The organism is Desulfosarcina alkanivorans, from assembly GCF_009688945.1.
In the GTDB taxonomy this organism is placed as follows: Bacteria; Desulfobacterota; Desulfobacteria; order Desulfobacterales; family Desulfosarcinaceae; genus Desulfosarcina; species Desulfosarcina alkanivorans.
Map to the genome: position 1 here is coordinate 2416989 of NZ_AP021874.1, position 115343 is coordinate 2532331.

94 protein-coding genes and 2 pseudogenes (2 of these 96 cut by a window edge) are annotated in these 115343 nt (G+C 60.6%); 48 read left to right on the top strand and 48 right to left on the bottom strand.

From position 1 onward, the window contains the following. Positions 1-568 carry the 3' portion of a TIGR03545 family protein gene (locus DSCA_RS10740; RefSeq protein WP_167527707.1) on the top strand. It extends 1205 nt beyond the left edge of the window, so only the last 568 of its 1773 coding nucleotides appear in the window; its start codon lies beyond the left edge, outside the window; its stop codon occupies positions 566-568. 73 nt (positions 569-641) lie between these two features. Here DSCA_RS10740 and pyk read toward each other — a convergent pair whose 3' ends face one another. The 8 genes from pyk to mtnA form a co-directional block, all read right to left on the bottom strand. Continuing rightward, positions 642-2066: a pyruvate kinase gene (pyk, locus tag DSCA_RS10745; protein WP_231716442.1), complete on the bottom strand. Its 1425-nt coding sequence runs from the start codon at positions 2064-2066 to the stop codon at positions 642-644. Positions 2067-2113: 47 nt separating this feature from the next. Then, entirely contained in the window at positions 2114-3457 is a 1344-nt protein-coding gene (locus DSCA_RS10750; RefSeq protein WP_231716443.1) for a glycerate kinase type-2 family protein, read from the bottom strand. A gap of 5 nt (positions 3458-3462) precedes the next feature. After that, positions 3463-3741 (bottom strand): pterin-binding domain-containing protein, encoded by a 279-nt coding sequence (locus DSCA_RS32525; protein ID WP_231716444.1) that lies wholly within the window; start codon positions 3739-3741, stop codon positions 3463-3465. Beyond that, on the bottom strand, positions 3719-3934 hold the full coding sequence (locus DSCA_RS32530) for a hypothetical protein (protein WP_231716445.1): 216 nt from the start codon (positions 3932-3934) through the stop codon (positions 3719-3721). The genes DSCA_RS32525 and DSCA_RS32530 overlap by 23 nt, the downstream gene beginning before the upstream one ends. Before the next feature lie 59 nt (positions 3935-3993). Beyond that, positions 3994-4356, bottom strand: a complete 363-nt coding sequence (locus DSCA_RS10760; RefSeq protein WP_155316430.1) for a hypothetical protein — start codon at positions 4354-4356, stop codon at positions 3994-3996. Between the two features lie 39 nt (positions 4357-4395). Beyond that, entirely contained in the window at positions 4396-5742 is a 1347-nt protein-coding gene (locus tag DSCA_RS10765) for a B12-binding domain-containing radical SAM protein (protein WP_155316431.1), read from the bottom strand. A gap of 235 nt (positions 5743-5977) precedes the next feature. Further along, positions 5978-6454, bottom strand: a complete 477-nt coding sequence (ahbB, locus tag DSCA_RS10770) for a siroheme decarboxylase subunit beta (RefSeq protein WP_155316432.1) — start codon at positions 6452-6454, stop codon at positions 5978-5980. 93 nt (positions 6455-6547) lie between these two features. Next, the gene (gene mtnA, locus DSCA_RS10775; protein WP_155316433.1) at positions 6548-7648 is read right to left on the bottom strand and encodes an S-methyl-5-thioribose-1-phosphate isomerase; all 1101 of its coding nucleotides are present in this window, start codon (positions 7646-7648) and stop codon (positions 6548-6550) included. 198 nt (positions 7649-7846) lie between these two features. On the opposite strand from mtnA, the gene DSCA_RS10780 reads away from it, so the two are divergent. Continuing rightward, complete coding sequence (locus tag DSCA_RS10780) at positions 7847-8257, top strand: MarR family winged helix-turn-helix transcriptional regulator (protein ID WP_197904771.1); 411 nt, start codon at positions 7847-7849, stop codon at positions 8255-8257. A 63-nt stretch (positions 8258-8320) separates the two neighbouring features. After that, on the top strand, positions 8321-9925 hold the full coding sequence (locus tag DSCA_RS10785; RefSeq protein WP_167527708.1) for a VOC family protein: 1605 nt from the start codon (positions 8321-8323) through the stop codon (positions 9923-9925). A gap of 111 nt (positions 9926-10036) precedes the next feature. Here DSCA_RS10785 and DSCA_RS10790 read toward each other — a convergent pair whose 3' ends face one another. The 8 genes from DSCA_RS10790 to DSCA_RS10825 form a co-directional block, all read right to left on the bottom strand. Then, complete coding sequence (locus DSCA_RS10790) at positions 10037-11098, bottom strand: glyceraldehyde 3-phosphate dehydrogenase NAD-binding domain-containing protein (protein ID WP_155316436.1); 1062 nt, start codon at positions 11096-11098, stop codon at positions 10037-10039. Positions 11099-11407: 309 nt separating this feature from the next. Further along, entirely contained in the window at positions 11408-12565 is a 1158-nt protein-coding gene (gene dsrP, locus DSCA_RS10795) for a sulfate reduction electron transfer complex DsrMKJOP subunit DsrP (protein ID WP_155316437.1), read from the bottom strand. A 7-nt stretch (positions 12566-12572) separates the two neighbouring features. After that, entirely contained in the window at positions 12573-13355 is a 783-nt protein-coding gene (dsrO, locus tag DSCA_RS10800) for a sulfate reduction electron transfer complex DsrMKJOP subunit DsrO (protein ID WP_155316438.1), read from the bottom strand. 3 nt (positions 13356-13358) lie between these two features. Continuing rightward, positions 13359-13745: a sulfate reduction electron transfer complex DsrMKJOP subunit DsrJ gene (gene dsrJ, locus DSCA_RS10805; RefSeq protein ID WP_155316439.1), complete on the bottom strand. Its 387-nt coding sequence runs from the start codon at positions 13743-13745 to the stop codon at positions 13359-13361. Positions 13746-13748: 3 nt separating this feature from the next. Further along, a complete protein-coding gene (gene dsrK, locus DSCA_RS10810) occupies positions 13749-15371 on the bottom strand; it encodes a sulfate reduction electron transfer complex DsrMKJOP subunit DsrK (protein ID WP_155316440.1) in 1623 nt (540 codons plus the stop codon). Between the two features lie 17 nt (positions 15372-15388). Further along, positions 15389-16432, bottom strand: coding sequence for a sulfate reduction electron transfer complex DsrMKJOP subunit DsrM (gene dsrM, locus DSCA_RS10815; protein WP_155316441.1), 1044 nt, complete (start codon positions 16430-16432; stop codon positions 15389-15391). Between the two features lie 168 nt (positions 16433-16600). Further along, positions 16601-17122: an RsbRD N-terminal domain-containing protein gene (locus DSCA_RS10820; protein ID WP_155316442.1), complete on the bottom strand. Its 522-nt coding sequence runs from the start codon at positions 17120-17122 to the stop codon at positions 16601-16603. 197 nt (positions 17123-17319) lie between these two features. Next, entirely contained in the window at positions 17320-17745 is a 426-nt protein-coding gene (locus tag DSCA_RS10825; protein ID WP_231716446.1) for an iron-sulfur cluster assembly scaffold protein, read from the bottom strand. Positions 17746-17910: 165 nt separating this feature from the next. Here DSCA_RS10825 and DSCA_RS10830 point away from each other — a divergent pair, with 165 nt between their 5' ends. Then, the gene (locus DSCA_RS10830) at positions 17911-18186 is read left to right on the top strand and encodes a DUF166 family protein (protein ID WP_167527709.1); all 276 of its coding nucleotides are present in this window, start codon (positions 17911-17913) and stop codon (positions 18184-18186) included. Positions 18187-18874: 688 nt separating this feature from the next. Here the strand turns inward: DSCA_RS10830 and DSCA_RS10835 are convergent. The 5 genes from DSCA_RS10835 to DSCA_RS10855 form a co-directional block, all read right to left on the bottom strand. Next, positions 18875-19990, bottom strand: a complete 1116-nt coding sequence (locus DSCA_RS10835) for an aminotransferase class I/II-fold pyridoxal phosphate-dependent enzyme (RefSeq protein ID WP_155316444.1) — start codon at positions 19988-19990, stop codon at positions 18875-18877. A gap of 25 nt (positions 19991-20015) precedes the next feature. Then, positions 20016-21938 (bottom strand): YgiQ family radical SAM protein, encoded by a 1923-nt coding sequence (locus DSCA_RS10840; RefSeq protein WP_155316445.1) that lies wholly within the window; start codon positions 21936-21938, stop codon positions 20016-20018. Positions 21939-21970: 32 nt separating this feature from the next. Then, the gene (locus DSCA_RS10845; RefSeq protein WP_155316446.1) at positions 21971-22561 is read right to left on the bottom strand and encodes a choice-of-anchor U domain-containing protein; all 591 of its coding nucleotides are present in this window, start codon (positions 22559-22561) and stop codon (positions 21971-21973) included. A gap of 318 nt (positions 22562-22879) precedes the next feature. Continuing rightward, entirely contained in the window at positions 22880-23770 is an 891-nt protein-coding gene (locus DSCA_RS10850; RefSeq protein WP_155316447.1) for a 1,4-dihydroxy-2-naphthoate polyprenyltransferase, read from the bottom strand. A 70-nt stretch (positions 23771-23840) separates the two neighbouring features. After that, positions 23841-24326, bottom strand: a complete 486-nt coding sequence (locus DSCA_RS10855) for a GNAT family N-acetyltransferase (RefSeq protein WP_155316448.1) — start codon at positions 24324-24326, stop codon at positions 23841-23843. 282 nt (positions 24327-24608) lie between these two features. On the opposite strand from DSCA_RS10855, the gene DSCA_RS10860 reads away from it, so the two are divergent. After that, a complete protein-coding gene (locus tag DSCA_RS10860) occupies positions 24609-25436 on the top strand; it encodes an aminotransferase class IV (RefSeq protein ID WP_155316449.1) in 828 nt (275 codons plus the stop codon). A gap of 190 nt (positions 25437-25626) precedes the next feature. On the opposite strand, the gene DSCA_RS10865 is transcribed toward DSCA_RS10860, so the two are convergent. Together DSCA_RS10865 and DSCA_RS10870 are read right to left on the bottom strand one after the other, a co-directional pair. Continuing rightward, positions 25627-27393 (bottom strand): GTPase, encoded by a 1767-nt coding sequence (locus DSCA_RS10865; RefSeq protein ID WP_155316450.1) that lies wholly within the window; start codon positions 27391-27393, stop codon positions 25627-25629. Continuing rightward, complete coding sequence (locus tag DSCA_RS10870; RefSeq protein ID WP_155316451.1) at positions 27390-29348, bottom strand: P-loop NTPase family protein; 1959 nt, start codon at positions 29346-29348, stop codon at positions 27390-27392. The genes DSCA_RS10865 and DSCA_RS10870 overlap by 4 nt, the downstream gene beginning before the upstream one ends. A gap of 132 nt (positions 29349-29480) precedes the next feature. On the opposite strand from DSCA_RS10870, the gene DSCA_RS10875 reads away from it, so the two are divergent. Continuing rightward, on the top strand, positions 29481-29732 hold the full coding sequence (locus DSCA_RS10875) for a hypothetical protein (protein WP_155316452.1): 252 nt from the start codon (positions 29481-29483) through the stop codon (positions 29730-29732). Between the two features lie 110 nt (positions 29733-29842). Here DSCA_RS10875 and htpX read toward each other — a convergent pair whose 3' ends face one another. After that, positions 29843-30781 (bottom strand): zinc metalloprotease HtpX, encoded by a 939-nt coding sequence (htpX, locus tag DSCA_RS10880; RefSeq protein WP_155316453.1) that lies wholly within the window; start codon positions 30779-30781, stop codon positions 29843-29845. A gap of 367 nt (positions 30782-31148) precedes the next feature. On the opposite strand from htpX, the gene DSCA_RS10885 reads away from it, so the two are divergent. From DSCA_RS10885 to recD2, 5 genes are all read left to right on the top strand, one after another. Then, the gene (locus DSCA_RS10885) at positions 31149-31463 is read left to right on the top strand and encodes an Hsp20/alpha crystallin family protein (RefSeq protein WP_231716447.1); all 315 of its coding nucleotides are present in this window, start codon (positions 31149-31151) and stop codon (positions 31461-31463) included. A 92-nt stretch (positions 31464-31555) separates the two neighbouring features. After that, positions 31556-33907, top strand: a complete 2352-nt coding sequence (gene lon, locus DSCA_RS10890; RefSeq protein ID WP_155316455.1) for an endopeptidase La — start codon at positions 31556-31558, stop codon at positions 33905-33907. Between the two features lie 216 nt (positions 33908-34123). Then, entirely contained in the window at positions 34124-34909 is a 786-nt protein-coding gene (locus DSCA_RS10895) for a septal ring lytic transglycosylase RlpA family protein (protein ID WP_197904772.1), read from the top strand. Positions 34910-35120: 211 nt separating this feature from the next. Then, entirely contained in the window at positions 35121-35678 is a 558-nt protein-coding gene (gmhB, locus tag DSCA_RS10900) for a D-glycero-beta-D-manno-heptose 1,7-bisphosphate 7-phosphatase (protein ID WP_155316456.1), read from the top strand. Positions 35679-35690: 12 nt separating this feature from the next. After that, entirely contained in the window at positions 35691-37886 is a 2196-nt protein-coding gene (recD2, locus tag DSCA_RS10905; protein ID WP_155316457.1) for an SF1B family DNA helicase RecD2, read from the top strand. 245 nt (positions 37887-38131) lie between these two features. Here the strand turns inward: recD2 and DSCA_RS10910 are convergent, their stop codons facing one another. After that, positions 38132-38569 (bottom strand): DUF1178 family protein, encoded by a 438-nt coding sequence (locus DSCA_RS10910; protein ID WP_155316458.1) that lies wholly within the window; start codon positions 38567-38569, stop codon positions 38132-38134. Positions 38570-38729: 160 nt separating this feature from the next. Between DSCA_RS10910 and DSCA_RS10915 the strand changes: the two genes are divergently transcribed. The 4 genes from DSCA_RS10915 (at position 38730) to DSCA_RS32270 (ending at position 43154) form a co-directional block, all read left to right on the top strand. Continuing rightward, complete coding sequence (locus DSCA_RS10915) at positions 38730-39395, top strand: TIGR04211 family SH3 domain-containing protein (RefSeq protein WP_167527710.1); 666 nt, start codon at positions 38730-38732, stop codon at positions 39393-39395. 197 nt (positions 39396-39592) lie between these two features. Further along, positions 39593-41233: an L-aspartate oxidase gene (gene nadB, locus DSCA_RS10920; protein ID WP_155316460.1), complete on the top strand. Its 1641-nt coding sequence runs from the start codon at positions 39593-39595 to the stop codon at positions 41231-41233. Between the two features lies 1 nt (position 41234). Next, positions 41235-42311, top strand: a complete 1077-nt coding sequence (locus tag DSCA_RS10925; RefSeq protein WP_155316461.1) for a flavin monoamine oxidase family protein — start codon at positions 41235-41237, stop codon at positions 42309-42311. Between the two features lie 279 nt (positions 42312-42590). Further along, positions 42591-43154: a PEP-CTERM sorting domain-containing protein gene (locus DSCA_RS32270; RefSeq protein WP_197904773.1), complete on the top strand. Its 564-nt coding sequence runs from the start codon at positions 42591-42593 to the stop codon at positions 43152-43154. A gap of 300 nt (positions 43155-43454) precedes the next feature. On the opposite strand, the gene DSCA_RS10935 is transcribed toward DSCA_RS32270, so the two are convergent. The 7 genes and pseudogenes from DSCA_RS10935 to DSCA_RS10960 form a co-directional block, all read right to left on the bottom strand. After that, entirely contained in the window at positions 43455-44087 is a 633-nt protein-coding gene (locus tag DSCA_RS10935; protein ID WP_155316462.1) for a metallophosphoesterase family protein, read from the bottom strand. 98 nt (positions 44088-44185) lie between these two features. Beyond that, positions 44186-45322 (bottom strand): CaiB/BaiF CoA transferase family protein, encoded by a 1137-nt coding sequence (locus DSCA_RS10940; protein ID WP_155316463.1) that lies wholly within the window; start codon positions 45320-45322, stop codon positions 44186-44188. Positions 45323-45593: 271 nt separating this feature from the next. Next, a pseudogene (locus tag DSCA_RS10950) lies at positions 45594-46183 on the bottom strand (acyl-CoA dehydrogenase family protein). A 276-nt stretch (positions 46184-46459) separates the two neighbouring features. Next, positions 46460-46666 carry an SCP2 sterol-binding domain-containing protein gene (locus tag DSCA_RS32535; RefSeq protein ID WP_231716448.1) on the bottom strand — a complete coding sequence of 69 codons (207 nt, stop codon included), beginning with the start codon at positions 46664-46666 and terminating at the stop codon, positions 46460-46462. 128 nt (positions 46667-46794) lie between these two features. Then, positions 46795-47307 (bottom strand): annotated as a pseudogene (locus DSCA_RS32540) (SDR family NAD(P)-dependent oxidoreductase); the annotation flags it as partial. Beyond that, positions 47210-48220, bottom strand: a complete 1011-nt coding sequence (locus tag DSCA_RS32545; RefSeq protein WP_231716449.1) for a MaoC/PaaZ C-terminal domain-containing protein — start codon at positions 48218-48220, stop codon at positions 47210-47212. The gene DSCA_RS32545 and the pseudogene DSCA_RS32540, both read right to left, overlap by 98 nt. 71 nt (positions 48221-48291) lie before the next feature. Next, entirely contained in the window at positions 48292-48942 is a 651-nt protein-coding gene (locus DSCA_RS10960) for a TetR/AcrR family transcriptional regulator (protein WP_155316465.1), read from the bottom strand. 300 nt (positions 48943-49242) lie between these two features. On the opposite strand from DSCA_RS10960, the gene DSCA_RS10965 reads away from it, so the two are divergent. After that, positions 49243-49566, top strand: coding sequence for a hypothetical protein (locus DSCA_RS10965; RefSeq protein ID WP_155316466.1), 324 nt, complete (start codon positions 49243-49245; stop codon positions 49564-49566). A gap of 160 nt (positions 49567-49726) precedes the next feature. Next, positions 49727-50590, top strand: a complete 864-nt coding sequence (locus DSCA_RS10970) for a rhomboid family intramembrane serine protease (RefSeq protein WP_155316467.1) — start codon at positions 49727-49729, stop codon at positions 50588-50590. Positions 50591-50669: 79 nt separating this feature from the next. Here DSCA_RS10970 and map read toward each other — a convergent pair whose 3' ends face one another. Continuing rightward, complete coding sequence (gene map / locus DSCA_RS10975; RefSeq protein ID WP_155316468.1) at positions 50670-51560, bottom strand: type I methionyl aminopeptidase; 891 nt, start codon at positions 51558-51560, stop codon at positions 50670-50672. A gap of 285 nt (positions 51561-51845) precedes the next feature. Here map and DSCA_RS10980 point away from each other — a divergent pair, with 285 nt between their 5' ends. Beyond that, positions 51846-52196: a hypothetical protein gene (locus tag DSCA_RS10980; protein ID WP_155316469.1), complete on the top strand. Its 351-nt coding sequence runs from the start codon at positions 51846-51848 to the stop codon at positions 52194-52196. Between the two features lie 6 nt (positions 52197-52202). Next, a complete protein-coding gene (locus tag DSCA_RS10985) occupies positions 52203-52391 on the top strand; it encodes a hypothetical protein (protein WP_155316470.1) in 189 nt (62 codons plus the stop codon). A 194-nt stretch (positions 52392-52585) separates the two neighbouring features. Here DSCA_RS10985 and DSCA_RS10990 read toward each other — a convergent pair whose 3' ends face one another. Both DSCA_RS10990 and DSCA_RS10995 read right to left on the bottom strand, forming a co-directional pair. Then, positions 52586-52981 carry a phage holin family protein gene (locus tag DSCA_RS10990; protein ID WP_155316471.1) on the bottom strand — a complete coding sequence of 132 codons (396 nt, stop codon included), beginning with the start codon at positions 52979-52981 and terminating at the stop codon, positions 52586-52588. A gap of 31 nt (positions 52982-53012) precedes the next feature. After that, entirely contained in the window at positions 53013-53291 is a 279-nt protein-coding gene (locus DSCA_RS10995; protein ID WP_155316472.1) for an integration host factor subunit alpha, read from the bottom strand. Positions 53292-53959: 668 nt separating this feature from the next. On the opposite strand from DSCA_RS10995, the gene DSCA_RS11000 reads away from it, so the two are divergent. The 8 genes from DSCA_RS11000 (at position 53960) to DSCA_RS11035 (ending at position 66168) form a co-directional block, all read left to right on the top strand. Continuing rightward, positions 53960-56026 carry a PAS domain S-box protein gene (locus tag DSCA_RS11000; protein WP_155316473.1) on the top strand — a complete coding sequence of 689 codons (2067 nt, stop codon included), beginning with the start codon at positions 53960-53962 and terminating at the stop codon, positions 56024-56026. A 15-nt stretch (positions 56027-56041) separates the two neighbouring features. Then, the gene (locus DSCA_RS11005) at positions 56042-57739 is read left to right on the top strand and encodes a sigma-54 dependent transcriptional regulator (RefSeq protein WP_155316474.1); all 1698 of its coding nucleotides are present in this window, start codon (positions 56042-56044) and stop codon (positions 57737-57739) included. Between the two features lie 506 nt (positions 57740-58245). Further along, positions 58246-62991 (top strand): choice-of-anchor O protein, encoded by a 4746-nt coding sequence (locus DSCA_RS11010; protein WP_155316475.1) that lies wholly within the window; start codon positions 58246-58248, stop codon positions 62989-62991. 205 nt (positions 62992-63196) lie between these two features. Continuing rightward, positions 63197-63691 carry an RNA polymerase sigma factor gene (locus tag DSCA_RS11015; protein ID WP_155316476.1) on the top strand — a complete coding sequence of 165 codons (495 nt, stop codon included), beginning with the start codon at positions 63197-63199 and terminating at the stop codon, positions 63689-63691. Continuing rightward, positions 63691-64257 (top strand): glycogen-binding domain-containing protein, encoded by a 567-nt coding sequence (locus DSCA_RS11020; RefSeq protein WP_155316477.1) that lies wholly within the window; start codon positions 63691-63693, stop codon positions 64255-64257. The genes DSCA_RS11015 and DSCA_RS11020 overlap by 1 nt, the downstream gene beginning before the upstream one ends. Beyond that, on the top strand, positions 64254-64574 hold the full coding sequence (locus tag DSCA_RS11025; protein WP_155316478.1) for a hypothetical protein: 321 nt from the start codon (positions 64254-64256) through the stop codon (positions 64572-64574). Before DSCA_RS11020 ends, DSCA_RS11025 begins: the two co-directional genes overlap by 4 nt. 59 nt (positions 64575-64633) lie before the next feature. Beyond that, a complete protein-coding gene (locus tag DSCA_RS11030; protein ID WP_155316479.1) occupies positions 64634-65578 on the top strand; it encodes a hypothetical protein in 945 nt (314 codons plus the stop codon). A 68-nt stretch (positions 65579-65646) separates the two neighbouring features. Continuing rightward, positions 65647-66168 carry a hypothetical protein gene (locus DSCA_RS11035; protein ID WP_155316480.1) on the top strand — a complete coding sequence of 174 codons (522 nt, stop codon included), beginning with the start codon at positions 65647-65649 and terminating at the stop codon, positions 66166-66168. Positions 66169-66568: 400 nt separating this feature from the next. Here the strand turns inward: DSCA_RS11035 and DSCA_RS11040 are convergent, their stop codons facing one another. From DSCA_RS11040 to DSCA_RS11075, 8 genes are all read right to left on the bottom strand, one after another. Then, entirely contained in the window at positions 66569-67504 is a 936-nt protein-coding gene (locus tag DSCA_RS11040; RefSeq protein WP_167527711.1) for an acyl-CoA dehydrogenase family protein, read from the bottom strand. Next, on the bottom strand, positions 67501-68835 hold the full coding sequence (locus tag DSCA_RS11045) for a VWA domain-containing protein (RefSeq protein WP_167527712.1): 1335 nt from the start codon (positions 68833-68835) through the stop codon (positions 67501-67503). Before DSCA_RS11045 ends, DSCA_RS11040 begins: the two co-directional genes overlap by 4 nt. Positions 68836-68883: 48 nt before the next feature. Beyond that, positions 68884-69798 carry an AAA family ATPase gene (locus tag DSCA_RS11050; protein WP_155316483.1) on the bottom strand — a complete coding sequence of 305 codons (915 nt, stop codon included), beginning with the start codon at positions 69796-69798 and terminating at the stop codon, positions 68884-68886. A 53-nt stretch (positions 69799-69851) separates the two neighbouring features. Next, the gene (locus DSCA_RS11055; RefSeq protein WP_155316484.1) at positions 69852-71294 is read right to left on the bottom strand and encodes a diadenylate cyclase; all 1443 of its coding nucleotides are present in this window, start codon (positions 71292-71294) and stop codon (positions 69852-69854) included. Positions 71295-71300: 6 nt separating this feature from the next. Beyond that, positions 71301-71723, bottom strand: a complete 423-nt coding sequence (locus DSCA_RS11060) for a DUF2914 domain-containing protein (RefSeq protein WP_155316485.1) — start codon at positions 71721-71723, stop codon at positions 71301-71303. 145 nt (positions 71724-71868) lie between these two features. Then, positions 71869-72027 carry a hypothetical protein gene (locus tag DSCA_RS11065; RefSeq protein WP_155316486.1) on the bottom strand — a complete coding sequence of 53 codons (159 nt, stop codon included), beginning with the start codon at positions 72025-72027 and terminating at the stop codon, positions 71869-71871. A gap of 153 nt (positions 72028-72180) precedes the next feature. Beyond that, positions 72181-73395 (bottom strand): hypothetical protein, encoded by a 1215-nt coding sequence (locus DSCA_RS11070; protein WP_155316487.1) that lies wholly within the window; start codon positions 73393-73395, stop codon positions 72181-72183. Beyond that, positions 73395-76388 carry a PEP/pyruvate-binding domain-containing protein gene (locus DSCA_RS11075; RefSeq protein ID WP_155316488.1) on the bottom strand — a complete coding sequence of 998 codons (2994 nt, stop codon included), beginning with the start codon at positions 76386-76388 and terminating at the stop codon, positions 73395-73397. Before DSCA_RS11075 ends, DSCA_RS11070 begins: the two co-directional genes overlap by 1 nt. A gap of 124 nt (positions 76389-76512) precedes the next feature. Here DSCA_RS11075 and DSCA_RS11080 point away from each other — a divergent pair, with 124 nt between their 5' ends. Beyond that, the gene (locus DSCA_RS11080; RefSeq protein ID WP_155316489.1) at positions 76513-77835 is read left to right on the top strand and encodes an MFS transporter; all 1323 of its coding nucleotides are present in this window, start codon (positions 76513-76515) and stop codon (positions 77833-77835) included. An 81-nt stretch (positions 77836-77916) separates the two neighbouring features. Here DSCA_RS11080 and DSCA_RS11085 read toward each other — a convergent pair whose 3' ends face one another. Continuing rightward, positions 77917-78714 carry a glycerophosphodiester phosphodiesterase gene (locus tag DSCA_RS11085; RefSeq protein ID WP_167527713.1) on the bottom strand — a complete coding sequence of 266 codons (798 nt, stop codon included), beginning with the start codon at positions 78712-78714 and terminating at the stop codon, positions 77917-77919. A 192-nt stretch (positions 78715-78906) separates the two neighbouring features. Between DSCA_RS11085 and DSCA_RS11090 the strand changes: the two genes are divergently transcribed. Genes DSCA_RS11090 through DSCA_RS11100 form a run of 3 tightly spaced genes read left to right on the top strand, consistent with a single transcriptional unit; the run spans position 78907 to position 82762 of the window. Beyond that, positions 78907-79476: a helix-turn-helix domain-containing protein gene (locus DSCA_RS11090; protein ID WP_155316491.1), complete on the top strand. Its 570-nt coding sequence runs from the start codon at positions 78907-78909 to the stop codon at positions 79474-79476. Positions 79477-79485: 9 nt separating this feature from the next. Beyond that, positions 79486-81141 (top strand): AMP-binding protein, encoded by a 1656-nt coding sequence (locus DSCA_RS11095; RefSeq protein ID WP_155316492.1) that lies wholly within the window; start codon positions 79486-79488, stop codon positions 81139-81141. Next, complete coding sequence (locus DSCA_RS11100; protein WP_155316493.1) at positions 81110-82762, top strand: AIR synthase-related protein; 1653 nt, start codon at positions 81110-81112, stop codon at positions 82760-82762. The genes DSCA_RS11095 and DSCA_RS11100 overlap by 32 nt, the downstream gene beginning before the upstream one ends. Here DSCA_RS11100 and DSCA_RS11105 read toward each other — a convergent pair. After that, on the bottom strand, positions 82759-85032 hold the full coding sequence (locus tag DSCA_RS11105; RefSeq protein ID WP_155316494.1) for a S8 family serine peptidase: 2274 nt from the start codon (positions 85030-85032) through the stop codon (positions 82759-82761). The two genes, DSCA_RS11100 and DSCA_RS11105, sit on opposite strands and share 4 nt — an antisense overlap. Before the next feature lie 288 nt (positions 85033-85320). Here DSCA_RS11105 and DSCA_RS11110 point away from each other — a divergent pair, with 288 nt between their 5' ends. From DSCA_RS11110 to DSCA_RS11140, 7 genes are all read left to right on the top strand, one after another. Then, positions 85321-86805, top strand: a complete 1485-nt coding sequence (locus tag DSCA_RS11110) for a sigma-54-dependent transcriptional regulator (protein ID WP_155316495.1) — start codon at positions 85321-85323, stop codon at positions 86803-86805. A gap of 240 nt (positions 86806-87045) precedes the next feature. After that, on the top strand, positions 87046-87459 hold the full coding sequence (locus DSCA_RS11115) for a hypothetical protein (RefSeq protein ID WP_155316496.1): 414 nt from the start codon (positions 87046-87048) through the stop codon (positions 87457-87459). Between the two features lies 1 nt (position 87460). Further along, the gene (locus DSCA_RS11120; RefSeq protein ID WP_155316497.1) at positions 87461-90628 is read left to right on the top strand and encodes a choice-of-anchor X domain-containing protein; all 3168 of its coding nucleotides are present in this window, start codon (positions 87461-87463) and stop codon (positions 90626-90628) included. 112 nt (positions 90629-90740) lie between these two features. Continuing rightward, positions 90741-91235 (top strand): DUF11 domain-containing protein, encoded by a 495-nt coding sequence (locus DSCA_RS11125; protein WP_155316498.1) that lies wholly within the window; start codon positions 90741-90743, stop codon positions 91233-91235. Between the two features lie 175 nt (positions 91236-91410). Further along, complete coding sequence (locus DSCA_RS11130) at positions 91411-92682, top strand: hypothetical protein (protein WP_167527714.1); 1272 nt, start codon at positions 91411-91413, stop codon at positions 92680-92682. A gap of 89 nt (positions 92683-92771) precedes the next feature. Beyond that, entirely contained in the window at positions 92772-94004 is a 1233-nt protein-coding gene (locus DSCA_RS11135; RefSeq protein WP_155316500.1) for a hypothetical protein, read from the top strand. Positions 94005-94025: 21 nt separating this feature from the next. After that, positions 94026-99083, top strand: coding sequence for a DUF11 domain-containing protein (locus tag DSCA_RS11140; protein WP_155316501.1), 5058 nt, complete (start codon positions 94026-94028; stop codon positions 99081-99083). A 39-nt stretch (positions 99084-99122) separates the two neighbouring features. Here DSCA_RS11140 and DSCA_RS11145 read toward each other — a convergent pair whose 3' ends face one another. Beyond that, positions 99123-100184, bottom strand: a complete 1062-nt coding sequence (locus tag DSCA_RS11145) for a 3-oxoacyl-ACP synthase III family protein (RefSeq protein ID WP_155316502.1) — start codon at positions 100182-100184, stop codon at positions 99123-99125. A 285-nt stretch (positions 100185-100469) separates the two neighbouring features. Between DSCA_RS11145 and DSCA_RS11150 the strand changes: the two genes are divergently transcribed. Genes DSCA_RS11150 through DSCA_RS11160 form a run of 3 tightly spaced genes read left to right on the top strand, consistent with a single transcriptional unit; the run spans position 100470 to position 103035 of the window. After that, complete coding sequence (locus tag DSCA_RS11150; RefSeq protein WP_167527715.1) at positions 100470-101075, top strand: ankyrin repeat domain-containing protein; 606 nt, start codon at positions 100470-100472, stop codon at positions 101073-101075. Beyond that, positions 101039-102133, top strand: coding sequence for an ankyrin repeat domain-containing protein (locus tag DSCA_RS11155; RefSeq protein WP_167527716.1), 1095 nt, complete (start codon positions 101039-101041; stop codon positions 102131-102133). Before DSCA_RS11150 ends, DSCA_RS11155 begins: the two co-directional genes overlap by 37 nt. A 41-nt stretch (positions 102134-102174) precedes the next feature. After that, on the top strand, positions 102175-103035 hold the full coding sequence (locus DSCA_RS11160) for a type II and III secretion system protein (RefSeq protein ID WP_167527717.1): 861 nt from the start codon (positions 102175-102177) through the stop codon (positions 103033-103035). Between the two features lie 35 nt (positions 103036-103070). On the opposite strand, the gene DSCA_RS11165 is transcribed toward DSCA_RS11160, so the two are convergent. Then, positions 103071-105518 carry a glycosyltransferase gene (locus DSCA_RS11165; protein ID WP_155316506.1) on the bottom strand — a complete coding sequence of 816 codons (2448 nt, stop codon included), beginning with the start codon at positions 105516-105518 and terminating at the stop codon, positions 103071-103073. Between the two features lie 16 nt (positions 105519-105534). Next, entirely contained in the window at positions 105535-106809 is a 1275-nt protein-coding gene (locus DSCA_RS11170; RefSeq protein WP_231716450.1) for a radical SAM protein, read from the bottom strand. Positions 106810-107475: 666 nt separating this feature from the next. Here DSCA_RS11170 and DSCA_RS11175 point away from each other — a divergent pair. The 7 genes from DSCA_RS11175 to DSCA_RS11205 form a co-directional block, all read left to right on the top strand. Next, positions 107476-109911: a hypothetical protein gene (locus DSCA_RS11175; RefSeq protein ID WP_155316508.1), complete on the top strand. Its 2436-nt coding sequence runs from the start codon at positions 107476-107478 to the stop codon at positions 109909-109911. Positions 109912-109915: 4 nt separating this feature from the next. Next, entirely contained in the window at positions 109916-110929 is a 1014-nt protein-coding gene (locus DSCA_RS11180; protein WP_155316509.1) for a phosphatidylserine decarboxylase, read from the top strand. A 100-nt stretch (positions 110930-111029) separates the two neighbouring features. Then, the gene (locus DSCA_RS11185; RefSeq protein ID WP_155316510.1) at positions 111030-112079 is read left to right on the top strand and encodes a prolipoprotein diacylglyceryl transferase family protein; all 1050 of its coding nucleotides are present in this window, start codon (positions 111030-111032) and stop codon (positions 112077-112079) included. 141 nt (positions 112080-112220) lie between these two features. After that, positions 112221-112670 (top strand): DUF2062 domain-containing protein, encoded by a 450-nt coding sequence (locus tag DSCA_RS11190; RefSeq protein ID WP_155316511.1) that lies wholly within the window; start codon positions 112221-112223, stop codon positions 112668-112670. 484 nt (positions 112671-113154) lie between these two features. Then, entirely contained in the window at positions 113155-113631 is a 477-nt protein-coding gene (locus DSCA_RS11195) for an Lrp/AsnC family transcriptional regulator (RefSeq protein ID WP_155316512.1), read from the top strand. 138 nt (positions 113632-113769) lie between these two features. Beyond that, entirely contained in the window at positions 113770-114942 is a 1173-nt protein-coding gene (locus DSCA_RS11200) for a saccharopine dehydrogenase family protein (protein ID WP_155316513.1), read from the top strand. Positions 114943-114990: 48 nt separating this feature from the next. Beyond that, positions 114991-115343 carry the start of an ABC transporter substrate-binding protein gene (locus tag DSCA_RS11205; protein ID WP_155316514.1) on the top strand. It continues 442 nt past the right edge of the window, so 353 of the gene's 795 nt are visible here — the first part of the coding sequence; it begins with the start codon at positions 114991-114993; its stop codon lies off the right edge, out of view.

Sequence of the window (115343 nt, forward strand, 5' to 3'; positions counted from 1 at the left end):
CTTGATCGGCACCGCCGATTACGTGCGACCGGACGCCCCCGGAAACCATGCCCGCCTGACCATCAGCGGGCTTGCCCTGAAACACCTTCCCCTGGTCCGGGAAGGCGCCTTTCCACTGACCCTCCAACAGGCCACCGGCGATCTGAGTCTGACGCTGCAGATGGAAGGCACGGTGCTGGACGCGGACCTCCAGGCCGATTTCAAGGAGGCACGCTTTCTGACAGCCGCCGACGCCCCGCAGACCGCCATCGGCACGGCCATCGGTTCGGCCATTTCCGGGGTCAGCCGCTTTTCCCTGAGTGCCGGCATCAGCGGGACCCTGGCCGCCTATACGGTGGATGTTGCGTCGGACCTCGATCAGGTGCTGAGGGCCGCCGCCGGCAACCTGGTCCGGAAGGAAGCCGCCAGGTTTGAATCCGCCCTGACGGAGCAGGTCTCCAACCGGATGAAGGGCCCCGTGGCGCAGGCCCGAGAAAGCCTGGCCGGGCTGGGTGGCATCGACAGCGAGTTGAGCAGGCGGCTGCGCCTGGGGAACGATCTGCTGGGAGGGATGAAGCTGCCGTTTTAGCAGGAACCGCCCAGACGCGTCCGCCCTTGTCTGGGGAACGCTGGCCGAAATCAGGACGGGTGTACACTGGCCATCAGTCGTCCAGCTGGATGATTTCCATCCGGTTGTTGCGGTCCGGATATTTGGCGGACGGGCCTTCGGTCAGGACCACCAGCCGGCCGTCTTCTCTCTGGGCTTTCAGCCAGCGGCTGATCCAACGGCGCCAGTCCTTGGGATGGATCGGTTCAAAAACGGGCAGCACCCCATACGAAAACAATAACTCCTGGCAGGTCTTTTTCCGGGAACTGACCGCGGCAATCCAGACCGGCAGCCTGAATCGCGCAATGCGCCTGGCGGTGGCCCCGCTTCTGGTGGGCGTGAATATGGCCGCCGGGGAAATGCATTTCAGCGAAGCGGCCACACTCCGGGCGATCACATCCTGAAATGCGACCGGCGCCGTGGTCGTCGGCGGATGCGGATCTTTTCGATCGCCGTATAAGGGACGGTTCGGCTCAATCTCGGTCGCAATGGATGTCAGCATCCGGACGGATGCCACCGGATGGTCCCCCACCGCGGATTCTCCCGACAGCATGACGCAATCGGTACCGTCGAGGATGGCATTGGCCACATCGGTGGCTTCGGCGCGGGTGGGCAGTCGGTTGGCGACCATGGATTCGAGCATCTGGGTGGCGGTAATGATGGGCTTTCCCAACCGATTGGCCATGGCCACGATCTTCTTCTGCACCGAAGGAATCTGGGCGATGGGAATCTCCACCCCCAGGTCGCCGCGGGCCACCATGATGCCGTCGGCGGCATCGAGAATACCGGCAAGGTTTTCGACGGCCCGGGACCGCTCGATCTTGGCGATGATCATGGGATCATGGCCCAGGGCGTGGGCAGCCGCCCTGACCGCGTTTACATCGGCAGCACTTTCGACGAAGGACTGACTGACCGCGTCGACACCGCATTCCAGAGCGAATTCCAGACACTGGCGGTCGCGGTCGGTGAAGGCCGAGATGCCCAGGTCGACATCCGGGATATTGAGCCCCTTGCGCGACCGGATCGGCCCGCCGACAACCACTTCACAGAGAACGTCGGGTGCACGCACATCGATGACCCTGAGCTGGATGAAGCCGTCGTTGATATAAACGTGGTCTCCCCGGCCGACCACCGAGGGAAGCTCGGGAAAGGAAACACTCATGCGGTCGATCGTTCCGGCGACCGTTTCAGTGGTCAGGGTCAGCGGCTGTCCGTTTTCCAGTTCGAGCGGCTCACCGACCAGTTCACCGATACGGATCTTGGGACCCGGCAGGTCGGCCATGATCGCCACCGGTCGGCCCAGGTCGGCCGAGGCCTTGCGGATGGCGTCGATATCCCGGGCGTGCCCGCTGAACTCCCCATGGGAAAAATTCAGGCGGGCCACGTTCATCCCCGCCTCGACCAGTTGCGACAACACCTCCGGCGAACGGGATGCCGGACCGATGGTGCAGACGATCTTGGTTTTGTTGACCGGAAACATGGGCTGACCTTTCATGCTGGTATGATGGATGCCGGGGGAACGGCCATTCACTGGCCCACGAGCACGATCTGAAGATCCATGACATTGGTTCGGGTGGGGCCGGTGACCAGAAGATCCCCCAGGGGATGAAAAAAGCGATACGCGTCGTTGTTGGCCAGGCAGCGGCCGGCGGAAATGCCCAGGGCGTCGGCGCGGGCAACCGTGGAACCGTCGGCAAAGGCACCGGCCGCATCGGTGGGACCGTCCGTGCCATCCGTACCGGCGGAAAGCAGCAGCGTACGGTGATCACCGGACAGCTCGAGGCCTGCGGCAAGGGCCAGTTCCATATTACGCCCCCCCAGTCCGTCGCCCCTGATCGTCACCGTGGTTTCCCCGCCGGAAAGCAGACAGGCGGGGGCCGGGATCGGACGGCCGGAACGGCGGACCTCCTTGGCCACGGCACACAGCACCTTGGCCACATCCCCCGCTTCTCCCTGGATCATGCTGGAGAGCACGAGAGGAGTGAATCCCTGCCGTCGGGATTCGTTTTCAGCGGCCCGCAGCGCATCCGAAATGCTGCCGACGATCCGGTTGTCCACACGGTCGAATACAGGGTCGCCGGGCTTCGGCGTTTCATCCGCCTGCCCCCGGTCCCCCCGGAAGAGATGGCGGCGCACCGGCTCGGGGATGCGGTCCGACAGGTCATGGCGGTGCAGGATCTCGATGCAGTCGGCGAAGGTGCCCGGGTCCGGTGCCGTTGCCCCCGAGGCGATGATGTCCAGATTGTCGCCGATCACATCGGACAGTATCAGCGAAACGATGCGGGCGCCGTTGGCATGCCGGCACAATTGCCCGCCCTTGATGCGCGACAGGTGCTTGCGGATGGTGTTGATCTCGTGGATCGTCGCCCCGCAGGCCAGCAGCAGACGGGTAGTCTCCTGCTTGTCGGCCAGGCCGATGCCGCCGGCGGGTGCCGGGGTCAGGGCGGAGCCCCCGCCGGAAATCATGCACAGGATCAGGTCATCGGGGCCGGCGGTGGCCACCAGGTCCAGAAGCGCGGCCGTGGCCCGGACGCCGTTTTCATCGGGCACCGGGTGTCCGGCTTCCATCACCCGGCAGCGCTGCAGGGGTACCGCGTGGTCGTATTTGGTGATCACCAGGCCGGCGTCGATGCGGCCGCCCAGCACCCGCTCCGCCGAACGGGCCATGGCCGCGGACGCCTTGCCGGCACCGATCAGGTATATCCTGCCGGCCGCTCCAAGGGGATAAACCGTCTCACCCACCCGCAGGTCGCCGGCAGCCAGGCGAAGCTGCCGGTCGACGCAGCCGGCCGGGTCCACCGCCTTGATGCCGGCGTTGAAAATGGTCCTTGCGATGGTTTTCAACCCCTGTCTGCCGCCCGCCGTTTTCAACTTGTTTATCCTTCCAGAATGCCGGCCCGGAACGCCTTGAGGTAGTTCATGCAGAAGCTGTCCCGGCCGGCCGGGGCCTCGACGGCGACGATCGCGGCCATCATCCGCTGGTCCAGCGGGTTGATGAGCGCCCCGTCCAGTCCCCTGGGGATGGCCATGGTCATGAAGGCCTGGTTCATGAATTTACTCGCCGGCAGCCCGTAGGAGATGTTGCTCAGCCCGCAGGCGGTGTGGATGCCTGGAACGGCCGCCACGATTCGCTTAATCGTGTTGATGAACGCCACCCCGAAAGTGCCGTCCACCAACAGGGGGCTGCCCCAGCGGGTCCACGAAGATTCCGGCATTGACGTCAAGATAATCCGCCCCGGCCTCTGCCTGCTCCGTGGCCACCTGCTGGATGGCCGCGGCATCCTGGGCTTCGATGGCCGCCTTGATCGCCTTCCTGCTGGCGTTGATCAGTTCGCCGATGATAATCATGGATATACTCCCGTGTTGGGTTGCTGTCAATTTATGGGCCATGGAAAACGATGTCGGCCTTACTGGTAATCCCCCATCAATTTCGGCACGACAGCGGTTATATCGGTGATGGACAGGAACGTGGTGGCGACCGGTTCGGGCATGCGGTGGTAAGCCAGCACCCACCCCATGATCTTGGCACAGCCGATGATCAACAGGACCACGGAACTGGTATTATTATTGACCGTCCAGCGGGCAACCGTTGCCCAACGGCCTGAATGGTTATCGGTTCTTTTCAGGCGTGCCGTGCCGCCCCGGCACTTCAATAACGCACCCACCATCGGCAGGACGCGACACAGACCCGCTTCGACGCCGGAAACATGCATGACGGCCGCCACCATCTCATTCACGTGAACCCTATCCATATCCGGTTTATCTGTCATTGGGCCTGACCTTACCTCCAAGGGGCTGGCAGGAAGGGATCAATGCCCGGCCAGTTGCTTAAGGCGGGTCAGCACCTCCCACGAAAAGGTCTCGCTCTGGCAGGGAAAAATGGCGTTGTTGGTGAAAATGGGATCCGACGCCAGATCGTAGCGGGAGGCCGCCACGGCGTCATCCCACATGGGGGTATGGGGGATGGGGGTGTAATGGGCGATCACCGGGGTGACCCCGGCCTGCTTCACGACGGCGATGGAGTTTTCCACGCCGGTCACATCCTGGCCGGGAAGCCCCGCCAGCAGGTAGGCGCCCACCTGGCCGGCATTGAATCCGGCGGCCTTGAGGTGACCGATCGTGCGAAGGAACTCGTCTTCGTTCACTTTCCGGTCCATGGACTGCCGCCGCTCGAATGCCGTGGTTTCCAGCCCCAGCCGAATCGTGTGGAACCCGGCCCGCCGCATCAACCGGGCCAGCGGCAGGGTAATCTCCCGGATGTGCAGGGCGTTGGGGGTATGAAAGCGCACATCCATGCCCGCAGCGATAATCCCCTCAAGCAGGGGAATGATGTGGCGCTCGGCATCGACCAGCAGGGCGTCGTCATAAAAGGCAAAATCCCGCACACCGTGGTGCCGGTGCCAGTATTCGATTTCAGCCACGACCGACCGGGGGCTGCGCCGCATCATGCGGGGCTGCAGCCGGTGGGAGGCGCAGTAGGCACACTGGAACGGACACCCGCGCGAGGTCAGCAGGGGCACATGCACCAGGCGGGACGCCAGGTCCATGGCCGCCCGGGGCAGGCTGTCCAGGTCCTGCGGGTCGAACCGGGGGGTGGGCGACCAGCCGGTCATTTCGGCCGCCAGCGGCAGGATGGCCCCTTCTCCCGGGCCGACCACCACCCGGTCGGCCCCGCAGGTGCGGCGCGCATGATCGGTGCACAAGGTGGCATAGATGCCGCCCAGCACCACCGGGACCTGCGGGTGTATGGACCTGACGGCGGCAATGGTTTCACGAGCCCCCGGATACCAATAGGTCATCAGGGATGTCACCAGCACCAGGTCCGGCGGGTCCATGGCCGACAGATCCCGTCGGAACCAGTCGGGATCGATGCCGTAGCGGCAGTAATTGCGCGGGATGTCTTCGAGGCCCGGCGGTTTGGCGATAACGGTTTTCAGGTAAGGACCGCGCCCGCAGCGCGCCGATGGCGACGGCCGCGACGCGGAGCTCGGGTGGAAGCGGTCCAGGCAGTCCAGGTAGGACACCCGGGCCCCGTGGTGGCGCAGAATCCCTCCCAGGGTCAGCAGACCCAGCGGGTTGGCCCAGAAGTCGTAGGCGGCAAAATCGTGAATCCAGGGATTGACCAGCAGGATATGGGGGGCGTGGGAAGGATTCATGGGACCACCGGTTGCTTACCTGACCCGGATATACCGGAAACGACATGCAATTTATTTGGGTTTTTTCTATTATCTGGGTCTCAACATGTAGGTTCCCCGCCAGAAAGGGTAGCTTGGGGCCCAGATCAAGGCCGCAGTGTTATTGAAACCGCAGGCGCAGCAGCGCTACGTCGAGGACGTTCAAAAACGTGAGAACGCAGAGATGGGCGGCAAGATGCCGTTTCTGGTGGGGAACCTATATGGCATCGGGAAAATACGTCATCGAAATCTTCTTCAGCTCCCGGCGGCTGAACAGCAACTGGTAGGTCTCCACCCCTGCGCGTTCCGACATTTCACGGGCCGTCTCCCGGCACTCATCCTCGTCCTTGCCGTGGATCATGGTGTACAGGTTGTAAGGCCAGCCGTCAGCCGGGTCGCGCCGGTAGCAGTGGGAGACGGCGCGAAACGACGCCATGATCTCCCCCACGGCCTCGATCCGGTCCTCGGCAACCTGCCAGGCGGTCATGGCATTGGCCTGGTAACCGGACTTCTGATGGCGCAAGGTGGCGCCGAAACGACGGATCACCCCCCGTTCGGTAAGGCTGTCCAGCGTCTCGATAAAGGTCGCTTCGGGGATCCCGATCGCTTCGGCCAGCACCTGGTAAGGGCGGGATACGATGGGGATGTCCCCCTGAATGGAGGCAATCACTTTCTTTTCGATTTCGGTCAGCATGGGCGATGTTATGGATGGTTGTCTCATGGATGTCAAGGCCATAAGGTAATCACGCTCAAGGGTTCAGCGGGGAAGTCGCCGGTGCCGGTACCGTCAGAACTCCGGAAACAAACCATGGATCTCCGCCTCGCTGGCGCCGCAGACACCTCTTTCGGTGACAAAGCCGGTCACCAGGCGGGCCGGGGTGACGTCAAAGGCGAAATCCGCTGCCGGACTGGATTCAGGAGGCACCAGCACCCGGGTGATCCGGCCGTCGGCCAGGCCCTGAATGTAGCGCACCTCGTCGGGGTTGCGTTCCTCGATGGGAATTTCTTTCACCCCGTCGGTCATGGTCCAGTCGAACGTGGAAGACGGCAGGGCCACGTAAAAAGGGATGCCGTTGTCCCGGGCAGCCAGGGCCTTGAGATAGGTGCCGATCTTGTTGGCCACGTCGCCCGTATGGGTGGAGCGATCGGTCCCCACGATCACCATGTCCACCCGGCCGTGCTGCATGAGATGGCCCCCGGCGTTGTCCGTTATCACCGTGTGGGGCACCCCGTGCTTGCCCAGTTCCCATGCGGTCAGGCGTGCCCCCTGGTTGAGCGGCCGGGTTTCGTCCACCCAGACGTGCAGATCCACGCCCCGGTTGAAAGCCTCGTAGATCGGTGCCGTGGCCGTGCCGTATTCGATGCAGGCCAGCCAGCCGGCATTGCAGTGGGTCAGAATGTTGACCGTCGCCCCGTTTTTCTCGCGGCTGACGGACGTGATGAGATCGGCACCGTGTACGCCGAGTCGCCGGCAGTTCTCCGCCTCCTCCTCGGCAATGGCCGCGGCTTCGTTGCGGGCGACGTCGATGCGATCCGCCGCGGTGCCGGCGGCCATCACTTTTTCAAGCACCCGGTCCACCCCCCAGGCCAGGTTGACGGCCGTGGGCCGGGCGGCCTTGAGCCGAAGGCATTCCTGCCGGATGAATGCCGGGCCATCGCCGGCGGCGTCCCCCTTCATGGCCGCAATCATCACCCCGTATGCGCCGGTGACGCCGATGAGCGGGGCGCCACGCACGAACATCTCCCGAATGGCATGAATGACCGCATCAACGCTGGTCAGGTCGGCCACCACGAAACGGTGGGGCAGTTGGCGCTGATCGATCACCTTTACTGTCTTTTGATCGGCATCCAGCCAGATGGGCCGGGTCTGCTTTCCGTCGACAATCATATTGAAATCCCTCAAGATTATTATTACGGGAACGCCAGGGCGTTTGGGCGTGTACGGTCCACGATTACCACAAATCCTAACGATTGAAAAGAAAAGCAGGCCCCGGCGGGGGGATGTTTCGCGAGGAGGCATTTATCTTGACATCAAGATTATTTTCCTTACCTTTCCGTCATGGAAACCGGATCGCACATACGGCTCGTGCTGTGGAAAGCGGCCAAAGCGGTGGACCGGGTGGACCGGGACAGCATCCGCGAAACCGGCTTGAGCCTTTCGGATTTCACCATCATGGAAGCGCTCTTGCACAAGGGCCCCCTTCCCATCAATCGGATTGGCGAAAAGGTGCTGCTCAGCAGCGGATCCATGACAGCTGCCGTCAACCGCCTGGAAGGGGCGGGTCTCGTCCGGCGGACCCAGGACCCGTCCGACGGCCGGCGCTACCTGGTTCATCTGACCCAGAACGGCCGCCGCATCGCTGCCGGGGCATACCGCCGGCACGCGCAACGGCTTGAAAAAGCCGCCGAAGCCCTGACCGCTGAAGAACGAACCCAGCTTGTGCGCCTGCTTAAAAAACTGGGCAACCATGCACAGCGAATCACCGTGGGTTCTTGATCGTTAACCGGCGGACTTGATGGACAGGCTAAAGCAACAAGCGCTTAAGAATAAGGAATGAAAATGAATACACCCAACGGAAACCACCCTATCAGCGGCATTCACCATATCACCGCCGTGGCCGCATCGGCCGCGGAAAATTATCGTTTTTACACCCGGGTGCTGGGATTGCGGCTGGTCAAAAAAACGGTCAATTTCGACGATCCGTACACCTATCACCTCTATTACGGCAACGAAACCGGACGGCCCGGCACCATTCTGACTTTTTTCCCCTGGGAGCAGGCGGCTCCGGGAACACCCGGGTCCGGCATGGTGTCGGCCATCGCGTTTGCCGTTCCCCGGCGGTCCATGGGTCTCTGGCGCCAACGACTGGGTAAAGCCGGCATCGCCGTGCAGACCAGCGAGCGATTCGGGGAACCGGTGGTCCGCTTCAAGGATCCCCACGGCCTGCCCCTGGAACTCATCGGAACGCCGGCACGTGCCGGCATGATCGGGCAGGAACCACATCAGGACACGGCGATCACCGGATTTCACTCCGCCACCATGCTGCTCACCCGTATCGACGCCACCCGGTCCATCCTCGTTGAGGGCATGGGCATGACGCCCGTAAAGCAGGAGGGCGGCCGGTATCGTTTCAGCATGGCCGATCCCGCCGCCCCGGGCCACCTGCTGGACGTGCAGGTGGATCCATCCGCCCCGCCTGGCCGGCCCGGCGGGGGCACCGTTCACCATATCGCCTTTCGAACGCGGGACAGCCGGGAACAGCAGGCATGGCGGCAGCGGCTTGGGCAGCGGGGACTTTCCGTCACCGATGTCCGGGACCGAAAATATTTCCAGTCCATCTACTTCAGCGAACCGGGCGGGGTGCTTTTCGAGATTGCCACCGATCCGCCGGGATTTGCCGTTGACGAAGAACCCCGTCAGCTGGGCAGGGCCCTGAAGCTGCCGGTCCGGTACGAACCCTTGCGCCAACGGATCGAAGCCCGGCTGCCGCCGTTGCCGTTACCTGATTTAAGGCATGTCTACCTGCCCCCGCCACCGGGAGCGGACGACGGAAAAATCATTGTCGCCCTGCACGGTACCGGCGGCAGCGAGCACGACCTGATACCCGTCGTCCGGCAGGTCAGCCCATCGGCGCCGGTCATCAGCCTCCGGGGGCCTGTGCTCGAAAACGGCATGCCCCGGTTCTTCAAAAGAGTGGCCGAGGGCGTGTTTGATGAAGCCGATGTTCGTCGCAACAGCCACCACCTCAGCGAGTTTTTAGCTGACGCCTCAGTTCGGTACGGCCAGGCGGCCAACCGTCGCCTGGCACTGGGCTATTCCAATGGCGCCAACATGGCCGCGGCCATCATGCTGCTGCGGCCGGACGTATTTTCCGGTGCCATCCTGTTCCGCCCGATGATGCCCCTGAAAATGGCGCGGTTGCCGGATCTGACCTGCAAACCAATTTTCATCGCAACGGGGCAGTTCGACCGGGTGATCCCTTCGGCGGAGACCCGCCGTTTGGTGGATGCTTTAAAAAAGGCAGGTGCAAGGGTAACGGTGGTGGATACGGCCGCCGGCCATGAACTCACGGCAACGGACGTTGAGGCGGCGCGGGCATGGCTGGCCGGCGGGCCCGGGCAAGAATGCCCCCGGCCCCGTTCCCCGAAAAAAAGGGCCGCCTGAGGTCGATGGCAGGCGGTTTCCGGCCCCTGACCATGGGCACCATAAGTCATGCGGGGGTGGCGGATGGCCACCTTCCGCCAACCGACAGGAGGCATGGATCGTAAACCCCGGTCAATCGTCCCCATCTGAAGGCCGCCCGGAGCGCCCATCGGATCTGGCCATCACGGCGGCCGTCGTATCCAGCATCCGGTTGGCAAACCCCCACTCGTTGTCACACCAGACCAGCAGTTTAGCCAGGTCATGGCCGCTCGAACGGGTCTGGGTGCCGTCGACAATACACGAATGGGGGTCGTGATTAAAATCGACCGATGCCAGGGGAATGTCACAATAGTCCATGATGCCGGCCATCCGGCCCTGTGCGGCCTCCTCCAGCACCCGGTTGATCCGGTCGACCGACGCGTTCCTTTTCAGACGCACGTTCAGGTCCATGGCCGTCACGTTCTGGGTTGGCACCCGAATCGCCGTGGTCTGGAAACAGCCTTCGAACCGGGGCAGAATCCGTTCTATCCCCCTGGACAGGCGGGTATCCACCGGCACCATGGATGGACCGGCGGCACGGCACAGGCGCAGGTCCTGGTGACAGCGATCGATCACCGGCTGGTCATTCATCGCCGAATGAATGGTGGTGATGTTCCCGCAGGCAATCCCGAAAGCCCGGTCCAGGGCCACAATGACGGGCAGGATGCAGTTGGAGGTGCACGAGGCGTTGGACAGGATCTTCTCGCTGCCGGTCAGTTCATGGTGATTGACACCGAAAACCACCGTCGCATCCACCAGAGGATCGGCCGGGTTTGAAATCAGTACCTTCCCCGCGCCGGCATCCAGGTGCACCTGGGCCCCCGCCCTGTTTTTGATTTGTCCTGTACATTCCAATACAACGTCGACCGCCAGTTCGGCCCAAATCAGCGGCAGCGGCGCTTCATGCCTCAACAGTTGAATGCGGTCATCCGCCACGTGCAGACCGGTTTCTTTCAATTGGACCGGAAGCCCGAAACGACCATGGGTGGAATCGAAGCGGGTCAGATGTGCAATGGTCTCCGGAAGGGCCAGATCATTGATGGCAACGATCTCAACGGGCCATCGGCGGTACTCGTACACGGCACGCAGGATGCTCCTTCCAATGCGGCCGTAGCCGTTTATCGCGCAGCGAATGGGTTTTCGGGAAAGTGGCATGGGATCTCATTTCGATAGGGGAAAACATACGGGCAATCTGATTTCTCGCGCCATGGGAATCACATGGACCCAAGAAGACGTAATTGTACAGGAATAAAACGGCACAGACGCATTGTTCTGTTGCGCTGATGGAAAAACCGTCTCCCCCGCGGCCATGGGAAAAGGAGTTATGCAGATCGCATCATCGGTTCAGGCAAACCCGTCGGGTCAGGACTATGGCCATGATCGTCCGATTGACGGCAAAAACTAAAAAAAATGGCGGGGGAAACCTCCCCGCCATTCTTAATTTTAAATGCAGCGCTGCTGCGATCAGCTGTGGACCTCTTCCTTGACACCGACAGCCATTTTGTAAAGGACGGTCAGCACAAGCGCGCCGATCGCATAAACGCCCAGTGTAATGCCGAGTTCCGGCATGGTGGGCGCGTATTCGTTGACCTCGTGCATCGGGTTGGGTACGAAACCGCCTGAAATCATGCCCAGGCCCTTGTCGATCCAGGTTCCCATGATGATCACGAAACAGGCGACCATCAGGGACGTTTCGTTCTTGCGCGTCGCCGGGGTAACGGTGAGCACGATGCCGATGGTCATGAGGATCATCGAGGCCCACATAAAGGGTACCAGTGCACCGTGGCCGTGCAGGCCCACGAACAGGTACTTGAGGTGGGTGGTGTGGCCCGGGATGTTGCTGTAAAAGGCCACGAAGACCTCACACAGGAAGAAAAACACGTTGATGCAGATGGCATAGGCCACGGTCTTGGCCAGCGCCTGAATCTGCTCCTTACCCGGGTCGAAATTGGTGAACCGGCGGATAAACAGGCACAGCAGGATCAGCAGCGCCGGTCCGGCGGCGAAAGCCGATGCCAGGAACCGGGGTGCCAATACGGCGGTGAGCCAGAAGTGACGTCCGGGCAGGCCGCAGTACAGGTAAGCGGTCACCGTATGAATACTCACCGCCCATGGGATGGAGATATAAATCAGCGGCTTCACCCAGTTCTGATAGTGGACCCCGTTGCGCTCGGCCTCGAGGACGTTCCAGCCGATCACGACATTCAGGAACAGGTAGCCGTTGAGCACGATGGCATCGTAGAACAACACGCTGTTGGGGGTCGGGTAGATCAAAACGTTGAGCGCCCGCATGGGCTGCCCCAGGTCAACCAGGATGAACAGCAGGCACATGACGATGGAAGCGATGGCCAGAAACTCACCGAGGATGGTGATCTTGCCATAGGCCTTGTAATCATGCAGATAGTAGGGCAGTACCACCATCACGCCCCCGGCGGCCACACCGACGAGGTAGGTGAAGTTGGCGATGTAAAACCCCCAGGAGACGTCCCGGCTCATGCCGGTGATACCGAGACCGAACTTGAGTTGCATCAGGTAGAGCCCGAAGCCGGCACCGATCACACCCAGCAGGACGACCAGCCATCCCCAGTACCATTTATTTCCTTTTACGGCTAATTCAAGCATGCTCACCTCACACGATGTAGTAGACGGACGGCTCTGTTCCCAGGGTCTGTTTCCGCCTGATGGTGTAGTTTTCCTTCAACACTTTCCGGACCTCCGAATGCTCATCGTACAAATCGCCGAATACGATGGCGCCGTTGGAGGCCTCTACACAGGCGGGCATTTTGCCGACGGCCAGCCGCTCTGCGCAAAAGTTGCATTTTTCAACCACACCCTTCATGCGGGTGGGGAATTCCTTGTTGTCGTCTTCGATGAACGGCCGCGGGTCCCTGAAATTGAAACTGCGGGCACCGAAGGGACAGGCCGCCATGCAGAAGCGGCAGCCGATGCAGCGGTGAAAATCCATCATGACAATGCCGTTGTCGTTCTTGAAGGTTGCCTGGGTGGGGCAGGCACGCACGCAGGGCGGATTTTCGCAGTGATTGCACAGCAGCAGAAACGGCCGGTGCTCCACCTCTTCATTGAGAAATTCGTTGGTCTTATCGGTAAATGCGTTATGGTAGTGCGCATCCCAGATCCACTTGATCTCGTGGTTCTTGTTTTCAATGGCCGTGGGAATATTATGGATTTTGTTGCAGGCATCGATGATGGGTTCCAGGTCTTCGGCCGTTTGAAGCTTGCGGGTGTCGATGACCATGGCCCATTGTTTGGCATCCAGGGAATCTTCTCCCTTGGCCAAGCGGTAGCCGGCTCCTGCGCCTTCCGCAGCGAAGGCATCGAGAACGGGTTTGGCCCCAAGACCCAGCGCGGAAACGCCAGCTATCTGAAGAAAGCGTCTTCTGCTGTTTTTCATACCTTATTCTCCTTTTGGATTATCTATGTGGCAATCCCAGCAATAGGGCCTTACGGACGCGTAATCGTGGCACCGGTCACAGAACTTCTCTTTGTTGGAATGGCAGTCCAGACAAGTGTTGGAGAGGCTCATGTCAAAAAGCTTGCCTTCGGGGTTGACGAACGCCCGCTCCGCGTTTCTGACCACGTTGTGCCGCCACACGTCCAGCAGCTGCATATGCTCCGCTTTCATGTATTCGGTGGGCATGACGCAGACCTTGGCGGCCTTGGCTTTCGCGGTCAGCTCCAGCTCCGGCGCCGGTGCGGCTTTGCCCATGTTGAACCAGAAGGGTAAGGTGATGACGGCAATAAAAATAACCAGTCCCGCGAGAATCTTATTTTTGTCCTTCATCGGCTACTCCTCCATTCCCGGCAGCGGTTCGCCGCGCAAGTCGGTTTCTCTTTCCTTCTCACCGGGCATGATCAGGGCATTGGCCACCAGTTCGTGAAGCCCCGTGACCTCGACCTCAGGCACCCAGTACTCCATGGATGCGGGCAGCGCCGCGCGGTCGATCGCGCAGACACAGGCCAGCATGTTCACCCCGAATTCCTCGTGAACATACTTCACCGCGTTGGCCCGCGGAAAGCCGCCGGCCATTCTCAGCTCCATATTTTCACCGGCATTGAGGCCGGCGCCGCTTCCGCAGCAGAACGTCTGCTCCCGGATGGTGTTGGCCGGCATCTCGAAAAAGTTGTTGGCCACGTTTTGGATCACATAGCGGGGCTCGTCGAGCAGGCCCATGCCCCGGGCGGGGTTGCAGGAGTCATGGAAGGTAATGATCTTGTTGTCGTTTCGGCGGGGATCCAGGTCCAGCTTGCCGTGTTTGATCAGGTCGGCGGTAAACTCGGCGATGTGGACCATTTTGGTGGAGCTGGCATTTTCGAACACGGTGCCGGTGATGGGGTTGACCGGCGTTTCCAGAAAGTCCGCCGGGCCGTTCATGGTGTCCATGTACTGGGAAATAACCCGCCACATGTGCCCGCATTCGCCGCCCAGGATCCATTTGACGCCCAGTCGTTTGGCCTCGGCGTACATCTTGGAGTTGAGCCGTTTCATGGTTTCGTGGGAGGTGAAGAAACCGAAGTTTCCGCCCTCCGAGGCGTAGGTGCTCCAGGTGATCCGCAGGCCGTATTTTTCCTTCAGGTAGTGGAACAGGAGCATGTAGCCCATGCAGGTGTACGTGCCCGGGTCGGCGAACACATCGCCCGACGGTGTAATGAAAAGGATGTCGGCGCCCTTTTCCATGTACGGGGGTTCCACCTGGATGCCCGTGATGTCCTCAATGTCTTCGACGAAGAAGTCCAGCATGTCCTTGAAGGCGTGGGGCTGAATTCCCAGGTGGTTGCCGGTGCGGTAGCAGTTGGCCACCGGTGTGGCGATCCAGTCGATGTTCAGGCCGAGGAGGTTCAACAGCTCCCGGCCCATGATGGTGATTTCGGCCGTATCGATGCCATAGGGGCAAAATACCGAGCATCGCCGGCATTCGGTGCACTGGAACAGGTAGTACCACCACTCTTTGAGCACATCCAGGGTCATCGGCCGGGCACCGCCCAGGCGGCCGAGGATTTTGCCGGCGGTGGTAAAGTCGTTGCGGTAGACGCTTCTAAGCAGCTCTGCCCGCAGTACCGGCATATTCTTGGGATCGCCGGTGCCGATGAAAAAATGGCACTTGTCGGCGCAGGCGCCGCAGCGCACACAGATGTCCATGAACACCTTGAAGGACCGGAACTTGTCCAGCCGTTCACGGAACCCCTCGTGAATGATCTCTTTCCAGTTTTCCGGAAGTTTCCAGTCGTCTTCCAGCGGGTTCCAGGCCCGCGCATTGGGAAGGCTCAGGGTCTCGACGCTCTTGGGGTTGGCTGCGTAGCAATACATCCCCTTGCGGATATCCACCGGCGTGTCCATCCAACCGGCGCCGGACGGACGATGACCTATCTGTGACAATAGTTCATCGGGTTTGATCAACTCATCTGCCATTATCTGCTCCTTTTTCCTTAAGCCTGTTCTTCTGGCATTTTAACGACCGGCAGGCCGGCTTCGACCATTTTCTCTCTGAAATCGTCTTCGTATTCTTCATAGGTGTGAACCTTGACCGGATGGTTCCAGGGGTTCACGTGCCGGACCTGCCGGGTGTTGCCGGTCATGTTCCGGGTGGGACTGAGGAAAACCCCGCCCAGGTGCATCAATTTGCTGAACGGGAAGTAGGCCAGAAGGACGCTGACCAGAAACATGTGGGCGAAGAACAGGCCACCGACGCCCTCGGGAATGGTCGGCCGGAAGGTCACCAGCCCCATGGTCAATTCCTTGATGGCAGTGATATCCACTTTGGCAACGTAGCGCATGAAGATGCCGGAAAGAGCAATGCCAATGATCAGAAACAATGGGAAGAAATCAGCCGCCAGGGAGATGTAGCGCACCTGGGGAATGAACACCCGGCGCAGAAAGAGGTAAAGGGCGGCGGCCAGGAGCACCAGCCCGGACATGTAAACCCCTGGCAGGCCGGCCTGGATGACATCGTACAGCACTTCGACGCGCATGAAACCGTCCACCTGCTCCAGAAGGGTGACGAAAAACGGCACCGGCTCGAGGAAAAAGCGCAGGTGCCGCACGACCACCGTAAAGAAAGCGTAGTGGAAGGCCAGGGCGCCGACCCACAGAAAAATTTCCAGCTGATAGGTCAACCGGGTGCCGCCGTTCAGCCGCATGCGCGTGTTGCGGAACAGGGACCGGAAACAGACGATCTCGAGAAACATCCGGATGATGACGCTGAAGGTGGATGACGGGTTGTCGATCTTGGCCTGTTTGAACCAGGGCAGTGAATACTGCTGCCCGCAGGTGGTGGTGATCCTGAACGGCACCGCCGAACGGGCCCAGCCCATCACGCGACGAGCAAAACCGACAACGAACAGGATGACCGCCAGATAGGGCACAATGATGCCGAAGACCATCTGCATGCCCGCCCCCTGCTCGGTGCCCACATAGGCGATCAGGAACAGCACGATAACCGCTATGAGGCTAATCATGTAATTTTTATTCATCGAACCGCACCTCACTCCTTGGCGCCGGGCAGATCGGAATGCACCGCAACCGCCCTCCCGTAGCCGTGCCGGTGCCAGTGATGATACCGGAGACTCCCGGAAAAGAGGGGTCGGGGCCAATCCAGAGCCGCAGCCGGATGCCTGAATCGAAAGGTTATAAGGGAAGTTTCAGAAACCGGGCCCGTCTGCCTCGGCTTCAACAATCAATCCTGCTCGCTTCAACGAACCGAAAAACTGATTTCTGGATTCGGTTGCCTTGAGTTCATATATTTTTTCCCGACAGGCCACGTAGATATCGAAGGCCGCCATGGCCATCTCGTCGATCTGCCGGTCCAGACCACCCATATCCAGATCCGCGTCAGAACCCCGGCCAGGCAGATGCTTCCGGATGATTTGCTTCAGGGAAAAAACAAAGCTGGTGGCCATGGAAGGGGTAAAGGTCTGAACGGCCCGAATTCTCAGGATGGGATCCAGGGCGGATGCCATCGCATCCCGCCCGGCACCCGTGGCCAGCGCGTCAAGCAGCGCATCGAGGCTCTGGTAGGTGGCCTTCCCGACCGGGTTGGCAAATGGATCTTTCTGTCCTTTGAGGAACCGTGCCGTGTCGGCCGGATAGGAGTCGACAGTGGTCTGAAACCAGCTTTTGAGGATCTCCTGTTTTTTTGCTGCCAGTGATTGTGTCAAACTCATCTACGGTCTCACCCTGATGGCTCCCGCAAAACAACGTACGGGAACGATATTTCCATTTCAATTTTTCAGTTCGGATTTTAACACTGGGAAAATTGTGCAACAGCTGGAAACCAGCCGATTTCAAAGTCGAACCTATAGTCAACTTACCCATTTCTGTCAAGGACAAATAAGGTGCCGTGCCGCCGGGGCGAAGGCAGTCAGCGGTATGGTTTTTTCCAGGGGGATCGCCGGTTCTCCCGGGCATCGGCCAGGGCCAGATACAAGGTGCCCACCGCCAGTTCGGCACAGTGGAAATGGTCCTGGGGCAATGATTCCAGAAAGCCGGCCACCTGCTCCGGGGTAATTTCCCAGGCGGCATCCATCCCCTTGCCTTCGACCAGCGACACGATGGCATTGCAGCAGGCATTGGTGTTCAGGCAGCCGTCGATATCGTAAGCCAGGGTGCCTATGGCATCTCGGTCGAGTTTCATGAAAAACTCGACCGTATCACCGCAGTCACCGGTTTTCTTGCCGTATCCGTCCGGTTTGTCCAGCCGCTCCCGGCGATCGTTGCGAAAGGCCATTTCCAGAAATGTCAGGGAGTGGTCCTGCCAGAAGTCCGTGGTGTCCTTTTTCATATCCATTACGATAGTCTCCTTTACCCCGAATTCGCCGCTGCATCAAACCCGACGATCGTTGTTCGGCAAAATGGTGGCGGATCATAAAAGCCGGTGCCGGATTTGTCAACACGGGTTGTGGTGACCCCCTTAACCAACTGCTTTATTTACCTATTTAATTCCGCATCACCTTTGACCAGCCGATGCGCCGGTGATCCCGAATTCGAGGTGACCGTAAAGGAAGGAAAAGTCAGCGACGTCGCCGTTCCTCGCGCCCCCCCCTGCAGGGCCACCCGGGAGGCGGCAAGGCGTGTAAAGGGATACAGCATCAAAGAGGCACCGGTGCGCATCGGGCTGGACACCCGGTTTTTCTGTACGGCCGATGCGTCCAACGGGGTCCTTATCCGGGGAGAAAGCCGGTCCACCTGGGAGGCGGTCTGCATGACCCGGCGCTGGCGGCGGCCCTGAAAAAAGCACGACAAGAGACCGGCAATTAGCAGCACGGCAGGATCAATGGCGGCCGATCCTTACCGACGAACAGCCCGGTAGTTGCAATTGAAGAACGTGTCCGTATTGATCAGATACCGGCAGGACCCGACCCGCACAAAGGGCCAGGCAAACAGGAGTGAGTCACCGCCAAAATCGATGTCTCAGCCAAAAAAAGCCATCGGCAGGAAAAGGTCTCATTCATCCGGCACGGCAGGGCAATGCCCCCTCAAACCAATCGCGATTTTGCTCTGCGGTCCAGACCCGAGCGCCGATCTTCGCCGGATCGGCGTTCGGGGAGATAACCATTGTAAGAATATAAGCGGCGATCATCTTCTATCCGTCGCCCGCCATTATCGATAAGCATCATTTTTTCCGTTATCATCACTTCAGCTGCGTACATTTATTTCCCTGTTCATCCTTGTCGGAAGCGCCCGATCAGGAAGGTTTTCCTCATTTCGCTGAACGATGCGAATTCTTCATTCCAAGAAGCAATAAACATACCGATAAACGACGACGGAGACTATTACAACGGTTTCAAAACCTTACCGATCAGGTCCGTTTTCATCCCGAGGGTGAGTGGTAAAATAGGCCACAATTTATAGGAATTATTTTTCACAGCGGGCCTTGATTTCCCACTGGGTCCTCCGTTGGGCAGGACAAGGGGGGCTCAAGCATTCCGGGAGGCGAGAAATTGTTCCAGTGCCTTCAGGGCATCGGGCATGCTGCGGCGGCCGAATCCGATACGGAAGTGGTTGCCGTCATGCCCGTAAAGTCCGCCGGGCAACAGGAGGACCCCCGCTCGGCTGACCAGTTCATGACAAAAGGGTTCCACCTCGCTGCCGGTCAGGCGCACGAATCCAATCGGCCCGGCCGTGGGACGCACCCAGGAAAAAACATCCGCGTGCCGCTGGAAAAAATCGTCCATGAGGGCCAGATTGGCCGCAATGACATCCAGGTTGCGCCGGATCAGCCGGTGGCGATGGCGCAGGGCGACCTCGGCAAGAAACTCGCTGGGTCCGCTGTTGCAGATGGTGGTATAATCCTTTAATGCCGCCATCCGGTCGGCGATACCGGCATTGCGGGTGGCCACCCAGCCGATTCGCAGGCCCGGCAGGCCGTATGTTTTTGACATGACGCCCAGGGACACCGCCCGTTCAGCGAGGTCGCAGGCAGACGGCAGACGGTCGGCGGCCGCATATTCCGATTCCCGGTATACCTCATCGGAAAAAAGCAGGATGCCCCGCCGGTCCAGCATCCGGTTCAGCCGGCCGAACGCGTCACGGGGCATGAGCCATCCGGTGGGATTGTGCGGGGTGTTGATGATCACGGCCCGCGTCCCGGGCCTCAGTAGCCCGGCCAGATCGTCCGGGTCAAGGGCCCAGCCCTGGTCTTCCCTGGCCTGCCAGAAAGTGACGTCGCATCCCATGCTTCGGGCCACCTCGTGCAGGGATTGATAGCAGGGCCAGTGAACGATCACGTGGTCCCCGGGGCTGAGCGCCGCCTGCATGAACAGGAAAATGGCCTCCTCGGCACCGCTGTGCACCAGTACCTGTTCCGGCGTGATGGTATCGTAGAGACCGCTGATGGCCTGCCTGAGCGCAGGTGCGCCCCTGGACTCGGTGTAGCCCAGCCAGAGGCGTTCCAGGGCGTCCCCTGCACCCGATTCGAGGGCGAGAAGATCTCTGACCGCCACCGATTCACAGTCTGAGCAGCACAACAGATGGCGCACGTCGAATTCGTATCGGGCAAAGTAGCGTTCAAGCTTGAAAGGTGGCAGCGTCATGTTTTGTTCCTTTGCTGGGGCCATGTCAACGGCGGCGTTTTCGCCGGGCCGCAGGGCCTGCCCTTCCGGATCGCCGTCCCCCCGACGGCCTTGCGGAAGGTGATGTCCCGGCGGATTTACCCGCATTGGCAACACCGCTGCGGGAGATTCGCCGGGGCGGTTTTCCGGCGACGGCCTTGACAAAAACCGGCGCCAGGTGTTCGGATTTCAGTTTCTTGAGGGCATCGCGGATCAGCTGCCGGTTGGAGGGATTGCGGTACTGAACCAGGGCCCGCTGCATCTTTCGCTCCCGAAACGTTTTGGCCACGTAAACCGGTTTGCCGGTATGGGGGTGGATTTCCGTGTGATACATGGTGCCGGAAAGCGTCAGCGGCAGGGGGATGAAATCCTGGACCTGCTCGGGGTGCATTCCCCGTTTGATCAGGTATAGCGCCATCTCCAGAGCATCTTTCAGCGTTGCGCCGGGATGCGCGCTGATAAAGTAGTTCACCAGGTAGCGCCGCGAGGGCAGGCGCTTGCCGATGCGGTTGAATTGACCGACAAAGGCCTCGTAAATCCCTATGGGCGGTTTGCCCATGGCATCGAGCACCGGCTTGCAGATGTGCTCCGGCGCCACCTTCATGCGTCCGCTGACGTGATATCGGCAAAGCTCTTCGAGACAGGCATCGGCCCCGCTGCCACCGAAGAGGTCGTGACGGAACCCGCTGCCGATAAAGGCATGCCTGACCTCCGGTATGGCCCGGATGCGCCGGTACAGGGGCAGGCTCCTGCCGTAGCCGGGATCGAGGCTGGGGCAGACCTCCGGCGCCATACAGCGCCGATTGCGGCAAAACCCTTTTTTGGCCCATCGCGGGCAATCGGCCCCGTAAAGGTTGGCCGTTGGCCCCCCCATATCCGATATGGTGCCCCGAAAGGCCGGATCACGGGCCAGCCGGGTCGCCTCCCGAACAATGGAATCGGCACTGCGGCTCTGGACCATGCGCCCCTGATGAAAATACAGCGAACAGAAATTGCACTCACCGCTGCACCCCCGATGGGTGACCAGGCTGTGCCGCACCGTTTCCAGGCCCTGCACGCCGCCGGCGGCATCGTGGTCCGGATGCCAGGCCCGCTGGTAGCCGAGCTCGTAGATGCGGTCCAACGCGACCTGGGAAAGGGGCATGGGGGGCGGATAGACCACCGCAAAACGGTCGCCGTGGGCCTGGACCACCGGCCGGGCAGTGACGGGGTTCTGCTCCCGGTAGAACAGGGCGAAGGCCCGGTTGAACTGCTCGCGGCTGTCGGCGACCACCTCGCAGGAGGGAAGGGTGACGGCGTCGCCCAAAAAAGCCGGGTCCTTGCGGATGACCGCCGTTCCCGGAATATGATCCAGCCTGTCGATCGCTTCCCCGGCCGACAGCCGGCGGGCGATCTCCACGATCTGGAGCTCCCCCATGCCGTAGACCAGCATGTCGGCCCGGGCGTCGAAAAGAATGGAGCGCCGCACGCGGTTGTCCCAATAATCGTAGTGTGCCAGGCGGCGCGTGCTGGCTTCGATACCGCCGACCACCACCGGCACATCCTTGAAGGCCTGGCGCACGCGGTTGGCATAGACGATCAGCGCCCGGTCGGGACGCATGCCGGTCTTGCCGCCCGGCGAATAGTCGTCCTTTTTGCGTGGCCGCTTGTTGGCCGTGTAGTTGGCCACCATGGAGTCCACGTTGCCCGAGGTGATTCCGAAAAACAGCCTCGGTTTTCCCAGGCGTTTGAAATCCGCGTCCGTGCGCCAGCCGGGCTGGGCGATGACGCCGACGCGGTATCCGTGCGATTCCAGCACCCGGCCGATCAGCGCCACCCCGTAGGCCGGGTGGTCCACGTAGGCGTCCCCGGTGATCAGGATGATATCGAGCCGGTCCCACCCGCGTTGTCGCAGGTCCGATTGAGATACCGGCAAAAATTCGCAAGTCATGGCAATCCGTTTCGTTTTCGTCGGACGCCATCTTACGCAAGAGTTGGGCAAAAGACAACGGTCTGGATGCTTAAGGTTGTGGCCCTTGAAAGACGGTCCGTATAAAACAGCCTCAGCCGCCGCCCGATGACGCCGATGAGGCGTCTTCTGCGGGGAGCCTCTCCCGTCCCCAACGGGTCCACGATCATCCCGTTGGCCACCCCGTCGTCATCCCCCTGTCCTCCGTCCGTCAGTTTGATGGCAAGGCAGGACAAATCGTCGCTGATGCTGGTACAGGCGGTGCAGTGGTAACAGCCGGTTGCCGTGTCGTACTTGCAGATGATGGCATCGTCATCCGGGGACGACGGGTCGAAGAAAAGCCGGACGGTGGTTCCGGCGAGGCCCTCCAACCGGACGGTGTCATGATCCCCGGCCGCCGCCACGGCGGCCCGCAGGGACCCGGCGCCGCTGTCGTTGGTGTTCGTAACGTCGATAAAGGCGATGCTTCTTTCCAGGGTGGTGTTCTGCAGGGCCACCTTACAGGTCTTGGATTCACAGCAATTGATGGTTGCATTGCCGATGACCCCGGCCTCGGTCCAAAGGGGTGACGCCAGCAGCAGGATCGCAGGGAAAATCCGACCCACCTGCGGAACGTATATTCTCCATAGTGTTCATCCAGAAATAGGCAAATTGGGTCGAGATCTCCCGCTGGAAACCAGACGGGACAGGAACGCGCGCGAAAAATTTTACCGCCCCGTATAGATCACGGGATGTCCCACAGGCATATGGCTGATATTCCGAGGATAAAATTTTGAGCGCAACGCAGATATCGGACCAATTGGCCATTTATGGATGGGCACTCCCTAATGAAGGCCTGGAACGGTTACGACCCCTTAACACGCTCCCACCTGTATGTCGATAAAAGGCCCCATCGATCCTCTCCTGTAATCTGTGAACGCTGATCAGTCCATCAACACCCCGACAGCGAAGAGCAGCCCCAAAACAAGCAAATTTCGAGACGTTTCCCCGATCAGGACGTTCAATGCCCGGCCTTTCCAGATGGCGCACATTTTTCTCCAGGAACGGTAATGGAAGAAAAGGTAAAACAGGGGCAATATGGCGCCCCGGACCGATTCTTCCACAAAAACAAGGCACAGCAGGCAGGCCAGGATCCCGTTGGCCAGATAAAACCACGTTCCGAACGGCCGGCCGAACAGGACGATCGTGGTGTGTTTACCGCAGGCCCTGTCGTTATCGTAATCGCGAAAATTGTTGACGATCAGGATATTGACGGCGGGCAAGCCGACAATGAATCCGGCCACGAAAACCAGGGGGTTGAAAAATCCTGCCTGAACATAAAAAGAGAAGACCACCGCGACCAGCCCGAAAAAGATGAGCACGAACAGGTCCCCCAGGCCGTGGTACGCCAAGGGCCACGGGCCGGCGGTATAGGCCAGCAGCGACACCACGCAGACAGCCCCCACGAGAATCATTGCCCATCCGCCATAATAGATCAGGCCGGACCCGAACAGGCAGGCCAGGCCGATGACCACGAAGGTGCCGGCAAGCATCGATTCAGGGGGGATCCAACCCGAGGCCACGGCGCGGGCCGGACCGAGACGGGCCTCGTTGTCCGTTTGCTTGGCAAAATCGAAATAATCGTTGCTGAAATTGGAAGCGATCTGGGACAGCAGCGCAAACAGCAGGCAAAGCACTGCCGGCAGGGGCTTGAATTGCCCGAAATGAACTGCCAGGGCGGAGGCCACGATCACCGGCACCGATCCGGCGGCCAGTGTTTTTGGCCGGGCCGCCAGCACCCAGGCGTTGACAGAATTGACCTGCACGCGATTCATCGGGATACCTGAAATTGTTCTCCGCGTTCGGGGTTGAGGGTGCCCTGGTTACCGCCCACTGGTCACTGATTCACAGTTTTTTCGCAAAAAACAGGGCCCCGCCCGCATCTTCCGTATAGGTCACCCGTGCAAAACCGGCCGCCGCGTATACCTTCAGGGCCCGGTGGTTGTTTTCCAGCACTTCCAGGGTGACCTTGCAGCAGCCCATCTCTCGCGCCCTGCGCTCGACCGCCGCCAATAACCGGCGGCCGACACCGCTGCCCCGCCGGCCGGGAAGAACAGCCAGGTCGTGAACGTTGATCAGGGGCCGGGCAGCGAAGGTGGAAAACCCCACAAAACACACGGCGATGCCGATGGCCGCGCCGTTGGCGTATGCAATGAAAATAAGCGTGGTCGGATGGCTCTTCAATCCCGGAATCAATTTGTCTTTGACATCCTTCGGCAGGGAACCGCCGTTGCCCATGGGATCCATGGCATAGGCATCGATAAGATCGAGCACCGCCTGCTGGTGTTCGCTGCTGTCCAGGTCCGCCTCTAAAATGGTCACCGCTTCCATTAACCTGTCACCCTCCATTTGGCCAATTGAAAAAGTCGCGCATTCATAGCCTGATTAGAGCGGCCTGTCAAAACAACCGTTGAGCACGGCCGGCGGCGTGCCCGACGACGGGGGGCCGCATTTTCTCCGGTTGCAGGGAAAGGGTCCTGAAAAATCATGCCGCCACGTCTCCATGGGGACGCGTTCGACTTTGGATCTTATCCCTTGAGCCCCATGGATCGATGGTGTATCAGGGGCGTTAGACAACGGCACTGCTCCACCCACAACCATCAGGAGGATTTTGTGGCGATCTACTATATTGACGGTGAATTCGTGCCGGCTGAACGGGCGGTCATTCCCGTTGACGACCTGGCCATCCTGCGCGGCATCGGCGTATTCGACCTGCTTAGAACCTACAACGGGGAACCCTATTTTCTGGATGCCCACATCGACCGGCTGGAAGCCTCGGCACAAAAAATCGGGCTCGCCCTGCCCTGGTCCCACGAAGATATCGCCGCGGTGGTAGAGGAAACGCTGGCGAAAAATGATATACCCGAATCCAATATCCGCATCGTCGTCACCGGCGGATCCAGCACCGACTTCATGACCCCGTCGGGCAGTCCCCGCCTGCTGGTGCTGGTATCACCGATCCCGCAACTCCCCGCCTTCTGGTACACCGACGGGGTCAAGATCATTTCCTGGGAGGTGGAACGCCCCATTCCCGGCGCCAAGAGCATCGATTATATCTCCGCCAGCCTGGCGCTGAAAAAAGCCGCCGCCGAAGGTGCCGTCGAAGCCCTGTACATCGACCGAAACGGCCTGGCTTTAGAGTGCACCACATCCAACATCTTTGCCTTCATCGACAACACCCTGGTAACTCCGGGCCGAGGCATCCTGTCGGGTGTGACCCGCAAGGTCGTGCTGGAATTGGCGGAACAACGGTTTTCCATCGACGTCCGGGACATATCCCGCAGGGAACTGCTGGCCGCGGATGAAATATTCATTACCGGGACCAGCAAGGGGGTGGTACCGGTGGTTCAGGTCGATGACAGGGTCATCTCCGACGGGCGACCGGGTCGACATACCCGGGAACTGATGGCCATGATGAAGCGCCATACGGAGAATAAATAATTGACGGATTGGGGAATTTAAAGAGCCCCAATCCCTTAGTTTCCCGAAGCCCTTGGTGCCCTCTCAAAGCAGCCTCTCCGACGGATCCGTAAAAAAGCCGGGGCCAAGGCTTGCGAATCCCGAGGGATGAGTCTTACCTACTGCACTCCGCAGTAACGAGGGATAAAGCGTAACACAGGTATCGGCTTTTTTACGAATCCGTCAATCCCTGAATCGTTTTCACCTGCTTCCAGACCGGGCTTTCCGACAAGCTGTCCTGATCGTCAACCGCCTCACGGACCTGCGCGAAAACGCGTTCGACCAGCCGTTCCTTTCCCGCCGCCAGGCGAATAACGCCCTGCAGCAGAAAGAAACTGAGCAACAGGACGAGAGCAATCGTCCAGAAGGCGTGCAGGAAAAAATCACCGGAAAGAATCGTTCCTGAAAAAAAGTTCACCGCCGTCAGCCAGCCCGCATAGCCCAGCACGCCCAGCACCGGAAGGTTGAAGACCAGCTGCAGCAGTCCGCCGCTCAGCCGCCGGCCGGACCGCGACAGTTCATCCTCCAGGGCCTCATTCCAGACCTGGGCCAGATGCTGTCCGATTTCCTCGCCGTGACCCGGGGCACGCCGGACCTCGCGGACCGTGGGGGAAAACCGTGCGGCGATCAAGGTTTCGGCGATATCGGGCCACCTGCTGGCAATGGACTTGTCGTAGCGGTTCAGGGCAACGCCGGCCCCGGCGCCGCGATCGGCCGCATCCGTGGATTTTTTTGAGCCGGCATAATGCCTGATGGCGGAAACGGCCCCGGCCATCTGGCGCACCGGGTTGCCGAACCGCAGCAGTGAGGCGAGGCCGGTACCGAATACCAGGATCCGGGCCCATACCGCCACCAGCCACCCCACGGGGCCCAGCCATCGCTGGGCCAGCTGCTGGTAAAGCCGGACGTTGATCCCGTGCGCCAGGGAGGCGCCATTGCCCCGGAAGGCGTCGGCCGCCTGCCGCATGGCATCGGCTTCAGAGGCCGCCATCTGCCGGGAGGCCGCATCCAGATGGGCTTTCTCCTTTCGCGCTTCGCTGCGAACGGATTCTTCGAGGTAGGTACTCAGGTTGCGGGCGTTCTCCAGCCGCCGGTCAACCGAGTACCCGGACCGATTGAAGGTGTCGACGATCAGCTGCCGCAGCTGGTCGAATTGGTCGCGGCCATGCTTGGGCAGGGTTGCAGGGTCCCAGGCGGGATCATCGAGCTGGCTTCTGGCGGAGACACACAGAACCGCTGCCGGTTCGGTCGACCAGGCGTCGCGAATATAACGGTCGAATTCCGGCAAGATGGTGTCGGTGAGTTCGGATTCCGCCAGCCGGTCGCATTTGTTGACCACCACCACCAGGCTCTCGCCGCTGAACAGACGCACGTAAGGGGCCAGAAAATCCGTATGGTCCCGGCGCCTGGGATTCTCCCCGTCGAACACGCAGACGAGCACGTCGGACAGGGTGATGGCCTGGTGAATGACAGGGATATGGCGATCCTGGTGGGTGCTGTCCGTATCCGGGGTGTCAATGAGAATGATGTTTTCCAGGGCCTCGGCCGAGGCACTGGTGCGGACCAGGATGTTTTCAGGCCCCAACCGGTCCACCAGTTGGCCGGCATCGGCCGTTTGCCGGCAAAAAGCCAGCACACGCCGGGTGGTCGGTCGGCGGTGGCCGGCCGGTGAGAGGGCGTCCCCTCCGGCCAGGGCGTTGAGGAGGGTGGACTTGCCCGAGCCGCATGGGCCCACCAGGGTGACCACCAGTTTGCGGTCGAAACGTTCGGCCAGCCGGTCCAGCATGAGAAGGGCCTCGTCGCAGGTTTTCTGCAGGCCGGCGGCAGGACGCCACAGGGGGATGCCGGCCAGCGATTGGGCCAGCGCCCGGATGTCCGACTTTACGGTTTCCACCTCTGCCATGGCCCGGAGCCGGGTCGTCTGTGCGTCCATCATCATGTTTTCTCCAGCGCCCGGCCACAGTGCTCCAGGCTTTTGGCCATTGACGCAATCCGGCGGGCAGCAGTGTCGAGCGCGTCCCGGCCCTGTTGCAGCAAGGATCCGGTAATCATCTCTTCAAACAGCGCGGCGATGGCCGTCAGCTTGTATGTGAGCCAGGCCCGGGCCACCGGGCCCAGCAATGCTTCCAGCTGTCTGAGGTCGGCTTTTTTCATACCCGCAGTGGCCGGGATGGCCACCAGGGCATACAGGTCGTTGAGTCCGAAAAGGCCGGCCAGCTTCACCTTCATCCCCACGGCCCCCACGGGGTCCCCGGTGTGCAGGACATAGGTCACGGCGGCGGTGGCGGGAATGATGTTGAGCAGGGCGGAAAAAGTCTGCCGGATCTGATCGAAGGTCGTCAACCGTTCACGCTGCTCGCCGACCAGCCGCTGAAGGTCGGATTCCAGCTGGCGGGTAAGACCCAGCAGGGCCTCCTGCCGACCCAGCATATCCTCTGCGGCAGCCGACCAGTTCCGGCTGCGAAGCGCCTCCTGGGCGTCCTTCAGGACGGGATGATGGGGAACGCGAAAGGTAACCATGCCCGCATCGGTCCGATGCACGGACACACCGGTTTTTCCCCCCAGGTGCCGGACGGCCTGGCCCAGCGATGCGGCCGCGGGATCGCTTTCCGGCAATTCAAGCACAACCGCCGGGTCAACCGCCGCCTGACGAAGGCGGCCGGCCGCCCTGACCAGATCGGCTTCCATCGCCGCCGCGGTTTCGCCGCCGGTCGGCACCGGGTCCGGGTTCGCCCTAGTGCCGCCGATCCATTTGGCGGCCCGCATCAGCAGACGCACCGGGGTCTCCACCACCCGACCGGTCCGGCGCATGATCTTGACATGGACCGGATCGGTTTCCTGCCAGATCTCCGAAAAACGACGAACCACCGCGTCCATGGGCAGATGCCCCAGCGCGTCCCGGACGCAGCGCTGCTGGACCGCACCCAGACTCTCCAGGTAAAGCGACAGGTGGTCGACTGACGCCCGGGCATCATGCAGGAAGCCCTGTCCCTGCCGGACGACATCGCTGAACAGGGACCGATGAAGATCGCCTCTCACCTGTCGGGGATCCATTTGCGCCAACGCATCCATGAGGCCGGGCCGTCCTGGATCAAGCGGCACGAGGGTCATGGGCCGCTGTCCGGCGGCCACCCGGTTGTCTTCCCCGGCCCGGTAGACGCCCAGAACATGTTGCGGCGACCGGTTGCCATACAGGTTCCGGGCCACCGTTGCGGCATGCTCCATTACTTCCTTATCGGTGAAATCGGGATAGGCCCGGTAGACCAGAAAGCATTTGCGCGTGCCGACGGCGGTAAGCATACGGGCGATGAAATCGGTGTTGTCGCGGTTGTTGTAATTGGCGTTGGTGAAGATGTAAACGAGCACGTCGGCCGCCTGAAGGGACCGTTCGGCCATCTCCCGGTTCTGGTAGCTTCCACCCGAACCGGTGTCGAAGTCGGGGGTGTCCACCAGGGCCAGGTCCTTCGGCAGGCCGCCGCCGTAATGAAGCAGCGGGTCACCGGGGGTGGTGAGCTGATCCATTCGTTCCATCTGCTGCGGCGGACAGCCAAAAGGGTCGAAAAGGGCCTCGGCGATACCGGGGGTATGCCGGTGGGCGGCACTGATCGACACGAGCATGCGACGGTTGATGCCGGCCCGGCCACCGGTGGGGGAAACGGTTTCACCGGCAAGCGTGTTGAACAGGGTTGACTTTCCCGACGAGCCGCCGCCGCAGATGGCCGCCACCAGCGGGAAACCGGGCATCAACCGGGGAAGCAGGCGGGTTTCCACGGACTGTTTCCAGCCTTCGATGGCCGATCGTCGATCCAGGGCCATCAACTCGGCCAGGGCCGCGGCATCGTCCTTGAGCGTACGCACAGCGCCCAGGGTGTCTTCGTCGTATAGCGGATCCACCTGGAAACAGCCTCCTTTCTACGGAACCCCGCGTCACACGTACAACGGTGATGAAACGGTTGACAAGTCGCGGGTGACGCCCATCTTAATGGAACCACCAACGCGTCGTAACACAGCGATCGGAGTGACACGATGGCCTGGATCAACGTTCCGGGTCTGGCCGGCAGGGTATACTTACCCGACGATGCCGGCCAGGTCCCTAAAAAACACCCGTGCATGGCGTGCTTTTCCTGCCAGTGGTGCGACGAGAACCGCTGCCGGGTGTGCCGGGACGGCCGGAACGAAGAGGCAAACCCCATCGACCCCGCTTCCAAGGGCTGCTGCGACCGCAAACAAGGAGCCTGCCCGTCAAATCTCAAATCACAAGCACCAAATTTCAAATAAATTCCAAATTACAACTTCCAAAATCCAAAAAACGCCCGTACTTATTTGGAATTTGTCTATTGTGATTTACTGTTTTCCTTCCACCTTCAGCCTAACTCCCTGCAGCTTATTCACCTCAACTTATCCCAAAACGCCCTGCCGGCCGACTCCTGCCGGTTTCCGCCCGGAGGCGGCGGCGGTGCCGACGGACCGCCGCTCCGGGGGCGCGTTCCCCGCAGCCGGCTGATGCGTTCCTCCACCGGCGGATGCGTGGAGAACAGGCTCTGCAGGCTTTTGCCGGACAAGGGGTTGACGATGAACATGTGCGCCGTTGAGGGATTGGCGTCCATGGGAATCCGCCGGGAGTAGGCCCCCAGCTTTTCAAGGGCCCTGGCCAGCCCTTCCGGACTGCCGGCGATCTGCGCACCGGTGGCGTCCGCCAGGTATTCACGGGAGCGGGACACGGCCATCTGGATAATCATGGCCGCCATGGGAGCAACGATGGACATGGCAATCATGCCGATGGTTCCCATACCGCCGCCGTTGTCATCATCCCGGTTCATGCCCCCGAAAATCGCCGACCAGCGTGCCATGGATGCGAGCATCATGATGGCCCCGGCCATGGTGGCGGCAATCGTACCGATCAGAATATCCCGGTTCTTCACATGGGCCAGTTCATGGGCCAGCACCCCCATGACCTCCTGCCGGTTCATGAGTGACAGCAGCCCCTGGGTGACCGCCACGACGGCGTTGTCCGGGTTTCGCCCCGTGGCAAAAGCATTGGGCGCCTCTTTGGGAATGATGTACACCTTGGGCATGGGCAGGCCGGCCTGACGGGAAAGGGTCTGCACCATCTCGAAAAGGTCAGGGGCCTGCTGCGGCGTCGCCTCCCGCGCCTGGTACATTTTCAGGACGATCTTGTCCGAATACCAGTAGCTGAAAAAGTTCATCCCTGCTGCCAGCACCAGCGCAATGATCATCCCCTGACGCCCGCCCAGCAAGTTTCCCACGACCATGATGAAAGCCGTCATGATCGCCAGCAAAAGGGTTGTTTTGAGCTGATTGCCCATCGCTATCTTCTCCTTTTTCCCAAGAACGTTTCGGTTTCACCAACCTGCCCCGCTATGGGTTCTCTCACGAGTGAACAAATATAACGCTGATTCCTGCAAAGGCAACAACAGCCGGACAATCCCCCTTAACGGCTTTACAACCACTCATTTCGGTGCTAAATTTAGCGGGTTGTCTGAATCGATGGAACCGCATCACACCTATAACAGGAAACAGGTTCGGGGAAACATCATGGACTACATCAAGATTAGATTTGGAAGCAATTTTGATCCCACCGGCCAAAACCTGGGCAAAAGTATCCAGGAGATATTCAGGCCGCGGCCCGTCAGCCCTATGTTTTCATCTCGGGAACACATGTGGACGCCACAGATGGACATCTTTGAAACACCGGAGGAGATTATGATCTGGGCCGAGATCTCCGGTGTGGAGAAAGATGACCTGGACCTGGAAATCAACTCCCGCGCGGTGAAAGTCTCCGGCATCCGCCGGGAAATGTCCCGGGTGCCCAACGGCACTTACCGGCTCGCCGAAATCCAGTACGGCCGGTTCGAACGCATTCTTTATCTGCCTTCCCCCGTAGACACGGAAGTGGTGTCCTCGACCTTCACCAACGGGCTGCTGAAAATCAGGATCGCCAAGCTCAGGCTGGACAAAGTGCATCAGATTCCCATCAGCGAAGAATAAAGTTTTCCTCACAGGCCCGCAGGCCCGACAAGCGTTTAACAGGCCCGGGCGACAACGGACCTTTCCCGTACCCACCCTTTAAGGAGGGCGCCATGCAAGACAAGCAACCGTCATTGGACTACAACACGGATAATATTCCGAACGTGCTTCCCATCCTGCCCCTGTTCGATGCGACCCTGTTCCCCAAAATGGTGTTGCCCCTGGTGGTGATGAAAGGCGAATCGGTCCACCTGATCGATGAGGCCATGGCCCATGACCGCATGATCGGTCTGCTGGTGGCCAAAAAGCAGGAAAATGTGAAACCGGACCCCGACAACGGAGACCTGGCCACGGTCGGCACGGCCGCCATGATTCTGAAGATGGCCAAGACCGAAGACAACCGGATACAGCTGCTGGTTCAGGGCCTGAGCCGGTTCCGGATCAAGTCATACCAGAAAGGGAAACCCTACCTGGTGGCCGACGTGGAGCACTTCAGCGACATCGACCACACGGACAACGAGACCGAGGCCCTGATGGCCAACGTCATCAAACAGTTCGGCCGCATCGTGCAGCTGTCTCCGGGGTTGCCCCAGGAAATGGCATCCATGGCCACCTCCATCAAGGAGCCCGGCACCCTGGCGGATATGGTGGCATCCACGATCAACTCCACGCCCGAGGAAAAGCAGAAGGTCCTGGAAATGCAGGATTCCACCAAACGCCTCAAGGCCGTTACCAAACTGGTTCACCACCAGCTTGAAATTCTGGAACTGGGCAACAAGATCCAGTCCCAGGTCAAGGGGGACATGGACAAGCGCCAGCGGGAGTACTATCTGCGACAGCAGCTCAAGGCCATCAAAGAGGAACTGGGGGAGACCGATGAGGGCACGGTGGAACTGGACGAGTACCGGGCCAAGATTTTAGAAAAGGACCTGCCTGAAGAAGCGGTGAAGGAAGCCGAAAGGGAACTGGACCGTCTCGGGCGCATGCACCCCTCTTCAGCCGAGTACACGGTAGCCATGACCTACCTGGACTGGCTTACCGAACTGCCCTGGAATGAAAGCACCAAAGACAACCTGGATATCAAAAAAGCCCGCAAGGTGCTTGACGAGGACCATTTCGGTCTGGAAAAACCCAAGCGACGCATCATCGAGTACCTGGCCGTACGGAAATTAAAACCCGACTCCAAGGGTCCGATCCTCTGCCTTGCCGGCCCTCCGGGAACCGGCAAGACATCGCTGGGCAACTCCATTGCCCGGGCTCTGGGCCGCAAGTTTCACCGGATTTCCCTGGGCGGCGTTCGTGACGAGGCTGAAATCAGGGGGCACCGGCGCACTTACGTGGGCGCCCTGCCCGGCCGGATCGTCCAGGGGCTTCGGCGGGCCGGATCGAACAACCCCATTTTCATGCTGGACGAAATCGACAAGGTGGGCTCCGATTTTCGGGGCGACCCCTCGTCGGCCCTGCTCGAAGTGCTGGACCCGGAGCAGAACTTCTCCTTTTCCGACCACTACCTGGACGTGCCTTTTGACCTGTCCAAAGTGATGTTCATCACCACCGCCAACATGCTGGACACCATCCCCTCGGCCCTGCTGGACCGCATGGAGGTCATCCAGCTGCTGGGCTATACGGAGGACGAGAAGGTCAAGATCGCCGCCCGGTACCTGATCCCCCGCCAGCGCGAGGCCCACGGCCTCAAGGCCAAACAGATCTCCATCACCACCGGTGCGGTTCGCCGCATCATTGCCGGATACACCCGCGAGGCCGGCTTGCGGAACCTGGAGCGGGAAATCGCCACCGTCTGCCGGGGCGTGGCCGCCGCCATTGCCGAAGGGAAAATCAAGAAAGCCTCCGTCAAGGTGGACGACGTGGCCGAATACCTGGGGCCGGTCAAGCTTCAGGCGGAAGCCAAGGCCCGCATGACCACCCCCGGCGTGGCCATGGGCCTGGCCTGGACCCCCACCGGCGGCGACCTTCTGTTCATCGAAGCCACAGCCATGAAGGGCAAGAAAGGGCTCACCCTCACCGGCCAGTTGGGGGACGTGATGAAAGAGTCGGCCACGGCAGCCCTGAGTTTCATCCGCGCCAACGCGAAACGGTTGGGCGTTGATGAAACGTTCTTCGACGAGCATGACATTCACATCCATGTGCCCGCCGGCGCCATTCCCAAGGACGGCCCGTCTGCCGGCGTCACCATGCTCACGGCCCTGGTATCGCTGCTGAAAAACAAGCCCATTAAAAAAGATCTGGCCATGACCGGTGAGATCACGCTGCGCGGCCAGGTGCTTCCCGTGGGCGGCATCAAGGAAAAGATGCTGGCGGCCCATCGTGCCGGCATCAAGACCATTCTCATTCCCAAATGGAACGAAAAAGACCTGGTGGATCTGCCCCAGAAAGTGCGCAACGATATCGATTTCCACTTTCTGGACAAGATGATCGATGTGCTGAAAATCGCCATCAAAGCGTAAAATTTAAAATTCCAATAACCAAAATACTAATACATTCCAAATCACAAGATCCAATTCTCAGACCCATTCGAAGCCTGAGCCATAAAATGAAAGCCAACCGATGGTTTTGATTTTGAGTTTTGGAACTTGTGATTTATTTGGAATCTGTTATTTGGCGATATGAATTTTCATTGATCTACAATCAAATCGCTGAGAAATCTCCGGAGACGGCATCCATTGAGGAATCTGAAAAAAGGAACCGGAACGCGACCCTGCCCGCCCCTGGCCGGAACCATTCGGGGCCGGCATGGGCTGCTCCTGACCGCACTGGCCGGCATGTTTATCATCCAGGCATGTGCCTCCACGTCGCCGCCACCGACTCCCAAAGGCCACCCCAAGCCCTACCGGGTGGACGGCACCTGGTACAAGCCCATGCCCGACGCAAAGGACTTCTCACAGCAGGGAATCGCCTCCTGGTACGGCAAGAAGTTCCACGGGCGAAAAACGTCCAGCGGCGAAGTCTACAACATGTATGCCATGACCGCGGCCCACAAGACCCTGCCCCTGGGCACCTGGGTCCGTGTCCGGCGTCTGGACAACGGCAGGCAGATCGTGGTCCGGGTCAATGATCGGGGGCCCTTCGTTCATGGCCGGATCATCGATCTCTCCTACACCGGGGCCAAGCGGCTGGGCATGGTCGGTCCCGGCACGGCCCGGGTGGAAATTGTGGCCCTGGGCAAGCGCCGTCAGACGGCATCCGGCGAGGCCTTCGTGCCCATGGATTATTACAATGGCAAATTCACCTTTCAGGTGGGCGCCTTCTCCAGCCGGGACAATGCCGAGCGTCTGAGGGCCAGGCTGGACCGGTCTTTTACCAATGCCCACATCACCGCCTATGATCGGGGCGACGCGGTCTTCTACCGGGTCCGGGTGGGCCGCTGCAGCGACCTTGCCACCGCTGAAAAGTATGAGCGGCACCTGGCCGACAGCGGGTATCCGGATGCCTTTATCGTGGCCGAATAGGACAGAGGATCCAAGGGGTCGAGGATTCGAGGTGCCAAGGAAAATGCTCGCGAAGGACAAAAAGTTCAATAAACGTTGGTAGAATATTTCTGCATATCCAGCCTAATAATAGATAGGATACATCCACTTGGCCCCTTGAGCCCTCGAATCCTTGAACCCTTTTCACCGGCACCATTCGCCTCTAACGCTCTCCAAAGGGTAAATATTCATTTTGGGTCCTCTTAAAACCGTTTTCCTGGACCGCGACGGCGTCATCAACCGGGACTCGCCGGCGTATATCAAGTGCTGGGCGGAGTTTGTCTTCATCCCGGGCAGCCTAGATGCCATCGCCCGCCTCACCCGGGCCGGGATAGCCGTCATCGTCATCACCAACCAGTCGGCCATCAACCGGGGCATGGTTCCCCTGGCCGAACTGGAAAACATGCATCGCCGGATGCGCCAGGCAATTGCCGGCGCCGGCGGCCGGATCACCGACATCTTCTATTGCCCCCACCGGCCCGATGAAGGCTGCGACTGCCGCAAGCCCAAGCCCGGATTGATCATGGCCGCCCGGAAGCGCTACGGCATCGACCTGACCAGGGCCGTCATGGTGGGCGACAGCGTCAGGGACATCCAGGCGGGCATGGCCGCCGGCTGCCGGACGGTCCTGGTGCAAACCGGAAACGGAAAGACCGCCATCCAGGACCTCAAAGCAGCCGGCCGCTCGCCCGACCATGTGGCCTCCGACCTGAACCGGGCGGCGGGCTGGATCCTCGATCAGCACGAATAACAGACAACGCCCATGACACCCCCCTCCGACATCACACTGGCCGGCCGCATCGAACGGGTCACCTACTACAACCGGGAGAACCATTTCACCATCGCCCGGCTGCGCAGCGATGAAAACCAGCGCATCATCACCATCAAGGGAACCATGCCCGATCCCGGCGTCGGGGATGCCATCGAGGTCCGGGGCAGATGGGAAACCCATGCCCGCTATGGTCAGCAGCTCAGATTCACCGGATTCAGGGAACTGCTGCCGGCCACCGTGGACGGCATCGGCAATTACCTGAAATCGGGATTCATCAAGGGTGTGGGACCCCGGCTGGTCGATCGGATCATCGGCCATTTCAAGGCCGACACCCTGACGGTGATCGAAACCCAGCCGGAGCGGCTCACCGAAGTGGCCGGCATCGGCAAAAAAATTGCCCGGCGCATCGTCGATGCCTGGCAGTCCCATCACGCGGCCAGGCAACTGATGCGATTCCTGCAAAAAGCCGGAGTGAGCACCGCCCATACCGCCCGGCTGCTGCGCGAATACGGCAGCAATGCGATCGACATCCTGTGCAACGACCCCTACCGGGTGGCCGAGGACATTCCCCGCATCGGTTTCGGCATCGCCGATGCCATCGTACGGCACGCCGACACCCCCGTGGATGAGATGGACCGGGCCAGGGCCTGCATGTTTCACCTGTTCGAACAGGCCGTGGACCAGGGGCATGCCTATATCGCCCGGGACCGGCTTTTCGACCGGTGCCGGGAGGACTTCGATGTCGACCCCGAAACCGGTACGGCGGCCCTGGACCATATGGTCCAGGCCGGCGAACTGGTGGTGGCCAGCGAAGGGGATGGCGCGAGTGCCCCCCTGGTCTTCCCCAGGGGCCTCCACCAGGCCGAAACCGTCATCGCCCGGCGGATATCCGCCATGCAGGCCATCCCCCTGGCCGAGACGCCGCCGGACAGCCGGCTGATTACCCGGGAAGTCCTGGAACGGCTGTCCATCACCCTGTCCGTCCAGCAGGAGGAAATCCTCTCACGGATGCTGGCCCACAAGGTATCGGTGATCACCGGCGGTCCCGGCACCGGCAAAACCACCTTGATCCGCTCCATCACGGCCGTCATGGAGGGCCTCAAGCGCCGGGTGATGCTGGCCGCGCCCACGGGCCGGGCCGCCCGGCGGCTGTCCGAAGTGACCGGCCGTCCGGCGGCCACCCTGCACAAGGCCCTGGGGTACAACCTGGCCGACGGCCGTTTCGAGCGCACCGAGGACGACCCGCTGGCTGCCGATGTGGTCGTCGTGGACGAGGCATCCATGGTGGACACCCTGCTCATGGCGCAGCTGATCCGGGCCGTCCCCATAACCGCGACCCTCATCCTGGTGGGGGATGTGTTCCAGCTGCCCTCGGTGGGGCCGGGAAACGTGCTGGCGGACCTGATCCGCTCCCGGACGATCATGACATTCGAACTGACGGAAATTTTCCGCCAGGACGAACTGAGCGCCATCGTGGTCAACGCGCACCGGGTTCGCAACGGCCGGCCGCCGGTCATCGTACCGCCGGACGACCCCGACGCCCTTTCCGAATTCTACTTCGTGGAGCAGGCCGATCCCGAGCGTGTGGTGCAGACGGTGGTCAACCTCTGCCAGCGGGAAATTCCCCGACGCTTCCGGATGACCCCTATCCGGGACATACAGGTACTCACCCCCATGCATCGCGGTCCGGTGGGCACCCTCAACCTCAACCGGGTCCTCCAGGAGGCCCTGAACCCCACCGGGGAGCAGGTGGCGGTCATGGGCAGCCGGTTCAGGGTGGGCGACAAGGTGATCCACCTGCGCAACAACTATCGCAAAGAGGTGTTCAACGGGGACATCGGCATCGTGGACAGCATCGATATGGAAAATGAGCGCGCCGAGGTGGACTACGACGGCCGCAAGGTGGCCTACGACTTCGTCGAACTGGACGAACTGGGCCTGGCCTATGCCATCTCCGTTCACAAGTCCCAGGGATCGGAATACCCGGCGGTGGTGATTCCCCTGCTCACCCAGCACTACATCATGCTTCAGCGCAACCTGCTCTATACGGCACTCACCCGCGCCAAGCAGCTGGTGGTCATGATCGGCACCACCAAGGCCCTGGATGTGGCCCTGCGCAATGACCGTCCCCGGCAGCGGCGCTCCATGCTGGCCCAACGGCTGAAGGGGGAAAACAGTGGACAGTGATAGGAAACTGAATGGAAATTCGCGGCCTACCTGGGGGAAAATCACAATACGCAAATGCCAAACTTCAAACAAATCTCAATAACCAATATCCCAAATTCCAATTCAGCGGTTTTCGGCCTTGTTTGAAAGTTGGATATTGGAATTGGAATTGATTTGGGATTGGATTTTCTTTCAGACAGGAAACCAGTAGCCGTCAATTCACAGATTGACCCTCGAACGTTGACCCCCGACCCCTGAGCCACACCTCAGTCCTCGGAGCTTTGTCCGCCGTCCTCGGCTTTTGCCGGCACGGGGAACTTGAAAAAATTGATGCCCTGGGATTTCAGGGTCGCTTCCTCGGTGGGTGTGCTGACCCCGCGAATGTTACGGGGTTCGGACACGCCGTAGTGCATCTTGAGCGCCTCTTCGGCAAAATCGGCCCCCACGTTGTCGAAATTCTTTTCCACATAGTCGACAATCTGCCTGCCCATGGCCGCCAGATCAAGACTGGCGCCGGGGCCGGCGGGAGTCATGCCGGAAGCCCCCTTGATGCCAAAGGTGGAAGGAACTCGGATCACTGCGGTATCTTCGCAGACCGGGCAGGCGATCAGCCCCTCTTTTTTCTGCCGGTCGAATGACCGGCTGTCTTCGAACCAGCCTTCGAACTGATGCCCGTTCTTGCATTGTAGGTCGTACGCGATCATTTAACCTTCACCTGCCTGTTTCCGTTACACTTTTCCGGTTACCACAGGGGTTGCCGTTTGAAAAGAAATTATTGACAGATGCCTGTTTTTGAACTCAGAATGGGGCCGTTTTTGGATGTCCCCCGAAACAACCATAACGAAAACGGAGTGTGAATTGGTCATGAAAAACCTGAAGGCATGGTTCTGGATGGCTCTGATCGGTCTGTTGATCCACCCGGCCGCCGGTGTCGCGGAAACCGTTTATGTGTCCGAGAATTTTGAAATTACGATGCGGACCGGACCGGGTACGGATCGTAAAATCATTTCACTGGTCCAGAGTGGGAAAGCCCTCGAAATCTTGGAAAAGGGCGAGGAGTGGTCCATGGTGCGCACCCACAACGGCAAAGAGGGGTGGGTGCTCAACCGCTATCTGACCCCCAGCCAGCCCTGTGCCATGGTACTGGACCGGGTCAGGCAGGACTACGACGTCCTGGCCGCCAAATTCAAGGACTTGAAGGAAAAATTCGACCAGCTCAATTCGCAGAAAAAAGTGGCCGATGCCGATCTGTCCCAGACCCAGCAGGACCGCGATGAACTCAGCACCGCCTTCCAGAACCTCAAGAAGGAGTCCGCTGAGTTCCTGAAGCTGAAAAAACGCCACCAGCAGGTGACGGCCGACCTGGAAGCGGAAAAAACCCTCAGCGCCAAACTGGATGATGAAAACATGCAGATGAAGCGCAATCGGATTATCCAGTGGGTGCTGACCGGCGGCGGAATCATGCTGGTCGGTTTCTTCATCGGCCTCTTCAGTTCCAGCCGGCGGAAGTCACGGTCTTCCCTGTACTAGCCGGCGCCCCTTCAACCATGACATCCGGCGGGACAGGCCGGTGTTCTCACCCTGCCGCATTCTGAAACACAGAGCGGGTGCAGTCGGGATATGGACAGGACTGGCCCCGGACCGATCGCTGCCATCTCTGAAGGGATCTTCTTCGAATATCCTGAGCGAATCGCCCATAAGGTCATTTTGAGCCTGAAAGATACAACATGGACACACAAACTGATTTTCTGATTATCGGCAGCGGAATCGCAGGACTGATGTATGCGCTCAAGGTGGCTGACAGCGGTACGGTGGCCATCGTGACCAAAAAGCAGGCCGTGGACAGCAACACCAACCTTGCCCAGGGAGGCATCGCCTCCGTCTTTGACCGGCAGGATTCCTTTGACCTTCACATCCGGGACACCCTGGATGCCGGTGACGGCCTGTGCAACCCTGACGTGGTCCGCCAGGTGGTCGTCGGCGGCCCCGAACGAATCCGTGAATTGATGGCCATCGGCGTCAGTTTCAATACCGGGGCGGAAGATCCGGGAAACGACCCCGGCACGCCCTTTGATCTGGGCCGGGAGGGGGGGCACTCCTGCAACCGCATCGTCCACGCCCACGACATGACCGGCCGGGAAGTGGAGCGGGTGCTTCTGGAGCGGGCCCGCCAGCACCGCAATATCCGCTTTTTCGAAAACCACATGGCCATCGACCTGATCACGTTTTCAACCCGGATCAAGCGTGGCCTGGTCACCACCACCCATGAAGACCGCTGCTGCGGTGCCTACGTGCTGGACCGTCAATCGCGCAGGGTCAAGACCTTCGGGGCCGGCATTACCCTGCTGGCCACCGGCGGTGCCGGAAAGGTCTACCTGTACACGAGCAATCCGGACATCGCCACCGGCGACGGCATTGCCATGGGGTACCGCGCCGGTGCCACCGTGGCCAACCTGGAGTTCGTCCAGTTTCACCCCACCTGCCTGTACCATCCGGCCGCCAAAAACTTTCTCATCTCGGAGGCGGTCCGCGGCGAAGGCGGCCGACTCATGGATGTCGACGGCAACTCTTTCATGGAGCGCTACGATCCCCGCAAAGACCTCGCCTGTCGTGACGTGGTGGCCCGTGCCATCGACACGGAGCTCAAAAAAACCGGCCAGGACAGTGTCTTTCTCGACATTTCCCACCTGCCGTCAGACGTGGTTACGGGCCGGTTTCCCAACCTGTATGAAAAATGCCTCTCGTTCGGCATCGACATGACCCGCGCACCGATCCCCGTGGTACCTGCCGCCCACTACATGTGCGGCGGCGTGGTCACCGACATGTTCGGCCGTACGGACATCAAGCGCCTTTACGCCGTGGGCGAAACCGCCTGCACCGGCCTGCACGGTGCCAACCGCCTGGCCAGCAACTCCCTGCTGGAGGCCCTGGTCTACGCCGATACCGCCGCCAGTCAGGCGGTCCGGGACCTCGACGGAACCGACAAGGGAGCCTTCCCCGATATCCCGGACTGGGATGATGTGGGCACCACCGACAGCGACGAGCAGATCATGGTCGCCCACAACTGGGACGAAATCCGCCGTCTCATGTGGAACTACGTGGGTATCGTCCGCTCGGACAAACGCCTGGCCCGCGCCCAGCGCCGCATCGACACCATCCAGAAGGAAATTCGCGAATACTACTGGAATTTCAAAGTTTCTCCTGACCTGATTGAACTGCGCAACATCGCCACCGTGGCCGAACAGGTCATCAAGTGCGCCACCCACCGCAAGGAGAGCCGCGGCCTGCACTACAATCTCGGCTACCCGGAAAAAAACGATCGGCGCTGGCAAAAGGACACGGTGATCCGGCGGCAGATTGTGGGGTAGCATGCCAACGGAAACCGTAGATACCCTGATTGTCGGCGGCGGCCTCAGCGGGATTTATGCCGCCTGCCTGTTGTCCCGGAAAAAGCGGTCGTTCGTCGTTCTCGAAGCGCGCGGGCGTGTCGGCGGCAGGATTTTATGCCCCGCCCATCAGGGATTCTGCTCCGATCTCGGCCCATCCTGGTACTGGCCGGCGATTCATCCGAAAATGGCGAACCTTGTCCAGACCCTGGGCCTCAGGGGGTATCGCCAGTTTGAACAGGGACTGGGTCGTTTTGAACGCGTTGATGGAACCGTGCAGACCGTCAGCGGCTGCGCCATGGAGCCCAGATCCTGGCGGCTCTGCGGCGGAATGACGGCACTGATCAGCACCCTCTGCGAAACAATCCCAGACAGCGCCATCAGATGCAACCACCCGGTCTGCCGGATTGAAAAAACGACCGACGGCGTCAGGGTCAGCGTCGGCGACCTGGAGAAAGCGCCACGATGCCGGTTCAAAGCCGGCAGGGTCATCCTCGCGCTGCCGCCGCGTCTTGCCGCCGCCACCATCCTCTTCAGCCCGGACCTGTCCCACGGATTGACACAGGCGATGCTGAAAACCGGCACATGGATGGCGGGCCAGGCTAAATTTTGCGCCTTCTACGAATCCCCCTTCTGGCGAGAATCGGGCCTTTCGGGCCAGGCATTCAGCGAGCGTGGCCCGCTGGGTGAAATTCATGACGGATCAAACGACCGGGGGGCCCCCTATGGGCTGACCGGATTTGTGGGGATTCCAGCGGTTCAGCGCAACCAGCGGCAACGCCTCGACGATGCGATTCTCTGCCAGCTGGGAGCCATATTCGGCAGTCCGGCGGCACGGCCATCGGAATTCTTTTACCAGGATTGGGCACACGAACGATTCACCGCCACCCCTTTCGACCAGCCGCCGATGGTCACCCACCCCTGCTACCAGCCTCCGGCCGGGAAAACCGCCATCTGGGAAAAAACCATCCTGTTCGCCGGGACGGAAACCGCCAGCCGGCACGGCGGCTATCTCGAAGGCGCCCTGTCCGCCGCCGAACGTGCGGTAAGCAACGCATAACGCACCTCCCCTGTCGGTGGCGCATTTGCCACATTGTGGTATCATTTCCACAACTTTTTTTTCACACCGGCGCATGATCGACGCCTTGAAAAATCCGTATATATAATTTTTATAAAATATTACAGTAAGTTGCATATTTTTTAACAAACGCCTCCAATCAGGCATAAAAAATGCTACATTGTGGTATTTGTTTTTGCAGACTTTTCCGTGCCGAGGATGAAAGGCACGTATGGATTGCCCGGTGTCCCCGGCAGGGCCCCGGCGATGAAAGGTGACAATATGAAAATTCGATATGCACTGCTAATCGTATCTGCAGTATCCATAGTTTCTCTATGCGTTGCGGCAACGGCTTCAGCGTTGTTCTTCAGCGAGACGCAACATCAGGATGTGTGGCTCAATCACCAGAATCAGGACTACACGTGGACATTCGATCTGGACAACGACCTCCTGGACTGGGGAGACATCAACAGCGAGGATGATATCAACGCCGCCTATCTGTCGTTCCGCACCTATGACAATTATGACGGATGGTTTTTTAAGCGACCCGAATACACGGACATCTCCCTCGATCTCACCCGTCAGGTTGACGGATGGGAAGTCGACCCGGGGATATGGTCGTTGGGAAATGTAACCGCCTATGTCACGGATGACCACTTCCTGGATGTTACGTTCAACGGCTACTTCGGCGATTTCGGCGTGTCATGGGTCAACCTGAAGGGACACTACACGGACAATCCGGCCGCGGCGGCACCGGTACCCGAACCGACCACCATGCTGCTTCTGGGCACCGGCCTGATCGGCCTTGCCGGCACATCCCGAAAACGATGGGGCAAGAAGCGTTAGATCCCCGGTGAACCGACTGCAGAACCACCTGCCCGGCCCCGACGAGGCCGGGCAGTCTCATCCCGGGTCATCGGCGGCGGGGCGACAATGACGGCATGGTTCCACGGGGGCATCACAGGTCCAATACGGCCGGAAACCCGCCGTTAACGGCTTCGTTGCGCTTGCCGGTGTCGGCCCCTTCCCCCAACCACGGTGTGGGCGATGCCGGGGTCGGCCCGGGCCCTGGCCGGACGCTGTTCGGGAAGGGGACCCGAAGCCAGAATCACATTGTCGAAAAAGAAAAAGGTGGCGGTTCAGACCTCACGAAAACCGGCAGCACTGCAATCGGTCGCCGTCCGGCTCCCAGATCATCGCCCATCCGGCGGTCAGGGCGCCGCAGGTGACGATGCAGGGCCGCACGGCGGCCAGTTCGATCGTCTGCCCCGCTACCAGGGATGAGAATCGGATATCCGCTTCCCCGGGGCTGATCAGTTCCGGCTGGTGACTGTGCCCGCGAAACAGCAGCCCGTCTGGATTCTCCCTGAAAAACGTGCCGGCTTCGCGTTGCCCGATGCCCCCGATCATGGCCGACAGGCCCAGCCGTTTGATGAACGGCCGCGAGTGGACCAGCCGGGCGCTGCCGACGGAAAGCCGGAGGGGAAGATTTTCCAGGAAAGACAGGGTATCCCGCCGGATGCCGGCCGGCTTTCGCCCCCTGGCGTCGGCCGTCAGCGTGTGGTCGTTGTTGCCCATGACGGCCCTGATGCCGCAATGGATCACCAGTTCCACGCAGTCATCGGCGGTTTCCCATCGGCGGGCGTCACAGATATCCCCCAGATGGTAGAGCGCGTGGCAGGCATTCCCCTTTAAAAAGTCGACGGCCATGACGATGGCGTTGGCGTCGCCGTGACTGTCGGCCATGATGCCGATTCGGTCAGGGTTGTCTGATGGCATAGGGTCCTTTTTAAGGGGTCGATGGTCTCCCGGCGGTTCCGGAAAAGGGGGAGGGCCGGGCGGGGACACGGAAATTGCCGGTCCGGGCGAAAACACCGTCAAACAATGCCATTTTCCCGCAGCCCCTGGATTTCCCGCCCGCTGAATCCCAGTTCCCCGAGGATTTGATCCGTATGCTCCCCGAAACCCGCCGGGGCCGTGCGCATCGTCCCCGATGTGTGCGCCAGCTTGACCGGTACGCCCAATGCGGGAGGGCCAGGATCCTGCTCCGCCACCATCTCCCTCTCTTTGAACAATGGATCCCCCATGGCCTCGTCCACGGTTCGGATCGGCGTCACGCAGACATCCAGGCCCTGAAGGTCGCATTCCCACCAGCCGAGCGGCTTTTGCCTGAAGGTTTCCCGCATGAAGGCGATGATCTCCCCCCGATGCGGTTCATCATACTGCAGCGGCCCATATTCGGGCTTTCCCAGGTGGACGCACAGGTTCTGCCAGAAACGGTTTTCCACGGCCCCCACGGAGAGGTAGCGGCCGTCCGCCGTTTCATAGGTGTTGTAACAGGCGTAGCGGTGGGCGAGGAACGTGTCCCCGCGGTGTTGCTCGGTGCCGAACAGGGCCTGGAAAAACTGCACCGTGGGCAAAAGGCCCAGAATGCCGTCGGTCATGGAGATGTCGATGTACTGGCCCTTGCCGGTACGCTGCCGATGAAGCAGGGCCATGACGATGCCCAGGGCGCCGTTCATGCCGCCGCCGACCAGGTCCGCCACCGGAATACCGGGAATGGCCGGTGCCCGGCCGTGTTCACCCATCAGGTCCAGCAGTCCCGCGCGGCTCAGATAGTTGACATCGTGGCCCGCGGCGTGGCGCATGGGACCGGTCTGACCGTATCCGGTGATGGCGCAGTAGATGATGCCGGGGTTCACCCGGCGTACGGCGGCGTAATCCACGCCCAATCGTTTCACCACCCCCGGCCTGAAGCCCTCGACCACCACATCCGCATCCGCCACCAGCCGGAAGAAAATATCGCGGCCGGCATCGGATTTCAGATCCAGGGTCATGTGGCGTTTATTGCGGTATACGGGAAAGACGTACTCGCCGCGGTCCCGGTGTCGCGGGTCTTCCACGGCAACGACATGCGCCCCGTGGTCGGCCAGGACCATGGTGCAATAGGGCCCCGGGAGCAGGCGGGACAGGTCGATGACGGTAATGCCGGACAAGGCGCCGTTTGGTTTCATAGCTGGCTTTCCTGTTATTTTGCATCCTTGAATCGGAAGATTCAAAACTCAGTGAAACAAGCTCAACGTACATAGCTGAATGCGCGAATCTTAACCGCATCGCCTAAAGTTGAACGAAACAGACAAAGAGAACGAACCCTGTCCGTTCAGAAATAAGGAATTTTGGTCGAGATCGAGGCCCCCCAGAAATTTTATCACAGGCATGTAGTTATATTCCGAGGATAAAATTTGGAGGATAACGAAGATATCGGTCAAAATAGCCATTTCTGGATTATAATCCCATGAATTTTGCTGCAATACCCTTCATGATCTCGTTGGTGCCGGCAAAGATGGACATGACGCGCACATCCCACCAGGCGCGCACCAGCGGGCACGACTCGACAGTGCCCAAATCGCCCAGAATGCTCAGGGCGCCGTCCGGTTGGCCAGGTCCGTGGTCCAGAATTTGGCCATGGCGGTCTCCACCACGATGTCCTTCTCCTCGATGTGGTCGGCCACCAGTTTGTCCATGAACGTACGCCCGACCTTCACGTCGGCGGCCATCTCCACCAGTTCGAACTGGACGGCCCGGGATTTGGACAGGGGGCGTCCACCGCGGTTCGTCCGGCGACAGTGGTCCAGGCCCCACGATAGAATCTGCTCGGCACCGTACACCGCACCCGCGGTCTTGCAGACATGGACCTCTTCCATGCACGACCCGAACCAGGCGGCATCGATCTGTTTTTTCTCGATGCCCGCATCGGCCAGGCACTCCTCGAACGCCTCCACCATCAGTTCTTCGGCCCCCATGTCCCAGCGTTCGCCGAACCGGGTGCATCCCATGCCGATGATGGTCACTTTGTCCTTGATTCCCGTTGCCATATGGATTCCTCTCCGCCAAATGACTTTTTATGAAGCAAGTCGGATTGTTGTCGCTTTGAATCACCCCTCACCCCGGCCCTTTTCCCTCGAGGGGCGAGGGAGACACTACCGGAATTTTCTTCATCTCAAATGGTCCTTCAGGCAAGTATGGATCGATTGGTTGTGAATACGATAAACCTCAATTTTCCCAAACGTCGTTCATGCCGGCATTTCCTCACCCCCTTGGGGAAGAGGGACAGGGTGAGGGGCTGTCAACGCTGATCACCCGCAGCCAATTTATCCCTTCAACTGGAAAAGTTTTTCGATCAGCTGGGATTTCATGATGCCGCCCTTGATTTTCAGTTTACCCGACGTATAGGCCTGCATGGCCGTCAGTTCGCCTGAGATAAGCCGGATGAAGTCCGCGTCGCCGATCTTGAGGGTGCAGGTGGCCTCTGCCGCGCGCCACCGGGAGACCGTGCAGGTCCGGTTCCTGACGGCCACCGACCAGTCGCCGCCGCCCGGTTAACAAAGCCCATCCCGGTATTGAAAATGGCCCCGGTCCGGTTGCAGCTGTCGCTGCACAGGAACAGCACCAGCGGCGCCACGAATTCGGGTTTGGAGCGATCGAACGGATCGGGCGGCATCACGTCTTCGGTAAGCCTGGAGGCGGCAAGAGGCGCCACCGTGTTGACCATGATGCCGTATTTCTGCCCTTCCAGCTTCAACGTGTTCATCAGCCCCACCAGGCCCATCTTGGCCGCGGCATAGTTGGCCTGGCCGAAGTTGCCGTATAACCCGGCCGCCGAAGTGGTCATGATGATGCGCCCGTATCCTCTTTCCTTCATGGCGGCAAAGGCCGGCCGGGTCACGTGGTAGGCGCCGTTCAGATGCACGTCCAGCACCGCCTGCCAGGCCTCCGGCGGCATTTTCGCAAAGCTTTTGTCCCGCAGGATGCCGGCGTTGTTGATCAGGATATCCACCCTGCCGAAGGCGTCCAGAGCGGTCCGGATGATGTTCCCGCCACCGTCTGCGCTGGCCACGCTGTCATAATTGGCCACGGCCTGCCCGCCCGCAGCCCGGATTTCGGCAACCACCCGGTCCGCCGGAGAGGAGGACCCACCGCCGGGCCAGTTCCAGGGCATAGACCCGGCCCAGGCCCGCACCGGCACCGGTGACCACGGCCACCCGGTCGTCGAAGCGGATTTCTTCACCGGGAATGTCACCGTATTCGAATTCACCGTTGTCGATGACGGTCTGGCCGTTTTCGGCGTTGACGGTACGCCAGACGGCCTTTCCGTCGGCGGTTTTCCAGATCAGGGTCCGGATGGGAACCCCCGGATACAACGTTTTCGAAAAACGGCAGGCCAGGCGGCGGACCTGATCGGGCCGGCCCGGCACCAGAGATGTGATCAGGGCCCGACAGGCGAATCCGTGGGTGCACAGCCCGTGCATGATGGGCCGGTCGAACCCGGCCATCCGTGCGAATTCCGGGTCTACGTGAAGATGAAAAATGTCCCCCGACAGCCGGTAAATCAAAGGCTGGTCCGGGGATGGCGACGCCTCGACCACCATATCGGGTTCCCGGTCCGGAAATTCCACGGGAGGCTTTTCCCGGTCCTGGCCGCCAAACCCGCCGTCCAGACGGCCGAATATGGTGGTCTCACTGGTGAACAGCTTTCGCCCGTCAGCGTTGACGGTATCGCTTTGCGCCACGATCAGGGCGCCCTTCTCTTTTCCCTTGTCGAAGTAATCCACAATCCGTCCGGTGGTGAACAGCGTGCCGTCGGTCGGGATGGGGCGGTGGAAGATCAGCTCCTGCTCCCCGTGCAGGATGCCGGCCAGGTTCACCCCTGAAGCGATGGCCGCCTGTGACAGAAAATCGAAAATCATCGCGATGGAAAAGCTGGGGATGACCTGCTGGTCTTTTTCAAAACAATAGTCGAGTTCGGAAAACCCGGCGCCGACCCCCAGCGCATACAGGGCGGCATCCTTCCAGGTGTAGTCCCGTTTCATGGGGCCGATGGGTTTACCGATGGCATCCATGTTGAGCGCCATGACGGTCCCTCCTTACCGTATATGGGTGAGCGCATCGGGGCGGCCTGATCTAACCACCCGTCTTTTTTCATTCAATCGGCTTCGGATCCACCGTCGGCAGAACCGCCGGTAAAGGCCGGAATCAAGAAGAACTTGAGGGTTTCTTTGACCACATCAAGGTATGCGGCCGGGTCGACCACCAGGATCGGCCGGAAGAAACTTTCGCCCGATATTAAATTGAGCATGGCATTCCACAACGTCATGATGCGGGCCTTGGCCTGGGGCGTGATGTGCTGCTTGTCGGTGGCCAGGCCCATGGCAATGGCAATTTTGGCAATGTGGCCGGCCAGTTTTTCGTCCAGGCTCACTTCTGTTTTGGATTTACTGAAATAGCCCAGCAGGAGCAGGTTCGACGCCTCGGGGGTGTCGAGAAGATAATCGCACATGATGTCAATGGCGATTTCCAGACGATCCGCCAGCCCCCTGCCGCTGGCCTGTCGCTCGATGATCTTGAATTGCGCCTCGATGCCTTCGTTGAGGTCGGTAATCACCGCCTCGTAAAGGTCGGCCTTTTTTCCCCAGTGATAATACAAGGTGGAAATGTCGATCCCCACCGCTTTGGCGATCATGCGGGTGGTGGTCCCCTGGAATCCGTATTCACCGAACAACCGCCGGGCGGCTGCCAAGATCCTGGCTTTGTTGGAGGTTGGATTTTTTCTTGCTTTTTCGAGGGGGGAAGGCATGGGCCGTCAGGCTCCCGGGTGATCGAAAAATTTCCATCAAATTAATCCATATCATGCTTCCATCATTTGATGGAAGCTTTAACGCGGGACTTGAAAGGATGTCAACGCTTATTATGCTGAAAACCGGAACATCATCGGTGGCATGATCCCGGAAGGATGGGCCACCGGCACCTGGGCGGGTCGCCGGGGAAAGCGCCGGCCAGCGGAATCCTAAAAAATGAAACTTGTGGGCGAAGTGCTTTACTTTTTTATCAATGGACTTATAATGCAGCCACTGTTGATCGAAGCAAGGAGAAATGGATGATCGCTAAAATTGAAGTTCCCAAAAACCTGGCGGGCTCTTTCAAGCGGGTCTCACGCCGGATTCCTGTTGGCCTGAGAAAAGATGAAGAGCTGATTAAAACCATTGTGGCCTACCTTCAGCTGGGGGGAGAGAAGCTGGCACGCCAGGCCGTTGAAGCCGCCAAGCAGAGCCTGGAACTGGAAGTGGCCCAAAGAAAGAAAAAAGCCAGGGAGGAGGCGCTGATCCGGGCTGCAGAGGCAAGACTGGCGGCCGCAGATGCGGAATCCGATGAATCCGAAGAAGATTTCGATGACGACGAAAACACCGACGACGATGTATAAGCGTATTGAGCTGCAAATCTCTATGCGGTGTGAAATGCAGCCCTGACCCGCCACGCCCCCCTTTCCAATTTTAAAATCAGGTGACCGAGTTGCAGCGGTGGCCTCCTGAACCGATGCCGGGCAGCGGCCGCCGCCAAGCAGGATCTTAAACAGGTTGCCGATGGTACCGATTTTCAATCACCTCAGCCGGGAACAGGCGAAGACCTTCAGCCTGGTTTTGAATTCCTCGGGCATCGGCAACCGGGTGGTCGGCACCGACGATGGATTTCGCATCGAGGTGCCGGAACCTTACACCGAAGCGGCCCGCAATGCCATCGGCCAGTATCAGGCTGAAAATCCTGAGGTCGCCTCGGAAACTCCGGCCGATGGCGGCCAGCCCACGTTCAACCTTTCCGGTATCGTCGTAGCGATTCTGCTGCTCTGCGTCCACCTGTCCGTTTTCGCCAGCGCCGCTCCCCGGGATTATGTCACCGTTTTCGGTGCCAGCGCCCACCGCATCATGGCAGGCGAGCTTTACCGGTGCGCCACCGCCCTCCTGTTGCACGCCGATGCCGCCCATATTGCCGGGAACATGGTTGCCATGGTCCTCTTCGGCGGTGCCGTTTGCGCGGTCACCGGATCCGGCGTCGGGTGGCTGATGATCGCAGCCTGCGGCATTTCAGGGAATCTGCTGAATGCATTCGCTTATGGCAGCGGGCACCTTTCCGTGGGTGCATCCACGGGCGTTTTCGGTGCAGTCGGCATCCTGTGTTCCCTTCAGGCGGTCAACGCGGCCCGAAGCGGCCGGGGATGGAAACGAACGATTCTGGTATTCGGTGCGGGGGCGGCGCTGCTCGCATTCCTGGGAGCCAGCGCCAGAAGCGATTTGGGCGCCCACCTGTTCGGATTCCTCTCCGGCGCGGTGATGGGGGGCGCCTATCGGCTGTGGATGACGCAGCCGCTGGAAAAAAGATGGCAGATCCTATGCGCCACGATCGCCGCTGCCGGACTCGTCCTGTCCTGGGTCCGGGGCGCGACCCGGTAAGGGGTGCAGGGTGGATCCGCACCCGACAGGAACCGCCGGCCACCGTGCCGCAACCCGGAAGAAGCAAGGTGGCGAGGCGCTACAAAGGATAGGGAGTAAGGCTTTCGACGCCGCTTTCGGTGACCAGCAGCGTCTGTTCAAACTGGGCTGAAAGGGATCCGTCACGGGTCACCGCCGTCCAGCCGTCGTCGAGGATAACCAGTTCTTTTCTGCCCAGGTTGATCATGGGTTCGATGGTGAACACCATGCCGGGAACCAGGCGCACGCCACTGCCGGGTCTGCCGTAATGGGGAATCTGGGGCGCTTCATGAAAATCCAGGCCCACGCCATGCCCCACGAATTCACGCACCACCGAGCAACCCTGGCCCTCAGCGTAGGACTGAATCGCAAAACCGATATCACCGACGGTACTCCCCGGCTTGACCACCGCCATGCCTTCGGCCAGGCATTGCCGTGACACGTCGACAATTTTCCGGGCCTTTTCACCGGGAGACCCCACCAAAAAGGTTTTGCTGGCATCGGCGTAGTAGCCCTCCAGAATGGAGGTGACATCCACATTGACGATATCCCCATCCGATAACGCGCGGGGACCGGGAATCCCATGGCAGATCACTTCATTGATGCTCACACAGACACTTTTGGGAAAACCGCGGTAATTCAGCGGTGCGGGAATCGCCCCGTGTCGGAGGGTAAAATCGTGAACCATGGTGTTGATTTCTTCGGTGGTCACTCCCGGGCGGATGTGGGGGGCCACCAGATCCAGGGTCTCGATGACCAGTTGACCGGCTCGCCGGATTGCTTCAATCTGATCCGGCGTTTTGATCTGAATGCGATGTTTTCTTGCGTATTGCACATCCGAGATCTTCGCTGGTGCAGGTTTATTGAGACAGCACCGCTTATATTTTTTCCCGCTTCCGCAAGGACAGGGGGCATTTCGGCTGATTTTTTCGCCATCACGCTTGTTTTTCACGACTGTTTTCCTTTTCTTAACCGCCGGTTGCTGTCACTGGGGCATTGGCGCCACAGGGTTAGCAACATGTACCGGAATCGGTCCATGGCTGTCAAATCATAATGTCGGCAACCCTTCAAAGGGGGATCGATTCCTGGCGGAGCGATTCCACCCGCCCGTCCATACCGGCAGCCCATGACGCTCCGTTTCTATTTTTTCACGACAGGACGGTTTGCCTGTTTGAGAACTGAAGAAGCTTGTGGTATGAACCGCGCATAAAAATAGTGACCAGATATCAGGAGGCGGATGATGACCCTGTCGGACAAAGAATGGGACCAGCGCATTTTGTGCAGTGATGGCAATTGCATCGGAATTATCGGTGCGGACGGCCGTTGTAAGACGTGTGGCCTGGCTTACGACGGTGAACTCCCGCTTCCTGTGACCGATTCCGGAAAAACCGATGATGCCGTGGACGAATTATCGGATGACGGACAGCCTGCGGAGGAAGCGCGTCAAACAGACGATGACCCGGCAATCGGCAGTGAGACATCGGATGACCCATGGGAGAACCGTAGGCTGTGCATCGATGAAAGCTGTATTGGCGTCGTCGGGCCGGACGGCCGCTGCAACGAATGTGGAAAACCCTATCCCGGATAAAACGCCATGGCACCCAACCAGCCCATAGAACCGGTCCTGAACGCGGCACTGGCCACCGTTTCGGATTTTATCCGCCAGGTGACCGGTCGCGAGGCGACCCAGGCAGAACTCGCCGATGCCCTGACCCGCTATTTTGTGCTCATCGAGATCAAGGATCACATCGTGATGATGCGGGAAGACGCTGAACCGCGATAGCGAACGCATTGCCCGCGGCTTGCCGCGGGGAATGCGTCAATGTTGCCTGAAAATTGATAGAATCGTGTTATTTTGCATTCAGGAGGGTTTCGCAGGACGCCCGGGGAATGAGGGGTACATAGGGTTCTCCGCAGTGACGAGGGATGAAGCGTAACGCAGATATCGGGCTTCCTGCGAAATCGTCAATAGTTCTATTAGCCCCAGCGGTTTCCCCCCTTATGCGTCAGATCGATGTATTGAACCGTTCCCCGCTCGCTGATGAACGATGTGAGCAGCCAGCTGACGACGCTGATGAACAGTGCACCGAGCAGAGCCGAACCGAAGCCATCCACCTCGAAACCCCGGATAACGCCGGAGGCCATCATCAGCAGGAGCGCATTGATGGCAAAGGTGAACAACCCCAGGGTCAGAATGTTCAGCGGGAGGGTGAGCAGCAACAGGATGGGGCGGAAAAAGGCGTTCAGGACGCCCAGAACGGCGGCGGCCAGAACGGCGGAGGAAAATCCGGAAACGCGGATGCCATCAATCATGTATGCCGCCAGAAAAATGGCAACCGTTAAAAACAACCACCTGACGACGATCCCTTTCATGGTATCTCTTTCATGCAGGGGGCAACTGCATTTAATTGATCTTGTCCCGCAATTTGCCTGAACATTTAAAGGTGACCACCCGGCGCTCGTCTAGCATCATCTCGTCACCCGTCGCCGGGTTCCTGCCCTTGCGCTTTTTCTTTTCTTTGACGCAGAACTTCCCGAAGCCACTGACCAGAACGTTTTCGCCGCCTGACAGGGATGCTTTGATGATCTCAAGAAGGGTTTCAACCGTCTCGGTCGCTTTTATCTTGGTGAGTCCGGTCTGATCCTGAATATTTTCTACAATCTGCGCTTTTGTCAGACTCATGCTGCTTGCCCCCTCTGATTTTGGTGACGCTGTCCCGGTTCGAGTCGCTTGACCGTGTGGCCGCTACCGGCTGTCGGTTGATTTTTTAAGGCCGTGTGGTCGCTAACCATCTAAATTGTAAATAATAATCACTGCCTCACGGTTAACTTGATGTCAGGAGTTGCTTCATTTGTCAAGAAAATATAGAAAATTAAGTACTTGTGTCAAAATGGACAAAGCGGGCGAATCAATGAATGAGCAATTAACATTTTGTAATAATTAGGCTTTAACACTATGCAAAAAAAGTATGGCGGACGCTGCCACGGCAAGGTCGCCCAAGGCGTATAAGCGGTGACGGACCACGGCAAGTCTCCCTTTAAAGCTGGCGTTGATCACACCTGCCCCGGAATCTTGAAAAAAGGTGCCGGACTTGAACGCCGGGACAATGGATGTGGATGCCGGATATCAAAGCGATGGCTATGTAAATATTTTCATAAAAAATGAGAAATTAAATATAGAGAAATCGGTTTGTGCAATCCGACGTGACCGGTGGATAGCCGTAACCAACCTATTTCATTATATACAAGCATATGCCAAAATCAGGCAGAAGAATTGCATGATAAGATGACGCGACATGATCGCCCTATTTGCATCTCCCTGCGATCTTTTCCCTTGAACGGATACGACGGATGACGCATACATATGACAGAATTGTCGACACCCTGTCCAGAAACCTTGTTCTGGCGGGAACCAGTTTCGGCATTATTTACTGGTTCATCGAAGCGTCGATCCATACCTACTTTTTCAAAGAAGGGCCCCTTTCCTCACAGGTCCTGAGTCCCACCATCCACGAAATCTGGATGCGGATGATCGTTGCCCTGCTCCTTGTCATATTCAGCTTCTATGGACAGATACTCATCAACCAGCGCAAGCGGGCAGAAGCAGCCGTCGTCGAGCGCGAAAAGGAAACCGCACTGATTCTGGAACATAACCCGGCGGCGATTATTCTCATCGACTCCCTCAGCCGTAAAATTGCCTACGCCAACAGCAACGCCCAGAAGATGGTCGGTGCTCCCATTGACCGGATTTTGGGGAATGCGTGCCATAAATTTTTATGTCCGGCGGAGAAAGGGAAGTGCCCCGTTCTGGACCTGGGACAGGGAATCGATATCTCAGAGCGCCCCCTGCTCACAGCGAAAGGAGAACAGGTTCCCGTTCTGAAAAGTGTGGCCAGGGTCCACTATCAGGGTCGGGAACATCTGCTGGAAGCATTTTTCGACATTACCGAGCAAAAGAAAATGGAGCAGACCATTCGCCAGGCCCATGCGGAACTGGATCAGATCTTTCAAACGGCCTCGGTAGGCATGCGTTTAATCGACCGAAATTTTAACATTCTGAAAGTCAACCATGCCTTCTCGGCACTTTCAGGCATCCATGGAGACCGTGCTGTCGGGCAAAAATGCTACGACGTGTTCGAAGGCAGCATGTGCCATACTGACGAATGCCCGCTGCAGGTCATACTGAACGGTGAAACCCTTACCGAATACGAAGTGAGCAAAAAAAGGTCCGACGGATCATCGCTGACCTGCATCCTCACGGCAACCCGCTTCGATGATCCCCGGGGAGACGTTGCCGGAATTGTGGAATCCTTCAAAGATGTCACTGAATTAAAAAAAACCCAGATGTTCCTTGAATCCGAAAGAGATAGACTCCACCGCATTCTTTTTCACCAGTTTGAAAATGTGGGCATTGTCAACGCGGAATATAAACTGGAGTATCAAAATGAACTGCTGAAAGGCCATACCGGCGGCAAAGCCGGCGGCTTTTGCTACCAGGTGTTTCGGGACAGGAACCAACCCTGTGAGATTTGCCTGATGCGCAAGGCCCTATCCACGGGAAAAATCCAGCGTTTTGAATTCGACACCCGTGCAGGCAGGAGTTTCCAGCACACCTACACCCCCTTTATCGACAATGACGGCCAAGGCAAGGCGGTTGTTTCCCAGCGCAATATCACGGAACACAAAGCCTCCATGGCGGCAGCCATCCGTTCGGAACACCTGGCCGCCATCGGGGAACTGGCTGCCGGCGTGGCCCATGAGATAAACAACCCCATCAACGGAATAATCAATTACGCGCAGATGATGGTCAACAAGACGGACACCGACGACATGCTGAACACGGTTTCCCGGCGGATCATCAAAGAGGGGGACCGCATTGCCGTCATCGTCAAGACGCTTCTTTCCTTTGCCCGTCGGGACAGTGAGAAAAAAGATCGGGTCCGGATCCACGATCTCATCGAAGATTCCCTGACCCTGACCCGTGCCCAGCTCCGCAAAGACGGCGTCCATCTCAAACTGGACCTGGACGACACCCTGGTGCCGATTCCGGCCAAAGCTCAGGAGATCCAGCAGGTGTTTGTCAACATCATCAACAACAGCCGGTATGCCCTGAACGAGAAGTACAGGGGGGCGCATGACGCCAAGCGGCTCGAGATCACCGCCGGAATGATCGCCGACAACGGACATTCAATGATGCAGGCCAGTTTCACCGACTGGGGTACGGGCATAAAACCGGAGTTGATGGAAAAAGTGATTCACCCGTTCTACTCGACCAAACCCAAGGGCAAAGGAACCGGGCTTGGGTTGAGCATCAGCCACCAGATCATAGAAAACCATGGCGGCAGGCTGCACCTGCAGAGCATGGCCGGCGTGTTTACCAAAGTAATCGTGGAGCTTCCCGTACAGTGCGCAAACTGATTTTTAAGGACAGACATGAACAAGAAGATCCTGGTTGTAGATGACGAAGAGAGCATCCGCTTCACCTTCGAAAATTTTTTGACCGAAGCCGGTTATCGGGTTGCCACGGCATCCAGCTATGACCAGGCACTCGATTGCCTGGATGGATCGGATTTCGACCTGATTTTCGTGGATATCATCATGGAGGGTCAAACCGGGATCGAACTGTTGCGGACGGTGAAGGACAAAAACCCCAATGCACAGGTGATCATGATCACCGGAGCCCCTAGTGTGGAAACGGCTTCGGAAGCCCTGCGGCTCGGTGCGCTGGACTATATCCTCAAGCCGGTACGCCAGAGGGACCTGCTCAAGGCTGCGGACCTGGCCTTTCGGCACAAGCGCATTGCCGATGAAAAAGACCACTGCCGATCCAATGTCGACGCCATTTTCAAGAGTGTAAAAGACGGCATCGTCACGGTGGACAAAAAGATGCGGGTGGTGGACGCAAACCAGGCAGCCGAAGCCCTGTGCGGATTCTCCCGTGACGACTCCCCGGGCGCATTCATCCGGACGGTAACCCGTGGCTGCGGGGGTGCCTGTGTGGAAGTGCTCAAGGAGGCCCTGGCCACCCGGGAAGCGGTGGAACTGCGCCATGTAGAGTGCCACCGCAAAGACACGGTCAAGCAGATTGTCAGTGTCCGTGCCACCCCGCTGATCGATCGCCGGGATCACTTTTCGGGCTGCGTCATGGTGCTCAGGGACGAAACCCGGCTGTTCGACCTGGAAAAAAATGTGAACAGAAACAGCGCATTTGACCGGATGGTCGGCACCAGCGCACCCATGAGGCAGGTGACGGCACTGATCAAGGCACTTGCCGACGTCCAGACCACGGTATTGATCACGGGAGAAAGCGGCACGGGAAAAGAACTCGCCGTCGATGCCCTTCACCGTGCGGGAGAGCGTTCGACGGGTCCGCTGGTAAAGGTGAACTGCGGCGCCCTGACGGAGAGCATCCTTGAAAGCGAGCTCTTCGGCCATGTGAAGGGCGCCTTTACCGGGGCGGCTGCGGACAAGATCGGCAGATTCCAGAAAGCCGACGGGGGCACCCTGTTCCTGGACGAAATCGGGGACATTTCCCCGAAAATGCAGCTGCAGCTGCTGCGGGTCATCGAGACCGGAACCTTCGAGCCGGTGGGAAGCGCCCAGCCCATGCATGCGGATGTGCGGGTGGTGGCCGCCACCAACCGCGATCTGGCGGCCAGGGTGGCCGAGGGCGCATTCCGGGAAGATCTCTATTATCGATTGAAAGTGGTACAGATCCAGCTGCCGCCCCTGAGGCAGCGCAAAACGGACATCCCCCTGCTCACCCGCCACATGATCGGCAAATTCAACCGCAAGTTCAATAAAACCATCAAGGCGGTGTCCTCAGACGTCGAAAGGCTCTTCCAGCGGCATGCCTGGACGGGAAACGTCCGTGAGTTGGAGAACACCCTCGAACACGCCTTTATCCTGTGCAACCAGCCGGTATTGACCCTGTCCCACCTGCCGGCCGATCTTCAGGCCCGGGCCGGTGGCCTTACCCTGTTCAACAGCCTGGACCGCCGTAGCGAGGTTGCGGCCATCGAAAAGGCCCTGAGAAAAACCGACGGCAACAAGGCCAAAGCCGCCCGCCTGCTGAGCATGAGCCGGAGGACCATCTACCGCAAGATCGAGAAGTACAATATCGCCGGCTGAGAGGACCGGACCCGATCATCGCGGCTTCTGTCCGTGAGAGACAGCCTCCCCATTCTCCCTTGCCTCGATAGCCCCCGACCGTGACCGGTTCATGGTTGGCGGTTTTTCTTCGCCTTTGAATTCTCCGTTTACCCAGAAGGTGCCAGCCCTTTTCCCTTCGGCCTTCCCGGCGGCACACTTTTTACTGTCACACTTGTGTGCCACGTGCAAATTACTCATCCCTCACATTGCTCATCCGGCAACGTTATCTTCAACCTTATAAAACCACAACATATTGAATAATTGACTAATAATGATAATGGCGAAAACACCCTCAAGCCTGTCGACGATGTGGCACGCCCATTGAAATGGGTAGTGCCAAGGCCGCCTGAAGCTCATCCGGACCTGACCTGATGTGAATCCTTTTGAATCACAGACACCAGCGGCTTTCCGCCTTTATTTTTAGCGGCTATCGAACCGCAGATGAATTTTTCAGTAAGTGTCAATTTATGGAAAGGAGCGTTAAAATGAGAAAATCAGCATTACGGCTTATGATGGCGGTGGCCCTGCTATGGACCGCCGGCAGTGCCCTGGCCTTCACCGGGCCCGGCGGACTGGCCGAACTCAAACTGTACCGCGGCGAGTTCGTGGACATTGCCGACCAGACAGAACTCTACGTGGACTACATCTGCACCGGAACGGTGGAGGTCTGGAACACGCGCACCAAATTTCAGCTGCGCGTGGTGCCCAACCAGGGACTCACCGACGAGGGAGAGATGGAGCAATGGAAAGTCAAGACGGTCCACGCCTACGTGGGCGCCGACCCCGTGCCGATGGATGCGGCCGGCAATCCCCTGGTGGACCAGTTCCCCTACGGCATCACCTATGGCGATCCGTCAAACATATACAGCCTGGTGCTGGACCTGGAGGCCGACCTGGGTTTTCGATGGGGCCAGCCCTATGAAGCCCTGCGCCACCAGAATGTATGTGTGCGCGCCGTGCTGGTCAAGGTCGACCTCGAGACCGGCAAGCAGCTGGCGATCAAGGATGTCTGGACCTTCGACCCCGATTTCGAGGTTCAGATGGCCTCGGATGAATGGGAGTACGATGAAATCACCATCGGACATGGCCGTCTGCAGAAATCGCACAAGGTCAAAAAAGGCCGGAACGTCAAAAACCGCGTCCGGGTCATGCGCGGGGTGATCAACCAGGCCCTCATGGATCACTGGGGCAGTGACGTTTATGCGATGGCCCACCCCCGGCGGGCGCACTTCATCGATTCGCCGGTGGCCGGACTGGGCTTCGAAACCCCCACCCACCAAGGTAGGACCGACGACGCCGGGGCCTTCGACTACTTTCCGGGCGAACGCGTGGATCTGACGATCGGTGACGTGTACCTGGGCAACGCCCTGACCGACCACAAGATCTCGCCGGTGGATGTGTTCGAGGGGGGCGACATGGACGACAACCGGGTGATCAACATGGCCCGGCTGCTCCAGAGCCTGGATGCCGACGCCGACCCGAGCAAGGGCATTGGAATCACCGAGCCGGTAGAGGACGCCTTTGAATCCGCCCTGGACACCCTGAATCTGTCGGACGTCGATCTCAGCGATGACGGCCAGGTGACAAATGTAATCGACACGGTGGTCGCCAACAACCCGGACCTGGGCCTGGTTGCCGTGAGTGCGGAAGATGCCAAAAGCCACCTGGACAAAAGCCTGACCAGCAACATGTTCCGCAAGAATGTGGCCAAAACCCCGGAACTGGCCAGCGCCAAGGCCAAGCTGAATGTCATGGGGGTCTGGTTCCCGGCCCTCAAGGCAAATGGAGATCCGGCCAGTTATGTTGATGGTGAAGACGTAAATGGCAATCCAATTTTAAAAGATGGCATTCCCTATTATGACCAAGATGGTGAATGGATCCGCACAGCCACCGAAGCCAAACCCCTGGTCTGCGTCTACACCGACGAGGCGGAGGGTTACGGCGCCGCCGATGTCTTCGCCGCCGTCTCCCGGGACGACGGCCATACCTGGAAGCGGAAGAACATCTCGCGCATGGCCGACCGTTCCTCATTCACCCTGGCCAATGGGGAAGAGTACTACGGCCACTGCAAGAAGCCGGTCTTCCAGGTCAAGGGCAACAAGATCTTTATCGCCTGGACCAGCAAGTTCGCCAAGGGCGGCAAGCCGCGCTACTCGATCCAGGTCTGCCCGGATACAGATGGCGACGGTAATCCGGATCCCTGCGAGACCTGCCACGGCGATGGTGAGAACGAGGTTTGCGGCTTGGACTACACTCCGGACGATCCCTATGCCGTGGACGACTTCTGGGGTGTCGCCGGTTCGCAGCGTTCCGTGGACTACACCGACGAAGGCTATCCCGAGGTAGGTGAAGTGCCTTACAGCGCCGTCTGGGCCTGCCGCGGCCTGATCGTCACCCAGGCCGAGATCAACAAGGGCGGCTGGTGGGCTGACAAGGTAGTCGGCGACATCGTTTGGTTCAAGCCCGAGCGCCTGACTTCCGCTCGCCGGGACGCCAACCAGGTCTTCTGCGGCGGTGCCGACGGGGCCGGGTTTGCCATTGCCTGGCAGGAAGACCCCAAGGGTCTGCGCCCGGGCGAAGCCAAAGGGCCCGGACCCGGCTGGGGCGGCGCCACGGCCAACCACAAGACAGACATCTGGTACAGCTACATCACCTGGGCCGACCACTCGGTCATCGATGAGGATTTCGTAGCCGGCGGCGACCCCAATCATCCGGTCCAGATCGACGATGAAACCGGTGAGGAGATACCCTGGACCAACCGTCCCAAAGCCCTGGTTCCCATGACCCTGCCGGTTCGGATTTCGGACAACGACGCGGTGAACACGAACAACGCCGATCTGGTCGATGACGAAGGCAACCCGATCACCGCAGTCAGTGCGGAAGACATCATCTACGAGACCAAGAACCTGACGCGCTGCGTGAAGTTCGTCGGTGGCATGTGGATGGTGACGCCGGACGATCCGAACGCCGCGAACGCCGACTATGCGGTCCTGCGCGACGTGCCGGACAACCATAATTCCTCCATGAACTGCACGAATTGTCACGTGCCTTACGGAAACGAGCCGAAGGGCGAGAATCCGACGCAGGCCGCACCGATTCCGCTGGTCGTCGTGGACGCCGAGGCGAACGAATACCTGGGCGGCTTCACGAACGGCGACTGCCTGAGCTGCCACTACAACAACACCGTGCCCCGGGATCGCCTGATCGCCGTGGCTCCCGGTCTGGACGAGACCGCCAAGTGCGCCGAGTGCGAAAGCAAGGGCGGCATCTGGATGGACGGCTCCGATGGAGGAGCGATCGTCGAGGCTTACTATCCCTACGCTCCCTATCCCTTCATCACACCCGACCTGGACGACACCAAGGACGGGTCCCATCGCTATATCACCGAGGTTCCGGGGCTGTGGTCCTATGTGAATGATATCTCCCCGGACGGGATCGGCCTGTATACCAAAATCAATTATCAGGGAGCAGAGAGGACGGTCGCCGTCACCACGGATGGCAGGCTGCTGGACGGTAACACTGCGGCCACCCGGCCCAACCTTTTCCTGCAGACCTATACGAAACCGGACGGCACGAAGAGCGCCTGGGCCATCATGGCCTATGAAGAGACCAAGGGGCTGGGGGCCGGACCGCCGGAAAATGCCGGAACCGGGGAGCAACCCCAGGATGGCAGCGGCTATGATCCCTACGAGCAGTTTCCTGACAACGGCAAGAACGCCATCTACCACAGCTTCGACTTCCAGAATCCCGATCTGGTCAGCGGCGGGACGATCCTGAACCTGCCCGAGACAAATGAAGCCGGTGAACCTCTATACGTAGCAGAAACCGAGTACTTAGGTTCCAATCCAATTTACGATGGGGAAGGGAACATCACTGGCTACGACCCGATTCCGAATCCCGCTGCCGGTGAATTGATCCTGGACTGGAAAGGCGATCCGCAACTGGCGTACGAAAACGCCCGGCGGCCTCGGTTCATCCTGCAGTCCAAGTCTTCCGCTTTCGGCGGCGTGAAGCCCGACGGCAGTTGGAAGGAAACCAATAACTCCGGTACAGTGCTGCTCGTGCTCTACAAGCAGGGTGAGGACGGCGCGGGTCGGCCCACGGACATCATGTGCCGCCGCTGTGTGGTGAAGGATTCTGAAGGCAACATCTTAACGGGCAACCCCTGGGCACCGAAGAATTTCTTGCCGGGCGTTCAGAACCTCAGCACCGCGATGCCGGGAAGGACCTGGATCAATCCCGATCGTGACGAAAACGCCAAGGGCGACGGTGTGAAGGTCTGTGACTGGACGCAGCCCGAGGAATGCCTCGGTTGGAAGTCGGGCGTCAACCCTTACGAGGACTCGCGGGCCCACCGCGGTGCCATCCGCGGCGACTTCGTGATCATGGGCTACTCCTACTGCCCCAACTGGGCAGCCTCGCGCAAGGCCCACGACAAATACGACTTCTATATCCGGCGATCGTTTGACGGCGGGGAGACCTGGACAACCGATCCCGGTGCCGGGGGTCCTGTTGTTCACCAGGACATCTTTTTCGATCCGGACGGTGTCTCCGGGTCGGAACTTGACGAGGAGGGCAACGACGCGACCGAGGCAACCAAACATTACGATGTTTTCACCTCATATGAGCCCGGTGCCTACGAGCCGGCCCGCAATGTTTCCCTGATCAAAAACAACAAGACCAGCGTGATCGAACCGCGCATCGTGGCGGTGCCCGGCACCATTAAGAGTCAAGTAATCGGAGGTGTAAAAGTGTGGGATCCGGATAAACTTGAGGACAAACAGGACCGCAACTGCTTCTACATCGCCTATGGCACATCCACCAACCTGCCCGACGTGGAAAAGGCACCCGAGGACCTCTTTCTGAGTTTCTCTCAGGACCAGGGGACGATCTTTTTCGAGGACGAATGGGTCGTCAACCCCGACAGCAGCGGCAACCATGCGGGTGAGACGGTTTCCGGCTGGATCCGACTGGCCAAGGGCGATCCCGAGCAGGGCGAAGTCCAGATCCGCATGACGCCCAACGCCGAGCGATTCTACGCCTGCTGGCTTGAGGAGGGGATTGAAGGCAGCGACATCTTCTTTCGCCGGCTGACACCGAGCGCATTTGAGGCCAACAATACAACTGAAAACCAGACCGATGACGATGGCGACGGTTTTGCCGAATACCAGGGTGATGTTGACGATACAAACCCTGATATCTACCCCGGCGCCGTCGAGACGACCCCGTGAACTGGTAACGGGCAACCAGGGAAAACGGGTGCCTGTTTTCTTTAACCGATCAGTATGCGCGACAGGGCGGCGGCCTGGAACACCCGGGGCCGCCGCCCTTGTGAATTTCTGTCGGCTGTGGCAGCCTTACGGGCAGCAGGCCGCACTTTCGTAAAATTACCATGCGGCCTGTAACCTTTTTCCATCTCAACCGTTAACAGTTAAAGTGGACAGCTACGCCAGTTTTTACAGGAAGAACAAGGAGCGGATATTTGCCTACCTGCTGCGCCTGACCGGAGACGTTCACCTGGCCGGGGACCTGACGCAGGAAAGCTTCACCCGCTGCCTGGCACGCTATGGGCGCAACGGTAACCATCGCGCGCTGCTGTACACCATTGCCAGAAACGCCGCCCTGGATGCGGCCCGCAAACGGCGGGAGGAGGCACTGGGGGACAGCGAGGATGCCCCTGCCGGCGGTGACGACCCGGAACGCCGGCTGATCGACAAGCAGGCGGTCGACCGCACGCTGGCCGCCATCCGGCAGCTCAACCCGGTGGACCGGGAGCTGATCGCCCTGCTGGCGGCCGACACCTTTTCCTACCGGCAGATCGGCCGGCTGCTCGACATCAGCGAGAACAGCGTCAAGGTCAGGGTTCACCGGGCGCGCCTCAGGCTCAAGGCCATCCTCAACCCCGATGCTGACAACGATGGAGGCTCCTAATGGACTATCTTTCCAGCATGTACATCGACAATGAGATGGATCTGGACGAGAAGCGATCGTTCCTCGAGCGCGTCCGTTCCGATGATGCGTTTTACAAGGAAACCGTTGAACTGCTGGTCCAGGAGCAGCTGCTGCGGGAACTGCCGGTCATGCCGCGTGAAAAAGCAGCCGCAACCCCCTGGCGGACGCCGGTCCGGACCGTTCTGGCAAGCTGTTTCAAGCCCCTGGGATTCGCCACGGCCGGGTTCACCGCCGCCGTGCTGATGCTGTTCACCGTTTTTCAGACGCCGCCGCCCGCCGTCTGCAACAACCGCTTTGTCCTTTTCGAGCCGGCCGCCGGCCAGGTGGAGCTGGCCGGCTCCTTCACCGGGTGGCAGCGGGTGTCGATGACCCGGGCCGGTACCAGCGGGTACTGGGAAATCAACCTGCAGGTGCCCTCCGGGGAACACCGCTTCGCCTACATCCTGGATGGGAATCGGCAGATGGCGGACCCCACCCTGCCCGCCAGCGAGAAAGATGATTTCGGCGGGAAGAACTCCATTCTGAAGGTGGAGAAACGCCTGTGAACCGGCTGCTGGCGATTGCCGGACTGATGCTGCTGACCATGGGCTGCGCCACCCATTACTACCGGGTCCGGGGCGAGACCCTGACCATCTATCTGGACAGGCCCGATGCCAAAAAGGTGACCTTTGCCTGCAGCCTGGACGACTTCCAACCCCACGAGGCCCGCAAGGTCGACGGCCGCTGGACGGTTTCCGTTCCAGGCAGAGACCCGTTCCGCTATTTTTACGTGCTGGACGGGGAACTGTTCCTGCCCCCCTGCGAACTGAAGGAAAACGACGATTTCGGCTCCCAGAACTGCATTTTCAACCCGCACCTGTAACCTTTCTTCATCTCAACCGTTAAACTGACAGCCAATCATCGTTTTTCAAAGGAGAGGTTATGAAACGCACCTGGCTGATTGTCTTCATCGCATGGTCCTTCACCGCAACGGCGATTGCCGCCGAATCGGAAGGCCTGTCCCAGCAGGCCATGGAAAGTGTTCAGCAGCAGACCCGGGAAATGAGCGCACTGGGCGTACCCCAGGCCCAGGCCCAGGAGATGCTGACCCAGATGGTTAAAAATCAATTCCAGAAACAAAACCGGATTCGCGCCCAGCAGGTGGTTGCGGCGACCGCCAAGGCGGGGCTGCCCACCGAACCCGTAATGAGCAAGGCCATGGAAGGCATGGCCAAGCAGGCCGGCGAGCAGCAGATCCTTGCGGCCATGGAGACCGTGCGCAGCCGATACGCCCATGCCAAACGGGTGGCGCGGTCCCTGTCCGACGACGACGAAAGCGTCGACACCATGACCCGGGCCATTGCGGACAGCATGGCCGCGGGAATGAAAGCCAGGGACATGGAACCGGTGATGGCCTGGTTGCAGACCCGGACCCGCCAGCAGACGCAAAACAAGGCGGAGACCGACGCGTTGGCCGTACAGACCATGCAGACCGTTCGCACCATGGCCAGGCTGGGCGTCCCCTCGTCCGATGTGTCCGACACCCTGTGCCAGGCACTGCAAAACCAGTACACCAGCCAGGAAATGAAGCAGCTGCGTCACCAGATCGCCAGCCGGGCCAGCCAGGCCTCGCCCCAGCAGACGGCCAGCCGGCATGCCGGTGCCATCGGCAAGGGCGGCAGCGATTCCAACGGCGGCTCGGGAAGCGGTGCCGGCGGCTCGGGTGGTGGTGCCGGCGGCTCGGGCGGTGGGGCCGGCGGCTCGGGCGGTGGGGCCGGCGGCTCGGGCGGTGGGGCCGGCGGCTCGGGCGGTGGGGCCGGCGGCTCGGGCGGTGGGGCCGGCGGCTCGGGCGGTGGGGCCGGCGGCTCGGGCGGTGGGGCCAATTAGGAAACGCTTATACCCCTCTACCATTAACGTCTTATCAATGAACCTTCATTAAGGAAAGGATGTTACTCATGCACCTGAAAAATGCAGATTCAACCATCACGCGTCTCTTCATCACCCTGGCAGCGGTTTTGTTGATCACCCCAATATGGATGCCAACCGCTCACGCGGACATGGTCATCGCCCCGTCGACAATCGTTTCCAATGCCAACACCCATATCAACGATGATAATTACAGGAACGGCAGGGACAAAGACACCACGGTAAAGGCGATCATCGCCTATCCGTTGGACAGTACTTGTCTGTTGATTCAGGATGCCAGCGATGTCCGGTTCTGGGAATCGGCACAACTGGAAGCCGAAACGGGTCGTTTTGTCGAAGCCCTGTCCATAAGATACTGCTACATCGATGACAATTTGATCGTTGAATTCGATCGCGCTGAAATAACCGCCTACCTTGAGGAATTGGAGATCAAGGGAGATATTGGGGTCGTTGTCGAAGGCACGTTCCGCGTTACCTGCAGTGAAGTTCCGCTTGGCATTGACAACGAGCGTTCAGAGATCGTCCTTGACATCAAGAGTTCACGGAATTAACCAGTGCCCATCCATAAATGGCCAGATTGTCCGATATCTGAATGAACACTAACGGTTCACCAAAAGGGTTTCAACCCTATGCGTCTCCTGTCTCTTGAGGACGTCTATCGCGGCAGGCGGCAATGCATGGCGGACCGCCGGCAGTTCAATTATTCCCTGCACCTGCCGGAAAGACGGTCCGGTGCCGAACGCCGTTCCGGGCTTGAAAGAAGACATCCCGGCCGGAAGATGGCAGGAAGTGAGCCGGCAGCCACAGGCCGAACATCCCCGGAACAGGCACTTGCTTCAGTTTGAAGCCGTTTTCATGCCGCCGTCAGGGACACCACGGGCGCATCATCCGCACAGCCACCCGGAGGCGTTGGAGGACCGCCGTGCCCCCTGTTACCATCGACTTGCGGGTTTATGGATAGGCCCTCCATGCGGAAACGCTGCGCATCGCCCGTGGCCTGCCGGCCACCGCCAGCAGGGCGATGTCCCGCTGCCACAGGGTCCGGATCTCAGGGGCGACATGATGCCATAGTGAGGAAACACCGGTTGAGAAATTTTCCAGGTGGCGGAAGAGTCCGTCCACGGCGATGTGAATGTATGGTGCCGACAGGTCCTGCTGCGCCAGACCGCTTGCCAATGCGATAAGGGCGAGAACTTCCGCCGACACCTTTTCAGTCCAGCCGAAGCGCCGTCCGACGCCCAAAAGATAGCCCAGAAGCGCGCCGGCGACGTGCAGGTCCTCGATGGTCCGGAAGGGTTTGATGTATCCGGCGTATCCGTCTCCGGGAAGCAGCCGGTCCGCCGGGATGAACACGTCGTCCAGGCTGACCACGCTGTGCCGGATTTCGGGAACGAAGGGCAGTGGGGGCATGGCCGAAAACGCCAGTCCGGCGACATCGCGGTCCACCCTGGCCATGCGGATCCGGTTTCTGCCATCCACGACTCCGGTGCATGCCGCCACCACCAGCAGGTCGGCGTCCTCTCCGCCGGTGACGAACTGTTTCCGGCCCTTGAGCCGAAACCCCCGGCCGGAAGGGATCAGCCGGGTATGGATGTCACGCGGGCGGTTTCCACCCGACTCGGTGATGCACAGGGCGGCAAGATGCCCCTGCGGCAACGCGGGAATCAGTTGCCGGATGGCCCCCTGATAACCCGAAGCAAAGGCCCAGGCCAGCCGGTCAGACAGGAACCCGCCGAATATGGACCGCTCGATCGGTGATCGCCGGCTGATCGCGTCCGACGCCCACAGTTTCCGCCAGGACGCATGGCTGTCCACAGGCCGGCGGAGCCGTTCTTTCGGACAGGCAAGCAGGTCGTGCAGCAGGTCACCGGGGAGGCCGTCGTTCACAGCACCAGATCCTTGATAAACGCGGCAAGCTGATTCAGGTTGCGGCATGGACGCACCTCGTTGCAGATGCCCTGGTAGGTTCTCATCTCGCTGTCCCCCGTGTACCAGAACTGTTCCGTCTCCGGATTCAACCACACCAGCCGCCGGCAGCGGTCACGAATGTCCTCCAGCAGCTGGCCTTCGGGGTTGGCATAATTGGATCGGCCGTCGCCGATGACGATCACCGTGGTCTTTTTGTTGACGGCGTCCAGGTACCGCCGGCAAAACTGTCGCAGGGTCAGCCCGTAATCCGTTGAGGCCCCATAGTTGATGCCGGCCTCGGTGAGTATGTTTTCGATGGCCCGGGCCACCTCATGGTCGTCGAAGAACCGGGTCACCTCGGCCACCTCGGCCACGAAAACAAAACTTCTCACCCGATCGAAGCACTCCTGCAGCGAATAGAGCATATTGAGCATGAACCGGGCCGAGGACCAGACCGAACCGGAGATGTCGCACAGCACGGCGATACGTGCCTTGCGCGGCGGTTTTTTCCTGAAGACGATCTGAACCGGCACCCCTTGGTAGCGGGCGGACTGGCGCAGGGTCCTTTTTACATCCAGCACCCCCCGGCTGCGGACCGCATACCGCAGGCCCACCGTGTCTTTCAGTTTTCTCACCAGCTGGGCAATGGTCTCACGCATGCGGGTCGTCTCGGACGGGGTAAGGGCATTGAATGCAAGGTTTCCCAGTTCCCCCTGGCGGTCACCGGCGGTATCCTCCCGGCGGATAACGCCGGTATCGCCTGCCTCTTCCCGGACCAGCAGCCTGCGGGCCACCGCAAGCCGCCGTTCCAGATGGCGCTGGACCTGCCGGCGGGTTTCCCAGTGAATCTCGTCCCGGTGGTCGGCCAGATAATGATCCGCCAGTTCGGCGGCGCGATCCAGGGCGCGAAGCACGGGAAACCGGCGCACCAGCGCACCCAGGTTGCTTCCCGGACCCTGGCGCCGGCTGTCGCCCTCGGACTGGATCTGCTGGAGCAGCTGCAGGTAGGCCGCGGGTTCACCGGCAAGAAAATCGGAGATGGCGGCCAGCTCGAGCTGGTCATCGGCGGTGGCCCTGATGCGGTTTCGGATCCCGTCGATGGGGGTTTCCAGCGAACCGGCATCCCCGGCCGTTTCGGTGACCTGCAGTTCGTGAAAGAAAAGGTGGTACAGGTGGTCGAACCGCCTCTGCTCCCGGCGGCTCTTGGCGAAGTTGGCCCGCAGGACGGCGTTGAACTGCCGTTCATCCAGCATGTCCACCAGGCGGATCTGTTCCAGACAGTCCATCACTTCGGCTGTGGAAACCCGCATCTCGGCGGCCCGGGCGCAGGCAGCGAATTGTAAAATCAGGTTGACCATCTAACTGAAGTTGGCGACTTTTCTGGCCTGCTCGCGGACCATTCGGCCATCCGCCCGATGCTTGCAGATGAAATTGAGCGTATCGGTCACCGCCTCGGGGGAAAGGGTTTCCACCTGGAGTGCAATCAGCGCGTGGGCCCAGTCCAGGGTTTCCGAGATGCTGGGAATCTTCTTCAGGTCCAGCTCGCGAATGCGGGTCATGGCCGCCACCATCTGGCGGGCCAGGCCGTCGGCGATACCGGGCACTTTCCTGCGGACAATGGCCAGTTCCGTCTTCGCGTCGGGGTAGTCGATATACAGGTGGATGCAGCGGCGTTTGAGCGCGTCGCTCATGTCCCGGTAGCTGTTGGACGTCAGCACCACGAAGGGGATGTGAACCGCCTTGACCGTGCCCAGCTCGGGAATGGTGATCTGGTGGTCGCTGAGGACTTCCAGCAGGAAGGCCTCGAATTCAGGGTCGGATTTGTCCACCTCGTCCACCAGAAGGACCACCGGGGCCTCGGACCGGATGGCCTGCAGCAGGGGGCGCGGCAGCATGAACCGCTCCGAAAAAAAGGCGTCTTCCTGATCGGCGATGCGCGCCACCGCGTCGGACAGGCTGGCTGCCCCGCCGATTACATCAACGATCTTGTCCTTGATAATCTGGGTGTAAAGCAGCTGCTTGGCGTATTCCCACTCATACAGGGCCTTGGCCTCGTCCAGCCCCTCGTAGCACTGCAGGCGGATCAGTTCCCGGTCGAGGCTTCGTGAAACGGCCTTGGCCAGCTCGGTTTTTCCCACCCCGGCAGGCCCCTCCACCAGGATCGGTTTTTGGGTGCGGGCAGCCAGGAACACCACCGTGGCGATTTCACGGGTACAGATGTAGCCGGCCGATTCAAGGGCGGTGCGGGTAAGGGTGACAGTGGAAAAAGACATGATTTTTCGGCTCCTTGTTGATCTGGTCGAGCGTCTACGGGTGGGTTCCGGCATCAGAAGGCGGCGTCCGGTCTTTTTCTGACCTTGTAGATCACGTCCACGCGGTTGGCCCGGCCGTCTTCCAGCTTCAACGATGACGGTTGAAGCACGACGCTCACGGTTGCGGTGCCGCCGGTGGCAATGCCGTCGAGGGGAATCTTTTCGGTATAGATGGTCTGGATGTTTTCGAGCATCAGGCTGCCGCCCACCACCTTGACGGTGTCCGGGACCATGCGCACGTCTTCCAAGATCAGTCCGGCGTCCAGCTTGCCGGTCCAGTCCGGCTGAACGGGAAGGGTTTTTTCGACCGGCAGGTCAAGGGTGACCTCCAACGCCTGCGGGTCCACCTGCTTGAGCTGGATTCCCGGCGGCAGGGCGATGCTGTCCCTGGCGATGGGTACCTGGTTTCTGCCGGCCACCGCGTTGGCCAGGTTGAGCTTGACCTTCACCTGGTCGGGCCGGACGGATTTGATCAGGGTCCCCGAGCCGCTGAGCTGCAACCGGACGCTGCTGGCCGAGGCGGCAAATATTTCCATTTTGGGATCCCGGTTCATGAACTCCACGGGAACCTCCAGGGTCACCAGGGTTTCGAGGCCCCGGGCAAAGCTGAACCAGATGCCCGTGATGCAGGCCAGGCAGATCAGGGCCACGGCGCCCAGTTCGATCGTGTGGCTCGTCAGGCCGGCCGGCGCGTCTGCCTCCCCGGCGTGTTCGCGCAGCACCCGGGCCAGTTCGATGTTGTCACTGATAGTGACCGCGGATTCATCCTTGAAGACCGTGACGTGGCCGCGCTCTTCGGAAACCACGATGACCAGCGCATCGGTCTTTTCGGCCAACCCGACGGCAGCACGATGCCGGGTGCCGAAATAGGAGGGAAGGTCGCCTCTCTTGGAAAGGGGAAGGATGGCGGCGACTTCCACGATCCGGTCTCCCTGGATGATGGTCGCGCCGTCATGCACCGGCGTGCCGTGCCAGAAAATGCTCAGCAGCATTTCCCGGGAGAGTTTCCCCTGCCAGGGGATGCCGCTTTGCACCACGGATTCGATGCCTTTTTTCAGTGGCAGGACGATCAGGGCGCCCAGCTTCCGGCGGGCCAGTTCGTAAACGCTCTCCACGATGATGTCGACCGGGGTCTGGATCTGACGCTGGGGAATGCCCCAGAAAAAAGATTTGAAGTTGCGGGTTTGCAGGACGCTGGCGATTTCGTTGCGAAACACGATGATGACGATCAGGGCGGCGGCGGCGATGATGCCCTGCATGGCCCAGCTGGTAACGATCAGCCCCATGCTGACCGCCAGCCGCTCCAGCATCCAGAGCATGGCGATCGCCATGATCATGCGAATGACGTTGGTGCCCCGGAACAGCACGTAAAGCCTGAACAGGATATAGCTGTTGAGCAGGATGTCGACGATATCCTGCCAGCGCAGTCCAGAGAAGAGTTGGATCAACAGGTCCATGGGGTGTCAGTCCGTGATGCTGAAGCGCAGGGTGCGCATGAGGTTGTCATTTCCATCGGTGATCTCCACCCGCCAGGGCCCCTTGTCGGCATCCCTGAGCTGCACGCTGGTGAATGAAGACCAGCGAGGAGGATTGATGGTCAGGCGTTTAACGGTCACCAGGTTGTCCCGGCGGTACCATTTATGGTGAATGTAGGTCTTTTCCGGCACCAGGTCGAATTCGGTGAAACAGGACACCCGGCCCCGTTCTATGGAAAACACGACCGCCGGGAAGACCGGTGCGTACTCCTGGATCGTCTCGCACATGACCGCCCGGACCAGTTTCAATTCATCGGCAGCAGACAGGTCCCGGCTCCATGCCGACCACATAAAAAGAAACACGGCGGCCACGACAAACGTCCAGCCTGACTTTCGGGGTATGGTTTTCATGGGCCCACAGTAGCGCAGCTACCTTTTTTTTCAAGAAAAAAACGGGATCGTCCACTGTGTAAAAGGGGGATAAAACGGGTCACCCGGGCAGGACTGCCGGGGATCAGGGGGTCCGGAAAGGCGCTATACGGTAAACGGCCCGGCGCTACAGGGGCTCTCTCTTGCGAAACAATTCCGCCAGGGACCGCTGGATCAGCAGCTGCTCGATCGATTCTTTTTTTCGTATCTTCCGGATGGTTTCTGCATCCATTACCCACCCGAAACCCAGATCATCGAAAAAGACGATATCCATTTTATTGTCCACGGCCAGAACTCCTTGTATGCGGTATCTGCTTGCCGGCGCACGATGGCGATGGGCGAATCCCATTTCACAACCATTGTAACGCGATGATTCTGGTATCGCCGGTTTTCGGTTTTTCTTTAGCAAAGATAGCGGAGCCGGTCAGCGCCGCCCGGATCAGGACGCCGGGTGAGCAGCGGCAGCGGCAGTGATAGCGGGCAAAATGGCACTGACGATGGTATCGATGTCATCGTCGATCTGCCGGTAACGGACATCATCGACATCCAGGTAAATACGTTGCTTATGGGGAGATATGTCCGCGTGGGGATCGATATGCATGGCTCGGTAGACGTTTTTACCGAGAAGGATAACGGTGAAATCCGCGTTGGGGCAGAGTTGGCCGATCACCCGATCGGCATTTTCAGGGGTGAGGGTGACGGGACGGTCCGGCGTAAAAAATGCCAGCTTCTGCGCCGTCGACGGGCCATGGTGACCGGCAGGGATCCGGCGGACGATGTCGGATCTGAGTTGTTCCTGCAGTTTGAGATAGTCGTCGGACGGCCTGATGCGGCCCGTCGCGGGAGCCGCCTCGAACATGGCGTTCATGGCAGGCACGATGGCGATGGTGGCCGGCGGGGCCTTCTTTTTACGGTCCGGTTCGCATGAGAACCGGCTGTAGGTGGCAGCCAGGTCCGCCGACAGGGTCAGCGCATCCGGCTCGGCCACGCCGATCTTGCGAAAGGTGCTGATGATAAATGGATGTCTCAGGTACCGGAGAAAGGCCGGCTCCGACTGGAAGATCGCTTTGAGAAAACGGAATTCGGTGGCCGTGAGCTGCATGGCGGCCAGTTCGGCAGCGCTGGCGTCCCGGCTTCCCGGGGCGAAGCGGTCGCTGTTCCGCAGCAGGCCCGCAATGCTCACCCGTTCATTCCGGTGGAGCTTCCGGAGCAGGAGCAGGCGGATGGCCATCAGTTCCGCACACGGGTACAGGCTATCATGATCGCGGGTGCCTTTGAATAAATTCAGCCGGGGGTCATAGTGGTACAGCACCCGTGAGAGCCCCAGGATATTGGTGTCCAATACCATCAGCTCCGCCCGAAGGGGCACCGGGCCGTACATGCGCCGGGACACCATGTCAAAATCCAGGGGGAGGTCGCGGCCGCGGGTGGCCCAGGCGTCACGTTTGTCCGGCGCTCCGGCCCGGCCCAGGACCACTTCGATGAGGTAGGCCATGATCTCGCCGGCAATCTGTTCGGCCTCGGACAACCGGTCTGTCCGGGCAGCCGGACTCAGGGGCGACCGGGGCATGGACGGCGAGCAGGCGGTAACGATCAGGATGCCGATCCCCATTGCCAGGAAAGGCAGCAGCCGGTTGACCCTGCGGGGAGTCATCAGGCAGGGGGCTCTTCGAGCAGGATGACGGCCCGGGAATGTTTGCCGTCGCATTTCAGCACCAGGGGCCGCTGGAGCCTCACATGGCACAGATGCGGGTTGGAAAAAACAACCGGCAGCGCCTTCAGGGTGTCCCAGCGAATAATATCCTCGCTGCCTTCGGTTACGGTCAGGTAGGGGATGCCGTTGGTGGTGATATTCTGGAAAAAATGGGACCCCTGGGAGGGGTCGGCCTTCAGCGATGCATTGCGGATCTCCACCATGGCGCCCACGCCGTCGATATCCTTCCATTTTACCGGTATGCCCAGCCAGCGGTCAAAGGATCCCCAGCGGCCGGGGCCCATCAGCAGGTAGGGCCGCTGTTCCCGGACCAGGGTCCGGTTGATTTCGGCCACGGCCCGGGCAATGGCTACCGTGTCCTTGGGGTCGAAGGTGTCGGGCCTGACGAAAACGATGTCGGCCACGTCCTGTTTGCGGCCATGTCCCAGGGCCTGGGTGGAGTAGCACAGGGCCCTGGCGGCATCGGCAATCGTGACGTCCACATCGTGCATGTCCGCCCCGGCGGCCATGGGCCGCATCTGGAGAATATTGAAGGTGCCTTTTTTGCCGTCGTCGCCGGTCAGGTTGATGGAAAATTCGAACTCCATGGCGCAGCCCATGCCGTCCCGGCCGATGGTCAGCAGGTCTTTGAGCAGGTCGGGCAGCGGGAAGCTGTCGTATTTGAGCACCGGGGCAAAGGTGAGTACCCGGGTGCCGGGAACCTGGACGGTATCCCGGATACGGTTCTCGGCCGCAACGTAAGTCCCGGCCAGGCGCTGAACCGGCCCTTCGCCCTCGGCTTCGTCCACGTGGCGTTTTTCCACATTGGCGCCCCGGTCAAAATAGAGGCCGTCCGGCGCGCCCTCCATGCCCAGGGCCCAGAACTGCCGCTGGGCGTTGGACAGAATGTCTTCCACTTTGGAAAACTGGGGCAGCACCTGGGGATACGCCGGCGAAAAACGAAGGGACGGTTCCCCTTTGGGGATGCCCCGTCCGAACCCCATGACGATACGGGCGATACCGTCTTCCGCTTTCAGGGGCGCCACCGGATAAAAATTTTGGGACTGGGCGATACCGGAAATATCCGGGTAGAAGAAGGCACCGTACCGGCGGCCCACCAGCTGCTGGACGATGACCGCCATCTGATCCCTGCGGATGCGATAGGCGGTGCCGCTCAGAAACGTGCGCGGATCGCGGTACCAGGTGGACGCATAGACCAGTTTCACGGCGGTGATCAACTGGTTGCAGCGGACGGTGAAATCAGGATGGTTGTTGGGAACCATGTAGGTCTTGTAAAGACCGGTGAACGGATGGTTGTGAACATCCTCCAGAAGGCCCGAACTCCTGATGGAAAGGGGCTGGTGGACAACGCCCAGGTAGCGGCGCAATTGATCCGCCAGCCAGGGAGGCATTTCCCCTTCGAGAAACGACCGGGCGATCTGTTCGTCCGGCAGGTGGGCCATGGCCGACGGGTCCAGCCCGTTGTGGGATACGAAGGCGTCGAATCCTTCCGTGGTGATGGCCAGGGTCTGGGGCACCTGGATGGTGACATCCGGGTAGCGTGCCTGAAGTCCGGACGAGCGGCGCAGCAGGTTGGCCACGAAGGCCAGTCCCCGGGCCTTTCCCCCCAGGGATCCCCTGCCGATTTTAACGAAATCGGAAATCTCGGGGTCGTAGTCTCTGGTGTTGAACTGAACAACCACCCCTTTTTGCCGCCATTTTCGCAGGGCATGGATGTGGTCGATGAGAAAACGGCGGATTTCATCCGCTCCGGAAAAGTCGTCCGCCCTGGCATTTCTCAGGTGTGAGGCCAGGGCGATTTCACTGCGCGCCATGATCCAGTTGGAAAAACGGTTCCGGGTGGCGTGGTAGAGCAGGGATTCATCGGGCACGGAGGGCAGAATTTCTTCAAGGGCTTTGAGATTGGCGGCCCGTGCGATTTCACTGCCGTTGGGCCGCCTGAAGATGAAATCGCCGAATCCCAGCATCTCAAGGAAAAACTGGTGAATCTCGGCGAGCAGGTCATCGCTGTTCTTGTCCAGAAAATCGGCCGGCACCTGCTCGGCCAGCTGCCGGTTTCCGGGTTCGTTGCTGATCAGCAGGAGCGGCAGGTCGGGAATCGCCCGACGGACCTCGGAAAGAAATGTGAAGCCGGCGTCGGCGGTAAGTTTACCGTCCTTGGGATATCGGGTGTCGGAGATAATGCCGAACAGGTAGTCCCCGTACTGCCGGTACAGGGACATGGCCTGCTCGTAGCTTTCGGCAACGAGAATTTTGGGCCGTGCGCGCATCTTGAGCAGACGGTGCTCCTGGTTCAGGCTTTCCTCCAGCACCTCCTGGGTCTGGTTGACGACCTCCTTGTAAATCAGCGGCAAAAAATAAGAGGTGTAAAGGGGTGAGTCCTCCACCAGGATCAGGACCCGGACCATGGCCTTGCGGGTGTCGTCGGCCACATTGAGCCGGTCTTCCATGCTCTTGACGATGGCCAGCAAAAGGTCCGAATCACCGGACCAGATGAAGGTCTGGTCGATACCGGAAAGATCTTTGCCCTCGGGCGGAGGGTAGACGCCCCGGACACTGTGGGCCAGCAGGACCACCGGCAGGTCGGCATGGGCGCCTTTGATCTGCTGCCCCAGGTCGAAGACATCCATGTCATCCAGATGGGGCATGGCCACCACCAGGTGGAACGTCTTTCGCGAGAGCATCTCCATGGCCTGCGCGGCGGTGGCGGCCTGGGTGATCCGCGGCGGACGGCTCAGGTTCAGCCCCCGGTACTCGTTGATGATCTTGGATGCCAGGCTGCCGTCTTCCTCGAGGATATAAGCGTCGTAGGGGCTGGCCACCAGAAGGATCTCAAACACCTTGTTTGACATCAACTCGTGGAATACCTTAAAGTGGGTGTCGAAATCCCCGTTCTGGAAGGATGCGGGCAGGCTTGCCACGTTGTCGTCCATATCAATCCGATACCATTCGTTCAGGAATTGGCGCCGATTCGTCGTTCATCCTGCAAGGATACGGTTGGGTGCCCCTTTTTTCAAGTAAAAACGAGCACTGCCGGTTCCAGGGAGCACCGTTGTCATGAAACCTCGCAAGAAGGCCGTATGGGGCTGGGCCATGTACGACTGGGCCAATTCGGCTTTTGCCACGACCGTGATGTCCGGATTTTTTCCTGTCTTTTTCAAGCAGTACTGGAGCGCCGGTGTCGACGTCAATCTGAGTACGGCCCGGTTGGGGCTGGGGAACGCCGCCGCCGGCCTGCTGGTGGCACTGGCCGCACCGATCCTGGGCGCCGTGGCCGATCGGGGCTCCGCCCGCAAGCGGTTTCTGGCCCTGTTCGCCTACCTGGGCGTGCTGACCACCGCCGGCCTCTACTTCGTCGGCCAGGGCAATTGGGCCTTTGCCCTGGTCGTCTACGCCATGGGGGTGATCGGTTTTTCCGGCGCCAACGTGTTCTACGATGCCCTGCTGCCGGAAGTGGCTGGCGAAAAGGACGTGGACGTCGTCTCGGGGTTCGGCTTCTCCATGGGCTACCTCGGCGGCGGGCTGCTCTTTCTGGTGAACGTGCTGATGGTGACCATGCCCCAGCGGTTCGGTCTTGCCGACGCCGGCCAGGCGGTGAGGGTCGGTTTTCTCAGCGTGGCCCTGTGGTGGGGCTTTTTTACCCTGTTCGTCCTCTTCTGGGTTCCCGAAAAACCGGCGTCCGGGACACGGGCCGCCGGCGCCTGGTCCGGCGGGTTTGCGCAGTTGAAGCACACCTTCGGCCGGATCAGGCACATGAAAACGGTGCTGCTGTTTCTGTGCGCCTACTGGCTGTATATCGACGGGGTGGATACCATCATCCGCATGGCAGTCGATTTCGGCATGAGCCTGGGGTTTGATGCCAAGGACCTGCTGCTGGCCCTGCTGGTCACCCAGTTCGTCGGCTTTCCCGCAGCCCTGGTGTTCGGCAGGCTGGGGCAGCGCATCGGGCCGCGGAAAGGCATCTACATCGCCATCGGCGTATACGTGGCAGCCACCTTCTGGGGCATCTCCATGACCCGCAAGGAAGAATTCTACGTGCTGGCGGCCGTCATCGGCCTGGTGCAGGGAGGCATCCAGGCACTGTCCCGCTCCTACTACTCCCGGCTGATTCCTGCGGACAAACCGGCTGAGTTTTACGGATTCTACAACATGCTGGGCAAATTTGCCGCCATCATCGGTCCGGTGCTGGTGGGCGGTGTGGGGCTTCTGATGCGCCGGCTGCTCATGCCGCCGGACCCGACTGCCGCGGACCTCGTCCACGTCGGCGCCCTGGCCGCACGCTGGAGCATGGCCTCGGTGCTGATCCTTTTTGCCGCCGGAGCGGTCCTGCTCTATTTTGTCGATGAGGAGAAGGGTAAGGCGCAGGCGGCCATGCTCTGAAAAGAAAGAGGTCGGAAGACCGAAAACGGATGTCGCCCTTCGCCCTTCGCCCCTCTGCCCTCTGCCCTCCGACCTCCGACCTCAGACCTCGGACCTCGGTACACAGACGCCCTGCATCTTCACCGCCCGGTTCGAGAAAATCCAGTCCACGCCGCGCCAGGCCTCCCGATATAGGCAGCGCCGGGAATCGACGAAACCGGTGCCGACCCCCTGCCCCAACTCGTGATGGCGGGTCAGCCGCCGACGGGTCATCGGCAGGAAGTGGCCGGTAATGCCGCCCCACCCGCAGGCGGCCGCCATCCGGCTGAGGGGGTCGATCCGTATGCGGGCGATGGGCAGGAAAGCCCGCGGGGGCAAGAAGGCGAACATGGCGAACATGCCGGGGTGCAGTCCCATCAGGTGAAAATCCGTTCCCGGCTCCAGGTGCCTGAGCAGGCGCTTCAAGCGGCGGGCCTGAATGTCAGGCGCCGGGTAGGGTTCGGCCTTGAGTTCCATCATCAGATGACGCCGGCCGCCGTACCGATCCACCACGTCACCCAGGCTGGGAATCAGGGGGAATTTTTTCCTGAGAGCATCCATCGGGGTCCGGCCGATTTCGGCCGCCGCCATGAACAACCGGCGGGTGTCCGGATCGTGAAACACCACCGGAACCAGGTCGCGGGTCCAGCGCACATCCATCTCGAGTCCCCAGACTCCGGCATCAGCGGCTGCGTCGAAGGCCGCCAGGGTGTTTTCGATCCGCCCGCGGTTGTCGTGTTCGCCGCGGTGGGAAACGATGCGGCAGGCGCGCAGGAGATGGGGCGGCGGCGCCGGGCGCGGCCATCGGCGGAAGAACCGGCCCACCAGCCGGTGAACGAGCGCCTCGACCTGATCCTCCATCCTTATTCCTCGCTTCGGATCGCCACCCATGGGAATCCAAAAAAGCCTTTGCCTGCAGGCTGGTTTGGGTTATAGGAACAGTTTGCTTTTTTGAGGGACCGCAAACAGGTTATCATAATCCATACAGGAAAAACAGCCGACCGGTGTTGTTCAGCAATCGGCACCAGCCAAAAAATGGAGAAACGCAATTCAATGAAAACAGAAAAAGTGGGGCAGCGCATCCGGACCTTCATGACCAGGCAGGAACTGACACTGGAAACACTGTCCCAGCGGACGGGACTCGAGCCGGGCTTTCTTTCCACCATCATCGAAGACGATGTCTATCCCTCCCTGGGGCCGCTGCTCAAAATCGCCCGGGCCCTGGACGTCCGGCTGGGAACCTTTCTGGACGATCAGATCAGCCGTGACCCCCTGGTGGTCCGGCGGGCGGACCGCAAAGAGGAGCTGAGCATGCTGCGGGGCAAGGACAAGCCCGTGGCCCTGAAGTTCTATTCCCTGGGAAGCGGCAAGAGCGACCGGCACATGGAGCCCTTTTATGTGGAGCTGCTCCCGGAATCGGAAAAGGCCAAGGACCTGTCCAGCCATGAAGGCGAAGAGTTTATCGTGGTCTATGCCGGCCGGGTGGAAGTTACCTACGGCACGGAGACGGTCGTTCTGGAAGCCGGTGACAGCATCTACTACAATTCCATCGTCCCCCATTATGTCAGTTGCAAAGGGGCTCAGCCGGCAGCCATTTACGCCGTACTCTACATCCCCCGATAGGAGGCTCCCATGGCACAGCAGCAATTGCAGAACCTGACCCTGGGGCAGATCCTCGACCGCACGGTGGCCGCCCACGCGGACCGCGACGCCATGATTTACGTGGACCGTGATTTCAGGCTCACCTATGGTGAATTCGGACGGGTGGTGGATCAACTGGCCAAAGGGCTCATGGCCCTGGGGGTAAAAAAAGACGAAAAGGTGGCCGTCTGGGCCACGAACATCCCCTACTGGGTCGCCCTCCAGTTTGCCACGGCCAAGATCGGGGCCGTACTGCTCACGGTCAACACCAACTACAAAACCGCCGAACTGGCCTACCTGCTCGAACAGTCCGATACCGAAACCCTGTTCATCATCGACGGCTATCAGGACACCGATTACATCGGGACCGTGTATGACCTGGTGCCGGAACTGAAGGTCCAGGAGCGGGGGCGGCTGGAAAGCGCCCGCTTCCCGCATTTGAAACGCGTCTGTTTTCTGGGCCAGGAGAAACATCGCGGCATGTACAGCCTGCCGGAAATCATGGCGCTGGAACCCCTGGTGACCGACGGCGAATACGAGGGCCGGCAGGCCGGTCTGGACGCCCACGACGTGGTCAACATGCAATACACCTCCGGCACGACCGGATTTCCCAAGGGCGTCATGCTCTCCCATCACAACATCGGCAACAACGGCTGGTGGATCGGTGAGAACCAGGGCTTCACCGAACAGGACCGGCTTTGCCTGCCCGTGCCCCTGTTCCACTGTTTCGGATGCGTGCTGGGCGTGCTGGCCGCCGTCAGCCATGGCGCCGCCATGGTGATACTGGAAAAATTCGACCCCGTCCAGGTCATGGCCTCGGTGGAGGAGGAACGCTGCACGGCCCTGTACGGCGTGCCCACCATGTTTATCGCCGTGCTGGAGCACCGCCTGTTCGACAAATTCGACTTCTCCTCCCTGCGCACCGGCATCATGGCCGGCTCCCCCTGCCCGGTACCGGTGATGCGCCAGGTGATCGACCGGATGAACATGAATGAGATCACCATCTGCTACGGGCTGACCGAGAATTCGCCGGTGATGACCCAGACCCTGCCGGACGACGACATCAAGCGGCGTACGGAAACCGTGGGCCGGGCCATGCCGCAGATCGAGGTCAAAATCGTGGACCCGCAGACCGGCACCCCGCTGCCGCCCGGGCAGCAGGGAGAGGTGTGCTGCCGGGGCTACAGCGTGATGAAGGGCTACTACAAGATGGCCGATGCCACGGCCAAGGCCATCGACAGTGACGGCTGGCTGCATTCCGGCGACCTGGGGGTCCTGGACGCGGACGGCTACCTGGCCATTACCGGCCGCCACAAGGATATGATCATCCGCGGCGGTGAGAATATCTACCCCCGGGAAATCGAGGAGTTTCTCTTCGGCATGGAGGGCATTGTGGACGTCCAGGTGGTGGGCGTTCCCAGCAAAAAGTATGGCGAGGAGGTGGGGGCCTTCATCATTCTGAAGGACGGCGCCGACGTCACCGAAAGCGACGTGAAGGATTTCTGCCGGGGTCAGATCGCCCGCTACAAGATCCCCAAGTACGTGGCCTTCGTCGACAGCTTCCCGCTGACCGCCAGCGGCAAGGTTCAGAAATACAAACTCCAGGAGCAGTCCCTTGAATGCTTCCCCGATGCCGGCGCCGGTTGACGCCGTGGCCGCCGAGCCTTACCGTATCGACGCGGTGCTGTTCGATTTTGACGGCACGCTGACCCGGCCCGGCAGCCTTGATTTTTCCTTGATCAGGCAGGCCATCGGCTGCCCTGACGGCATGCCCGTACTGGAATTCATGGCCGGTGTCGAAGACGACCGCCGTCGGGCGGACATGGCCCGGCAGCTGGACCGCTTCGAGCTGGACGGGGCGACGGCATCCCGGCCCAACAGCGGCGCCGAGCGGCTGGTGGCGGCCATTCGAAAGGCCGGCCTGCCGGTGGGCATTCTGACCCGCAACAGCCGGGCATCCGTGCTCAAGGCGCTGGAAAACTTCCCCAACCTGTCCATGGACGACGTCCATGTCCTGGTCACCCGGGAGGACCCGGTCGAGATCAAACCCTCCGGGGAGGGCGTGCTGCTGGCTGCCGGGAAAATGGGTGTGGACCCGGCCCACGTGCTGGTCGTCGGTGATTTCCACTTTGACATGCTGGCCGGGGACAACGCCGGGTCCCTGACCGCCTTCCTGTCCAACGGCCGCCCGGTTCCGGCCGATATCCGCTGCCGTTTTGAGGTCGATCGCCTGTTGGACCTGGAAGCGATTATCGAAGACGGACTGACGCTGCCGGCCGGCAAACTGCCCAACCCGTTTCTCGAAACCCTCCTGGCCCGCTACCGCATTGAGGACCCGTCTGTGATCGTGGGGCCCTCGGTGGGCGAGGACACCGCAGCCGTGGACATCGAAGGGGAGTCGGTGCTGGTGCTCAAGACCGACCCCATCACGTTTGCCACCGAATCCATCGGCCGGTATGCCGTATCGGTGAATGCCAATGATCTGGCCACGGCCGGAACCGCCGCCCGCTGGATGCTGGCCACCCTCCTGCTTCCCGTCGGCTTCTCCCGGTCCCAGGTGCGCCGGATCTTTGCCGACCTGCACGATGCCTGCACGGCCGGGGGCATCACCCTGTGCGGGGGACACACGGAGATCACCGATGCCGTCCGCCGGCCGGTGGTGGCCGGCATGATGGCCGGCACGGTCGCCCGCAGGGACCTGATCCATAAACAGCAGATGGCCCCCGGCGACCGGGTGCTGGTGACCAAGGGGGTTGCCGTGGAAGGCACCGCCATCATCGCCGCGGAATTCAGGGAACTGCTTCTGGAAAAAGGAATGACGGAAGCCGAAATCAATGCCTGCATCCGGTTTCAAGCCATGATCAGCATTCTGCCGGAAGCACGGATTGCCTGGGCCAACGGCGGCGTGTCGGCCCTTCACGACGTTACCGAGGGGGGAATCGCCACGGCCCTGGCAGAATTGAGCCAGGCCGGCGCCCGGGGAATCCACGTCCGGCGCGACCGGTTGCCGGTTTATCCCCAGACCCGCCGGATGGGGGAGATGCTGGGCATCGACCCGTTAGGGCTTATCGGCTCGGGAAGCCTTTTGATCTGCTGCCGGCCGGACGACGCCCCCCGCCTGTTATCCGAACTGGAGAAAAACGACATTGCCGTTGCCGATATCGGTGCGGTAACACCGGACCCGCCGGGCATCCGTGCCGAGGCAAACGGGGCACCGGTGCCATGGCCGCGGTTCGATGTGGATGAAATTACGCGCCTGTTCGCCTAAGGGCCTGTCGGACCGGATTCGGTCCCGGTTCCGTCAGACCGGTGAGAGGGGTGGATCACGACGGGCTGCCGATGGATCTGCCTGGTCTTTTCCCATACGATCAGCACCAGAATCAGCAGGGCGGCACCAAGACCGATCGTCATTCCCCGTCCTTTTTCAAAAAACGCCCTTTTTTCAGCAGCCGTAGCGATAAAACACCCGCCCCCGCCGCCGCCACCGGAACCCGATGAAGCCGTGCCGACCGCCCGCGGGGTGGTGGCCGCCGTTTCATTGGAATAGCCGGTGCGGTCGCCGCCGCTCAGGGTGAGCACCCGGTAAATGTAGGTGGTGCCGTCGGACAGACCGGTGTCGACATAATCGAATTCATCCGTTCCCACGATGGCGATGGTGGAATAGTCGCTGCCTGAATCGGGCCGGCGCTGGATCTCGAATCCTGAGTCCACCGGATCCCCAACGGTCCAGTCCAGATCGATCCGGTCCGTCGCCGCCGCCCGGGAGCGGAGGTCCACCGCCGCCACCGATACCATGGCCTGGTAGCCGTTGATCCGGCCGCCGGTGGCCACGAATCCCTCCAGCTGGGGCTTGCGGTCGACCGTGGATTCGATCAGCAGCTTGACTTCCGTCGGCGTCAGCGTCGGCTTCTGGACCATGATCAGGGCAGCGGTGCCGGAAACATAGGCCGCAGCCATGGATGTTCCCTGATAATACTGGTAGGCATCGATCCCTTGGCCGGTGTCGGCACAGGTGATGGCCAGGTTGTCGATAAGGTACCCGTCGGCCGTGCCGGAACCGTCGCTGATGAACCGGAAACGGATGGAAAGCGACGCCGCACCGTCGTAAGCCTGCAGGTCGGCAACCGCCAGCTGCCAGGTGCCGATGGTCCCGGAAATGGACTCCGCTGGGCCGTCGTCCAGCCCGACCCACAGCCGGTTCCATGTGGTCCCGTCCGTCGAGGCTTCCACCACGAGGCGGTCACCGTCGCCGGCGGTGCTGCCGATGACGCTGAAGTCGAGGCGGGCGCCGGAAATGCCGGCCAGGCTCAAGGTCTCCAGACGGGCCCATGCATCCATATCGTCCGCATAAGCGCCGGCAGGGCTTTCGGTCAGCACCTCATTGCCGTAAATGGATTGAAGCCCCCAGGCACCGTCGGCAACCCAATGGGTGTCGTCGGAAAAATCGTCCTCGAACAACGTCCGCCGGGCCGGCACGGTGCTGTAGATCCCAGTGCCCGGCGCCGCCACATCGGCCCGGCTGTCGCTGTAATTGGTGAAGGCGGCGGGAAAATCGTCGGCATCCGATGCGGCGACGGAGAGAATGGCGGCGCTGTCGTAGCTGGCCGGGTAGGTTGGCACCACGTCCAGGTTGTTGCCACCGTTGCCGGCTGCACAAACCACCAGGGCATCCGCGGCATCGATGGCATCTTTCAGCGCCTGACTGTAGTCACCACCGCCCCAGCTCAGGTTGATCACGTCGGCACCGTTGGCCGCCGCGTACTCGATGGCCGCGATGGCATCGGCGGTGGTGCCGTAGTCCGCGGCGGTAATATAGCGCAGGGGCATGATGCTCACCCGCCAGCACACGCCGGCCACGCCCATGCCGTTATTGCCCACGGCGCCGATGATCCCGGCCACGTGGGTGCCGTGGCCGTGGGTGTCCACGGGTCGGTTGTCACCGTCGGCAAAATCCCACCCATGCACATCGTCCACATACCCGTTGCCGTCGTCGTCGATACCGTTGTCCGGCGTTTCGCCCGGATGGGTCCAGATGTTGGCCGCCAGGTCCGGGTGGGTCGCATCCACGCCGCTGTCAACCACCGCCACCACGATGTCCCTGCTGCCGGTTTCCAGCTCCCATGCCTGGTCCGCGTCCATGTCCGCATCTGTTGTTCCGTCGGTGCCGTCGTTGACCAATGCCCACAGGCGGTGCATCTCGGCGTCATCGGGGAGGGCCTGGAGGCGATAGCGGTAGTTGGGTTCGGCGTACAGGACATCCGGGTCGGATCGATAGAGCGCCACGGCCTGATCGACCGTCATGTCGGCCGGCAGCCTGACCTTGCGGACACCGCTGGCCCTGAAGGCCTGAACGGTGGACAGCCCCCGGGCGGCACGGTCACCGGCCCGCTTTCCGGGTGCCCGGTTCTGCCGGTATTTGACCAGCACTTCGCCATCCACATGGGATCGGCGGGGCGGGGCGGCGGCGGTCGCCGGCGAACCGAGCGCCAGCAACAGGGTTGCGGTAAGAATTCCCTTCAGAATTTGAGTGGTCTGCATGTTCCGTCTCCGGTGCTTCGGGTGAGCGTGACGCGCCAATTGTCAGTTATGAGATTCAGTGAAAATGGGTGCTGAAAACGTCTCGTTCAAAGGGCTTATCGGCACCGGGCGCAAGGACTTGAGCCGACAATGGGTCCAAATTTCCAGGCGCTGCAGGTTGGGGTGGGACGACGGTTGACACACATATTTTTTTCCTATAATAATATGTGGTTAACGAACAGCGAAACGATGCGTCTGCAGGCGAAAACGTATTCTGGACTTCACTCTCTGGATGGTAAAGGATTCTCCATGGGCAACGTACTGGTCATCGACGATGATGCAGCGGTCTGCGATGCACTGTCTGAACTTCTCTCCCACATGGGACATATTGTCGATACGGCCATGCGCCGTGAAAGCGGCCTGGAGCAGGCCACGTCCCACGCCTATGACGTCATCCTCCTGGACGTAAAAATGCCGGACGGCAACGGGCTGGACCTGCTGCCCCGTCTGAAAGCCCTTCCCAGCGACCCCGAGGTGATTATCGTCACCGGCTACGGCACGGCCAAGGCAGCCGAATTCGCCCTCAAAAACGGCGCCTGGGACTACCTGGAAAAAAAAGCGTCGGTGGAAGAGCTGATCGCCTCCATCAACCGGGCGTTTCACTATCAGAAAGAGAAACGGGGCAGCGAACCCCTGGCGCCCGTCAAGCGGGAGCGCATCATCGGCAACAGCCCCAATATGCGCCCCTGCTTCGACCTGCTGGCCCAGGCCGCCGCCAGTGAAGTCAATGTACTGATCACCGGAGAGACCGGAACCGGAAAAGAACTTTTTGCCAGGGCCATCCACACCAACAGCCCCCGCGCCGCCCATGGCACGGTGGCGGCGGCGCCCCTGAAACGAAACCCCCGTGCGGAAAAAAATTTTGTGGTGGTGGACTGTGCCGCCCTGCCCGAAACCCTCGTGGAGAGCGTGCTCTTTGGTCACGAGAAAGGGGCCTTCACCGGAGCCGACCAGGCCCAGGACGGGCTGGTGGCCCAGGCCGACGGGGGAACCCTCTTCCTGGACGAGGTGGGCGAACTGCCCCTTCCCGTCCAGAAAAATTTTTTGCGGGTGCTCCAGGAAAAACGCTATCGGCCGGTGGGATCGAAACGGGAAAGAAAAAGCAATTTCCGGCTGGTTGCCGCGACGCACCGGGACCTGGACCAGCTGCAGCAGGACGACATGTTCCGCCAGGACCTGCTTTTTCGCCTGCGCGCACTGACCATCGAGTTGCCGCCGTTGCGCGACCGCAGGGAAGATATCAAGGAACTGGTCCGGCACCACACGGCACGCCTGTGCCGCAGCTACAAAATGGGGCCCAAGGAGTTTGCACCGGATCTGCTCGAAGCCCTGATGTCCTACCCATGGCCCGGCAACGTCAGGGAACTGGTAAACACCATCGACAGCATGCTGGCCGTTGCCGGACAGGACAGCACCCTGTTCCCCAAACATCTGCCCCTGCACATCCGGGTGAAGATCGTCTGCAACTCCTTCAAGGGACAGGGATCCGAACCCGAAACGGAGCCGCCCTGCACCGACGCCTCCGCAACGGAGGTCGAATCGCTGGTCAGTTTCAAGGAATACCGCATGAAGGCCGAAAAAAAGTACCTGGAAGACCTCATGGCCGGCACCTGCCGAAATATCGCCAAGGCATGCAAAATTTCAGGCATTTCTCGATCCCGCCTTTACGAACTGCTCACCAAGCATCAAATTGGCGACCCCGCCGAGGACAACGCCAGCCAGCAGGCCGGCTGAGGTCGGATCGCTGCCGGGTAAAATTTGTCGAAAGGCCATTTCCGGCTTTCCGGACCCCGTCCGAAAAATCGGACACGGTTAGCCTCCCCGCCTTGCCGTATTTTTGATGCACCCCACCGCTAAAAAATATAAACACCTGATATAATTATTTTAATTTTAATTTTTCAGTTCAGGCACGGTTGTTGCCATTCTCCTTCCTGTTGAGCATTCCAACAGAAACCGCAGAAGGAGAGCAACACGATGCTGCTGTTATACGCAAAAGTCCAAAACGGAGTTACCCGGGCGCTGAAGCCGATCCTGAACGGCAGGTCCCCCGGCGTGGGTCTGGAAACCTATGCGGATCTGAACGACCTGTTCGATCGTCTCCACAAGCCGCGGTTTAATCTCGAAATCGGCATCCTGGACATTGCCAGCGAAGGGGAACTGGACCGCCTGCTCACCATCAGGGAACTGCTCTCGGACATGCGCCTGGTGCTGGTGCTGCCCGACAAAAACCCGCACACCGTTGCCAAGGCCCATGCCCTGGCGCCCCGCTTTATCACCTTCGCCGATGCCGGTATCGCCCCCCTGGCATCGGTCATCAGCAAGATGCTGGCATGCCGGACCATGCCGATGACCGCCCCGCCAGCGGCCCCGGAAACCGCCTGTCACTGATATGCACCCGCCGATACGGACATACCCGACGCATCCGCACTGGATCATCGGCCTGCTGGTCGCACTGATGACCATGGTCGCGCCTCCCTGCCGTGCCGATCTTCGATCGGGTCCGACCTGGTTCGATGCCAATGGCGTTGGAAGCGCACCGGACTGGCATTACCGCGCACCCATCACCATTCCGTCCGACAGCGTCGCCAACAGCACCATCCGCATCGACGTCGATTTCGACGCCCTGCTCACCGCCCTGGGCATATCCGGCACCTTCGATGCGGACTCCCCCCGCATCGTCAAGGAGGACGGCAGCCTCGCCGCGATCCAGCAATTCACCGACACCGTGTATGCGGGCGGTACCGACGAGCCGGGCAACGGCCAGGGGGAAATACGCTTCATCCTCGAGGAGAGCGGGCCATCAACCTGCTACCTCTATTTCGATATTACCGAAAACGGAACCAAGGCCCCATGGCCGGCGGCCGATACGATCAACGGAAATTTCGAACTGGACACCGACAACCTGGGTGCCCTGGCCGGATGGGACGTCGATGCCGAGTCGGGCTTCGATGCCGAGGTCAGACCCGGGGAGACGGTAACCGTAAACGCCGTTTCCACCGACGGCACGCCCCATACCGGGGAGTACGCTTTTCTGCTGGGGTCGCGCTCCGCAGACGAACCGGTCAGCGCCTCTCCCGCCGTGACGCTCTCACGGTCCATCACCGTTCCTGCATCCAACCCGGGCAGCCTCACCCTGCGATACCGTGCGGAAGGCTGGGACAGTTCCGCCGACTACGATTCCCGCTACGATTTTATCCGCATCCGGATCGACGGCGATACCGTGGTGGGGCCCGATGCCGGCAATTACGCCGGGCAGCCCTATTCACCCAACTACGGAACCGGTTATATCAGCTGGAACGAGCCCGGTTACGGCCGCTACAACTACTGGGACCGGGACACCGGCGGCGACGCTCACCTCGGCATGGGATTGTCGGCAGGAGACGAACCCTGGTTCGACGTGTCGGCCAGCCTCACTGCCTACGCAGGACAGACGGTCACCCTGGAGATCACCAGCAATCATGTGCATCAGTATCGCTCGTGGTTCCATGTGGATGACGTGGCGTGGAGTGTGCGGACCCTGTCCCTCGGCGAACCGCAGGCCTTCGGTGCCGACATCTCCCGCCCGCTGACCGCCTTTCCCGGCAGGTTCCTGTCCATTGCCGCCGTTGTGGATGCCCGGGCCGATTCGGTGTTGGCCGATGTTTACGATCAGGATGACAATCTGGCGGCCGCCGGCATCGTCCTGTTCGACGACGGCAGCCACGGCGACGCCGCGGCCAATGACGGGATCTGGTCGAACAACGGCGCCGACCCGGCCTATCCCACCGTGGCCATCCCATCCGGCGCGGCCATCGGCGGGGTGTGGACAACCGTGGTCCTTGCCCTGGACGGGTCGGGCAACCGGGTCTCCGCCACCGACGGCCTGGTGCACAATCCCTCGGTCACCGGAACCGATGAAACCCAGGCCAACTTCTTCAATATCGACGAGCAGGGGTTCACCATCATCGAGCCCGTGCCGGATCTGTCCACGTCGACCAAGACCGTGGTCGATCTCAACGGCGGTTCGCTCTATCCGGGCGACGTCCTGGCGTATACCATCACCCTGGTCGAATCGGCCGGCATGCCCGCAGCCGACGTCCGGGTCACGGATGTCCTTCCCGCCAGCGTCACCGGATTTAACCTGATCAGCATACCTTCCGAGGCGGCCGGCACCTTCACCGACGCCACCGGCACCCTGGACGTCTCCGGCATCAGCCTGCCGGGCGGCGGCAGCGACACCATCGTCTTCGAAGTGACGGTAGGGGCATCGGCCGCCACGGGTGCAACCATCGACAATACGGCCGCCATCACGGTTCCGGGGGGAACGGGTGCCGGTCCAACGGTGTCGTCCCCGCCGGTAAGCGCGATTCCGGCCACCGGAAACAAACAGCTGTACCTGAGAACCACCACCGCGCTTTCGCGAACACCGCCCGAGGAACCGGGCAGCAATCAGCGCATCGTTCCAAACAGCAGCCATTCCTGGACGCTGACGCCCGCCCTGCAGCAGGCACTGACGATTCAGGCCGGAACCGTTTCGGTTCCCGTGAGGCTGATGATGAGTCGTCCGAACCTGGGCAGCAGTAACCGGTCAACGTCCATCGATATCGACGTGAGCGGAATTGGCTCCCTCACCAACATACCGGTCACCGTAGGCGGGTCGGTCCTTGAGTATAACTTTTCGATCCCGCTGGCGTCGGCACCTCCGTTTTCGCTGCCCCCCGGCACGGCGCCGGTCCTGACCGTCAGCACGTCCAATCGGGCCATCCGGGTCTACACGACCTCCGGTGGAACGCCGTCCCGGGTCCTCCTGGGCGTGGACACCGTCATCAACGTGGATTCAGTCGGCTTTTACGACGACGCCTATCCCGGCGGCACGGCCGTCGCCTCGGCCCCGCCCGGCAACACCGTGTACGTCCGTTCGGTGATCAGCGACCCCTTCGGCAGCTTTGACATCAGTGGGGCCTTCCTCACCCTGGAAGCCCCCTCGGGCGGCACCGTGCTGAACGGGGTGGCCATGGACGAAGTGCTGGACAGCGGCGCCGCCACCAAGGTTTTTGAGACCGCCTATGACCTGCCGGGCTTCGGCAGCGACGGCACCTGGACGGCCACGGTGACCGCCACCGAAGGCACCGAGGGCACCATCATCCACCAGGGGGCGGCCCCATTGTTCGTGGGCGCGCCCCTGCTCACCGTCTTAAAGTCCGCCAGCAGTACCGCCGCCGGCCCCGGCGACCTGATCACCTACACCGTTCAGGTGGTCAACACCGGCACCAGTGCGGCGGTCAACATCGAAATGGACGATGCCATGAGCCCCTACACGGCCCTGCGCATCGCCTATGACGGCACCGGCGCCCTGCCCTTCTCGCTGGAGGCAGCGCCCGTCGGCCTGGCACTGGGCGCCCCGGTCTATTCGGACGACGGCGGATCGACCTACGGATACAGCCCGCTGGTCTCTGGAGGCGGCGGTGCGCAGACGGGTTTTGACGGCCGCGTGAGCCACTGGCGCCTGCCGGTGGTCGGCACGCTGGAGGGCAGTGGGAGCAAATTTACCATGAAATACCAGGTGGTCGTGAAATGAGGAGAATCGCGACTGGAAGCCGCTCCAGCGAAATCATCCACACCGGAAAAAATATTCTGATTCAGGAGAGAATTTTAAATTGGTCACTTCAACTTACAGGGAGGAAAGAAAGATGACACTGAGAACATTTTTAAAACTGGCCGCAGTCATCCTGATGCTGATGCCCATCGACGCCTGGGCCAAGCCGGATGTAAAGGTGTCCATCACGGCGGAAAAAGAGATCAGCGTCGTGGAAAACGGACAGACCGTGGTCAAACGCATTCCCGCCGACACGGTAGCGTCCGAAGAGACCCTTTTCTATACCCTCACGGTGGCCAACCACGGCGACGAGAAGGTCACCAACGTGGTCCTCAAAAACCCCCTGCCCGAAGGCACGGCCTACGTCGCCGACAGCGCCTACGGGGAGGGCAGCACGATTCTGTTTTCAGTGGATGGCGGAAAGAATTTCCACACGCCCCCGCAGCTGACCGTCACCGTCAAAAAGGCTGACGGCAGCAGCGAAAAGCAGAGCGCCGCTGCGGATCAATACACGCACATCCGCTGGACCATCGCCGACATAGCGCCCGGAAAAACCCTGAAACTGGGATATGAAGCCACGGTCAAATAGCCGTTCATGAAACCGATTAAAAAGGAGAAAAAGTGAGAAGAAAATTGCAGGACAAGAATGGATGGGCCCGGGCCGGGCCGTAAGCCGGTCAGTCGACCATCGGAAAAGATCCTCCTTACGTTCCACAACGTCAACCAGTACGTCAGCGAATAATGTTCAAGGAAGAGGAGATGTCATGAAAACCAAGGTTAAAAAAAGAGATTCAAAACAGACGGTCACTTTATTTTGGACGGCAGTCCTGCTGGTCATGGTTTTGGCTGCGGCCCCTTGGGCGTTGGCCAGCACCGCAGAAAACACCCAGATTGTCAACACGGTAAACGTCACCTGGGACGATGTGACGGGACTCAACAGCTACGATACCGATGCCACATCCACAGTAACCGTCGCCCTGCTTCCTTCTCAACCGAACATCGCGTATGCGCCAGCCTTTATTTCAACTGAGCTTACGGCAGCGAACTTAACATACACGATTACCGGCACTGCCAATGGCGATGATACGTATACGATTGCATTGACCAACCCCGCTAATGCTACCGTGGGCGGCCTGACGTTGCCGGCATCGGATACGACGATCACCGACCTGGGTGGAACCACGTTAGTGGAGCCTACCGATGGAAGTTTTGAGATCACGGTTCCCCATGACGGTAGTACCGACACCCCTGCTTCAATCAATAGCATCGTAGTAGACGATTGGATCGTTATAGGCGGCACTGCCTATCAGGTTACGAGTATTACTGAGGCGGATACCTCCACCACCTCAACTATCCAGCTGAGCAATTTGGATGCCGACTTAAATACTTTGCCCGCTCCCAGTGGATCCGTCGGTGACATTGTAGGTGAACAGCAGACAATTACTATTGCGGTGACCACGGGCGCTTTTCCAGGCACGGATACAACCAGCGTTGAGGGCACCCACGATGTTGACGCTACTATATCGTGGACAGGCGACTCGGTCCCTCAGGCCACTGATACAGTCATCACCGTCCGTCGCCCATTACTCACTGTACAAAAATTTGTTCAGGTCGCCCCAGGAAGTGCTGAGGCACCCGGAGGCGGCAATTCAATTATGGTAAATACCGGCAGCGGTAATCGGATGTACTGGACAAATATTGTTGCCCCCCCCGAAGCAACGCTTGAGTACATCATCAGGGTCTTCAATGGCGCGGCTACGGACGCCACCAACGTGGTGATTGAAGACACCATTCCCCCGTTCACGACCTATGTGGATAATTCCATGAAACTTGATCCGGGAACTGGCGTTTTTGAAGATTTAAACGATACCACTGCAGATGCCGGCGAAACCGACGGCAACACCCCCGTCGAAACGATCTGGATCTATGCCGGCAACGGCGGCTCTGACACGGATGCTGGCGGTAACACCGGTACCGGCGGCACCATCGCCGCTGGTGCGACGTCCATCGGCGTATTCCAGGTAACCATCTACTGATGCACCGAACCTGATCCGAAACCGTTAGACGCAGGGCGCCGGGAGAAATCCCGGCGCCCACCGGATTCAATCTGCAAGACAGGTGCATCATGAAAAAACTATTCTCGATCATTGCCTTATTTTTTCTCTTTTCCGTTTGTGTCCACGTCGGTCGCGCCCTGGCCGACGTGGCAGCCAACGCCCGGATCGTCAACCAGGCCACCTTGTATTTCGATGACGGATCAGGGGTGATTCAGTCGACCGATGCGTCCGTCATCGTCACCGTGGCCCATGTTCCCGGCATCCCCACCCTCAACGCACCGGCCGACGGAGAAGTCGCCTATATCAACGCGATGACGCCAATCACTTATAACTACACCATCACCGCCGGCGGCAACGGGCCGGACACCTACACAATTAACAGCAGCATCGCGGACCAGTCCAACAACGGCAGCGACGCCGGTTTCAGTTTTGCCGCATCGACCGGCCCGGGCGAAACCGTCACCATCGCCGGAAGCACGGCGTCCATCGACCTGGGCGCCACCATCACCACCACCGGCAGCACGACGTCGGTCCTCCAGGTACCGGCCGATGGCGTCGCCGACAATGCGGTCAACGGCATCAGGGTGGACGACATCGTGTTCGTGGGCAGCGGGACCCCGACACGGGTGACCGCCGTCAGCGATCCGGATAGCGGAACGGCCACCATCACCCTGGCCGATGCGCTGTCCACCGATCCGGATGCCGGGGTCACGGTTCTGGAACAGGGGGCCTTTACCCTCACGGTCACCTCCGGAACCATCGACACCACGGGAACCGACATCGTGGTGACCGTGGACACAACCGCCGTGAGCACGGACGCACCGGCCAGCGATACGGTCGTTGCCAGCTATACCAGCGGCAGTGCCACCCTCACCAAATACGTAAGAAATGTGACCAGCGCCAACGGCACCACCGGCTTGAGGCAGTTCACCTTCAGAAGCGCCACTCACGACTTTTTCACCGGCGGGGTCACCGGCGCGCCGGGTGACACGCTGGAATACCTGCTGCTGGTTGAGAATCCCGGCAGCGGCCAGGTGACCGGTTGCAGCATCGAAGACGTGCTGCCCATCGATTTCGTATCCTTTGTTTCCGATGCCTACGACTCGGACGAGCTGGTCTACGTGGATGTGACCGGCGGCACCGAGGATCAGTTCACCCAGACCACCGGGGACGACCCGGCCACCGTGGACGGGGCCGATCTGACGGTCCATGTGGGCGCCGGCGCCACCATCACCGATGGCGGCGATGTGGCCGGAAACGCCAGCGTTTTCATCGCCTACCAGGTCACCATCAACAATTAACCGGAGGCCGATGGCCAACCCATGACCCCGTGTCTGTCACATAACGAAAATCACCCCCCTGAAAAGGGAGTGATCCGCCACCACGACCGGCCCGCTTTGCCCGGCAGGCCGGCAGTGGAATGTGACAGGAAAAAACGCACCGCCAGCCGCATCGCGACCCTCCTCCCCGTGATGCTGCTGGCGGTGCTGCTCCACATGGGACCGGCCTTTGCCGTTACCCCTTTCATCAATTCAGCCAACCTGGTCCGTTCCGGTACGGTGGTCGACGCCTCGTCGGTCACCGCCTGGTTGAATGCCCCCACCATATCGGCAATCGCCTTCTACCAGTATGCGCCCACCGCGCCCGACGCCGTGCCGACCATGATTCCCGGCACATCGACCAGCAGTGACGGCAGTACCTCCGGCGACACCCGGCCCCTCAACCAGATTTTTGCCGCCGGCAGCAGCGACCCCATCGACATGGGCAGCCCGGTGCCCCTGCTGGCGGCGGCGGTCTACCACCAGAACGAGCCGGTTTTCGTCCAGGTGGCCGATGGCGACCAGGACCGTGACCCGACCGTGGCGGAAACGGTGTGGGTGCTGGTTACGGTGGCTGAAATCGGGGAGAGCGAACTGCTGCTGCTCACGGAAACCGGCTCGAACTCGGGGATCTTTCTCGGATACATCCAGAGCACGGGCAGCGGCGCGGCAACCCCCTTCGACGGCCTCCTTCACGTGACCGCCGCGGCCCCGCTGGTGGGAGAATACGTGGACAGCGGCGATGCCACCGACCGGGCCACGGCATCGGTCATGGTCGATCCCTACGGCGTCGTCTTCGACAGCAGCACGGGCAGCCCCCTGGACGGTGTGGGCCTCACCCTGGTGGATGCCGCCACCGGGCAGCCGGCCACGGTGTTCGGCGATGACGGCACGAGTCGCTTCCCGGCCACCATCACCTCCGGCTCGACAGCCACCGACAGTTCCGGCCGCACGTACCGCTTCCCTGCCGGCGGGTTCCGCTTCCCCTTCGTGGCCCCCGGGGACTACCGTATGGAGATTGCCGCGCCAACCGGCTACGGTGCCCCCTCGGTGGTGCCCACGGCCGACCTCCAGGGGCTGCCGGGCGGGCCTTTTGCCATCCGCGATCCGGGTTCGCGGGGCGAGACGTTCACCATCAACCCGGGGCCGTCGGTGAATCTGGACATCCCCGTCGACCCCCTGGCGGGAACACTGTGGCTGCGCAAAAGCGCCTCTGTGGACACCGTGGCCATCGGCGATTTCCTGCAGTACACCCTGGACCTGGAAAACACCGATACGGACGATGCCGGAGGGGTGGTCCTCACCGACCGCCTGCCGGCCGGATTCCGCTACCAGGATGGATCGGCCAGGCAGGACGGCAGCCCCGTCGACGACCCGCAGGTTTCTGCCGACGGCCGCACGATTTCATTCAGCACGGGCAGCCTGCCGGCCGGCGAGTCGCTCCAGGTGCGCTACGTGGTGGAAGTGGCCGCCGGCGCACGCCTGGGCGACGCCGTCAACACGGCGGTGGCGGCCGACAATGCCGGCGACAGTTCCAATTCGGCCTCGGCCACCGTGCGGGTCGAAGAGGATCTGCTGCGCAGCAGGAATGTCATCGTGGGCCGCGTGATTGCCGACAATTGCGATGACCTGGCCACCGATGCCGCCGACGGGGTTCAGGGCGTACGCATTTACATGGAAGACGGCGCCTTCGTGGTCACCGACGGCCAGGGCATGTACCACTTCGAAGGCGTGACCAAAGGGGTTCACGTGGTTCAGCTGGATGTGGACAGCCTGCCGGACACCGTGGAGATCTTCCCCTGCGAAACCCATACCCGCCATGCCGGCACCCCCTGGTCCCAGTTCGTCGACCTCCAGGGCGGCACCCTCTGGCGGGCCGATTTTCACGTGGCCCGCAAACCCGGCGTGGACCCCGCCAAGCCGGTGGCCGGCAGCCACCGCCAGCCCGGCTGCGGCACCCCGGGCGATCCCGGAGATGCCGGCCCCGCCGGACCGGCCGCCGGGGACGAAAGCCCCGGCCTGCTGGCCCCGGCCGACGGCAGCCGCCTGACCCATCCGGTCAACGCCGTTCGCGTGCGCCTGGACTCGCGCCTCAAACCCCGGCTGCTTCTGGACGGCCGGGAGGTTTCCACCCAACGTATCGGGTTCACCCTCAAGGATCCCGACAGCAAGACCACGCTCTACTCCTATATCGGGGTCGACTTCGGCGCCGCCGGCCGGCATACCCTGGAAATCCAGGGCATCGGCCCCTTCGGCAACGCCCGCTTCAGGCAGGCCGTTTCGGTGGTCCGAACCGGCCAGATCGCCGCCATCCGCCTGCTGTCCGCCGAGGGCAACGTGGCCGACGGCAAGACCCCGGTCACCGTCTCACTTGAACTGCTGGACAGTGACGGCCGGCCCATCGCGGCCCCGGCCGACCTGGACATCCGGGACGGCAACCTCAAGCCCTGCCAGGCCGGCGGCGACGCACTCACCCGCCGGGAAGCGGATGAGACAAAGACGGTCCACGTGGCCGCGGACGGCCGGGTCCGCTTTGCCCCGGTGACCACCAGCGGCCGCTACACGGTGTCCCTGGGCTACAATGACGCCGCGGTGGACATCGATCTTTACGTCAAGCCGTTTCTGCGCGACTGGATCATCGTGGGTCTGGCCGAAGGCACCGCCGGGTACAATACGGTTTCCGACAACATGGAAAGTCTCGCCGACGCCGATGGGGAAGAAAAATTGTACACGGACGGCCGCGTGGCGTTTTTCGCCAAGGGCAAGGTCCGCGGACGCTGGCTGCTGACCCTGGCCTACGACTCGGAAAAAGACAGGGACGATCCCGACAACACCCTGTTCCGGACCATCGACCCGGATGCCTACTACACCCTGTACGGGGATGCCACCACCCAGCAGTATGATGCGGCCAGCATCCGCCAGCTCTACCTCAAACTGGAACGCGAGCAGTTTTACCTGCTGTTCGGCGATTACGACACCGGACTCACCGTGACCGAACTCGGCAAATACAGCCGCACCCTCAACGGCCTGAAGACCGAGTTTGCCGGGCGGACCGTCAGCTTCAGCGGATTTGCCGCCGATACGAGCCAGGCGTTCGTCAGGGACGAGATCCGGGGTGACGGCACCTCCGGCCTTTACCGGTTGACCCGCAACGACATCCTGATCAACTCGGAAAAAATCACGATCGAGACCCGCGACCGCTTCAAAAGTGAGGTCATCCTCTCCAGCCAGTCGTTGAGCCGCCACGTGGACTATACGATCGACTACGATGCGGGCACCCTGTTTTTCAAATCTCCGGTCCCCAGCCGGGACAGCGGGTTCAACCCCATCTTCATCATCGTGGAGTATGAGTCCGACGACCGGACGGACGCGTCCTATACCTACGGCGGGCGTGGGTCGCTGCGGATCATGGACGGGCGGGTGGAAGTGGGTGCGACCACCATTCACGAGGGGCCGGTGAACGCCGAGGGCGACCTGGTGGGCGCCGACCTGTCCGTGGCGCTGGATGAGAAGACGACCTTAAAAGCGGAAGTTGCCGCCACCCGCCGCGAGGAGACCGGAGACACGCTGCGTGACAGCGCCTGGCTGGCGGAAGTGACCCGCACCACCGGGCGCATGAACGCCAGGGTCTATGCCCGCGAGCAGGGTGAGGATTTCGGCCTCGGCCAGCAGAGCGGCAGCGAGACCGGCACCCGAAAAATCGGGGCCGAGGCGGACTACCGGGTAAACCGGTCAGTGATCCTGAGCGGTGACGTCTACCGGCATACCAACCTGTCCACCGACACCGAGCGGGACATGGGTGAAGGCCGGGCCACCTGGGATACCGGCGATTACCGGCTCTACAGCGGCCTTCGCATGGCCGAGGACCGGCAGGGCGACGGATCGGTGGACCGGTCCAGGCTGCTGCTGGCAGGGGTCTCCCGATCCCTTTACGCGGACCGGCTGCAGCTGCGCGTGGACCACGAGCAGTTGATCGGCGGCGGCGACAACAGCAGCGCCTACCCCACCCGGACCGTGGCCGGGGCGGACTTTCGCCTCACCGACACGGTATCACTGTTCGGTGAACAGGAACTGACCTGGGGCAGCGATGAAGACACCCAGTCCACCCGGGCCGGCGTCAAGGCGACCCCATGGCGCGGCGGCCAGCTGGGCACATCTGTGGGCAGGGACTATGCCGAGGCATCCGGACGGGTGTTCGCCAACCTGGGGCTCAACCAGACCTGGCAGGTCAACGACCGCTGGACCGTGGACGGCGGGTTCGAGCGCAGCCATACCATCGAGGCATCCGGCGATCCCTCGCTGGGCGGTCTGGCGGACGACGACTTCACCGCCCTGAGCCTGGGGGCGGGCTACCGGGCCGGCATCTGGTCGTGGACCTCCCGCGCGGAAAGCCGCTTTGCCGACGACGAGAAAAAATGGAACCTGCTCGGCGGTTTCATCGTGGAGCCGATCCGGGGCCTGGGGCTGTCCGCAGGGCTGGAACTCAACATCACCGACACGGAACAGGGTCAGGACGAAACGACCGGCGACATCCGGCTGAGCCTGGCCTGGCGACCAAAAAATACCCGCTGGATCGTGCTGGACCGCTTGGACTTCCAGTTCGACAGCAGCGACGGCAGCGGCAGCGACCTGGACAGCCAGCGCGTCATCAACAATCTCAACGTCAACTTCAAGCCCGATCATCGCCTGCAGGTCGGCCTGCAATACGGCGCCAAATATGTGCTCGATACCATCGACGACGACACCTACACCGGGTTTACCGACCTGATGGGCATCGAGGCCCGCTACGACATCACCCGCCACTGGGACGTGGGCCTGCGCGGCAGCGTGCTGCACGCCTGGAATGCGGGCCAGGTGGACTACAGCGCCGGGGTTTCCGTGGGCTACGCCATGGTGAAAAACGCCTGGCTCAGCGTGGGCTACAACATTGCCGGATTCGAAGACGACGATTTCTCGGCGGCCGGCTACACGGCACGGGGGCCTTTCGTGCAGTTCCGGCTCAAATTCGACCAGCGCACGGTGCGCGACATGGTCGACTGGTTCGGTGGCATGGGGCGATAGGGACAGGGTGAGGGGTATTCTGGAAGGCCTCAGCCAGGATTACGGCATGCGGTAGACCATGGCATTGATGTTCATGCCCGCGCCGACGGAAGCGAATACGGCGATATCTCCCGACGTCAGCCGGTGGCCTTCCAGCCGCTCTTTCAGGAGCAGATCCAGCAGGGTGGGAATGGTGGCCACGGAGCTGTTGCCGGCCCAGTGGATGATCATGGGCATGATATCACCGGGGATGGCGTCGACGCCGCACAGCTTGAACAGCCGTTTGAGAATGGCGCCATCCATTTTGGCGTTGGCCTGGTGCAGCAGAATTTTTTTGACATCGCCGAGTCCCAGACCGGCCCGGTCCAGCACCTGTTTCACCACCAGGGGAACGGTTTTCAGGGCATACTTGTAAATGTCGTGGCCGTCCATCTTGATGTAAAGCTCATTGCCCTCGTGATCCGGACGGTACGACCGCCCCAGCCGCAGCATCCAGGCCTTGTCCAGCGCGTCCGTCCGGGTGACGTGGGACAGGATGCCGCCATTTTCATCCGACGACTCCAGAAGCGTCGCCCCGGCCCCGTCGGCAAAAATCATGCAGTCGATGTCGTGGGGGTCCGACACCCGCGAGAGGGTTTCAGCGCCGATCACCAGCGCCCGCCTGGCATCTCCCGACCGAAGGTAGTAGTCGGCCATGATCATGCCCTGAAGCCAGCCCGGGCAACCGAAGGGGATGTCGTAGGCCACCGTGTAGGGGTTTTTGATTTGAAGCCGCTGCTTCACCCGCGAGGCGATCGTGGGCACCATGTCCGTCCGCAGGTTGCCGTCCCGGACATCCCCGAAATTCTGGGCGACAATGATGTAATCCAGGCGTTCCCGGTCATGGCCGTCCAGGGCCTCGACCGCCGCCTCATAGGCGATGTCGGTGGTGGTCAACCCGCTGCTGACATACCGTCGTTCCCGGATACCGGTGATCTTGTGCAGCGTTTCAACGATTTCAGGAACGGGTTTTTCCAGCCGGGCACCATCCTCCCCGTAAAACCGGTTATCGAGAAAATGGGCGTTGGGAATGATTTCGGATGGAATACAGCACCCGGTGGAGACGATAATCGAATTGGGCATTTTCCCCCCATGTTGTCTTTCTTTGATGCCCTCGTAGAAAGTCGTTTTTCAGACGGGTTCGAAAAAAAAGCCGCAATCAAGGCTTGCGAAGCCAGAGGAATGAGGTGTACTCACGGTACTCCGCAGTGACGAGGGATGAAGCGTAACGCAGATATCGGCTTTTTTTTCGAACCCGTCTTCTTTAGGTCGGGTGTATTAATGGATATTGGATCATTATTCAAGGGCTGTTCACCCCTGGGTGTAAAAGTTTTGTCAACGGCGCGTCCCGCAGGGTTGCAGCCAGGCTTGCAAAGCCCCCCATCGACGTTCATAATGGCCGGGGATCCGGTTCGGTCCCGGAAACGGCGCGGATGCCAACGGGACGCCGGACAATGCCCGCACCCCGCTGATGGTCGCCGTCCGGCGCAAAAACGCCCCCGTGGCGCACAAGTCCTGCTGGAAAGCGGGATCGCGCCGGACGACCGACGCTACCGTGCGGCCACCCCCCTGATCGTGGCCACGCGAAACGGCGATACCCGCACCGCAGCCATTCTGCTCGAGCACGGCGCCCTTCCGGACGGCGAGCCGCCGGGGGGTATGGCCGCCCTCAGCCATGCGGCCGCCAATGGCGATGCATCCATGACCAGGCTGCTGCTGGCAAACGGCGCCGATCCCAACCGACGCGCTTTCGGTCGATTTTCTCCCATGTATCGCGCGGTGGAATCCGGATGCGTGGAATGCGTCCGTCTGCTGGCCGGGGCGGGGGGGCTGCCCATCGGCAAAACCAACAAGAACGAATCGGTCGCGGCGCTGGTGATACGACGCAACCAATTGGAGATAAAGGATATATTCAGGGACCACATCCGTTCAGGGGCATGGCGCCCGATGCGCTGGGCACCGCGGAGGACCTGATCCGGCCCGTTCGCCGGCAGGAATGGGCCCTGCTGCGCGGGTTGCTGTCCCTGGGGCTGCCGCCGGATCGCCGGGACGACCGTGGCAGGAGCGCCTTGATGCTGCTGGCCGGAACCCCCATGCCGCGGAAGGGGATCGCGCCGGGCGCGGTCGTCACCGGTGCCGGAATACTGATCGATCTCGGTGCCGATGTCAATGCCAGGGACCATCAGGGCCATACCGCCTTGATCCTGGCATCCCGATCCGGCGCCGCCGACCTGTTCGACCGGCTGATTTCTGAAGGTGCTGACCTGAATGCCGCCAGCGAAGACGGACGAACCGCGCTGACCGAGGCGATTTCCAGGGGGCACGGGGCCATGGTGGCGCGATTGATCCAGTGCGGGGCCGACCCGAACGCCACGATACGGACCGGTAAACGTACACGTTTTCCGCTGGGCATGGCCGTTGCCAACCGGGATGCCGGCATGGTGGGGCGGTTGATCGCGGCCGGTGCAACCATTCCCCCTGACGGTCGAAGCGCCTGCGACCTGTTTCAAAAGGCAGCGCCCCAACCCGAAATCGTCCGCCTGCTGGCGGGATCCGGGGTGGACCTGAACCGCAGGGATGAATTGAACCGTTACCCCTTGAGCACGGTCATGCGCCACGGCCCGCCCGAATCGGCCGCCGCCATGATCGACGCCGGTGCCGCGCCTCACCTTGAAGACTGGCGCGGCCAGCAGCCGCTCATGGTTTTTGTGAAAAACGGTCAGGCCGCCCTGGTGCGCCTGTGCGTGGAAACGAGCGATCGGATCCGGCAGGATCCCGAAATCATGCGAAATGCCATGTATTGGGCCGTCCGGAGCGCCCGGGTGGAGGTGGTGCGGACCTTGCTGGAATATGGCACGTTTTTCAATCGGATGGCCGAAGTGGAGGCCCTTCTCCAATGGGCCGAGGTGCCGCCGGAATCCCCCCATGCCAGGGACCGGATCCTGGCCCTGTTCCGGGATCGAATCGGTACCGGAGCCGGCCGGCAAAATAAAGGAAGCGCCGTCATGATCACGGGCAGGCCGAAAGGATAGCCGATGCCCGTCCGTCGATGGCGGCCTGTAAGGAGAAAACGGTGATTCCTGGCCTCAAAAATGGTTTCATTTCCACGGCGGCAGCCATCCTGGCGTCGCTCCTGATCGTGTCCATCGGTGTTTGCGGCGAGCAACTGGCCGTCATTGAGCTCAAGCATCGTCCGGCCGACGACATCATCCCCGTCATCACCCCCTTTCTCGGTCCCGGGGATACACTCAGCGGAAAGGATTTTTTGCTCTTTGTCGGCACCACACCGGATAATCTGGCCCGGATTCAATCCATCGTCTCCCACCTGGACCAGGCCGCACGCCAGCTGGCCATCACCGTGGTCCAGGGAGAAAATGCCCTGGAATCATTGGGCTCCCTGGCGGTTTCCGGCAGGGTGTCCGTCGGCGAGCAGGTCACCGTGGGAGTGGGCGATCATCGCGGGAAGCCGGATGACACCCTGGCCGTCGATGCCCGGAGCAGGCAGCGCAGGCGCAGCAGCAGCGATATCCAGCGCGTCATCGCCCAGGAAGGTCAGGCGGCCACGATTTTTGTGGGGCTGTCCGAGCCGGTGTCCACGGGCAGTCCACGGCACCATGGCATGCGGGTCGGCCAGATCCGCGGATACCGTGAAATGCTCACCGGCGTGCGGGTGACCCCGCGCGTCTCGGGGGACCGGATGACCCTGGAGATCGAGACCCGGCGGGACGGACCGGGGGACGGCGGCAGCGGGACCGTCCGGACCCAGGGGATTCAAACCCGGATCCAGGGCCGGCTCGACGAGTGGATCGAAATCGGTGGGATACTCACCGCAAAAGACCGGACGGGGACCGGCCTCGGCGAACGCCAGACCGCCCGGCAGTCCAGCCGCAGGCACGTGTTTGTCCGCGTTGAGGCGGTGCCTCAGCCAGATTGACCAACGGGCCGTCAGGCACGGACCCGGCCCGGTGCTTACCCGGCCATGGCCATTTTATCGGCATTGAGGGTGCCGAACATCTTCCAGGTTTCATTGAAGGCGGCTTCGAAGGAGCGGTCCTCCATGTACTCCCGGGCAGCCCGCCCCATCTCCGACCGCCGCCGGGAATCGGCGACCAGCGATTCCATGGCACTCAAGATGGCACGGGCACAATTTCCTTTCACCACGAGCCCGGTCTTTTCCGGGATGACATTCTCGGCCGGCCCCCCCTGATCGGTGACAATAACCGGGACACCCGAGGCCTGGGCCTCCAGGACCACGTTGCCGAATGTGTCCGTGGTGCTGGGGAAAACAAAAATATCGCTGGACGCGTAGGCGGACGCCAGATCGTCCCCTTCCAGGCGTCCTGTGAAAATGCACGGCAGGCCGCGGTTCTCGGCCTTCATCTCATCCAGGTAGGGACCGTCGCCGACGACGGTCAGAACGACCGAGGGCGTGGATTGAACCAGTCGGCGATAGGCCTGGGACAGCAGGTGAAGGTTCTTTTCTTTGGACACCCGCCCGACATAGATCAGCTTGGTCGTTTGCGCATCGCAGTGCCACCGTTTGAAAAACCCGTTGCGCCTTGAGGGATTGAATCGCCCGGTGTCGATGCCGCGGGGATAGACCTTGATTTTTTCCGCGCTGATTCCCCGGGCGACCAGTTCCTCCCGGGTGCTCCGGGAGGGGGCGTAGATCAGGTCCATCTGGTCGTAGTACCAGAGAACGAATTTCCAGGCCAGATCTTCCATGAAACCGCTCCCGGTGAGGACCTGCACATACTGGGGAATGGCCGTGTGGTAAGTGCCGGAAATGGGAAGCCGGAGAAATCGGGCAATGGCCAGGGCGGCCAGTCCGATGGGGCCCGGGGTTGCCGTGTGGATATGGTTGAACCCCTGCCGGTGGCAGTAGTCCAGCATCTCCAGCACCGGCGGATAGAAAATCTTCTGCTGCTCGTATTCGGGCAGGTCATAGGTGCCGATGGGAGTAAAATGGGCGACGCCCTTCTCCGACGGCCGGTTCCGGTCGTCACAGGTGATCAGCGTATAGCGGCGGTCGGCTGCCGCGGCAGACTGAACCTGCTGCCGGAGGGTCAGGGCGACACCGTTGACTTCATAAAAGGTGTCGGTGAAATGGGCCACATGGGTATCCCCGGCAGGCGCCGGGGTCTGGTCGCCCGGGGGCCGGCCGAAGCGCCCGGCGATCTGGTTTCCCAGGTCCCGTCCCATGGTAAACTGGGAATAGGCGACAAAATAGGGGGCCAGCAGGGTGGTCATCCCGCCGGCGGAACCGATGGTGTGGAAAATGTTGAAGACATTGGCGCCGGAAAGATGATCCAGCAGGTGGTTGCCGAAATGGACCATCACCCGGTTCGAGAGGCGGTTGACGAACTCGAACCACTGCCCTTCACGCGCCTCGTCCTGCCCGCCGTCCTTTCTGTCCGCTGCCAGCAGATCCGGGTTTTCATCGATGAGCTTCTGGGTTTCATGGCGGAGGAGGGAGGCCAGGGAGTCCGACAGGGGATGTTTCACCCGCTTGTTTTTTTTGGCGCTGAAGAAAAAATAAACCCGGGAGAGCATCCCGGGTTCCGGTGCCGGATCGAGCCCCAGTGAACCGTCCAGGAATCGGACCAGCGGATCTTTTCCCGCGTATTGCCCCAGATTGAATTTGCGGCGGAAAAACTGCCAGGCGATGCCGTAGAGGTTGTGGGCCATGGTCTGGGGCGAAGGCGCGGTGGCATGCACCACCACCCGGCTGTTTTCAATGGCCGAAAGCGATGTCCCGGTATCCGGATCGCCCGTGAACTCGGTGTAGGTTCGGGCGACGTTCAGGCCGCTGTGGTCATCCGACCCGCCGAAAAGCCGTTTCTGATGAGGATGGGGAAATGACGGTGTGATGCCGTGCCGGTCGACCAGCCGCTGGATATCATCGGGGGTCAGCTGGTTCAAAAGGCGCCTGAGCGTCTGGTTTTCCCGGCTGTTGCGCGCACCGTTCAATTCGAAATTCCTGAACAGCAGCAACAGGCGTTCGAAGTGGTCCACCGTCAGCCTATCGTTGACCGCATAGAGTGGATGGGCGATTATATTGAAGATCTTCTCCTGCTCAAAATAAGCGACCAGGTCAAAAATATTCTTGCGCAGCCGCTGGATGTCGACGTGCTGGGATTCGGTGATATCAAGGGCCAGCACGTGAAGTTTGCAGCCGTCTTCGGGGAAGTAGCTGGTCACCTCCTCGCTGACGAAGGCACCCGGCAGATGGGCGATTTCCAGGGCACCGCCGATACTGTTGTGGTCGGTGATGGTCACATGGGTCATGCCCCGCCGCCTGGCGATATCATAGAGCTGGAGCGGCTCGGTGAAGCTTTCGGGGCAGTCGAGTTTTTTCAGGATCCATTGGGATGGCCGTTCGGAGAACTTGGAGTGGACGTGCAGGTCGATCCGCATCGCTTTTCCTTTCTGTTTAAAAACGCCTCAATTTTCGATAATCCGGCGATTGCCGGCCGTTGAAAAAGCCGCAGGCCCGATAGTAGGACAGATCACCGGCCCATGCGGCCAGCGCACCCGGCGTGGCCGCCATGCGCCGAATCAGGCCCAGCGGGTTGGCGGCCGCCTCGAGCAGGGGGCCGAACAACGCCGACGGGTCGCGGAAGCACTCCCAGTCGCACTGGCGGCAGGCATCGGCCTCGGCCGGCGGCGTCAGCCGTCCCGGATCAACGTCCCACAGGGCGCCGAAGTCCTCATTCCCGCGGTAACCGCAGGGGTAGGTGTGCCCGTCGGCGGCATTGATGAAGAAGAAATCCACACCGCCGCGGCAGCCGTATGCCGGGATCGGAGACGTCCCGTCGCTGTACTGCCGCACCAGGGATTCCAGGGCGCACAGGGGAGAAAAAATACGAATCCGGGATCGAAAGGACCGGATGGCAGCGGTGAGGGCCTTGAACAGCATCCGCTTTTCGGGCCGGGTGAAACGAACGATGTCCGCCACGGTCGTGGCGGCGTACACCGCACTGAGGCCCCGTTGGCCTTCCGGCACATCGATGCTCATGGGATAGCAGGCATTGGCCATGGTGAATCCCAGATCGACCGCCCGCTGGTAAAAACGCTCAAAGGCCTTTCGATAGCGGGAGTAAAAGGTATCCAGGCAGGCGCTGTCGGAACCGGCATCCGCCCGGGTCAGGTGGCGGGTGGCGTCCCCGCCCACGTTGCGGTTGATGCCAAGGTTGACCGCCGGGTAGATGCCGGCCCGGTGAAAAAGAGGCAGGGCGCGGCCGATCCCGGCAACCACCCCGGGAAACCCGCGCATCCCTTCGTGGACACAATCCACGGCCGAGTCCAGGCTGATCCAGAAGTTGCGCAGGGGCGTGTCGGCAAGCTGGTCGGCCATGCGGGCAATCCGGGATTCGAACCCTTTTTTCTCAGGACGGGCAAACATGAAACCGTTGGTCCCGGTACGGATGTAGGGTATGCCGGCAGCGCCCGCATGGCGGATCAGTTCCACCAGCCGGGGCACATCCAGCAAGGGCTCTCCGCCGGTAAAGGAGATGGCCTGTACCCCCCGGCCGGCGGCGGCATCGATCATCTTCTTGATTGCATCCGTGTCCAGGGTGGACCGGGCAAAGGATTCAGTCACACGCATGCCGCACTGGGGACATCGCGCGTTGCACCGGTCGGTAATCTGGACCACCACCTGCCCGGGGATGCGATGGGTTAAAATGGATTTGAGCAATACAGTCACGAGACTCACCTTCCCTTCAGGTTGGAAACCGATGCGCCTCCAATAGCCTGCCCATTGTTACCCCCATGTTAGCCATTTGTTTGTTTTGCGTTCAAACCGCCCCCCCCGGCACGGTTCCGGGTTCCGGGCTCACCGGCTGAAAGCTGAAAGCGAGAAAAGCTCAAAACTCAAGGTTCAAAGCGCGGAAATCAAAAAGACTGGTTATCCTTCAACCTTCAACCTTCAACCTTCAACCTTCAACCTTCAACCTTCAACCAGAAGCCGAAAGACGGTCTGAGCGTCAACATAAAAAAAACGGTGAGTAGTGAACGGTGAACCGTGAACAGGATAACGGACGGTTTTAGGTTATAGGTAGAAGATCAAGGCTATAGGCGATAGGCGATGGGCGATGAGCTATGGGCGATGAGCTCGCTCACCGTTTTTAACCATTTTCTAACCACCCGGTAACACGACGCTAATCCTCTGATTTTAGGTTGCATCACAGAAAAGAAACCAACGGCTGGCCGATAGCGCCAACCTGTCAGGTGAGAGGAGAACCAGGATGTCCGATGACATGTTCAATGGTATGATACTTTCAGTTTCCATTGCCTGCATTTTATCCAGCTTCTGGTTTAGCTTTTCCTGACTGTCGCTGTTTATGGATCAAAGGGTGGAATCAAGGGAGACATGGTTAAATTAGCCCGCCGCACAGGCACATCCCCCACGCCAATCGCAGCACCCGGGACGGCACCCGCCTCCCGGGCGGCCAACCGGTTTAAACTGATCCACGTGCTTGGCATCGACACCGCGACCCCCGAGGGACTGGCGCGCACCCTGCCCTTTACGCCATCGGACACCACGGCGGGGGCGGAAAATGAGTACCAGACCGCGGTTGAGGGCGATCGACACCGGGTGGATCTTCCACTTGAAATCGAAAATTCCGGTTTTTTCCGCAATCTCAAAAAACGGGCCCTGCGCGGTGACACGCCGCGTTCCACGGTGTCGGCGCTGGAGGCGTACCTGTCGGAAAACGATACCGGCATCTGGGAAAACAGTTGGGTGCGGCTGCCCGCGGATGCCCTCAGCCCTTATGCCCGTCGTGTCTTCACGGAGGACCTGCGCTGCGACAAATGCTGCGCCGACAGTCCCCGTCGAAGCGATGCCGGCCGCTTTTCCTTCGAGGAAGGCGGCCGGGAGGTCCTGCGCATCCCCATCAGCTACCTGCTGAAACTGGCCCTGGCCGATGCCATCGACCAGCCCGCCACCCACGACACCGTCCGGGAAACCGGTCGGTCGGCCATGGACCATTTTCTCTCGGACAACACCTCGCCGGAAACCTTCTCCTTCCATCCGGTCTCCATGGATGAGGCCGCCGGGATGGGACAGGGCATCGCCCGGGAGACGGCCCTGCGTTTTTTACTCTCCCAGCTGCTGATCCAGTATGCCAACCGGCAGTTCGGGTTGATCGACGGCGGGCAGCGGGCCCTGCTCTACTTCGCCCCTCACCCGCCCGTGCGCCAGAAACGGCTCAACAACCTGATTCCGGACAGCTTCTACCGCTCCCTGTTCATGAGCCCCTGCCTGTCCGGATGGAATGACGGGGAAGCCAAGCACCGCTACATGCACCTGTGCCACACGGTGCTCTCCCGCAGCCAGCTCAATGCGGTCATCAAGCTCCGCGAGGCCGGCATCGTCGCCAACAACCTGGTGGTGCTGCCCAACACCTCCAACGTCAGCCTGGCCAACAACGGTACCCATATCAGCCTGGGCAGCCGCATGCTCACCCGGCTGATGAAAGCACCCGGATCCGGGTTCGGCGCCCTGGAAGAGAAGCACTACGGGGACCTGGCCATCAAAATCGTGGAGCATTTTCTCCCCCTTTTCGTAGGCGCCTATTCGGCGGCCCCCTACCGCATCGACTTCATGGATTTTCACCCCGAGCGGGTCCTGGGATTTCTGCCCCACGAACTGGATTACACCCACCTGAGGATGCTCTGGCGACGATGGAAGAAAAAGGCTCACCTTAAAATTCTGGGCCGCAGCATCACGCCATTCGGCCCGGAATGGCTGGATCGGAACCTCTCCCGGGGTTTCATGCTCAAGGGAGATTTCGTCCCGGACTTCAGGCTCATCGATTACCTGGTGGCGCTGATGGCCACCGACGAAAGCCCGGCCCTGGACGGCCGGCCGGGAAACGACACCCGTTTGAAAAAGGACCTGGGGGAATTGGGAGTCTTCGATCCCTGCATGCCCCTTTACATGCTCTATCGGGCCCGCTGCTTCCAGACCATGGGTTTCACCGGCTTTGAAGGTCGCCATTACAGTCTTTTCGAAAACCTGGATCGGGACATGGCCCAGGCGGCCAACCTTCAGATGCTGGTCACGACCCTGGCCTACAAGTATATTTTTACCGGGCGCATCACCCATGCGGACATCCCCGACCACCCTTTCGTCGAAAGCGAGCGGCGCCAGATCTTTTTCGGTGCGGCAGCCGGCATTCCCACGTTCTACGTACGCGCCGACACGCCCAACCGGCTGCTGGCCCGAATGGTCAAACGCACCGCCAACATCCGTTCAAGCCGGCGTTATGCGGGCTATACACGGGTGCGCGCGACGGATTTCAAACACACCCTGGTGACCCTCCTGCAGGAAGATGCACCCGAACTGATCGAGATGAACCAACTCCGGCATACCATCGACGATCTCAAAAACCGGATTGATGATGGCGGCGGCCGGGGCGTTTCAGGCCGCGTGACCCGCCGGATCTGCGAAGCGGCCGGCGCATCGTCGCCCCTGGCGTTGTCCGGCGATGAATTCAACGCCGCCGCGGAATCCTTTTATCGGGAGCGGTTGAAAAAAGATCAGGTGGGGCAGGCTCTGGACGGGTGGACCCGGCAGGTCCGGCGACTGGACGGCATGTCCACCTGGCGGAGCGGGCACTACAACCAGGCTCTTTTTTCCGTGCTGGGGGGCAAGGACGCCGCAACCCTGATCGCCACCCTGCGCAGTGCCGTCATTGCCGAAACGCTTCCGGTAACGGCCCTCACACAGCTGATCCACCTGATGCTGCTGACATTGGACCACATGAAACGGCAGTCGGAATCCGACCTGCCGGAGGTATGAGCCATTGGCCGACCCCCTTTCCCCCCACCAGTACATCGACAGGCAGACCCGCCGGGTGACGACCGAGCACCTGATCGCCGATCCGCTCATCAACCGGCTCTATTCACGGGCAAAGGAAAGTACGCCCCTGCTGTTCAAGGCGGCAACCTCCCGGCGCATGTCGGCCATCCTGGGTTTTCTCAATTTCGACCTGCCGCTGACGGCCGGAAGCAGGGGCCACGCCAGCCGGATCAAATCCATGGGCATCGACCCCGCCGAATGCCTGGACAGTACAGACGCCCTGGACACGGCCCGGAAACTGTTTGAACGGAAAATTCGCTACTGGCAGTGCCGCCCCATGCCCGACGGGGCGGACCGCATCGTTTCGCCGGCCGATGCCCGCATGATCGTGGGATCCTTCGACCACCAGGATGCACTTTTTCTCAAAGAAAAATTTTTCTCTTTCCATGAACTCATCGGTGCCGACCGGCACGCCTGGCTGAAGGCATTCGCGGGCGGCGATTTCGCCCTCTTCCGCCTCACCCCGGACAAATATCACTACAACCACCTGCCGGTTTCAGGCCAGGTAACCGATATGTATACCATCGACGGCAGCTGCCACTCCTGCAATCCCGGCGCCGTGGTGTCCATGGTAACGCCGTTTTCAAAAAACCGCCGGGTGGTCACCGTGATCGATACCGACGTTCCCGGCGGCACGGGGGTCGGACGGGTGGCCATGATCGAGATTGTGGCCATGATGATCGGCGACATCGTCCAATGCTACAGCGCCAGCGCCTATGACGACCCGATGGCCGTATCTCCCGGAATGCTCGTGGAAAAGGGCTGCCCCAAGAGCCTCTACCGGCCGGGAAGCAGCGTCGATGTCCTGATCTTCGAAAAAAACCGTGTGGTGTTTTCCGCGGACATTCTGGCCAACATGCGCCGCCGGGACGCAACCAGCCGCTATACGCTTCATTTTCAATCCCCCCTGGTGGAGACCGATGTCAGGGTCCGCTCGGAGATCGGGCGAAAAAAATGAAAAAAGGGTTCAAGGATTCGAGTGAGACCGGCCGGTCATGACCCTCCTCGACCCCTCGAATCCCTGACCCCTTGAACCCTTTAGTCTTGGAGAATTCCCCATGCAGAACTGGATCTTTGTCTCAGCCATGGCGCTCCTGCTCACGCCCATCTATATCTGGAGCTTCAAATCCCTGCCCCGGGAGCGATGGCAGATCATCTGCGCCGTTCCGGTCAGGAAGATGGCGGATGGGTCATGGCAGGGACTCAACCTGACCTTCTATGGCCTGTTCAATGCCATGGCCCTGTGCGCCGCCGTCACGCTGGTATTGATTCTCACCGGTGCCGCCGGCGTGGATTTGAGGGTGTTTGCGGCCATTATCGTGGTATTGCTGGGGTTCTGCCTGCCGGCGTCAAGCCTGGTTGCCCGGTGGGTTGAGAAGAAACCCCATACGTTCAGCGTGGGGGCCGCTTCCTTTCTGGGCATCGTCATCGGCCCCTGGCTGGTGCTCTTAATGGAGATGGCATCGACGCGGCTGCTGGGAATCACCTTTGAAACCATGGCCGTGATGTCGGCCCTGATGGTGGGCTATTCGATGGGGGAGGGCATCGGCAGACTGGCATGCATCAGTTTCGGCTGCTGCTACGGCAGGCCCATGGACCGGATGCCGCCTGTCGTGCAGCGTTATTTCTCATGGGCCACCCTGACCTATTCCGGCAATACCAAAAAGATCGCCTACGCGCATCACCTGGACGGAAAAAAGATTTTCGCCATTCCGGCCGTCACCGCCGTTCTGTATACTGCCGGCGCTCTGGCCGGCACGCTGCTGGTCTTGGAAGGGAAATACGCCCCGGCCTATTTTCTCTGCCTGCTGGTCACTCAGGGGTGGCGCTTTCTGTCCGAATTTTTAAGAGCGGATTTCCGGGGCGACCGGCGCATCAGCGTCTACCAGATCATGAGCCTGCTGACCATCCCTTATGCCCTGTTGATTCTGCTTCTGTTTCCATCGACCGGCACGGGTGCGGACATACGGGCCGGACTTCATGCCTTCTGGAACCCTGCCGTGATCCTGTTCCTGCAGGTGTTGTGGATTATCATGTTTTTGCGCACGGGCAGGAGCGATGTCACCGGATCGGCGCTCTCTTTCCATGTTCACCGGGACCGCATTTAATGCCCGTCCATAAATGGCATCTTGCGACCCGGGCCACCATCTCCGAACAGGCACAATCCGGACGATGCCCCTTCGCCCCCTCGAATCCTCGACCCCTTGGCCCCTGACGCCTTGAACGCGCTGTCTGACATACAAAATCCCATGCTCACCCGACGCATTCATAAGACCATCCATCGCATTTGCGACCGCTTCCTCAGGCTCAAGGGCGCGCCACACGAAATCGCCCTGGGGTTTTCCCTGGGGATCATGGTCGGCATGACCCCCTTTATCGGGGTTCATATCCTTTCCTGCGTGGTGCTGGCATCGCTTCTGGGATGGAGCAAAGTCGCATCGGTGATCGGGGTCAACATCACCAATGTGGTTACCGCGCCGCTGATCTATCCGATCAACTACTGGGTCGGCGTCCAGCTGGTCGGCGTGTCCAGGGAGGTCGACTGGCCGGGAGTCCCGGGCTATGCCGAATTCCTCTCGTTCATCAGACAGTCGCCCCTGATCCTGGTCGACCTTTCCATCGGCGGGCTGGTCCTCGGCACGCCCCTGGCCATGGCCGGCTATGTCATCATCCTCAGGGCCGTCCGCCGTTTCCGCTGAGGACAGTGCCCAGCGGATATCGCTTTTATTACGAATTCGTCAATACTGGCAAGGAGAACAGGCAGCATCATACGTTTTTGTAGGTATTCCCCTTCCCGCCACCCCCGGCCCCCCTCCTGTTGACCACGATAACCTGCTGCATTTTATAGTCATGAACACCGTTTTGCCCTCCGGATCAACCCATGGCACACAACATGCTTTTCACCAGACTGCCTCCGCACCAACCCGCTGCTGAACCGACGGTGAGAAATGATCTCGCCGTTTGGTTTTTTCGATGGAGAAAACCTCTTTTCCATCAGAAGCAGGCCAGGAGGGAACAACGAACCCGGGACAGGACCGCAAGGGATCTTTGTGGATCATGCTTACCATTTCAATTAATTAATGCCGATCATTTTATCTGTTTTGACAAATTTAATTGACATTTATTTTTTTTATCGGTTAGTTTGCACCAGAGGCGCACCCACCATCCCGCAGCGGAGTCGACGTGGACAAACCCAAGCTGGACAATCTGGACAAAGACCTGATCCGACTTCTCAAGGTGGATGGACGATTGCCGACGGCCCATATCGCCGAACGGCTGGAGGTGACCACGCCGACTGTCCGGTCGCGCATGAAAGCGCTGATCGCCCGGGGTGTCATGCGGGTGGCCGGACTGGTCAACCTGTCGGCCGCATCCGACCTGACGACGGCCCTGATCGGAATCAACATCGAATCGCTGGGGCAGCTCAACAACCAGCTGGAACAACTGACCGCCATGAAACAGGTTCACTGGGCGGCAGTGGTCACCGGCCGATTCGATGTCATCGCCGAGGTCGTCGTCAACGGCGGCATGGAAGACCTCTACCGGTTTACCTCCGTGGACCTGCCCGCCATCGGCCGGGTGACCCACTGCGAGACGTTCGTGGTCATGCGGTCCAGCCGGAAGTGGATGTTCAGTCCCGACGGCCTGGAGGGCTGGTAATCGCTTTTCCCGATCCGGCGCGGTTCGCACCGTCGACGCAGCCGACGGCTCAGGGGACGGCCTAAAGAGAAAGAAGTGGCCTGAGAATTCAGGCGGTTTATTGAACAGGGGCACTGAGTAAACAGGAGTGTACAAACGATGAAAGTGCTGGTATTAGGGGGTTGTGGGATCCAGGGAAAATCCGCGGTTCTGGATCTTGCCGGGGACGGTGACGTCGAGCGGGTGATTTGTGCCGACGCCAACATGGATGGACTCCAATCGGTTTCGCCGTTCATCGACATGTCAAAAGTCCGGGCCGAATCGGTGGACGCCGGCGATGCGGACAGTCTGGACCGTCTTTTCCGCCAGGCGGATGTGGCCATCGACCTGCTCCCCAGGCAGTTCCTGGAAACGGTCTGCCGGGCGGCCATCCGCACCGGGGTCGGCGTGGTGAACACCAATTACGCCACCCCCATCGCCCACCTGGACGAAACGGCCCGATCGGCCGGTGTGACCATAATGCCCGAATGCGGCCTGGATCCCGGCATCGACCTGGTGCTGTACGGGGAAGCCCGGCGCCGCTTCGACACGCTCAACCTGATCAACTCCTATTGCGGGGGATTCCCGGAGCAGACCGCCTGTGACAATCCCCTCAAGTATAAAGTCTCGTGGGTTTTCGAAGGGGTGCTCTCCGCCACCAAACGCGACAGCCGCATCATCCGGGAAGGCAGGGTGATCGATATCCCCGGTGCCCGCCAGCACGATGAAGCCTATGTCCACGAGGTGGCGTTTCCCGGGCTTGGCACCCTGGAGGCCATCCCCAACGGCAATGCGGTCATGTTCACCGATGCCCTGGGCGTGACCGGCACCATCCGGGAAACCGGGCGCTACTCCCTGCGCTGGCCCGGTTGGAGTGCCTTCTGGCGTCCGTTGAAGCAACTGGGTTTTCTGAGCGAGGAACCGGTGTCCGGCCTTGCCGGCCCGGTGTCCCCCTACCAGATGATGGACAAGCTGGTAGGCCCCCAGATCCAGTACCGGCGCAACGAAAAGGACCTGGTGGCCATGATCAACATCTTCGAGGGCCTGAAGGACGGCCGGCAGGTCCGCATGATCAGCCGGCTGCTCATCGAACGGGACCTGGAAACCGGCCTCATGGCCATGGCCCGGGGCGTTGGCTACCCGGCCAGCATCGCCGCCCGGATGATCGCCCGGGGAGAGATTGCCGAAAAAGGGGTTCTGTCGCCGATGACGCACATTCCCTACGCGGCGTTCATCGATGCCCTGGGCAGCCGGGGAATTGTCGTCGAGGAGGAAGAGATCCCGTTGGCTTAATTGCGGCCTTGAGCTGCTTGGTTCAATCATATACCAAAGGAGGAGACAATGAAGACAAGGATTTTGGCAGTACTGCTGGCACTGACGCTGATGATGGCCGGAACCGCGATGGCCAGCACGCTCTCGGACATCGTCAAACGCGGGGAACTGCGCGTGGCCGTCCAGTCCGGCGCAGCCCCTTACGCCTTCGTGGACAAGAACGGCGACCACGCCGGCTCCATGGTGGATTTCGCCCGCGATATGGCCGACCGCATGGGCGTCAAGCTCAAAATCATCGACTTTGACTGGGACGGACTGATTCCGGCGCTGCTCTCCGGGAAGGCGGACATCCTGGCCGCGGACATGACCCCCACCCTCAAGCGACATCTCAAAATCAGCTTCTGCGATCCGTGGTACTATGT

Coding starts and splice junctions, on each gene's coding strand:
- DSCA_RS11110 (WP_155316495.1), top strand. CDS start 85,321: ATGGGCAACGTACTGGTCATCGACGATGATGCAGCGGTCTGCGATGCA.
- pyk (WP_231716442.1), bottom strand. CDS start 2,066: ATGTTTCCGGTCAACAAAACCAAGATCGTCTGCACCATCGGTCCGGCA.
- DSCA_RS10835 (WP_155316444.1), bottom strand. CDS start 19,990: ATGACGCTGCCACCTTTCAAGCTTGAACGCTACTTTGCCCGATACGAA.
- nadB (WP_155316460.1), top strand. CDS start 39,593: ATGGACACACAAACTGATTTTCTGATTATCGGCAGCGGAATCGCAGGA.
- DSCA_RS10765 (WP_155316431.1), bottom strand. CDS start 5,742: ATGAATCCTTCCCACGCCCCCCATATCCTGCTGGTCAATCCCTGGATT.
- DSCA_RS11115 (WP_155316496.1), top strand. CDS start 87,046: ATGCTGCTGTTATACGCAAAAGTCCAAAACGGAGTTACCCGGGCGCTG.
- DSCA_RS11105 (WP_155316494.1), bottom strand. CDS start 85,032: ATGCAGACCACTCAAATTCTGAAGGGAATTCTTACCGCAACCCTGTTG.
- DSCA_RS11060 (WP_155316485.1), bottom strand. CDS start 71,723: ATGAAAACCATACCCCGAAAGTCAGGCTGGACGTTTGTCGTGGCCGCC.
- DSCA_RS10865 (WP_155316450.1), bottom strand. CDS start 27,393: ATGATGATGGACGCACAGACGACCCGGCTCCGGGCCATGGCAGAGGTG.
- DSCA_RS10985 (WP_155316470.1), top strand. CDS start 52,203: ATGGCACCCAACCAGCCCATAGAACCGGTCCTGAACGCGGCACTGGCC.
- DSCA_RS10970 (WP_155316467.1), top strand. CDS start 49,727: ATGGTACCGATTTTCAATCACCTCAGCCGGGAACAGGCGAAGACCTTC.
- DSCA_RS11055 (WP_155316484.1), bottom strand. CDS start 71,294: ATGGACCTGTTGATCCAACTCTTCTCTGGACTGCGCTGGCAGGATATC.
- DSCA_RS11135 (WP_155316500.1), top strand. CDS start 92,772: ATGAAAAAACTATTCTCGATCATTGCCTTATTTTTTCTCTTTTCCGTT.
- htpX (WP_155316453.1), bottom strand. CDS start 30,781: ATGGGCAATCAGCTCAAAACAACCCTTTTGCTGGCGATCATGACGGCT.
- DSCA_RS32270 (WP_197904773.1), top strand. CDS start 42,591: ATGAAAATTCGATATGCACTGCTAATCGTATCTGCAGTATCCATAGTT.
- DSCA_RS11075 (WP_155316488.1), bottom strand. CDS start 76,388: ATGGACGACAACGTGGCAAGCCTGCCCGCATCCTTCCAGAACGGGGAT.
- DSCA_RS11125 (WP_155316498.1), top strand. CDS start 90,741: ATGACACTGAGAACATTTTTAAAACTGGCCGCAGTCATCCTGATGCTG.
- dsrO (WP_155316438.1), bottom strand. CDS start 13,355: ATGAAAAACAGCAGAAGACGCTTTCTTCAGATAGCTGGCGTTTCCGCG.
- DSCA_RS10995 (WP_155316472.1), bottom strand. CDS start 53,291: ATGAGTCTGACAAAAGCGCAGATTGTAGAAAATATTCAGGATCAGACC.
- DSCA_RS32530 (WP_231716445.1), bottom strand. CDS start 3,934: ATGATTATCATCGGCGAACTGATCAACGCCAGCAGGAAGGCGATCAAG.
- dsrK (WP_155316440.1), bottom strand. CDS start 15,371: ATGGCAGATGAGTTGATCAAACCCGATGAACTATTGTCACAGATAGGT.
- dsrJ (WP_155316439.1), bottom strand. CDS start 13,745: ATGAAGGACAAAAATAAGATTCTCGCGGGACTGGTTATTTTTATTGCC.
- DSCA_RS11045 (WP_167527712.1), bottom strand. CDS start 68,835: ATGCGGGTTTCCACAGCCGAAGTGATGGACTGTCTGGAACAGATCCGC.
- DSCA_RS10965 (WP_155316466.1), top strand. CDS start 49,243: ATGATCGCTAAAATTGAAGTTCCCAAAAACCTGGCGGGCTCTTTCAAG.
- DSCA_RS11000 (WP_155316473.1), top strand. CDS start 53,960: ATGACGCATACATATGACAGAATTGTCGACACCCTGTCCAGAAACCTT.
- DSCA_RS10915 (WP_167527710.1), top strand. CDS start 38,730: ATGAAAAACCTGAAGGCATGGTTCTGGATGGCTCTGATCGGTCTGTTG.
- DSCA_RS11130 (WP_167527714.1), top strand. CDS start 91,411: ATGAAAACCAAGGTTAAAAAAAGAGATTCAAAACAGACGGTCACTTTA.
- ahbB (WP_155316432.1), bottom strand. CDS start 6,454: ATGCTGACCGAAATCGAAAAGAAAGTGATTGCCTCCATTCAGGGGGAC.
- DSCA_RS11020 (WP_155316477.1), top strand. CDS start 63,691: ATGGACTATCTTTCCAGCATGTACATCGACAATGAGATGGATCTGGAC.
- DSCA_RS10825 (WP_231716446.1), bottom strand. CDS start 17,745: ATGGATATGAAAAAGGACACCACGGACTTCTGGCAGGACCACTCCCTG.
- DSCA_RS10990 (WP_155316471.1), bottom strand. CDS start 52,981: ATGAAAGGGATCGTCGTCAGGTGGTTGTTTTTAACGGTTGCCATTTTT.
- DSCA_RS10820 (WP_155316442.1), bottom strand. CDS start 17,122: ATGAGTTTGACACAATCACTGGCAGCAAAAAAACAGGAGATCCTCAAA.
- DSCA_RS11050 (WP_155316483.1), bottom strand. CDS start 69,798: ATGTCTTTTTCCACTGTCACCCTTACCCGCACCGCCCTTGAATCGGCC.
- DSCA_RS10940 (WP_155316463.1), bottom strand. CDS start 45,322: ATGAAACCAAACGGCGCCTTGTCCGGCATTACCGTCATCGACCTGTCC.
- DSCA_RS11120 (WP_155316497.1), top strand. CDS start 87,461: ATGCACCCGCCGATACGGACATACCCGACGCATCCGCACTGGATCATC.
- DSCA_RS11185 (WP_155316510.1), top strand. CDS start 111,030: ATGCAGAACTGGATCTTTGTCTCAGCCATGGCGCTCCTGCTCACGCCC.
- DSCA_RS10850 (WP_155316447.1), bottom strand. CDS start 23,770: ATGAATCGCGTGCAGGTCAATTCTGTCAACGCCTGGGTGCTGGCGGCC.
- DSCA_RS10935 (WP_155316462.1), bottom strand. CDS start 44,087: ATGCCATCAGACAACCCTGACCGAATCGGCATCATGGCCGACAGTCAC.
- DSCA_RS11070 (WP_155316487.1), bottom strand. CDS start 73,395: ATGACTCCCCGCAGGGTCAACCGGCTGCTGCCTTTCCTGGCAATGGGG.
- lon (WP_155316455.1), top strand. CDS start 31,556: ATGCAAGACAAGCAACCGTCATTGGACTACAACACGGATAATATTCCG.
- DSCA_RS11035 (WP_155316480.1), top strand. CDS start 65,647: ATGCACCTGAAAAATGCAGATTCAACCATCACGCGTCTCTTCATCACC.
- recD2 (WP_155316457.1), top strand. CDS start 35,691: ATGACACCCCCCTCCGACATCACACTGGCCGGCCGCATCGAACGGGTC.
- mtnA (WP_155316433.1), bottom strand. CDS start 7,648: ATGATTGTCGACGGAAAGCAGACCCGGCCCATCTGGCTGGATGCCGAT.
- DSCA_RS10925 (WP_155316461.1), top strand. CDS start 41,235: ATGCCAACGGAAACCGTAGATACCCTGATTGTCGGCGGCGGCCTCAGC.
- DSCA_RS11175 (WP_155316508.1), top strand. CDS start 107,476: ATGGTTAAATTAGCCCGCCGCACAGGCACATCCCCCACGCCAATCGCA.
- dsrP (WP_155316437.1), bottom strand. CDS start 12,565: ATGCTTGAATTAGCCGTAAAAGGAAATAAATGGTACTGGGGATGGCTG.
- DSCA_RS11080 (WP_155316489.1), top strand. CDS start 76,513: ATGAAACCTCGCAAGAAGGCCGTATGGGGCTGGGCCATGTACGACTGG.
- DSCA_RS10910 (WP_155316458.1), bottom strand. CDS start 38,569: ATGATCGCGTACGACCTACAATGCAAGAACGGGCATCAGTTCGAAGGC.
- DSCA_RS11085 (WP_167527713.1), bottom strand. CDS start 78,714: ATGGAGGATCAGGTCGAGGCGCTCGTTCACCGGCTGGTGGGCCGGTTC.
- DSCA_RS11005 (WP_155316474.1), top strand. CDS start 56,042: ATGAACAAGAAGATCCTGGTTGTAGATGACGAAGAGAGCATCCGCTTC.
- DSCA_RS10760 (WP_155316430.1), bottom strand. CDS start 4,356: ATGACAGATAAACCGGATATGGATAGGGTTCACGTGAATGAGATGGTG.
- DSCA_RS10840 (WP_155316445.1), bottom strand. CDS start 21,938: ATGACTTGCGAATTTTTGCCGGTATCTCAATCGGACCTGCGACAACGC.
- DSCA_RS11030 (WP_155316479.1), top strand. CDS start 64,634: ATGAAACGCACCTGGCTGATTGTCTTCATCGCATGGTCCTTCACCGCA.
- DSCA_RS11165 (WP_155316506.1), bottom strand. CDS start 105,518: ATGCGGATCGACCTGCACGTCCACTCCAAGTTCTCCGAACGGCCATCC.
- DSCA_RS10855 (WP_155316448.1), bottom strand. CDS start 24,326: ATGGAAGCGGTGACCATTTTAGAGGCGGACCTGGACAGCAGCGAACAC.
- DSCA_RS11090 (WP_155316491.1), top strand. CDS start 78,907: ATGAAAACAGAAAAAGTGGGGCAGCGCATCCGGACCTTCATGACCAGG.
- DSCA_RS11145 (WP_155316502.1), bottom strand. CDS start 100,184: ATGCCCAATTCGATTATCGTCTCCACCGGGTGCTGTATTCCATCCGAA.
- DSCA_RS11190 (WP_155316511.1), top strand. CDS start 112,221: ATGCTCACCCGACGCATTCATAAGACCATCCATCGCATTTGCGACCGC.
- DSCA_RS11200 (WP_155316513.1), top strand. CDS start 113,770: ATGAAAGTGCTGGTATTAGGGGGTTGTGGGATCCAGGGAAAATCCGCG.
- DSCA_RS10785 (WP_167527708.1), top strand. CDS start 8,321: ATGAATACACCCAACGGAAACCACCCTATCAGCGGCATTCACCATATC.
- DSCA_RS10790 (WP_155316436.1), bottom strand. CDS start 11,098: ATGCCACTTTCCCGAAAACCCATTCGCTGCGCGATAAACGGCTACGGC.
- DSCA_RS32545 (WP_231716449.1), bottom strand. CDS start 48,220: ATGGCGCTCAACATGGATGCCATCGGTAAACCCATCGGCCCCATGAAA.
- DSCA_RS10885 (WP_231716447.1), top strand. CDS start 31,149: ATGGACATCTTTGAAACACCGGAGGAGATTATGATCTGGGCCGAGATC.
- DSCA_RS11140 (WP_155316501.1), top strand. CDS start 94,026: ATGACCCCGTGTCTGTCACATAACGAAAATCACCCCCCTGAAAAGGGA.
- DSCA_RS11155 (WP_167527716.1), top strand. CDS start 101,039: ATGGCGCCCGATGCGCTGGGCACCGCGGAGGACCTGATCCGGCCCGTT.
- dsrM (WP_155316441.1), bottom strand. CDS start 16,432: ATGAATAAAAATTACATGATTAGCCTCATAGCGGTTATCGTGCTGTTC.
- DSCA_RS11010 (WP_155316475.1), top strand. CDS start 58,246: ATGAGAAAATCAGCATTACGGCTTATGATGGCGGTGGCCCTGCTATGG.
- DSCA_RS10980 (WP_155316469.1), top strand. CDS start 51,846: ATGATGACCCTGTCGGACAAAGAATGGGACCAGCGCATTTTGTGCAGT.
- DSCA_RS10960 (WP_155316465.1), bottom strand. CDS start 48,942: ATGCCTTCCCCCCTCGAAAAAGCAAGAAAAAATCCAACCTCCAACAAA.
- DSCA_RS11095 (WP_155316492.1), top strand. CDS start 79,486: ATGGCACAGCAGCAATTGCAGAACCTGACCCTGGGGCAGATCCTCGAC.
- DSCA_RS10875 (WP_155316452.1), top strand. CDS start 29,481: ATGGCCTGGATCAACGTTCCGGGTCTGGCCGGCAGGGTATACTTACCC.